Origin of the sequence: Rathayibacter tritici, from assembly GCF_001641005.1 — a bacterium.
Classification (GTDB): domain Bacteria; phylum Actinomycetota; class Actinomycetes; order Actinomycetales; family Microbacteriaceae; genus Rathayibacter; species Rathayibacter tritici.
The window spans coordinates 3,026,010-3,137,894 of the sequence record NZ_CP015515.1 but is presented as its reverse complement, the minus strand read 5'-3'; the positions used below and the strand labels follow the sequence as shown (position 1 = coordinate 3,137,894).

Here is a 111,885-nt window from a genome sequence, read left to right as displayed (position 1 = left end):
GCTCGCCGCTCTCGCGGGCATCATCACCGGAGGAGTCCTCCTCGCCGTCGCCGAGCTCGTCGCCCTCGCGGTCGCCCGGACGGCGAGCCCCGTGCTTGCGCTCGGCTCCTTCGTCGTCGACATCGTCCCGCGCCCCCTCAAGGAGTTCGCGATCGAGACCTTCGGTGAGAACGACAAGACCTTCCTCCTCGGGAGCATCGGCGCCGCCGTCGTCGTCGCGGCCGCGATCGCCGGCGTTCTCCAGCTCATCCGCCCGCCGCTGGGCCAGGTACTGCTGGTCATTGCCGGCGGCCTCTCGATCGCCGCCATCGTCACCCGCGCCGGTGCCGCTCCGCTCGCCGCGGTGCCCACTCTGGTCGGCCTCGTCGTCGCCGTTCTCGTCATGCACCTGCTCTTCACGCGCCTGCGCGGCTGGCGCGCTGCACGGGTCTCGGAGGCGAGGGGAACATCCTCCGAGGCCCGTCCGGGGGCGCTCGAGCGCCGCGGTTTCTTCCGCATCGCGCTGATCACCGCCGTCGGCGCGGCCGTCGTGGGCACCGGAGCCCGCCTGGTCAACGCGGCGACCTCCTCGCTCGCCGGCGTCCGCAACGCCCTCCGCCTGCCGTCCCCCCGCAGCTCCGTCTCGGTGCCCGCCGGCGCCGAGCTCGACATCGACGGCATCACCCCGCTCTACACGTCGAACGCCGACTTCTACCGTGTCGATACCGCCCTCACCGTGCCCAACCTCGACCCGTCGGCCTGGTCGCTGAAAATCTCCGGAATGGTCGACCGCGAGGTGACGCTGAACCTTCAGCAAATCTTCGATATGGGTCTCGACGAATACGGCATCACCCTGACCTGTGTCTCGAACCAGGTCGGCGGCAACCTCGTCGGCAATGCCAAGTGGCTCGGCGTCCCGCTCCGCGACGTGCTGAAGATGGCCGGTGTGCAGAGCGGAGCCGACATGCTCCTCTCCACCAGCAGCGACGGCTACACCGCGTCCACCCCGATCAGCGCGGTGACCGACGAGAACCTCGATGCGATCCTCGCTGTCGGGATGAACGGCGAGCCCCTGCCGTTCGAGCACGGCTTCCCGGTGCGGATGATCGTGCCCGGTCTCTACGGCTACGTCTCGGCCACCAAGTGGCTCACCGAGCTGAAGGTCACCACCTTCGAGGCCGACCAGGCCTACTGGACCCCGCGCGGCTACTCCGCTGAGGCCCCCATCAAGATGTCCTCGCGGATCGACACCCCGCGGATCGGCGCGCCCGTCGCGTCGGGTGCCACCAAGATCGCGGGTGTCGCCTGGGCGCAGAGCATCGGCATCGAGAAGGTCGAGGTGAGCATCGACAGCGGCGACTGGCAGGAGGCGACGCTCTCGACCCCGGTCAACCTCGACACCTGGGTGCAGTGGTACGTCGACTGGGAGGCCCAGCCGGGCTCGCACTACGTCGCGGTCCGCGCGGTCGACAAGAACGGCCTGGTCCAGATCGAGGACCGCGCGCCGGTCGCGCCCGACGGCTCCTCCGGCTGGCAACGCACGCTCATCAACGTCACCTGACGCGCGGCGGGCTCACGACCGCGAGCGTGCGGGCCGAGAACGATGGCGAGGGTCGCGTACCGGTGTGGAAGGGCGCCGCCCCAGAGCGTCACATACCCCGCAAGAGAGCCGTCGGCGATCTCCTCCACCGCGAAGCCGACAGCGGTGGCGGTCGCGTTGGCGCTCCGCGACCGAAGCATCTCGCTGAGCCCGCCCGTCGGCCGCGGCAGAACGCTCGCCTGCTGGAGGACCGCCGTCGCCGGGTCGACCTCGAGGAGATCCTCCTCGATCGCCCGCCGCGAGATGCCACTTATGCGCGTTTTCCTCGGCGTGTCGCGCACATAAGTGGCATCTCGCGGGGAGGTACCGGGGGACGGGGGAGGCGGAGGGGCGGGCGCCGGGGACGACGTCCTGGCCGTGCTCGCGGCAGCCGACCACGCTGATCCACGGCACCCTCGACGAGGACGTGCCCGTCGCCTACAGCCGCCGCTCCGCCGACCGCCATCCGGGCGTGCGCCTGCACGAGCTCGCGGACACCAGCCACGTCGACCTCGTCGCCCGCCTTCGCCGCACTCCTCGCCGTGCTCGCGCGCCGGAGCACGCGCTACAGAACAGGCGGGTAGAGGAAGAGCGGCACCTTCGCGGTGGGGAAGGTGCGGGTCACATAGCTGTGCTTGCCGCCGTAGTTGTACTCCTCGAGGAGCACGGTGCCGTCGTCGTTGACCTTCTGCACGTAGGAGACGTGGTTGTAGGTCCACCACGCGACGCAACCGACGATCGGGACGCTGCTGGTCGCCCAGCCCTTCGCAGCCCAGTTGTCCGGCCACTCGTACGCGCTGCCACCGAGTGGCGTGATGTTGCCCCAGGTGTACTTCCACGGCGCGGAGGTGCGGCCGGCGTCGCGGTTCAGGCGCCACGCCACGAAGTCGACGCACTCGCGGTAGTAGTAGCCGAGCGGCGAGAGGCCGCCGCCATTGTCGTCGATGGTCTCGTAGGGCCACGGGTAGTCGTCGCCGGCCGCGCGGGTCTGCACGGTCGAGAACTCGCCACCGTTGGAGCCGGAGAGCACCGCCGCCTGGCGGCTGGCCTCGTCGAGTTGCGCCTTGGTTGGAGCGGCGAAGGCGTCACGCACGGCGGTCTGGCGGGTCGCGTCGGAGGAGACGGTCAGATTCTGCAGGCCGACCCGGTCCGCAGCGGCGCGGCCGGTTGCGGTGGCGGAGGCACTGCGGGCACCGTACGCGGGGATGGCGGCGGTGGCGAAGAGGCCGCCGACCACCGAGAAGGTACCGAACGCGAGGGCTCGGCGGCTGAGGCCGCGAGTCCGGGCCGGCTCGGCGGCGCGGGGTGCGCCGGGGCGCGAGGCGGCGCGGCGGGGTGCGGCGAGGCTCGATCGGGAAGCGGGGGAGGCGACCGCGGGGACGTCGACCGAGACGGTCCGAGCGGTCGCGACGGCGGCCGCGTCATCGACGTCGGGGGAGGCGGTATCGACCGACGCAGGGGTAGCGGAGGCGGCGGGCACGCCGGAGGCGGCGGAAGCAGTGGCGGACGCGGTCGCGGCGGCTGGCTCGGACGCAACGCCGCCCGCGACTACGGTCTGCTCCGCGGCGGCCGCAGCGGCGCGACGCTCGGCCTCACGGGCCTCCCGTCGCGTCCGGGGCGCACTCCGGGTGCCGGCACTCTCCTCAGGGGTGGGAATGCCTGGCTTCGACACGCGTGCGTTCTCCTCGGGTGACAGTTTCGACAGGGGTGGCAGTGATGACACGGCCGGGTGCCGGAAGGGCATCCGGCGAGGAGCCACTCTAGCCCGAGGCCCCTGCGTAACGGAACGATCACGGCGGATCAGGAGGGATGTTCCGGCTTCGCGCGCCCGCGCAGTGGGAGGATGGGGCGCAACCGGGAAGGAGCTTCTCATGACCGCACCCACCCCCAGCGCACCGATCCCGAGTGCACCCGCCCCGACCGGGCCCGTCCTCGTCGGCGTCGTCGACGGCCAGCGCCCCGAGGTCCTGCGCACCGCCGAGCGCGTCGCCGCCGATGCCGGAGCCGCGCTGCTGCTCGTGTCAGTCTCGGCCGATCCCTACCTCGTCGGCGAGTACGTCGATCCGATGACCGGCGGCGTCCCGATCGGCTTCGTCGGGGCGGGGGCCGATCGAGGCGACGGTCCGGCCGTCCCGCCCGAACTGCGCGAGACGGTCGAGCGCGAGCTCGACGACAGTCCTGTGGCCTGGTCGTTGCGGGCGGTCCGCGGGGAGCCGGCGCTGGCCCTCGCCGAGGTCGCCGACGAGGTCGATGCGCGGATGATCGTGGTCGGCACCCGCGACGCGGGCGTACTCGCGAGCATCGCGGAGTTTCTCGGCGGCAGTGTCGCCGCCCACCTCGCCCACCGTCAGCACCGTCCCGTTCTCGTCGTCCCGCGCGCCGACCGCGACACCTCGCGTCCCGCGCCCTGGGACCTCGCGGAGTGACGCGGCCCCTCCACCTGCGGCCCGCTGAGATTCTCCTGGTCGCGGCGGGCGGAACGGTCGGTACGGCGGCTCGTGCGGCGATCGGCGCCGCGCTGCCCCCGCTGGGGGTCGTGCCGGTCGCGACGCTCGTCGTGAACCTGCCCGGTGCGTTCCTCCTGGGCCTGCTGCTGGAGGCGCTGGCGCGGCGGGGATCGGACGACGGTCGCCGCCGCTCTCTGCGCCTCCTGCTCGGCACCGGTGTGCTCGGCGGCTTCACCACGTACAGCACCTTTTCGCTCGACACGGTTGCGCTGCTGCAGGGTGGGCACGGTGTCGAGTACCTCGCGTACACCGGTGGCTCGCTCGTGCTGGGGGTGCTCGCCGCCGCGCTGGGCATTGCGGTCGCGGGGAGCCGGAGGGGAGCGGTATGACGCCGGGTCTGCTGGTCGCGGTCGCTCTCGCGGGCGGAGTCGGCGCTGCGGCGCGGCTGGTGGTCGACTCGATCGCCCGCTCGCTCGTGCCCGCGCGCTGGCCGGTCGGCACCGCGCTGATCAACGTCAGCGGGTCGCTGCTGCTCGGGGTGGTCACCGGGCTCGTCCTGGCCGGGGTCCTCGACCCGGTCTGGCGGGCCGTGCTCGGGACGGGCGTGCTCGGCGGTTTCACCACCTTCAGCACGGCGAGCGTCGAGACCGCGCGGCTGCTGCTCGAGCGGCGCTGGGCGGCCGGCCTGGGCTACGGGATCGGTACGGCGGCGCTCGCCATCGCTGCGGCGGCCGCGGGGCTCGCGCTGACGGGTGTTCGATTCTCCTGAACCGGGCCCGCCTCGCCGCGCGATCCGCCCCGTGCACCCGGCGCCGTCACTCCTGAACCCCGCGCGGGCGAGGAGCCGCTGCCACGTCGGAGGGCGGCGCGGATCCCCGGCAACACTCCCTCTTCGAGGGACGCCCCGACGTCCGCGGTATGGGTGAAGATGGGCCAATGACATCCGTGGGGGGCGTTTCGGAGCTGAGGCTGGCCGTCGTCGACGACCAACCTCTCTACCGCCACATGCTGACCTCGCTGTTGCGCTCGATCCCGAGCGTGCGGAGCGTCGTGGAGGCCGGCTCCGCCGCGGAGGCGCGGTCGGTGCTGCGCCCTGCGGAACTCGACGTCGCGATCCTCGACATCGAGCTCGGTGACGGCGACGGCATCGACCTTGGACGCCGGCTCCGGATCACCGCGCCCGGGCTGGGCATCGTCCTGCTCTCGGCGGTCGATGCGATGCACCGCTTCCTCCGCCTCGACCGCGCGGAGGCGCGCGGCTGGAGCTACCTCTCGAAAAGCTCCTCCCTCTCAGCCCCCGCGCTGCTGAGTTCCGTGCGCGCGACCGCGGACGGCCGCACCGTGCTCGATCCTGCGCTGGTCGCCGCCCGGTCCGCCCGCCGCGACTCCCCGGTCGCCGCCCTCAGCCCGCGCCAGTACGAGGTGCTCGCGGGTCTCGCGTCCGGCCTGACCAACGCCGCAATCGGCGAGCGCCTGGGCATCGCGGTCCGCTCGGTCGACAACCACGTCAACGCGATCTACTCCGCGCTCGGCGTCCGCTCCGACGGCGAGCGGAATCCGCGGGTCGACGCGACCCTCCAGTTCCTCGAGCACACCGGATGACTGCCGAGCCGGGCGATGCGCGCGAGGACAACCGGATCGTCCTCGGTGCGATGGCCCTCCTCGGCGGGGTCCTCTCGCTGCTCGCCGCGCTCCAGGCCGTCTTCGCGCTCGGCATCCTGTCGCAGACGCTCCGGGGCATCGATCCCGGCCCGCTGCTCGACGTCACGACGCGCGTGCTGGTCAACGTCTCGACGATCGCGCTCGCGATCGCTCTGGTCGCGCTGCTGCGCCCGGAGCGCTTCGCGGGCGGCGACCGAATCGCCCGGACAGCTCTGATCGCGGTAGGCGTGGGAGTCGTGCGCTGCACCCTCCAGGTGCTGACGGGTATCTACCCGATCGCCGCCCTCCCCGCGATCGTGATCGAGCTGGTCGTGGGGTCCGTGGTGGTCGCGCTGATCTGCGGTTACGGCTACCTGCTCGTGCGAGCCGCGCGGCGGGTGCGCGAGAAGGAGCGGGAGCACGCCCGCGCCCGCGTGCAGGCGATCGAGGCGGTGCAGGCGCTTCAGCGCGAGGAGCTGCGGGTGCGGCGGGACGTGGCGCAGAGCCTGCATGGCCGGCTGCAGAACGGCCTCGTGGTGCTGGCCGCCGAACTGCACGCGGTCGCGAGCGCCGCGGATCCGGACGTCTCGGCCCGCCTGCTCGCGATCGCCGCCCGCCTCGACCGGTTGCGCGAGGAGGAGGTGCGCACGGTGGGCCACGCCCTCTACCCCGTCGAGATCGACCACGGCCTGGTCGCGGCCGTGCGCGACCTCCTCGCGCGTCTCCCACCCGAGATCGCCGTCGATCTCGATCTCGGACGCATTTCCGAGCTCTCCGCCGAGGGTCGCGAGCCGCCGCTGGATCAGCGGTTGCTGCTTGTCCGGCTTGTCGAGGAGGGCCTCACCAATGCGCTCAAGCACGGCTGTGCCTCGTCGCTGCGCGTGCGGGGCGCGGTGCAGGCGGGCGTGGTGGTGCTCACCCTCGATGACGACGGGAGCGGAGTCGCCGCGGGCTCGACGCGCTCGGGCCTGAGCCGGCTGGATCGGCAGCTGGCGGTCTACGGAGGATCGCTGGCGCTCTCGGACTCGCCGGTGCTCGCGGGTGCGCGGCTGCGAGTGCGACTTCCGCTCTGTGGCGGGGCGTCGGTGGCGTCCGAGGCTCAGGCCGGGTAGATCAGCAGCGACCGGGGGCTGACGCTGAAGCGGGCCTCGCGGCCCGGGGCGAGGTCGAGTCGCGCCGCGTCCGCTGGGGCGATGTCGGCACCGAGGAGCGCACTGCGCACCCGCACGGCGTCGCCGTGCTGCTCCACGTCGGTGATCACGGCGCGCACGCCTCCCGCGTCGCCGAACTCGCCGCCGTCGCCTCCGCTCTCCCCCGCGCGGACCTCGCGCACCTCGCGCACCTCGCCGACTGAGACGGCGGAGGGGCGGACCGCCGCGAGCACCGCGGCCCCGACCGCGATCGGCTCGGCCGCGACTCCGGCGAGCTCGTGCCCCTCGGCGATGCGCAGCCCCGTCGCCGTGCGCACGCCCGTGAGCAGGTCGAGCCCGGCGAGCTGCGCGGTGAACCCGGTGCGCGGGCGCGTGAGGACCCGGGCCGTCGGGCCCTCCTCGACCACCCGCCCGCCGTGCAGGACCAGCACCCGATCGGCAAGCGTCCAGGCATCGAGCACATCGTGGGTGACCACGATCGCCGAGCGCTCCGCGAGCACCTCGCGCAGCATCCGCCGGAGCGCCGGGGCGACCCGGGCGTCGACCGCGGCCAGCGGCTCGTCGAGCAGCAGGAGGCGCGGATCGGTCGCGAGCGCGCGGGCGAGGGCCACCCGCTGCGCCTGCCCGCCGGAGAGGCTCGCCGGGCGCCGGTCGGCCAGGTCGGCCACCCCTGCGGCGGCCAGCTCGCGCTCGGCCCGCGCGCGCGACTCCGCCCGCCCGACCCCGGCGCTGCGCGGCCCGAACGCCGCGTTCTCGCGCACGCTCAGGTGCGGGAACAGCATCGGATCCTGCGCGAGCAGGGCGACAGGGCGGCGGTGCGGAGGCGTCCAGCGGCGGTCGTCGAAGAGCAGCATCGCTCCCACACTCGCCCGGCCGGCATCGGCGCGGGCGAGCCCGGCGATCAGCTCGAGTACGGTCGACTTGCCCGCGCCGTTCGGGCCGATCAGGGCGAGGGTCTCGCCCTCGGCCACGTCGATCCGCACGTCGATCCCGCGTGCCGCGAGCCGCGCCTCCAACCGCAGGCTCACCGCGGCACCCCCCGGGCCGAACGGCCGTGCGCGAGCCCGATCACGAGGACGGCGACCACCACCAGTACCAGCGCCAGGGCCACCGCCGCGTCCGGGTCGCTCTCGCGCTGCAGGTAGATCTCGAGCGGGAGCGTGCGCGTCGTGCCCTGAAGGCTCCCGGCGAAGGTCAGCGTCGCACCGAACTCGCCCAGCGCCCGCGCGAACGAGAGGATGGCGCCCGAGGCCAGGCCCGGCAGGATCAGCGGCAGCGTGATCCGCCGCAGCACCGTTGCGGGGGAGGCGCCCAGCGTCGCGGCGACCGCTTCGTACCGGGCGCCGGCGCTGCGCAGCGCACCCTCCAGCGTCAGCACCAGAAAAGGCAGCGCCACGAAGGTCTGCGCGAGCACCACGGCGGTGGTCGAAAACGCGATACGGATGCCGGCCGCCTCCAGCGCACCGCCGAGCAGGCCCATCCTGCCGACGGTGTAGAGCAGCGCCAGCCCGCCGACCACCGGCGGCAGGACCAGCGGCAGCAGCACCAGCGAGCGGAGGAGGCGCTGCCCGGGGAAGGCGGTGCGCGCGAGTACCAGGGCCATCGGCGTCCCGAGCAGCAGGCACAGCAGGGTCGCGGCGGCGGAGGTGCGCAGGCTCAGCAGGAGCGCGGCGACGGAGGAGTCGGAGGTGATCAACGGCAGGAACTGCGGCCAGTCGACCCGGGTGAGGATCGCGACGAGCGGCAACAGCACCAGCAGGGCGCCGAGCGCGGCGACCGCCACGACCCAGCGCGGCAGACCGGAGCCGGTGCGCATCAGCCCCGCGCGAGCGGCGTCTCGACGATCACCGTCGTCGCCTTGACCACCGCCACCGCGGGCGATCCGGGTTCGAGTCCGAGCTCGCGCACCGCCTCGCTGCTCATCAGCGAGACCACCCTGTGCGGTCCGCACTGCAGCTCGACCTGCGCCATGACGGTGTCCATCACGATGTCGGTGACGATCCCGACGAAGCGGTTGCGGGCCGAGCGCGCGACCGGCGACGGATCCTCCGGCAGCACCGCGGTGGCGCGGGCGAGCCGGGCGACCTCGAGGCCGTCCACGACCCGCCGCCCGGAGGCGTCCTTCGCGCTCGCGAGCGCCCCGTTCTCGATCCAGCGCCGCAGCGTGTCGTCGCTCACGCCCAGCGCGGCGGCAGCCTCCCTGATCCGAATCTGCGGCATACCACCGATCCTACGTCCGCACCTGCCCCCCGCCCCGCCCGCCGCCCGCCCCGCCCCGCCCGCCCCCTCCCGCGAGATGCCACTTGTGAGGGCGACACGCCGAGAATCGCCGTCACAGGTGGCATCTCGCGGGAGGGGGCTACGCCTCTCGCGGCGCTCCGAAGCCGGCCGCCGCGAGCACCGCCCGCCCGGCGTCCGAGGCCGCGTAGGCGACGAAGGCCGCCGCTGTGCTGGAGTCGCCTGCCCCGGTCAGGGCCGCGATCGGGTAGGTGTTGACCGCCGCCGAGGATTCGGCGAAGGGGATGCCGGTGACCGAGCCGCCGGAGCCGCGGACGTCCGTCGCGTAGACCAGCCCGGCATCCGCTTCGCCCGAGGACACCTTGCCGAGCACGTCCGTCACCGACGACTCCTCGCTGACCGGTGCGATGTCGACCCCCGCGGCCTGTTCCACCGCGACGGCCGCCGCTCCGCACGGCACCTGCGGGGCGCAGACGACGGTGGCGGTGCCGGGCCGGGCGAGGTCCACGAGAGACACGACCTCTGCCGGGTTGCCGGGTGGCACGGCGATCTCGAGCGTGTTGGTGGCGATGTCGACCGGGTCGCCCGCGATCATTCCCGCGTCGGCGACCGTGGACATGGTGCGTTCGTCAGCCGAGGCGAAGACGTCGGCCGGGGCGCCGTTCACGATCTGCGTCGCGAGGTCGGAGGACCCCGCGACGGACAGCTCGACGTGCACGCCAGGCTGCGAGGCCTCGAATCCGCTGGCGAGTTCGGTGAACGCGCCCTTCAGCGAGGCGGCGGCGAAGACGGTGAGGTGGCCGCCGGACGACGAAGGGCCCGCGGGTGCCGAGCATCCCGCGAGCAGGAGGAGCGCGGCGGCGGCCGGTGCGAGAGGGAGCAGGCGGTGACGCACAGGAACCTCCGAATCGTCACTCCGCAGATGCGAAGATCAGTCGATCCTAGAGTCTCAGGTGCGTCATACTGCCCCATATCGCACGCGCGGATTAAGGAGCGGGAAGCCGGGCGCGACCGGAACCGCGATCCCCAGGTCGTGGATCTCCTGCCGCCGCAGCCGCCCCGCCTCCGGCCCGTGCTGCTGGAGCAGCTCGATCACGTTGCCGTCGGGGTCGGCCAGGTACACCTGCTCCACGAAGTCGTCGCGGATCCGGTAGCCGCCGCAGCGCTCCAGCCCGCGTGCGACGAGCGCCTCGAGGAACGGAGCGAACGACTCCACCATGATCGCGAGATGGTGCACGAGCCCCGTCTGCAGCTCGTCCTCCTCCCACCGCGGCGGATTCGCGGCGAGACGTCCCGGCGTCTTCTCCTGCACGACGTGGATCTCGGCCGTGCCGAGCCGGAAGTACGCGCCGCGGAACACGAAGTCGCTCGGGCGGGTGAACTCGGTGCAGCCGAGTACGCCGACGTAGAAGTCGCGGGTCGCGTCGAGGTCCGACACCACGAGGGCCACGTGGTGCAGGTGAGCGGTCGGAGTCATGCGGAGTCGTCCTTCTCGTCGTCGAGGCAGCGGTGCGGATGGCTTCAGGGTCACCCGGCCCGCACGCCACGGTCGACCGTGCCGTCGCGGTAGCGTCCAGGACGGACGGATGTCCGCTCTCGCCCCTCTCGAGACACGATCGGTCGCCGCGCTCCCGGTCGTCCCCTTCACTGGCGGCAATCACCACTGCAAAGGAGCACCTCCGTGACGTTCCCCCTCGCCGTCCTGTCCATCGTGCTCAGCGTCGCCGCGCTGCTGGTGCTCATCGTCCGGCTCCGGATCCACCCCTACATCGCGATGACGTCGGTCGCGGTCGTCCTCGGGCTGAGCTTCGGCCTGCCGCTGGCCGACGGGGAGCGCGGCGTGCTCGCCGTGCTCGAGGGGGTCCTCGGACCGTCGCTGGCGCACATCCTGCCGCTGGTGGGGCTGGGGTGCATCATCGGCGAGATCATCTCTCGCTCCGGCGGCGGTGAGCTGCTGGCCCGCGTCCTGCTGGCGAAGGTGGGACCGCAGCGCGGTGTGCTCGCGGTCGTGCTGGCCGGCCTGCTGGTGGGCAGCACCATCTTCTTCGACACCGCCGTCATCCTGCTCGCCCCTGTCGTCCTCTCGATCGCTCGGCAGGCCGGCCGGCACGCGGCCTTCTTCGCGGTGCCGATGGCGATCGCGGTGCTCGCCGTGCACGCGATCCTCCCGCCGCACCCCGGCGCGGTCGCGGTCGCCTCCGCACTCGGGGTCGACTACGGGCTCCTCGCCGTGCTGGGCCTGGTGACGATGCTGCCGGGCGCCGCGGTCGGCATCGTCTGGGCGTCCCGTCGCCTCGCGCGGATCGACGCCCGCGGCGGGCTGCCGATCCCCGCCGACGACCCTCCCGCAGAGCGCACCATCGCCCAGCCCGACCTGCGCGCAGTCTCGACCCTCGCCGGCGGAAGTACCGCGCTCGCCACGGCGACCGCGACCGCGACCCGCCTGCTGCCCAGGCTCCTGGTCGTGCTCACCCTGCCGGTGCTGCTGATCCTGCTCGCCACGCTCGCCGCCCTCGTCGCCCCGCAGTCGACTCCGGTGGGCGACGTCGTCCGCTTCCTCGGCACGCCCGTCATCGCGCTGATGATCACGACGGTCGTCGCCTACGTCCTGCTACTGCCCCGGTCGGCGCGGAGCAGCGGCGGTCTCACCGAGGTCGGCCGGGTGGGACTGCGTCCGGTCGGCGAGATCGTGCTCTCCACGGGCGGAGGTGTCGCGTTCGGCGGCGTCATCGCGGCGTCCGGGATCGGCGGCCAGCTGGTCGAGCGGCTCCAGGAGGCGCACCTGCCGCTGGTCGTGTTCGGGTTCGTCTTGGCGGCGGCGTTGCGCGCGACGCTCGGCACCACCACGGCGGCGGTCACCACGGTCGCGACCCTTCTGGCCACGACCGTCGACGCGAGCGCCGTCGATCCGACGCACATCGCCCTGCTCGCCGTGGGCGTCTCGGCCGGAGGTGTCTGCCTGTCGCACGTGAACGACGCCGGCTTCTGGGTCCTCTCACGCTCTTTCACCGTCCCCGAGCGGACGATGCTGTCGACCTGGACCGTCGGCGTCACCGTGATGGGCGTCGTCTGCGCGACCCTGACCACCGTGCTGTGGTATCTGCTGCCGGGGGCGCCGGCGTGACCGGCGGCCCGGGGAGGATGCGGCGACTCTCCAGATCGGCTCCACGGAAGCGGCAGCGCACGCGAGCGTTTTTTGCGGGACGGCAGAGGTTCTAGAGCGCTTCATCGCCCTTGTCGCCGCAATGAGTGGACGTGTCCATCCAGGTGGCGTGTGGCTCAGCGCCGCCGCCGCAGCAGCTCCCGGGCGGTGGCCTCGTCGGTGACCAGTACGGAGGCGATGCCGCCCGTCATGGCAGCCGTGATCGCCTCCACCTTCGCGCTGCCGTGTGCGACCAGGATCCGTAGTGGGATCGCCCGCAGCTCCTTCAGGGTCAGCCCGACCCGCAGCTCGTCCAGGGCGGAGGGGACCGGCCGGCCTGCGCCATCGAAGAACTGCCCGACCACGTGGCCGACCGCTCCGTCGGTGCGGGCTCGCTCGAGCAGCTCCTCCGAGACCGGGGCGACGGCGCCGGTGCCGTCGAAGTGGGCCGTGGAGCCGAGTCCGATCAGGGCCGCGTCACTGCGGCGGGCGAGGGTCAGCGCGTCACGGACCGCGGGACGCCGGCGCGCCTGCTCCGCCCGTGCCGCTGAGCGCGTCACGAACGGGGCCGGCAGCGGAGTGAACGCGGTGCCGGCCGCGAGCACCGCGGCGGCCGAGCGTTCGGGCGCGGAGCGGGAGTGGTAGCCGAGAGCCTCGACCACCCGGACACCGTCGGCGAGTCGGCCGATGGCCTCGGCGGTGGGCAGCACCGACCGGCTCGAAGCGACGGCGAGAATCGCGTCCGCGGGGAGCCGCTCCGCCAGCAGGCGCGCGGCGACGCGGCCCATGCGCGCCTCATCCGCCGTCGCGCCGCGGGGGAGTGACACCGCGACCCGGACCTCCGAGAGCGGGAACAGCCGCGCCAGCTCGCGTTCGAGCGGCGCCACGCGGTCCTCCGGCGGGCCGACGCTGATCCGCACCACGCCGCGTGAGCGCGCCTCGTCGAGCATCCGTGACACCGAGACGCGGCCGAACGAGAGGCGCTCGGCGATCTCGGACTGGGTCAGACCCTCCACCCAGTAGAGCGTCGCGATGCGGCGCAGGAGCAGGTCGCGCTCCTCGAGGACCGGCCCGGGTCGGTGGGCGGCCGCGCGGCCGAAGGAGGTCATGCCGGTATCGTGCTCGATCGCAGCGGTTGGCGCGCAGGCGTCGCACGCTCGATGCTGCAGGGGCCCGCGCCGACCGGTGCGGATGTCGTCGACTGTGGGAGGTGCGCGTGAACGGCGGTGACGCGGGGGCACGGATGCTGGATGCTCTGCTGGCCCCCGGGGCGCGGCTCGAGAGGGTCGCCACCGGAGCCGCGTGGAGCGAGGGCCCGGTCTGGCTGCCCCACGAACGCGTGGTGCGCTGGAGCGACATCCCCGGCGACCGGATCCTCGAGTGGGACGCCCGGACGGGGGAGACGCGGGTGCACCGCGAGCACGTCGAGTTCACCAACGGCCGCACGCTCGACCGGGAGGGACGCGTCGTGCAGTGCTCGCACGGCCGCCGCGCCGTCGAGCGCGAGGTCGAAGGCGTCGTCGAGGTCCTGGTCGACCGGTACGGGGACGCCCGGCTGAACTCGCCGAACGACGTCGTCGTCGCCTCCGACGGCGCCGTCTGGTTCACCGATCCGCCCTACGGGATCCTCCAGGCGCACGAGGGCCACCTCGGCGACCCCGAGTACGGCGGCTGCCACGTCTTCCGCTTCGACCCTGAGTCGGGCGAGCTGAGCGTCGCGGCGACGAGCGTTGAGGAGCCCAACGGGCTCGCCTTCTCGCCGGACGAGCGCCTCCTCTACGTCTCGGACACCTCCGTCGCTCTGCGCACCGACGGCACCGGCGAGCACTGCATCCGCGTTTTCTCGGTCGACGACCAGTGGCTGCTCACCCCGCTCGGCGTGCTTGCCGTGATCGAGCCGGGTGTTCCCGACGGCTTCCGGGTCGACGTCGAGGGCCGGATCTGGACCTCCAGCGCCGACGCGGTGCAGGTCCTCTCGGCCGACGGCGCGGTGCTCGCCCGGATCCCCGTGCCCGAGGTGGTCGGCAACCTCTGCTTCGGCGGCGACGATGGCACGGAGCTGTTCATCGCCGCGAGCACGTCGCTGTACCGCATCCGCACGGCGACGCGCGACGCCGCCTCCCTACTGCGCTGACGCGTGAGGCGTCGAGACGCGCGGAGGCGGCGCGCCGCGCTCAGCTCTGCGGCGGCGAGTAGAACTGGAGGTCGTTGCCCTCCGAGTCCTTGAACGGGAAGATGCGCCCCCACTCGTGGTCGCTGATCTCCCCCTCGATCGAGGCACCGCGCGCCGTCAGGCGTTCGAGTTCCTCCTCGATCGAGCCGTCGGGCTGGAACGAGATGACTGCGCCGCCCTGCTCCGCCACCGTGGCGGACTCGCGGGCGTTGAGGCCGATCATCAGCCCGCCGGCGTCCAGCTCCGACCAGTCGGCGGAGGTGTCCTTCACCTCGAGGCCGAGCGTGTCGCGGTAGAACGCAACCGCCCGCTCCATGTCGGTGACGGGGACCCAGACTGTTGCGACTCCTGATGCCATGTCGTGCTCCTTCGCTCGGTGATGTTCGTCCTCCGACGCTAAGTCGGGCGCGGACGCAACGGAGGCCCTTGCGCGGATGCATGGAGGCTGCTCTCGCGTGGCGCGCCTCGGTGATCAGGGGGCGTCTCGGCGCAGAGCGCGGGCTCAGCGTTCGGCGACGAAGCGGTGCACGACCGCGAGGTCCTCCTCGCCGAGGCCCGCGTCGACCAGCTCGCTGAACACGGTGCGGAGCGTCGCGAGCAGCGGTGCGGAGGTGCCCGTCGCCTCCGCCTCGTCGGCCGCGGCCCGCAGATCCTTCGTCATGTAGGAGGCGACGCCGGTCGGCGTGTAGTCGCGGGACACCAGGGCGGCGCGTTTGGTCTCGAGCACGCGACTCCCCGCGTAGCCGCCCTCTACGAGGGTGAGGAACGTGTCGAGGTCGAGGCCGGAGCGCTCGGCGATCACCGCGGCCTCGGCGATCGCGGTCATGGTCGCGGCGACGATGAGCTGGTTGCAGGCCTTGGCCGCATCGCCGGAGCCGAGCGGCCCGAGGTGGACCGCGGTTCCGCAGGCCGACAGGACGGGCAGTGCCCGGGCGACGTCCTCCTCCGCCCCGCCGACCATGATCGAGAGGGTGCCCGCCTCTGCACCCTCGGTGCCGCCGCTAACGGGGGCGTCGACGAGGCGGAGCCCCGGGTGGCGCTGCGCGAGCGCGCGAAGGCCGGAGGCGGACACGCTGGAGCAGACGGCGAGCACGACATCCGACTCCGCCGCGAGCACGCCCTCGTCGCCCGCGAGCAGCTCCTCGAGCTGGGGCAGGTCCGGCACCATCACGATCAGCACGTCCGAGGCGGCGGCGAGGGAGCGGGCGCAGTCGTGCCACTGCGCCTCGGGGACGGCGCGGCGGGCGCGGCCAGCGGAGGCGGGGCGAGCGGTGATCCCGAGCGGGATCCCGGCGGCGACGAGGCGCCGGGCCATCGGGGCGCCCATGTTCCCGAGTCCGAGGAATCCCACCTGCACGGGCGGGGCGGCGACTGACGGGGGTGCGGGCACACGCCCAGCATACCGAACACTGTTCACAGGGGTGAAGTACACTGCCCGCGGGTCGACCCGGGGGAGAGCCTCCCGCGCCGTTCCGCGAAGGGACACTTGTGACTGATCGCCTCCGCGTCGTCATCGCCTCGCCGCTCAGCCCGGAGCTGATCGCTCGCATCGTCGAGCTCGAACCGCGCTTGGACGTCGTCGCCGACCAGAACCTCCTCCCCCCGATGCGCCACGCCGGCGACCACGGCGGCGATCCCTCCTTCCGGCGCACCCCCGAGCAGCAGCGCGCGTTCGACGAGCTGGTCGACTCCGCCGACGTGCTCTACGGGGTGCCCGACGAGACCCCCGCCGCGCTCGCGCGCACGGCGGCCGCGAATCCGCGGCTCCGCTGGGTGCAGACCATGCCCGCGGGCGGCGGCGCGCAGGTGAAGGCCGCGGGTCTCGACGGCGCGCAGCTCGAGCGCATCGCGTTCTCGACCTCGGCGGGAGTCCACTCCGAGCCGCTCGCCGAGTTCGGAGTCTTCGGGCTCCTGGCAGGAGCGAAGTCGCTGCCGCGCCTGTCCGCCCTCCAGCGCGAGCGAGTCTGGGGTGGGCGGTGGGCGATGGGGCTCCTCTCGGAGCAGACGATCCTGATCATCGGGCTCGGCACAATCGGCCGCGCGACCGCCCGCAAGCTCCAGCAGCTCGGCGCCCGCGTGATCGGTACGAGCCGTCACGAGACGCGGGTCGAGCACGTCGACGAGATCGTCACACCCGACGCCATCGCGGACGTCGCGGGCCGGGTGGACGGAGTCGTCGTCACGCTCCCCGGCACCGCCGCCACCGAGAAGCTGGTCGGGCCCGAGTTCTTCGCGGAGTTGCGCCCGGGGGCCTCCTTCGTCAGCGTCGGCCGCGGGACGGTCATCGATGAGGAGGCCCTGCTCGCCGCGCTCGACGCGGGGAGGGTCGGCTTCGCCGCACTCGACGTGGTGGCCGAGGAGCCGCTCGAGCAGGGCAGCCCGCTCTGGAGCCACCCGAGCGTCCTGATCAGCCCGCACACCGCGGCGCTGAACCTCGCCGAGGACCGGCTGATCGCCGAGCTCTTCGCCCGCAACGCCACTCGTTTCCTCGACGGGAAGCCCCTGATCAACCGAGTCGATACGGTGGAGTTCTACTGACACCGCCCCCGCGAGAGGACGACATGGCCCGCCCCGATGCGCCCCCGATGACGGTCGACTCCGAGAGGGGCTCGGGTGCCCCGGCCGTGTCGCGCGCAATGCGGATCCTCGACCTCCTCGCGGACGCCGGCGGCCCGCGCACGCTGACCGACATCGCCCGCGAGCTCGGCATCGCCAAGTCGTCCACCTCGAACCTCTGCGCCGCGCTGGAGGAGGGGCGCCTGATCCGCCGCGTCGGCTCCGGTTTCCTCCTCGGCCGACGCACCGTCGAGCTCGGCAGTCACTACCTCGCGGGCGTCGACCCGGTGCGCGAGTTCTACCGGCTCTGCGAGGAGTCGCCCGTGCTGTCGCGGCAGCTGGTGCAGATCGCACTGCTGGACGGCACCCGCGTCCTCTACCTCGCGGTGCACGAGGGCCGCGAGCGGTTTGCGCTCTCGGCGAGCGTCGGTGACCGGTATCCCGCCTCCGCCACGGCCGTCGGCACCGCGCTGCTGGCCGAGCTCGACGACGGTGAGATTGCCGCGCGCTTCGCCGACGACCGCGACATCGTCGTCTTCACCGACCGCTCGACATCCTCCGCGAGCGAACTGCTCCAGAAGATCCGGACGGCCCGCGAGCGCGGCTACGCGATCGACGACGGCGAGCTGCACCCCAGCGTCCTGGGCCTCGCCGTCGCCGTCCCGGCCGCCACCCGATCCGACCTCTCGGTCGCGGTGGGTGTCTCGCTGGTCCGGCCGGTTGCCGACGATCAGGAGGAGGTTGTGGCGGCACTCCGCGAGGCCGCCGCAGCGCTGGGTCGCCCGCCCCTCCTCGGCGGAACGCCCGCCTGATGCGCCTCCGTCCATCCTGTTGAATGCTGTTCACTGGGCTGTTACGCTCGGTCCGTTCCGCCCGCGCGGGTGGGAGTGAGCGAGGCGCCGTGGCGATCAGTAGCACCAGCGAGCCCCGAGGCGGTCGCTGATGCGCATCGCCCGGATCCGGACCGAGGGCGCGCCGGCCGTCGTCGCCCTGGTCGCGGGGGAGTGGCGCGAAATCGAGAACGCCTTCGCCGCGCAGCCGGTCGAGACCGGCCGCCGCTGGCCGGTCGCGGGCGCTCGCCTGCTGGCTCCGGTGGAACCCCGCGTGGTCCTCGGGATGGCGCACAACGGCTCCGCGGCTGATCGTTTGCAGCCCCCGCAGGCCTTCCACAAGAGCGCGCACACGCTGGCCGCGCCCGGCGATCCGATCGTCATCGACGACGGCATCGGCCCCGTGAACGTCGAGGGCGAGCTCGCCCTCGTCATCGGGCGCCCGGCCCGCCACCTCACTCTGGCCGACGCGCTCGAGCATGTGCTCGGCGTCACCGGTGCCAACGACGTCACCGCCCCCGAAATGATCGCGGCCGACAGTCTCTTCCTCCAGGGCAAGAACGGCGACGGCTGGACTCCGCTCGGCCCGTGGATCGAGACCGGAGTGGACCCGGACGCGGTCGGCATCGCCGTGATCGTCGACGGCGAGCGGCGGGCTCTCTCCTCCACCGACCGTCTCGGCTGGCGCGCCGCCGAGATCCTGGTGCACCTCACCGCGCACCTCACGCTCCGCCCGGGCGATGTCGTGCTCACCGGCTCGCCCGGGACGGCCGCCGAGGTCGAGCCCGGCCAGGAGGTGCTGATCGCCCTCGACGGCGTCGGCGAGCTCGCCAACCGCACCGTCGCCGGGCCTGGGCGCGCGGCGCCTCCGCAGCCCTGACCTCCGCCCCGACACTGTCCCGCCCCGAACCCCCGTCCCGCCCCGAACTCCCTGGAGGAACCGTGCTCTTCGACCTGACCGACCGCGTGGCGCTCGTCACCGGATCCAGCCGCGGCATCGGCCGCGCCGTCGCCACCGGTCTCGCCGAGGCGGGCGCCACCGTCGTCCTGAACGGCCTCGACCCGGAGCGGCTCGAGGCCACCCGCGCCGAACTCGCCAAGCGGTTCCCCGGCGCCGACGGCCGCCCGCGGATCCACGCCCGCGCCTTCGACGTCACCGACGACGCGGCCGCGGAGGCCGGAGTCGCCTGGATCGAGGAGGCGGTGGGTCCGCTGCGCATCCTGGTCAACAACGCCGGGGTCCAGCATCGCGTGCCGCTGCTGGACCTCGACGTCGCCGACTGGGAGCGGGTGCTGCGCACCAACCTCACCAGCGCCTTCGTGGTGGGCCGAGCGGCGGCGAAGCGGATGATCCTGCGCGGCGCCGGGAAGATCGTCAACGTCGCCTCGGTGCAGGCCGACCTCGCGCGCCCGACGATCGCGCCCTATACGGCATCCAAGGGTGGGATTCGCAACCTCACCCGGGCGATGACAGCGGAGTGGGCGCAGCACGGCATTCAGGTCAATGCGATCGCGCCGGGCTACATCCACACCGAGATGACCCAGAAGCTCGTCGACGACGAGGCGTTCACCTCCTGGATCCTCGGTCGCACCCCCGCGGCGCGCTGGGGTCGCGTGGAGGACCTGATCGGCCCGGCCGTCTGGCTCGCCTCCGACGGCTCCGACTACGTCAACGGGCAGGTCGTCTTCATCGACGGCGGTATGACCGTCGTCGTCTGAGCGGCCGCCACCCCGCCCCTCCACCGAACGGACTCCGCATGCCCACCCCCCTTCCCGCCTCGACCACCCGCGTCGTCGTGCACGCCGCCGGCGACCTCCGCGTCGAGGAGGCGCCGCTACCCGCGCGCGGTCCCGCCGACGCCCTCGTCGCCGTCGCCTACGGCGGGATCTGCGGCTCCGACCTGCACTACTGGACGCACGGAGCCGCGGGCGAGTCGATCCTCCGCGAGCCGCTGACCCTCGGCCACGAGGTCGTCGGAACGGTCGTCGAGGCCGCCGCAGACGGCACCGGTCCCGCGACCGGTACGGCCGTCGCCGTCCACCCCGCAACCGCTCACGGCGAGTGGCCCGACGGGCGCCCCAACCTCGCCACCGAGGGCACCTACCTCGGCAGCGCGGCACGACTGCCGCACACCCAGGGCGCCTTCGCCCGCCACACGGTCCTGCCGGCGCGGATGCTCCGCGAGCTCCCCGCGGGGCTGGGGCTCCGGGAGGCGGCGCTCGCGGAGCCGGCGAGTGTCGCCTGGCACGCGGTGTGGCGAGCGGGCGCGGTCTCCGGACGGCGCGCGCTGGTGATCGGCAGCGGCCCGATCGGAGCGCTGATCGTCGCGGTGCTGAAGCGGGCGGGCGCGGCGGAGATCGTCGCGGTCGATCTCGCGGAGGAGCCGCTCGCCATCGCCCGCGCGGTCGGAGCGACCCGAACCATCCGCGCGACCGCCGCCGACGCGATCGCGGAGGTCGCCGCCGACGTCGTCTTCGAGTCCTCCGGCAGCCCGCGCGGGTTGATGTCGGCCGTCCGCGGTGCGGCGCGCGGCGGCACCGTCGTGATGGTCGGACTCCTGCCCTCGGGCGAGCAGCCGGCGCTGATCTCGCTCGCGATCACGCGGGAGCTGCGCCTCATCGGCTCCTTCCGCTTCGTCGACGAGCTCGACGAGGTGCTGGCGGCGCTCGCCGACGGCACCCTCGACGTGGGGCCGGTGGTCACTCAGGTGCTGCCGCTGGACCGCGCACTCGAGGCCTTCGAGCTCGCCCGCGACGCCGCGCGCTCAAGCAAGGTGCTGCTCGATTTCACCTCCTGACGCCTGCCGCGGGGGCCTGGAACCGCCCGAGCGTTCGGACCTGCCTCGGACGCGGCGCCGCCGGAGCACTACCGTTACAGCATGGCGTCCACCGATACCCCCGATTCCGCCCCTGAGGCCGACACCGCTTCCGAGAGCACCCCCACGCTCACCTTCTCCGACCTCGGTCTCAGCGACCCGGTCCTCAAAGCCCTCAAGGAGGTCGGCTACGAGACGCCCTCGGCCATCCAGGCCGCGACGATCCCGTCCCTCCTCTCCGGCCGCGACGTCCTCGGCGTCGCCCAGACCGGCACCGGCAAGACCGCGGCGTTCGCGCTGCCGATCCTCTCGCGCCTCGACCTCGCGCAGAAGACGCCGCAGGCGCTCGTGCTGGCTCCGACCCGCGAGCTCGCACTGCAGGTCTGCGAGGCGTTCGAGCGCTACGCGTCGAACCTGCGCGGCGTGCACGTCCTCCCCGTCTACGGGGGTCAGGGCTACGGCACCCAGCTCTCCGCGCTGCGTCGCGGCGTCCACGTCGTCGTCGGCACGCCCGGCCGCATCATGGACCACCTCGAGAAGGGCACCCTCGACCTCTCAGCGCTGAAGTACCTGGTGCTCGACGAGGCCGACGAGATGCTCAAGATGGGCTTCGCGGAGGACGTCGAGACGATCCTCGCCGACACCCCCGTGGAGAAGCAGATCGCGCTGTTCTCGGCGACGATGCCCGCCCAGATCCGCCGCATCTCCGGCAAATACCTGAAGGAGCCGGAGGAGATTACGGTCAAGAACAAGACCACGACCTCCGTCAATACCACCCAGCGGTACCTGATGGTGTCGTACCCGCAGAAGGTCGACGCCCTCACCCGCATCCTCGAGGTCGAGAACTTCGAGGGCATGATCGTGTTCGTCCGCACCAAGAGCGAGACGGAGACGCTGGCCGAGAAGCTGCGCGCCCGCGGCTACACCGCGGCGGCGATCAGCGGAGACGTGCAGCAGGCCCAGCGCGAGCGCACGGTCGACCAGCTGAAGTCGGGCAAGCTCGACATCCTGGTCGCCACCGACGTCGCTGCCCGCGGCCTCGACGTCGAGCGGATCAGCCATGTCGTCAACTACGACATCCCGATCGACACCGAGTCGTACGTGCACCGCATCGGCCGGACCGGTCGCGCGGGGCGCAGCGGAGCGGCGATCAGCTTCGTCACGCCGCGCGAGCGCCGCCTCCTCACCGCCATCGAGAAGGCCACCCGCCAGCCGCTGACCGAGATGCGGATGCCGAGCGTCGAGGACGTCAACGTCACGCGCCTCTCCCGCTTCGACGACGCGATCACCGCGGCCCTGGCCGACACCGAGCGCCTACAGCGTTTCCGCGACATTATCGGCCACTACGTCGAGCACCACGACGTCGTCGAGTCGGACGTCGCCGCCGCGCTGGCGATTGTCGCCCAGGGCGAGGAGCCGCTGCTGCTCTCGCCGGATGACCCGCGCTTCGCCCGTCGCGAGCGCGAGGACCGCGACTCCCGGCCCGATCGCGGCGACCGGGGGGAGCGCCCCGAGCGCCGTCAGCGCCCGGCGAACAGCAACCTCGCCTCCTACCGGATTGAGGTCGGCCGCCGCCAGCGCGTCGAGCCCCGCCAGATCGTGGGCGCGCTCGCGAACGAGGGCGGCCTCAACCGCGGTGACTTCGGCCACATCGACATCCGCCCGGACTTCTCGATCGTCGAACTGCCCGCCGACCTGCCGCAGGAGGTGCTCGACCGCCTCGCCGACACCCGCATCAGCGGCCAGCTGATCGAGCTCAAGCCGGATCGCCGTCCGAGCCGCGCCGGACGCCCCGCCGGCCCGAGCCGCTCCACGGAGCGCCCGGACCGCAAGCCGCGCTACTGACCCCCCTCCGCGAGATGCCACTTACGCGGGCCGTCACCGGCGTGTCGCGCGCATAAGTGGCATCTCGCGGCGGGGGAGAGGGGGGCGGGGGCGAGGGGGTCAGCGGCGGAGGATGTGGCGGGCCAGGGTGTTGCCGAGGAGTTGGACGAGCTGGACGATGAGGACGATCACGAGTACCGCGGCCCAGGTGACGACCGGCTCGAACTGGCGGTAGCCGTACTGAATGGCGAAGTCGCCCAGCCCGCCCGCGCCGATGGCGCCGGCCACCGCCGACATGTCGATGACGGCCACGACCACGAACGTGTAGCCCAGGATCAGCGGGCCGAGTGCCTCCGGCAGCAGCACCGTCCGCACGATGCGGAACCGGCTCGCCCCGACCGAGCGCGCCGCCTCGATGACGCCGGGCTGCACGGTCAGCAGGTTCTGCTCCACGATGCGACCGATGCCGAACGCCGCACCGAGCGACAGGGTGAACACGATCGCATCCGGGCCGATGCCGGTGCCGACCACGAGCCGGGCCAGCGGCTGGGCCGCGGCGATGAAGATGATGAACGGGATCGGGCGGAACACATTCACGATCACGTTGAGCAGCCCGTGCAGCACCCGGTTCGCGTAGAGCGCGCCGGCGCGGGTGAGCGCGAGGCCCAGGCCGATCAGCAGGCCGCCGAGCCCGCCGAAGACCAGGCTCAGCGTCACGATGTACAGCGTCTCGCCGGTGGCGTCGCGGAGCTTGGGCAGGAGCGCGATCAGGTCGTTCATCCGGGCACCTCCGTGAGGGCGACGCGTCCGCCGAGGCGGGCGAGGAGGGGATCGATGTCGTCGTCCGGCGCGTCGAGGGCGACGGTGAGGTGGCCGAAGGCTCGCCCGCGCACGTCGGTGATGCCTCCGTAGACCAGCTCCAGCGGCACGCCGGCCGCTGCGACCTCGGCGAAGACGTCGCCCTGCGAGGCGGAGTCGTCCGAGAACGAGAGCGTGACGAGTCGGCCGCGGTGGCGCGCGCGCAGCACCGCCGCCTCCGCGGGCGAGGGCACGGAGCGGACGACGGTGGAGACGAAGCGGCGGGTGACCGGCTCGCGGGGGGCCGAGAACACGTCGAAGACGGGTCCGCGCTCCACGATGCGACCCGACTCCATCACCGCGACCTTCGTGGCGAGTCGGCGCACCACGTCCATCTCGTGGGTGATCACGACGATGGTGACGCCCAGCTCCTCGTTGATGCGGCGGAGCAGGGCCAGCACCTCGCCGGTGGTGTCCGGGTCGAGAGCGCTGGTGGCCTCGTCGGCCAGCAGGATCCGCGGGGAGGCGGCGAGGGCGCGGGCGATTCCGACGCGCTGCTTCTGTCCGCCGGAGAGCTGCTCCGGATGACTGCGCGCCTTCTCGCTCAGCCCGACGAAGTGGAGCATCTCGTCCACGCGCGAGCGCTGCTCCGCTCTCGGCACGCCCGCGACCTGCAGCGGGTACGCAACGTTCTGGCGCACTGTCTTCGAGCCGAACAGGTTGAACTGCTGGAAGACCATGCCGATCCCGAGCCGGAGGCGGCGCAGCTCCCGCTCGGGCAGCCCGACCGTCTCACGGCCGTCAATCTCGATGCTCCCGCTGGTGGCGGGCTCGAGGGCATTGATCAACCGGGCGAGTGTGCTCTTGCCGGCGCCGGAGTAGCCGATCACGCCGTAGACGTCGCCCGCCTCGATCTCGAGGCTCACTCCGTCCACGGCCGCAGTCGGGGCCGCGCGGCGCCCGCTGCCGGGGTACACCTTGCGCACGTCGGTCATCCGTATCAGCGGCACGAGGTGCCCTTTCTGTTGCAGGCGAACGCGGGATCGCGCCGGTCGACTCGCTGAAGGAGTGTCGACCGGCGGGATCCCGCGGGGAGCCGGGGTCACGGAGCGGCAGTGATGTCCTTCTCGGCGGACTCGAGCGAGGTCGTCAGCTCGCTGCGTGCGGTCTTGAGGAAGACTGCCGTGCCGCCGGACTGCTTCGAGACGCCGTCGAGCACGTCCTGGCTGTCCTGATAGATCGACACCAGCGTGGTGTAGGTCGGGTTCTCCGCGTCGTCGGCGCGGGCGGCGAAGATGTTCGTGTAGAGCACGGAGGCGGGGTCGCGGGGGTCGTCCTGCGCGATCGCGTCCTCGGCCTTCAGGCCCGCGTTCTGGATGAAGTCGTTGGTGATGACCGCGGCGGCCACATCCGGGAGCGATGTGGCGGTCAGCGAGGCTTCGAGCGCGGTGACCGTGACCTTCGAGGAGGGCTCCACGTCGTCGACGTTCGAGAGCACTCCGCCGCCGTTCGTGAGCGTCACGAGTCCGGCCGACTGCAGCACGAGCAGTGCGCGGGCCTGGTTGGTCTCGTCATTGGGGATCGCGATGGTGGAGCCGGCGGGGATGTCGGCGACGTCGTCGTACTGCGAGGAGTACAGGCCGAGCGGGTAGATCGCGGTCGCGCCGATCGGCACCAGGTCGGCGCCGGCCGCGGCGTTGTACTGCGCCAGGTAGGCGATGTGCTGGAACTGGTTGAGGTCGATCTCGCCCTCGGTGAGCGCCGGGTTGGGCTGGTTGTAGTCGCTGAAGTCGACGATCTCGACGTCGATCCCGGCGTCGGCCGCGGCCTTCTGGTAGGTGGCCCAGTAGGGGTCGCTCGCCCCGACCACGCCGATGCGGACGGTGTCGTCGCCGCCGCGCGCGCCGGAGCAGCCGGCGAGGAGGAGGGCGGCGGAGGCGGCGATCGCAGAGCTCACGAGGAGTCGGGTGCGCAGGGTCATGGCTGTGGAGGGTCCTTCCGTGGAGAGCGTGATCACCTTATGAAGGTGGTCCCCGCCGCGCGAAACCCGTCCGTAACACGGCGACTCGGAGTCGCCGTGCCGCTCGCTCAGCCCGCGAGCGAGCCGTCTTCGCTCGTCGAGGCCTCGTGCTTGGCGATCCGCGTCGCGATCGCGTCCCGCTCGGCCCGGAGCGACGCGATGGTCGGCTTGTCCAGGCGCGGGTCGGCGAGATCGGCGAAGGGGCTCGCGGTTCCGGTGCGCGCCGAGACGAGCGCGGCGTACGCTTTCGTCGCGGCGCGGAGTTCGGCTCCTGCCCGCTCGACCTTCCGCGGCTTCGACGACGTGTCCGAGACGAGTCGGGCGTGCTTATCGAGGGCTTTTACCAGTGCGCGGTGCGCCGCGTCGATTTTCTTGCTCATAGGCGCATTATCGCGCGAGTCGGGCTCTGCGCCGACCAGGAGGGAGCTCCGCCGGGCCTTGCCCGGTGGTGACTCTGAGAATCGATGGGGATAGTTCACATGGGCGTCATCGGTTCGGTGACCAGTGTGGAGCCTACCCGCGCTCCCCGCAGGTCCTGGACGAGGAGGCGGCGCGATCCGAGAGGACCGTCCCCCGTGTTCTTCAGTCGACGACAACTCCTCGTCACCGCCATCAGTAGCGCGCCCGTCGTCCTGGCGGTCGCGGTGGCCGATCCCGCCGCAGCCGCCACTGCCTCCGCTCCGCCCGCTCTCGCCGCGACGATCGAGCCGGGGGAGGTGACGACTCTCTCGTTCCCGAGCGCCGACTTCGCCAAGCGCCGGTCGGTCGCGTACTCGCTGTCCGAGCAGGTGCGGCTCAGCAGGCCGAGCGCGTTCCGGGTCGTCGTCGAGTACGACAGCCGGCTGTTCAGCGCGATGGAGAGCGCGGTCGTCTCGCACGGCGACCACTACGAGTCCTGCCCGACCGAGCGCTCGCAGCAGCAGCCGCCGAATCGCTCAAGCGTCTCCTACTCGGTTCCCGACCTCTCCGACGGCGACTCGTCGCCTCTGCTCTGCGTCGGCGTGCCGCTCACAACACGGGACGCGTACCCGGAGGAGAACATCGACGCTCCGCTGCCCATCTCTGTGGTGATTCAGGACGAGGCGGGCGCGGTGCTCGCCAGCGTCGAATGGAGTGCCGACGAAGCGCCCGCGGCAGCAGCGGCGTGGGGCGTCGAACTGGACGCCTCCTGGGGCACCGTCGGGGGTCCCGATTCGAGGAGCACATACCGCGTCCCGCGATCGATCCGCTGCACGAGCGTCGGCCCGGCTGCCGTGCCCGCCGGCTCCGTTCTCACCGTCGACCTCGACGCGCGGGTGATCGCCGCGTGCAGCGTGGCCGGCGTCACTCCGGTCCCGGCGCAGCTGCAGGGCGACGACGGTTCGGGGAGACCGAACGCTCTCGTCCCCTGGGACTCCTCCGCTCTCGATGTCGCCGAGTCGGCGACCGGTGAGCGTCGGACCCTCCGCATCACGCTGAACCGGGCTATTGACGCGGGAGCGTCCCTTGACGTCGCTGTCTCGACGTCGCCCGCGAATCCGGTGCCGACGGTGGCGAGCGTCGTCTACGCGTCGGCCGTGTTCTCCGGCCCCGCGGGGGCTCGGGCGACGGGACGGTACGGCGTGACGGATCTCACGTGCTCCGGCTCGCCGCAGGTCGGCGGCGTCACCACGGGAACAGTCTGAGAGGGAGAGCAATGTCGGATGAATGGGTCTTGAAATCGCAGCAGTGGGTCAATTCCACCTATCGGGGAGTCGACGGCTTCTCGCCCGCGCCCGAGACGGGGACGAGCGGCTGGAGCACGATGTTCGCTCTGACGCGGGCGCTTCAGATCGAGTTGGGAATGTCCGAGCACTCGGACAGCTTCGGCTCGGCGACGCTCGCGGCGCTCACCAGCAAATACCCCTCGATCACTGATGGGACGACGAACAAGAACATCGTCGCGCTCCTCCAGTGCGCACTCTGGTGCAAGGGGTACTGGGGTGGAACGCAGTGGAAGAAGCTCGACCAGAAGACCTCGTCGGCGATAGCGAGCCTGCGCACCGACATGGGGTTCGCTGCGGCGGCGGACGTCACCCCGAAGATCATGAAGAGCCTGCTCACGATGGACTCTTATGCCCTCGCTTCCGGCGGCTCGTCGCTGACCCGCAGCATTCAGCAGTCGCTGAACAAGCGGTACATCGACCACGCCGATTTCTTCGTCCTCCCCTGCGACGGCACGGCCTCGCGCGGACTGCGGCAGGGCCTGATCTTCGCGCTCCAGTTCGAAGTGGGGATTGGCGATGGAGTGGCCAATGGCGAATTCGGCCCGATGACGCGGGCGAAGCTCAAGGACGCCGCCGGGTCGACGACGCCGGGCACCGTCGACTCCTCCCGATACCTGATCCATCTCCTCCAGGCGGTCCTGATCGGCAACGGCTACTACACCGACGGACCCTACGACGGCTCGTACAGCCCGGCCGTGGTCGCCGCGGTGCGAGCGTTCCAGGAGTTCGCGGCGCTACCCGCGTCCGGGAACGCCGACTACGCGACGTGGTGCTCGCTCTTCGTGAGCTCCGGCGATCCGGAGCGGACCGCGAAGCAGGGCGCGATCGCGGCCGATTGCAGTTCCGATCACGTCACCACGGCCCGTGCGCGCCTGCTCACCGAGAACGGCTACCGAATCATCGGGCGCTACCTCTCGAACACGCCCGTCTCCGACTACCGCGACAAGAAGATCCAGCCCGGCGAACTCGACGTCATCACCGGAGCCGGTCTGCGCGTCTTCCCGATCTTCCAGGAGGGAGGGGACACCGTCGAGGACTTCTCGTACGCGCGCGGATTCGCGGCCGGCCAGAAAGCCCATGCTGCAGCCCGCAGTTACGGCTTCAAGGTCGGCGTGACGATCTATTTCGCTGTCGATGTCGACGTGCTCGAAACCGAGGTGAACAGTGCTGTCGTGCCCCATTTCCAGGGAGTGAAGGACGGCCTTGCCAGCGTGAGCAGTCCTTTCTCGGTGGGGATCTACGGCGCCCGCAACACCTGTCGGATCGTGCGTGAGAAGGGCCTCGCGAGCCTGGGCTTCATCAGCGGAATGTCCACCGGGTACAGCGGCAACCTCGGCTTCCCGCTCCCGCAGGGCTGGGCCTTCGACCAGGTGAAGTCGCTGACACTCGGATCGGGCTCCGACGCGATGGAGATCGATAAGAACATCGCCTCCGGCCGCGATCCGGGAGCCGAGTCCTTCGATCCCGCGCAGACCTTCCCCGACTACGCGGACTGGCTCTCCAGTCGAGCCGCGGGCTTCGCTCAGTCCACCGGCGGAGTCGGAGCCGACGACCTGCTGCTCCAGTTCTTGCGCACCCCCTGCTACGTGGACGGGCTGTGGGAGCGTGTCGCCGGTCCCGTGAATCGCGACTTCGTCTCGGTTGTGGAGAGCGAGAAGCACGAGCGCGTCTTCCACACCATCGGCCCGGAGGTGTCCACCTTCATGCCCGTCGAGCGCCTGGCCCTGGCGATGACCGGCGCCCGCCGCTACGGTGTACCCGCCGATCCGGGTACCTCGACCGCCGGCGATCTGCTGGGGTGGGCCGGTGACCTCACGCGGATTCTCGTGCAGTTCCTGCGCACGCGGAATGCAGGTCAGCGGCCGGATCCGTACCAGTTCGGCCGGGCCACGATCGGCCGCAGCGGAAGGTTCGACGGCGGCGCCCACCAGGCGGACGTCGACGGCTGCGTTCTCGGCTTGCAGACGGCGGGAAGCGCGGCATCGGTCGCGTCGGCGGTGCGCCGCTACTACTCCGATGGATACCACACGAGGTACCGGCAGTTCCTCGACGCCCGCTTCGGTGGGCGAGCCGAGAACGCCTCCGCCGCCGCCGTGCACTGGTTCACGACATCCGACCCCGCTATCGCCGACGTCCGCACGGCCTTCCTCGCCCGCGACGAGAACCGGATCGACGGCCCGACCTCGCCGTCCGACGCCGACATCGGCGCACTCGCGACGGCCTGGGCCGACGACCTCACCGAGCGCCTCACCGCGAAGTGAGCACCGGGCTGGACATGAGCTCCTGACGTCAGCGCGGAACGGGCGTGGCTACTGAGGCGGCGGCGGCGCTGGTGGTGACGGCGTCGAGGACCCGCTGCACGTCGAGAGCGTCGGCGAATGTGGGCGTGACAGCGGTGCCGCCGGCGATCGCCTCGACCAGGTCGACGACCTGGTGGGTGAAGAGGTGCTCGTAGCCGATCCCGTGCCCGGTCGGCCACCACGCGGCCATGTAGGGGTGCGCCGGCTCGGTGACCTGGATGCGGCGGAAGCCCTGCGCCTCCTCCGGGTCGCGGGCGTCGTAGTACTCCAGCTCGTTCATCCGCTCGAAGTCGAAGGCGATCGAGCCGAGTTCGCCGTTGACCTCGATGCGATTGGCGTTGCGGCGGCCCGTGGCAACGCGGGTGGCCTCGAAGACACCGAGGGCGCCACCCTCGAACGTGGCGGTGAAGGCTGCGGCGTCATCGACGGTCACGGCACCGCGGGGCGCGTCGGCGCCCGCGCGGCCGCCCAGGCCGACCTGCTCGCTCAGCACGGGGCGCTCGGTGGTGAAGGTGCGCAGCGTCGCTGACACGGAGGTGATGCCGCGACCGGTCAGCCACTGGGCGGTGTCGATGCTGTGCGCGCCGATATCGCCGAGAGCGCCCGAGCCGGCGCGTTCCTTCTGCAGGCGCCACGTCAGCGGCGCCTCGGAGTCGGAGAGCCAGTCCTGCAGGTACTGGGCGCGGACGTGGCGGATGTCGCCGAGGCGGCCCTCCTCGATGAAGCGCTTGGCGAGGGCGAGCGCGGGGGTTCGGCGGTAGCTAAAGCCGCACATCGCGATCTTCCCGGAGGCGGCGGCCGCGGCAACCATCCGCTCCGCCTCCTCGACGGAGTTGGCGAGCGGCTTCTCACAGAGCACGTGCTTGCCGGCCTCGAGGGCCGCGATGGCGATCTCGGCGTGGGTGTCGCCGGGGGTGCAGATGTCGACGAGGTCGATGTCGCCGCGGGCGATCACGGCCCGCCAGTCCGTGGAGGCCTCGCTCCAGCCCAGTCGCTCGGCGCGCTCAGCGGTCGAGTCGGGGTTGCTCCCCACGAGCACGGCGAGCTCGGGGCGCAGGGGGAGGGGGAAGAAGCGGGAGGCGGTGCGCCAGGCGTGCGAGTGGGTGCGGCCCATGAAGGCGGTCCCCACCATCGCGACGCGCAGGGCTCGGTCGTTCGACATCGTCGTCCTTTCGTTCGGCTCCTGACCCTCCCACGGGTCGGCGCGCGGGCGCTACCACGCGCGGGTCCGATCGATCGACGGCGGGAGCCAGGGTGGTGCACGGGTGAGGAGACGACCTGGCGATCCGAGTCACCGTCTGGCGGAGTCTTTTTTCCAAGCGGGGAGCCTTTGCCGATGAGGCATCCCGATCGAGATAAGCAAGGAACTTCTCGGTAGAAACTCGATCGTATTGGGAGGCGTGATCCGTTCTGCATGCAAACTGTGCGAGCTCTGCTTCACTGTGCGCCCGTGCCGATTGCTCGCCATTCTTCACAAGAATTGAAACAGTTAGAGCGTTATTCATAAGGTCTGATTCGGGCGTGTCGCTCCGAGGCATCGGCTTCCCATTCGGGAGAATAGAAGTTCCAAAGCTCGCTATTTTCGGAACGGGAAGCCGATGCGGTACGACTCTACTACAGGCCTGGATGCGGAGCAATTGACGGAGCTGATCTGTCGGATATGGCAGATTGTCACGGGGAGGGGTGAGATTTCGGGACGCCCGGTGCTGCTGAGCATTCGCGAGCAGGTCGTTATGACTCTGATCTTATTGCGGCAGAACGTGAACCAAACGACTATCGCGGATATGTTCGGTGTGTCGCAGCCCACGATTTCTCGCGCATATCGGCGGATCGTCCCGCTGATCGAGCAGGCCTGCTGTTTGTCGGGGGTGTGTTTAAAGACGGCTATCCAGGGCCGAGTGGTCCTGGTCGACGGCACCGATGTTCCCACCGGGAACCGCGCCGTGACGGGGAGAGCGAACTACTCCGGGAAGCGACACCGTCAAGGGCTGAACGTGCACGTTGCCTCGGACGTGAACGGTAACTTGCTTTGCGTGTCCGATCCGACCCCCGGCGCTCGGCACGACCGAGCGACCATCAGCCTGTGTGGATGGGAACCGATTCTCGATAATGCCGAGTGGATAGCGGACCCAGCGTACGTCGGAACCACCGCAGTCACTCCCCGGAAAAAATTTCACCACGGACAACATGATGACAACACACGTACAGCCAACCGATACATCTCCTCCATCCGTTCGGCGGTCGAAAGATGCATCGCGCACTGGAAGAACTGGAAAATCCTCAAGACCGGCTATCGCGGACGTCTTACAGAACTTCCCAACCTCATTCGCACCGTCACCCGCCTCGAACTTTACCGACTCGGCTGGTAAATGCTTATGAATAACGCTCTTAGCCTTTGCTGTGCACCGCGCGCGTTCAGTGCCATCGTTTTTCAATGCTTTTGCACCCGACGCTCCACCTCCGATGCACCCCGGGCGTGTCGTGTCGGGGGAGCGCGGGGCGTCTTCTGACCCGGATAGCTGACCGATGCTCGGCGCTCTATCCCCTGGGTGTTGACGTCGCTCGATCAGGTCGGTATACTAAGGTGGTATTCTCGGCTCAAGGGAGTGTGCGGACATGAGCAATCAGGGGAACCAGGGACCGATGTCGGTGAAGTTCACGCCGTGGGGAGTTCTGGCGGTCTCGCTCGTAGGGGGGGTGGCCGGGGCTGGTGTCTCGGCCGCTGTCGGCGCGGGCGATCCGTGGAACGTGGTGATCACCGCCGTGGTCGTCGCAGTCGTGCTCTTGTTCGGGTGGGCGGTGGTGAACCTCCGCCAACGGCGGCGCTTCCCGAGATGAACAGAAAAGGGAAACGATGATGAAACTCCGGATGAGGATCACGGCCGTGGTCGTTGCAGCGGCAGCGCTGACCGCGGGCCCGGTTGCTGCCGCGTCCGCTGCGGACGCGTCTGGGGGACAGACCTCCTCTGTCGGCAACGTCGAAATGACGGTGACCGCTGGATCCGCGTCGACCGTCACGTTCGATGTCAGTGGGGGAGTTCGGCCAGTGCGGCTGCAGGATGGCAGTGTCGGCCTTTCCGACGGTGAGGCCATCTCGAATGCCCTGCCGACGAGTGTCGACGTCGGGCACGGGCGGACGGTGAGCGGCACCTGGTCGATCGACGACTCCGACACGGTGACATTCCACTTCACCGCTGACGACGGCAAGCGGAGGGGGGAAAAGAGCGGGGCAGACGTGCGGCTGAATAGCGACTGGGGATCGGATGAGTGGGGTCACTGCGTCTCCGGCCGAGGCGTCGCGAACGCTATCGGCGCCGGCGTGCTCGGCGCCATCGCCGGTCCTGGTGCGGTCGTTGCTGCGACCGGCGGCATGCTCGCCGGGATCATCGGTGGTGCCCTCACCTGCTGATACTCGTGCAGAAGGTGTGCGTCCCGGTTGCCCCGGGCGCATACCCTTCTGCTTGGTACACGTGCTCGTGCCAACGGCAAATAGCTGACATCGCAATGCCGCCCAGCATGATGCCTGCTGCGATGAACCGCCCCGTTCCGGTCACGGGGTAGAGGTCTCCGTACCCGACGGTGGTGATCGTGACGAACGCCCACCACAGCGCCTGGTCGAACGTCGTGATCAGAGCTCCGGGTGTATCTCGCTCAGCATCGAGCACCGCCAAGGAAGCCACGAAGAGGAGCAGCGCGGTGCTCGACGCGGCGAACAGGATGACCCGGCCCCGGAACGCAGCGTCCCCCCTCGCGAAGCCAAACCGTCGTCTCCACCCCCCAGAACGCAGGCGACACGACCGCGCCGCGATATGAGAACTCAAAACAATCGATTCTGGCGACAGCGAGGGCCGTCAAGGTCACTCGTGAGTATTCATGAGCCACATTTTGCCAGCGGATCTTACCGTCCTCCGCGAATCGGATCGAGAAATCACACCACTTCACGGCCGAATCGATTAGTAATTGAGGGCCGAGTTCCTCCTCCACGTGCCAAGCGTCGACACCATCTATGGTGTCCCGTGCAGCAAGATACGCAAACCACATGCCAGGGAAATCGTCACTGGCCGTCGACGTGCATATCGCACCCCTTGGCTTGTTACCCCAACTTTTAGAGCGTTATTCATAAGCATTTACCAGCCGAGTCGGTAAAGTTCGAGGCGGGTGACGGTGCGAATGAGGTTGGGAAGTTCTGTAAGACGTCCGCGATAGCCGGTCTTGAGGATTTTCCAGTTCTTCCAGTGCGCGATGCATCTTTCGACCGCCGAACGGATGGAGGAGATGTATCGGTTGGCTGTACGTGTGTTGTCATCATGTTGTCCGTGGTGAAATTTTTCCCGGGGAGTGACTGCGGTGGTTCCGACGTACGCTGGGTCCGCTATCCACTCGGCATTATCGAGAATCGGTTCCCATCCACACAGGCTGATGGTCGCTCGGTCGTGCCGAGCGCCGGGGGTCGGATCGGACACGCAAAGCAAGTTACCGTTCACGTCCGAGGCAACGTGCACGTTCAGCCCTTGACGGTGTCGCTTCCCGGAGTAGTTCGCTCTCCCCGTCACGGCGCGGTTCCCGGTGGGAACATCGGTGCCGTCGACCAGGACCACTCGGCCCTGGATAGCCGTCTTTAAACACACCCCCGACAAACAGCAGGCCTGCTCGATCAGCGGGACGATCCGCCGATATGCGCGAGAAATCGTGGGCTGCGACACACCGAACATATCCGCGATAGTCGTTTGGTTCACGTTCTGCCGCAATAAGATCAGAGTCATAACGACCTGCTCGCGAATGCTCAGCAGCACCGGGCGTCCCGAAATCTCACCCCTCCCCGTGACAATCTGCCATATCCGACAGATCAGCTCCGTCAATTGCTCCGCATCCAGGCCTGTAGTAGAGTCGTACCGCATCGGCTTCCCGTTCCGAAAATAGCGAGCTTTGGAACTTCTATTCTCCCGAATGGGAAGCCGATGCCTCGGAACGACACGCCCGAATCAGACCTTATGAATAACGCTCTGAGAGTCGATTTCATGTGTTTTGAACTTCGACAGATTGTGCCGCCGCGACAGGTGGCGTTGATAGCCACCGCTCGTTCGAAGTTCCTCGATCCTGTTATTGAGGACCGTCAGACTAGCCGGAAGCTCTACATACTCGTCCACAGCTTCAGGATCGACGCCAGATTCTAGCACTTCTTGACCGGCCGAGCCCTCGGGATAATGACTTTCCACGAACCCCACCGAAGCAAGGCTAGCGGCCGTCATATCAGTCATAGACCTGGCGGCCATAACCCCGAAAGAATTTTAAGCATTCCACGAACGCAGTCTTTCGAGGCGGGCGACAAATTCCTCCATAAGTTTTTGCCCTTCTTTCTATCGGCAGGTGTTACACGAAGTCTAGGTCCACGGCTGGAGCGAGATGAGGCTGGACCCTTGTGCGCGCATCCACAGACGGGGAGCCTCGTATGGTGGTTCCTGTCTTCGGATGCGGAGGGCTGGCTAGCAGCCGAGGTCTCTGAGATCGGCGCCCTGGCCCTTGCCGCCGCGCGTCTGCGGCACGGTGCTCATCAGCGCCTTCGACGTGTCGGCGGCGCTGGGCGGTGTGCCGTGTGCGGTGACGGAGCTTGGATGGTCGGCTGGCGCCGCTCGGCACTGTCATGGGCGACCTTGCGGGCGCCCCGTGCCCCTGACGCGCGAGGATCGGTCGCCGAGGGTGGTGGAGTCGGCCAATGTTCCGTTGGTGCTCTGAGCGGCGTCTTGGCGTTCGGCGGGGGTGTCGTTGCGGAATCGCTGCACCTGAGCGCGTGCGTCGACGGCGAGCTCGCGCAGCTCGTCGGGAGTCCCGTTGGCCGTGGTGGCGGCGTCGCGGTCGTAGTCGTTGGCGCGCGCTTCAAGCTCGGCTGACATGTTCGCCGGACCGGCGAGCGAGAGTGCGTCGCCCTCCTCGACGCCGATTCCACGTGAACTCGTTCTCGATCCTTTCGGCGAGGATCGCGTAATGCTCGGCCGTCATTCCCGTAGTAGTCTGTGTGTGCACCGCCTGGTTCCTTTGCGAAGAGTTTCTGTCGAAGGTTGCTCTTCAAGCACAGCGGACCAGCCGGTGTTAACCGTGAGCGACACGCACGAATCCATGTCGATCAATCGGATTTTGCATAAGCCTCCGTGATGACGAGATCGAAATCTTATGAGAGGTTACAAGAGGGGTTGTCGGCCCTCTGCTGAAAGATAAATCATCGACGTATTGGGGAACAAAATGGACTGAGTCAAGAAAGTGGTAGCAGCCAGCCTTTTTACTGTCGGGCTTATGGGCGTAGCGTTCGCTCCGACCGGCACCGGTGCGGAGCTTGACGACCAAGGTTGGTGTGCTGCAGCCGCCGGCAATCTGGTAGAGCAGAACGGAGTCAAACTTGCTGGAACATCCATCGAGTACTCTTGCGGCCTGGGAGCTGTTAGCGTGGAGGTTCTCGCCAAGGATGGTTCCACCTATTCTTTCAGCGAGCAGCTCTCTCCTGCGGCATCGACAACTTCGAGCTCCGGGCAAGCGCTTCGGGCCGTAAATTGCGTGGACGCTCCGCCGACCCGGACAATCATTAACGAACTGCAGGTCGATATCAACCTGTGCGTGATCTATGGACAAGTCGATAGCCCAGTCAACGACACATGGACCCGATCCATCATTGTCGATTGGACCGTGTATCCCGGCTGGAATTCGGCGCAAAGCAGAATCAGCACTATCCCGTCGGAGGGAAGTCCGACTCTGACCGGTACGGTCACTAGCCAGCGGCAGAATGGCGTGCTACCTCCCACAGAACTCAGCTCGGCCGCCTTTACGATGAGCGGCAATGACGTGCAGGCCGGCTATGTCGTCGGCGGCCTGACGACAGGGGGATCGCACTCGGTGAAGATGGAGGACCTCGAGGTATCCGATCCGACCTATTCCTTCAACCACGTTGTCGGTGTCGGTGAAGCAACCCCTCGCTTCGAATGCGATAGCGAGCAGGAGCGTTGCTTTTACCCGAACGGCGAGGAGGCTGGGCTCTAAAAATCAAGTCGGGTGGCTCGCACCCGGTTCGATGTTTTCGTACCAACACACCTCGGTAGGAGTGTCGAACCGGGTGACGAGGCGCTTTTGCGTATCGACTGTCATCGAACCTTTCACATCGCTATCTGCTTGATGCTGAAGATGAACCACAATGTTACTACCATCGAGTGATGCTCCGGTTATGCGATATCCATCACTCGGTCGTCCCCAAATCGGAAGATTGAGCGGGAAGGCTAGACGTGCCGCTAAGGGTTCGGGCAGTAGTTGAGAGAGTGCCAGCTTGCGTCGTTCGTTTCCAGAAACATATTCATCGGTCGGCGCGTTATACGAATCGATCATATTGTTGCGCTCGTTTGAGCAGTGGTACGACAACTCTGCCGGCCAGACCTGTAGTTGGTACGTCTCGATTCTATCGAGTTCTTTTCTGAATGCGAGGCAGCGAAACGGCGAACGCCTCCGCGAGTTGGCCACTATGGCGATGGCGTCGACCAGAATGTCCATCTCGACTCGAGTGGCACCCGATTCGCCCTGGCGGACGATAGCCCCTGAAGCGGAGCCGCCTATATGGCCAAAGCTATACGGCTCTTGATGTACGGCGTTGATTCGTTTTCCCGTATCCATCCGATAATCGTCTCACATTTTCGTGTGATCGTCGCAGATCGAGGACAAATCGTCACCGGCTCAGCAGTGAGACGGTCGAGCATGAGACCGGCGCAGCGCCCGCGAGCCTGCGGGGGCTCACCTGCCTTTTCGCCGGCACCACCCTGCTGCTCTACTGGATCACCCTCGCGATCCTCGGTGCCTTCCAGCTCTACATGCTCGGCCCCTTAGCATGCAGCACGTACCTGCTCGTCGACGGCGTGTTCCACCTGCGCACCGTAGCCACACCCCGCACCGAGTAAGAAGCCCCTTCGACCCTCTACAGAGCTTCGCGGGTTCGCCGTAGGACCACGCGAGCGTGGTCCTACGGCCTCAAGGAGCTGCTGCCGGATGACCCGACACGGCGGGGGAGTGCGGCGGTGTCGAGGTCTGCTCGCGTCGGCCGCGTCGCGCTGATGATGGGTGGGTGAGGCGAGGAGACCGTCGGACTTTTTCAGCACTCGAACGTATGTTCTACTCTCCTCGTGGGCACGAGAATCGCCGCTACGAGCGCCACGTCGGGGCGCAAATCGCCCGTCGAATCGAGGAGTGCGCGCACCGCGGCTCCCCCCTCGGCTTGACCGAGGAGGAACTCGACAAGACCCGACAGCGACCAACCTGGGCGAGTGTTCCGCGGCCCGTCTGGGCGTGGATCCGATACCCCGCGACGTCGGTACGAGTCGCTGGGCTCGCGCTCGCCTGGACCCGCCGAGCGGTCATGGTCGAATGGAACGAAGACGGATCCACACGGCGCCTCTGGGCGTGGGCATCCGCCGTGGAGGCTAGGGCCATCTAGATGTCATCCGGGTTGGCGGTCCCGGGGTGTCGACGGTCGCGTCCTTGGCCCTCGATGGCGAGGTAAAGGTATCTGAGGCTCGTGCCGAGTCCGATCAGGGCATGGGCCTGCGCCTTCGCGATCTGGATCTGCTGCTCCTCGGTGGTCCCGTCTTTCGGGTACTCGCGGTGCAGTAGTACGGATGCCTCGTTGAGGTGAAGCTCAGCGTCGTCGGTGTTCATGCGATCAAGGGTATAACCTCGACTCGCGCAACGCTACACACTCCGGTGATACCAGTCTTTCATTGCTTTTGAGGCGTGTCAGCGGATGCGGAGCCTCGAGCGCTCAGCATTCCCGGTCCTGGTGTAGGGAACTGCCCGGTGGATTCCATCGAATCCACGGGAGGGCTAGTCATTGTCAGTGTCCACTACAACGAGACGCGCGCCGTCGCTGTCCTCGGGGGATTGACCCGTCGCAAGCGAAGTCCCACGAGTCAGTGGACTCGACCAGTGACGGGATGCGTCGCGGATCATCTGCTTCACACGTCACCACGGACCCGTCGGAGAAGGTGATTGTGGAAACTGGATTGAACTCGATCCCGTTGCTGTTGAGGATTGTGAACGCCAACTCAAGCTCGGTACCGAGTCCGGTCGTGGTCAGCGTCGCAGCGTCCACCGTGTCTCCTAGTAGAACTGCGACGGGAAGGTCGTGCCAGCGAAGACGTAGTCGAGTTTGGCGAACGCCGACGCGCGTTTGCCCGCCTTCTCCAGCTCGAAGGCGTCTGCGATGCGCTGCGCATCTCTGGTCAGCGTCGCAACGGCAATCGAGCGGTGAGCTTCCGTCGATGCCGCACGGAAGCGTCCCGTCGCCCCAGTCGGGTCGTTCATGTCGGCTAAGCCGCTTCTAACGAGGCTATTCACCAGGTACGCGAAGTCGAGGTGCGGGAAGAAGGACGCTTCGTCCGCCATTCGCTGCGCCGCTCGCATCTCGAGGTAGAACGACGAGACTTTGGCGCCGCCCGGATTGGCGTACTTCCAGGTCTTCATCAGTCGTGCAAGTCCTTTCGCGCCTCCAGTGGGTGACCGATTCGCGTCCGTCACGTACGTGAGATGCGCAGACGGCGCGCTCTCCATCCACCCTCCACCCGGAGCGGGGATGCTGTAGACGCTGTAGTCGCCCGACGCGCGAAGGTAGTAGCCAGGGATCACCTCCCACCGCTCGTCACCGCCTGCGAAGTCGACGACGACAGCTGGCCGGCTGACGCGAACTGGCGTGAAGGGGAACGACTGCTTGAGAGCGTTCCGCACCCGATTCATCGCCGTGTCTGAGCTTGCAGGCTGGCCTCCCCCGAGGCTCACGAGCACGTCTACGTCCGAGTGGCCTCGTACCGCCGTTCCGTGACTGAACGACCCCGTTTCCCGCAGGCCGAAGTTCTCCAGCTGTGAGAGGGAGTTCTCGATGGAGGCGCGGTGCCGGGCTGCTGCGGAACGTTCAGCCGCCGTCGGGATGTTCTGCGACAGCAAGACCTCGAAGGCGGTCTCGATCGTGCGTTCAGGCATTCGTGGTGAGCCCCTCGAGATCCGTCGTCTGCCCGCCAGCCTTGATGTTGCGCCCTGCCTTTCTGTAGGCGCGACGGGAGATAGGCTCGGCCGACCGGTTCTGCTCGTCTATGCGCTCGGTCAGGCCTTCCAGGACAGCCCGGCTCTTCTCGAGGTCCGCCCACGGTGCGTCGACCAGCCGGGCTCGGCGTGCGGCGTTCTGAATTTCGAGGTAGGCGTTAGCGGCGGTGGTCGCACCGGTCGCACGCTGGGAAGCGTTGACTACGGTCATCACCGCACCCCCCGCGGCTGCGAAGAGAGCGAGCACGCCGCCAATGATGTCCAGCCCGGACGGCGCAAGAACGAGAGCTCCTGACACGGCAGCGGATGCGGCCGATAGTGATCCGAGCCACAGATTGAACTTCTGCCAGCCTTTCGCCTGCTCGAACTGGCCCTGAGCGCTCCACTTCGCGCGGTCCTCGACCTCCGAAAACTCACGCACCAGCCCTTTGCGTCGTGCGCCCTCGTCGATCTCCACATCGCGAGGGTATCGACAGTCGACGGCGGACGTCGTCTACTCGCTGGGGCGTCCCGTTAGGGGATCGATCAGCGGGACGCCGAGCGTCCGGCTACGCACGCAATGTGCAACCCGAGTCGGCATCAGTCCCAGAACTGACATACGGTCAGTTATCGGAGATGGCGGGCACTAATGAGAAGCTCGAACGTTGGTGAGCGGTCGGTGCTTCAGTCGTCGTCTACGGTGACGAGCTCGGCGAGCTTCGCTGCAACGACAGCCATCGAGTCCTCTGCCGTGTCCAAGCCGTTCCGGGAACCGAGCAGCGGGCTGACGTTTCGGAGGTCGTCAAACGTCGTCTCGTGGACGACCGGAATCAGCCAGTCCCGAGCGAGAAGTGCCGACAGCTCCTTGTCGGATACTCCGGCGTGGTCCACGCGCTTGAGCAGCGGAGGGGTCACGAGAACGATGCCGGTACGCGACTTGGCAAGGCCCCTGTCAATCTCTCGAAGGAACGGCTGGCCGAGCACGATGTCCTTCTCGCTGAACCACACCGAGACGCCCTCTGCCTCGAGCAGGTCGTGCAGCTCGGTGGCGACTCCGCGGCGATCGTCCCAGGCGTGGCAGAGGAACACGTCTCGGAGTTCAGGCAGCTGACGTGCGCGCAGCTCGACGGTGCGGCGCACCGGGGTCAACGCCTTCACCTGCTCGGTCGTGTACGAGACGGAGGAATTGCTCGGCGACCAGCTCGGCCGTGCTCTAACCGAGCCACCACTGCTGCTTGAGCCACCACCGCTGCCACCACCGCTCCACGTGTAGGCCGACGGCGTGTAGGTGGGTCGCGGTGGTGAGTAGGACCCAAACCCGTACTCGCGCCCGCCGTGGACGGGACACGCGGCCGCACCGCTCGCCGTTCGATGGCCCCTTCGCGGTGCTGTGCATCCACTCATCGCGAAAACATAGCAACGAGTACCGACGCCGGGAGGTATGACTTCGATCCTCCGCTCTCACCAAGCCAGCTCTACCCTCCCCCAGGGCCCCTGGGCGGCCGTCCCGTTAGGGACGGTTGGCCGGGCGGCAGGGCTAGGGCTCCACGGCGCCATGAGGGTCACCGTGGTTCCCGTCGGATGTGCTCTGTTCGTCACAGCCGACGGGAACCCTCGTAGAGGAGTCTTTGGTGGGCGGCTGCTCCTGCGTGCTAGTAGCCGTAGCGGTGTCGCCGCTGCAGGAACGCCTCGTGACCGCCCTCGAGGATGTCCTCGGCGATGCGTTGCACTTTCTCGGAGTCGATGGAACCGACGCCGTCCGCGATCGGTCTGCCGCGATTCTTCTCGCTCTCCAATGCGATCAGCAGTTCGGCGTCGCCGAGGACCGGGATATTGGCGTTGTGGGTCGTCATGATCAGCTGCCGCTTATTCTTCAGCTTCCGGATGCGACGCACGATGCCGCGGTAAATGAAACGGTTATCGAGATCGTCCTCAGGTTGGTCAATGATCAGCGGCGTCTCCGCGGCGCTGAGCAACAGTAGGAGCAGTGCGGTCGCTTTTTGCCCGCGGGAGAGGTCCTCCAGGGCCCGGTACTCGCGCTGCTCGGCTTCAGGAGCGACGTTCAGTTGTACCGCAACCGCATCGGGGAGGGTGATTTCCTCAAGCTCCCGGAGGAAATCTTCGCCAGCGTCGGTGATCTTGCGCGTTTGCGCGTCCGTGAGGGCGTATTTGGTTTTCAACGCCGTGGGGGTGGTGCGGGCTGTATCGATGAAGTCGGTAGCCGAGAAACTCTCGGCCTCGAAGGCGGTCCGAATTTGGTCGGCGCGCCCGTCGATGTGTGTCCGAAGGACATTGAGGAGTGGGCCGCGCTCGAGGTTTCGGGCGGGCTTGACCACGACATCGCCGCTGGTGGCAGTGGTCGCATGGCGGACTGTAGCCAGGAACGCAGTGTGTAGACGCGCACGGTGGCCATTGAGGGCGCCAAGCAGCGTCGCCCGGTCGGCCCGGAGAACGCGCACCTTTTCCAGTGCCGTCGCGTGCCTGGTGCTGGTTTGCGTCAGTCTGGTTAGCGCACGGGATGCCTCAAGGTACTTCGATGGTTCATAACCCTCGTCCTGCAAGGTCCGGAGAACGACGCGGTTCTCTTCGCGCGCGGCCGCCGTGGTGGTCTGCCAGAGGGCGGCCTGCGCAGTGATGGTTTGCTCGGCGTCGTCCGCGGCTTGCAGCAGGGCGGTGACGCCGGAGGCTAGGGTTTCGCCGAGCTGCGTGAGCGCAGCCTCGGTGGCCTCATGGGTGTGCTGCGCCGGCCGTCCGGCTGCTGCCTGATCCCAGAGGGCGAGACGGTCGCTGAGCTTCTCGGCAGCGAGTTGCTGCACGGCCGCTCGTACGTCGCCGACCACCCTCTGCGCTTCGGTGAAGCGTTGCCCGTCGGCGGCGAGTTCGTCGACTGCTTTCAGTCGGTCGGCAGTGCCGGCTTCGTCGTAGCGGTCCTTCTGTGCCTGTAGCTGCGGCAGCTTCTGCAGCTGCCCGTCGAGGCGGGCGAGCGCTTGTTCGGCGCGAGCGAGTTCGTGACGGTTCTCGACCAAGAGCCGATGCGTCTCTTCCAACTCGGCGTCGTGCTCACGCTGTCCTGCGAAGCGCGCAAGCATGCGTGCGACTTCGACCGGGTCGTACGCCAACTCTGCGAGTTCGTGCTGGCCGAAGATCTCGACATCGTTGATCACGTCGAGAGGGCGAATCGAAATGCTGTTCCCGGCAGCGTCGGTCACTTCAGGCCGCGCGTCGGCGGCCCGGCGCACTGTATAGGTGTTTGGTGTCGGAGAGCGGACGTCGACGACCACGGTGACCACAGCGCCGGCGCCGAGAACATGCTCAACCATCCGGGCATGCTCTTCCTTGGCGAGCCGTCCCCGAGGCGGCACGTCCAGGGCGAAGCGGATGCTCTCCACGATCGTGCTCTTGCCCGTTCCACGACCCCCGATGATCGCGGTGAGTTCCTCGGACAGCGGCAACACGACCTCGTCAAGAAACCCACCCTCAAATCGGATTTCACGGATCCGCGCTCCGGAACGCTCACCCGGGTCCTCAATGGTGACCCGCGTGTCAGGGGCGCGCAGCGCCATCTTGAGGTTGGCGAGGTCGATTTTGCTGAGCTTGAACCAGCTTGAGCCGCCGGGCCTAGCGAGCACAGCCGGATCACAAACGTCATCAGCGTGGATGAACGCCAACGGATGATCTCGGGCGAACGGCCCGGATCCCTTCTCGATCTCCTGCTGCCGCGGCGCTGAAGGCAGCCCCGGTGACACCCCGACAGCAGACAGTGCCGGTTCGGTGACTGCACGCTCCAGCTGCTGACCGGCCAGCCGCCCGAACAGCCCCGTTCCGACGTTGGCGTGCGCTGGGATCAGGAGGACGTCGTCACCAGCCCGAGCGAAGAGCTCATGAAACGACACCGTGCCGGAGCCGCGCTTGCCGGGAACACCGCCGCACGTGCCGATCATCGCCGTGATGTGCGACGTCGATGTGCCAGCAGGGAAGATCACCAATACGTGCACCCCCTCGGAGCTCGTTGCCTCGAACCCGGGGAAAACCTCGATACCCGCTTCCTGCGCGGCGCCGATGAGCCCGACCGAGCCCTCGATCGCCCAGTGATCCGTAATCGCGATCGCCTCGATGCGCTCCTGCAGACATGCCGTCGTGAGCGCTGAGTTATACTCCGCTTCGCTCGTAAAGGAGATCGAGGGCGTGTGCGCACCCTGGTAGCAGTACGGGTTTACCTGCAGCGCGGCTCGCACCCATGATGCGGCTGAGCCAGTTTCACGTGTAGTCATGAGTCGATCATCGAGGTCAGCGCGCGATTAAGGAAGCCCGCGTCGGTACCGTCCGCGGTCACGACTCCGATCAGACCGTTGGCAGTCCATGTCCGCCAAACGAATGCCCATCGGCCGAGGTCCGGCGGCAGCACCACTGCCGGGACGGTCGTATGGGTAACTCGCTACCGTCCCGTATGGGGATGCCCTTACGGGACAGGCTCGCCGCGGTCGCGTCGGTGGTGCAGGCGACCTTGAGCGGCTAGACGTTCACGGTCGTCTGCACGAGTGCCGCCGCGAAGCAAAGAGTTGTGTAGACGAGCGTGGGGAATGACACCGCGTGTCGGTTTCCGTAGTCGGCTGCGCTTCTGTTCGAAGTCCACTGCATGGAGAGTTTCGGGCCGGCGGTGAGGTCGCGGGCTCGGCGCGGGCGTCGGGACAGACAGTTGTTCTCGGGTCAGCCTTCGGGGGGATGCGATGGCGCCGAGGATGGAAGTAGACAGGCCGTGCGCATGTGTCGGCTACGAGGGGTGGCCGCGGCGTAATGGGAAGAAAGAGAACCATGACCAATCGCTCTGCTCGTATCGTTGCAACGTCCGCCGCCACGTGCGCTCTCATCACTGCCTCGTTGCTGACCGTGACGCCTGCCATAGCGGCGACTCCGACCAGTGATGCTGTTGCTTCGTCGCCTCTCGCGGACGGCGCACCCGAAGATGCACCCATGTACGACGCGGCCGTTGCGGCCCCCGGACCGGATGACCTCACGTGGGAAGAAGCCGCCGAAGTCAGCACCGATTCATCGGTCACGTTCACAGATTCACCGGCGAGCACTGCGAGCGTGGCACGAGCCGATACACCGATCGCAGCTGCAAACGGGCAGGCTTGCAGCATCAACACCGGCAACGTCTACAAGCGTGCTTCAGGGGGAGAGTTCCCATACGGTGCCGTTGGTGGGCATCCTGCCACGCAGTGCACGGTGATCATGGCGCAGATCTCTCAGACCACTGATCTGTACAAGACGGTGTGGTGGGGGCTGCAAAAAGTGGCGGGCCCTTTCACCTCGGTCAATGTGGGCCAGGGGCGTCTCGAACAGACATCCCCGATTCGCAAGTGCGATGACCTTCGTCAGACGACTTTCCGGATGATCGTCAGGAGCACCGGCACGTTCCCTACGGGCACGACGGGGACTGCATCGGCGTACGAGGAAGCGAACCTCGCGTGCGGTACTCATTAGCACCCAAGCGGCGCGGGGCCGCTCCAGCCCCCGCGCCGCTCATTCTCCCGTGTCGTCGGGTCCGAATGTGACGTAACCAGGACCACTGTCGTATCGGTATCCGAGCGTGAACTTCGCGTAGATGACCCCTTTAGGGAAGCGGTGCTGAACCTCCTCAGCGAAGGTGGCCGCTTCAGCTTCCGATGCGAAGACGCCAAGGATCGTGTTGTTCGGCGATTCATCGTGCTGCACGACCCACACATCCGGCGGGAGCACTGCGTGTGTCTCTTCGTGCTGACGTCGTTTCCACACCATCGGTGCCTCCTGATCCTTGAACAACCATCATGCTCGTACGGGCGACCTCGTCGAAGCGACGGTAGGTGTCTTGGAAAACATTAGCTTTCTGAGACAGCCCGTCGATGGCCGTTCTGAGGTCGGCCTCGGCCGGAACGGCGGAAGTCCCACTGTCTCAACAACTCGTCTCGTGGTACTTCGTCTCAGGAGGGTGCTCGCAGGGACTTTCCGAGTCAGACTGGGTTCGTGAGACTTCTTGGTTATACGCGTGTGAGTACGTCGAGTCAGGATGAGCAGTTGCAGGTCGACGCGCTCGTCGCGGCCGGCGTGCAGAAGCGCGACGTGTTCGCGGATGTGACGTCCGGGAGCAAGGCCGCGATCGAGCGACGTGGGATGACGAAGCTGCTCGAGTACGCCGAGGACGGGGACACCGTCGTCGTCTGGCGAGTGGACCGTCTCGGCAGGTCGCTGATCGATGTCCTCAACACCGTGAACCTGCTACGTGAGCGCGGGGTGCAGGTCAGGTCGATCTCCGACGGCATCGACCCGTCGACGTCGACGGGCCGGTTGATGCTGAACATGCTCGCCACGCTCGCGGAGTACGAGCGGGAATTCATCGTCGAGCGCGTCAACGCCGGCATCGCCGCCGCTCGTGCGAGCGGAACGCGCTTCGGCCGGCCCCTGTCGGATCCTGCAGTGGTCGCGGACAAGCTCGCGATCGCTGCGGACGCGCGAGCTCGCGGGCGCACGGCGGAGGATGCGGCCCGTCTCGTCGGGTGGAGCCGTGCGAGCCTCTACCGTCACCAGCAGGCTCACGCGGCCCGCGAGAGCGCAGGGATGTAGCGAGACATCGACGGTTTTGAGCGGTGGCGGACGCATCACTGCGGCGCTCGTGACGTTCGTCAATGCGCCCGCGCCGAGCAGCGATACTCCAATGAGACATCGCGGCCTCGAGTTCGAGGTCGCTCCGCGTCGGGCCTCAGGGTGTCTCGATAGACCCGCCCGATGAAGTGCCCGCGGAGGGGGTCTCTACTGAGACACCGGCGGCATGGCTCTTCTCGTCGGGTACGCCCGGGTCTCGACCGACAAGCAGGACGCACAGGCGCAGCGCGACTCCCTCGCGGCCACCGGCGTGTCGGCAGACCGGATCTACGTCGACGCGGGCCTGACGGGCAGCAACCGGGACCGGCCGGCGCTGCGCGAAGCGCTGGCGGCGTGCGACTCCGGGTCGACGCTGTTCGTGACGAAGCTCGACCGGCTCGCCCGCTCGATCACGGACGCTCGCGACATCGTCGACGAGCTGACGCGACGTGGCGTGAAGCTGAGTATCGGGGGATCGGTGCACGACCCGGAGGACCCGGTGGGTCGGCTGCTGTTCAACGTCCTCGCGATGGTCGCGGAGTTCGAGGGGGACCTCATTCGGGCGCGCACCCGCGAAGGGATGAAGGTCGCCAAGGCGAAGGGGCGCCTGCGCGGCCGGCAGCCGAAGCTCCCACCGAAGATCGAGGCGCACCTGGTCGCGGAGTACCGCGCGGGCAACTCCACCGTCGGCGAGCTCGCGGCGGAGTTCAAAATCGCCCGCGCGACGGTCTACCGAGCCGTGCAGCGCGCGGACGCGCGCGACCTCCGCGCGGTTGATGTCGGGCTGACGCTGCCACCGGAGAGGGAGTAGTGGCGGCGGCAGTAGAAGGCGACGGGGCTGCGCTGGCTCGGCTCGAGCAGCTCTACATCAGCCCCATGCATCGAGGAGCAGAGTCGCCCGTAAAGTCGAAGCCTCCGCACCCCGCACTGCGGCTGCCCCAACGACCGTCCACCACCCGCTGCCTCGACAGCCGGCCGGAGCGTCATGAAACTCACGCATTTCTCCATCGCCGGTCACGCCGTGTTGCAGAATCTCGACGTCGCGGTCCGCGATCATCTCGTCGTGATCGGTGCGAATGACGTCGGCAAGACCTCAATCCTGCGCCTGCTGAACCTGCTGCTGGGTGCCTCCATGCAGCACAGGGGCTGACCCCCGCCGACATCCGCGACCCGGACGAACCGCTGGTGGTTCAGGCGCGGCTGAGGGACTTCACCGAGGATGAGGCGGGCCACTTCGCGTCCGCGATGACCGTCGAGGACGACGAGCCGAACTACCTGGTGGTGCGTCTGGAAGCGCGCATCCCCGAGGACGACGCAGACAGTGTCGCCGTTGAACGCTACTTCCCCTACTCCGTTACCCGCCGCGCGGTGACTCGGGAGCAGCTGCAGACCATCGGGTGGCGTTACCTTCCCGCGAACCAGACGAGCACCGCCGACTACATGAACGGCCGCAACGGCTGAAAGGCGTCGGTCATTCGTCGGGGAGGTAGTTCCAGTTGCCGGCGAGGAAGTCGTCGTGGGTGTTGATGTCGGGGCCTTCGAGGTCGACGGTGTCGCCGATGCTCCAGTGCCAGGGGTCGTTGTCTTTCCCGCCGAGGATTTCGAGGGTGGAGCCGTCGTCGAGCGTGAGGACGGGGTCGTAGGCGTCGGCTTCGCAGTCGATGCGGACGATGGTGCGTCCGGTGAGGCCGGCGAATGCGGTGGTGAAAGCATCGCGGGGGTGTTCGCCGGTGACGCGCCCCGCGAGAGTGGTGAGGGCCCAGTCGCAGTCGAGATCCAGGCGCCAGTCGGGGCCGACGAGGGTCGCCGTTGGGTGGTGCGGGATTGCCTCGATGATGGTCAGAGGGAGAGCGGCGTGCAGAAGATCACGGTCGGTGACGCCCTCATCGTCCGGGGTGTGCTCGCTAGTGATGTCGTCGGTCACGGCTTGTTCTCCTTCTGGTTATCGTCACGCGGCACGATTCCCAAGCGGGCTTGCGCTTGCGCGAACGTTTCAGGTTCGGCTATCTGCTTCGCCTTTTGCACTCGTTCGAGGAGGTAGGAGGGGCCTGGGAAGAAGTCGTTATCGGAAGGGCGCAGGCCGTAGGCGGCGCAATAGTCGGCAAGCATGTCGGGAGTGAACCGGTCCGCGATACGACGGTTCGTGTAAGCAGAGACGTCCTCGAAGGGTAGGGGGTCGCCGGAGGTGTGGAAGGTCCAGCGACTGTCCTGGATGACAGCGACCATCCTGATGATCTCCGCGAGCCCCGCGGCCGGGCTGGGATCCGGACGGTGAACGACGAACTTGCGCGCCCCTAGCCGGGCGCGTTCGTCTCCAGGCGGGCACGCAGGTATGCAAGTGATGTAAAGGGAATCGGTGTTCAATCGCTGCCTCAAGACTTTCGTCGGACTGCCCGGATCGGTACCCTGGGCTCCATTGTCCACAAATGCGCTCCATTCCGGATGGGCTGTGCCGACCACAAGGAACCTGCTCGTCGGCCCGTAATCAAGGGGCTCCATTAAGGAGCCTGCATCGGCCAGACCGCCGGGCACTTCGGTGACCGTGCGCGGCCTCCCGTATTCAAGACCCCATTCGCAGTAGCTGCGCACTACATCAGCGGCGGGAGCGCGCACGAATCCCATGTCGGAGGTGATGGGCGCGAACCGGTCACTGAGCACTCGGGCATCCATCATTATCAACTCCTTCACTCATTCTTGTCTCCGCTCGTCGTCCGTCCGCTGTGGGGTGTCGTCGCGCGGCACGATGCCCAGGCGGGCTTGCGCTTGCGCGAACGTCTCCGACGGGCGTACCCGGGCTAAGGGCGAAATTGTTTGTTCTCGTTCGATGACGTAGGAGGGGCCGGGGAAGAAGTCGTCATCGAAAGGACGCAGGCCGTAGGCGGCGCAATAGTCGGCAAGCATCTCTGGGGTGAACCGGTCGGCGATACGACGGTTGGTGTAAGCGGCGACGTCCTCGAAGGGTAAAGGGTCGCCGGAGGTGTGAAAGGTCCAGCGACTGTCCTGCGTCAATTCGATTACCCGTATCGTCTTCGCGAGACCCGCAGAAGGGTCCGGGTCTGGACGGTGAACGACAAACTGACGAGCGCCGAGTCTGGCGCGTTCGTCTCCAGGCGGGCATGAGGGTATGCAGCTGATGTAGAGGGAATCGGTGTTTAGTCGCTGCCCTAGTACTTTGGTGGAGCCACTCGGGTCGGTGCCCTGCGCCCCGTTCTTCACGAATGCGCTCCATTCCGGGTTGGCCGTGCCTACTACGAGAAACTTATGTGGCGATCCAAATTCCAGGGGTTCCATCAGAGGCGCCGCCTCGGATATCCCGCCCGTTACCTCGGTGATCGTGTCGCGTGAGTTCTCGTCGTGATCCCATTCGTAATAGGTTAGGGCGACAGTAGCAGCGGGAGCGCGCACGAATCCCATCCGTGACGTGATGGGCGCGAACTTGTCACCGAGCACTCGAGCATCAACCATAATGCGTTCCTCTTCTCAGTCCACTATTCGTAGTTCGATGACACCGTCCGGGTCATTCGCTCTCAATCTTGCCGCATGATCCGGCCCTCGACCCGAGGCGGTTGTATCCCATTCTACATAACGGCGGACTTTGTCGGCATCTGTGTACTGTACGTCCGGCCGGTGGCTGAAAGGCGTCGGTCATTCGTCGGGGAGGTAGTTCCAGTTGCCGGCGAGGAAGTCGTCGTGGGTGTTGATGTCGGGGCCTTCGAGGTCGACGGTGTCGCCGATGCTCCAGTGCCAGGGGTCGTTGTCTTTCCCGCCGAGGATTTCGAGGGTGGAGCCGTTGTCGAGGGTGAGGACGGGGTCGTAGGCGTCGGCTTCGCAGTCGATGCGGGCGATGGTGCGTCCGGTGAGGCCGGCGAATGCGGTGGTGAACGCATCGCGGGGGTGTTCGCCGGTGACGCGCCCCGCTGGGGTGGTGAGGGCCCAGTCGCAGTCGAGATCCAGCCGCCAGTCGGGGCCGGTGAGGGTGGCGGTGGGGTAGTGCGGGACAGCTTCGGTGATGGTCAGGGGGAGGGTGGCCTGGAGCAGGTCGCGGTCGGTGACCCCTTCGTCCTCCGGGGGTTGCGCGGGGGTGTCGGTCATGAGCGGGTCTCTTTCTGCTAGTCGTTGCGGGGGATGATGCCCAGGCGCGCCTGCGCTTGCGCGAACGTCTCCGATGGGGACACCCGGGCTAAGGGGGAGCGTTTCCGCTCTCGTTCGATGAGGTAGGACGGTCCGGGGAAGAAGTCGTCATCGAAGGGGCGTAAGCCGTAGGCCGCGCAGTAGGCGGCGAGCATCTCGGGAGTGAACCGGTCCACGATGCGGCGGTTCGTGTACGCGGAAACGTCCTCGAACGGTAGTGGGTCACCGGACGTGTGAAACTCCCACCGACTGTCCTGCGTCAGCTCTATCACTCGGATTGTCTTCGCAAGGCTGGCAGCTGGATTCGGGTCTGGCTGGTTCACGGCGAACGTGCGAGCTCCCAGTGGAGCTCTGTTATCGCCACGTGCACATTCGGGTATGCAACTGATATAAAGGGAATCTGTCCGCAATCTCTGACCCAACACCAGCGCGGGCCCAACAGGGTCGGTCCCCTGCGCCCCATTGTCTACGAAGGCGCTCCATTCAGGGTTCGCTGTTTCGACGACGAGAAATTTGCGGGGCGACCCGAATTCTAACGGTTCCATGAATGGGGCCGATTCAGACAAGCCGCCCGGCAGTCCGGTCATAGTATTGACGATGCCGTCTTTTCCTGCCCAGTCGGAGTAGGTGCGGGCGAGTGCGTCGGCTGGGGCGCGCACAAATCCCATGTCGGACGAGCGTGTCTGATGGTGTGTGTAAGGAGTGGGCCTCCTGATGGAAGGAATGACTCTGTTGGCTATCGATAGGGTGTCACGTGAAGCGCGGCGCAGGACCCAGGAGGCGGGCGCTGCGCGTTTGGTCGAGTCGGGCGTGATGGATGACCTGTTCGCGAAGATCGACGCGGGCGAGATCGAGTTGGAGGGCGCTGGAGGGCTGATCCAGCAGCTGATCAAGTCCGGGCTCGAGCGGGGGTTGCAGACGGAGCTGACCGAGCACGTCGGATACGAGAAGGGCGACCCGGACGCGGCGTTTCACGAGAACTCCCGGAACGGGTCGTTCCCGAAGACCGTCGCCACGAACGTCGGCGACGTTGAGCTGCGGATCCCGCGGGATCGCAAGGGAACGTTCACGCCTCGGCTGGTCCCGACGGGCAGCCGGCGGTTGTCGCAGTTGGACGAGATGATCGTGTCGCTGTATGCCGGTGGGATGACTGTCCGCGATATCGAGCATCACCTCGCCGCGACGGTGGGCACGGAGCTCTCGCGCGAGACGATCTCGAAGATCGTCGATGAGATCTCCGACGAGGTCCTCGCCTGGCAGTCGCGGCCGTTGGAGGCGTTCTATCCGGTGATCTACCTCGACGCTCTGATCGTGAAGGTCCGCGACGGCGGGCACGTGCGCAACAAGGCCGCGCACCTCGCGGTCGGCGTTGACATGGACGGCATCAAGCATGTTCTCGGGATCTGGGTCCAGCAGGCCGAGGGCGCGAAGTTCTGGGCGTCGGTCTGCGCGGAACTCGCGAACCGCGGCGTCCGTGACGTGCTCATCGTCTGCTGCGACGGGCTGACGGGGTTCCCGGAAGCGATCGAGGCGACCTGGCCGGACTCGATGGTCCAGACCTGCGTCGTGCACCTGATCCGCAATGCCGTGCGGTTCGTCGCCTACGGGCAGCGCAAGGCCGTCGCCGCCGCATTGAAGCCGGTCTATCAAGCGCCGACCGCGGACGCCGCCAGGACCGCGCTGGAGGCGTTCACGACGTCAGAGCTGGGGCGCGCGAACCCGCACGCGGCAGCGGTGTTCGAGAGCGCGTGGGAGCGGTTCACGCCGTTCCTCGCGTTCCCGCCCGAGGTGCGCCGGGTGATCTATACGACCAACGCGATCGAGTCGCTGAACTTCCAGCTGCGCAAAGTCACGAAGAACCGCGGACACTTCCCCAACGACGCGGCCGTGATCAAGCTGCTCTGGCTCGCGATCTGCGACATCGAAGACAAACGCGCCCGCGACCGAGCCCGCGACCGAGGACGCCCCGCCGCCGAACGTCGAGCTGAGGGACGCCTCGTCGAAGGACAAGTCGTCACGAATTGGAAGAAGGCTCTCGAGCAGCTCTCGATCGCGTTTCCCGAACGAATCCACCGCTACCTCTAAACCCCCGAGGACCACGCACTTACACACACAACTTGACAGGCTCTGTCGGACGTGATCGGTGCAAACCGATCATCGAGCACTCGAGCGTCAACCTTCGTTTTTCTAAACCCCGCTTCCTCCAGCTTGCGAATGCAAGCCTTTTCAACTTCTGTATGAAATGACAACTTATTCTCCTAACCGATATCCCACGGATCTACTCGCACTACCATCTCACCTAAGGGCTCCCCGAGCTGCAGGCCGGCTCGCTTTGCTTTCCGGCCGACCGGTATTGCGCTTCCGCCGGCTTCAATGAGGGGGTAGGCGAATTCTTGGTTCTTTGTGAGTTTAGCGTGGCGACCGTTCTTGGCTTCGATGAAGTACAGCTCCCCGGATGGTGTCATAGCCAGGATGTCGACGCGTGTTCGGACTCCGTCGACGATGAGCGTGATCTCGGTTTCGACGAGGGTGTCGCCGCGGGCTTGGAGGGCTTCGATGGAGGCTTGGACGCCTCGTCAGGCGCCGGGGGTTCGGGCCATCAGACGGTCCGGTCGAGATATGCGAGGAACTTATAGGCGAACTCACGATCGTATTTAAGGGACGGATCGTCGTTCCCCGCGATCTTCGCGAGTTCCGCTTCAATATGCCGTCGCGCCGCTTCATGGCCCTCCTGCACGAGAATGGTGACTGCCAGCGACTGCCGAGCCGCACGCTCGCTCGGGATCATATTAGAGCCGGAGAGCGTCGCCCGGATGGACGCGAGGGACGCATGTCGACGCATATAAGGAGGCTTATGCAAAATCCGATTGATCGACATGGATTCGTGCGTGTCGTTCACGGTTAACACCGGCTGGTCCGCTGTGCTTGAAGAGCAACCTTCGACAGAAACTCTTCGCAAAGGAACCAGCCGGTGCACACACAGACTACTACGGGAATGACGGCCGAGCACTAGGCGATCCTCGCCGAACGGATCGAGAACGAGTTCACGTGGAATCGGCGTCGAGGACGGCCACGCACACTCTCGCTCGCCGGGGCACTGCAGATCACTGTCCTCTACTATCGCCAGAATGTCACCGAGCAGTTGATCGCTGATGTGGTCGGCATCAGTCAGTCGACCGTGCCGCGAACGATCGCGGTGGTTGAGGCGATGCTCAATGTCGTTGTCGACGACGAGCCGCCGGACGTCGACGCCGCGCTCCGCGAGACGACGGCCGTCATCGACGGCACGCTCCTCCCGTGCTGGTCCTGGGCAGACGCGCCCGAGCTGAACTCCGGGAAACACGAGACCACCGGGCACAACTGCCAGGTCCTCGCGGGTCTCTCCGGTCGGTTGGTCCACATTTCGGATCCTATCGCGGGCAAGCACCACGATGCCCTCGCGTTTCGAGAAACCGGGTTAGCCGACACCCTCAACCTCTCGAACACGCTGGCCGACCGAGCCTACCAAGGCATTGGAATGGTCACACCGATAAAAAAGCAGCCAGGCGGAGAACATTTGCCAGATCACGCGAAACAACACAATCGCTTCGTGAATACCCACCGATACGTGATCGAGAGAACAATCGCTCACATCAAGACCTGGCAGATACTCCACGCCGACTACCGGCGATCACTGCGCACCTTCCGAGACGCCTTCAACGCCGTCCGTGGACTCATCTTCTTCACTCGGCAAGAAGCCAATTTTGCATAAGCCTCATTGAGTGCGATTGCAGCGCTCGTTCTTCAGTGTTCCGTTGAATGATTCGGCCCACGCGTTGTCCCAGCAGACTCCCGTCCGGCCCATCGATTGTCTGATGTCGAGCTTCTTCGCGAGTTTCCCGAAGTCGGCGGAGGTGTAAACGGAGCCGCGGTCGCTGTGGAAGATCGTTTTCGCGGCCCGGTTCGGCTGGTTCCTTGCCGCCATTTCGAGAGCTTCGCTGACGAGTTCGGTACGCATGTGGTCGGCGAGGGCGTACCCGACGACCTTCTTTGAATAGCAGTCGAGGACGGTCGCGAGGTAGACCCATCCTTCCCAGGTGCGGATATAGGTGATATCACCGACCCATTTGCAGCCGGGTCGGTTTGCGGTGAAGTCCCGCTTGACGAGGTCGGGGATGTCAGTCGGATCGCCTGGGGTCGTGGTCACCGGCCGCCAGGGCTTGGGCTGGCAGGGTTCCAGTCCTGCTGCGCGCATGAGCCGGCGGACGGTCTCGTGGGCGACTGGACGGCCCCACCGCGCCAGCTGCGCGGTGATGCGGCGGTAGCCGTAGGTGCCATCGGAGGCCTGAAAGGCTGTTCGGATGAGTTCGGTGATACCTATACGCCATTCAGCGGTTGCGGAGGTCTTGCGATCGCGCCATTCGTAATAGCTAGATCGATTGACGCCGACCGCCTGGCACAGTCCGCGGATTGATAGCGTGCGGCTGGGGTCGCGTTCTTCGCGGCGAATGAGTTCGAGCTTGGCGGCTAGCGGAACTTCTTCGCGAAGAACGCGGATGCTTTTCCCAAAAACAGGTTTTCCTCTTCGAGTTCGCGGACCCGCCGTTCGAGTTCCTTTATTCGCGCCCTGTCCTGAACGGTCAGTTCTTCTTCGCCGCCGGCACTGCTTCGGCGATGCGCAGCCACCCAATTAGTGAGGGTCTGCGGAACCAGTCCGAGCTCTCGAGCGACGTCCGCGACGGATCGCGACCTATCAATCACCTCGCGCACTGCCTCCGCGCGGAACTCCGGAGAATACTTCCCACGGGAACTGGACATCCCGGGCCTTCCTTTCGGTCATCGCGGTAATCCTACCAATTCCGCGGTGGTCCAGAAAGAATGGGGCACCTCAGTCTTGAGGATTTTCCAGTTCTTCCAGTGCGCGATGCATCTTTCGACCGCCGAACGGATGGAGGAGATGTATCGGTTGGCTGTACGTGTGTTGTCATCATGTTGTCCGTGGTGAAATTTTTTCCGGGGAGTGACTGCGGTGGTTCCGACGTACGCTGGGTCCGCTATCCACTCGGCATTATCGAGAATCGGTTCCCATCCACACAGGCTGATGGTCGCTCGGTCGTGCCGAGCGCCGGGGGTCGGATCGGACACGCAGAGCAAGTTACCGTTCACGTCCGAGGCAACTTGCACGTTCAGCCCTTGACGGTGTCGCTTCCCGGAGTAGTTCGCTCTCCCCGTCACGGCGCGGTTCCCGGTGGGAACATCGGTGCCGTCGACCAGGACCACTCGGCCCTGGATAGCCGTCTTTAAACACACCCCCGACAAACAGCAGGCCTGCTCGATCAGCGGGACGATCCGCCGATATGCGCGAGAAATCGTGGGCTGCGACACACCGAACATATCCGCGATAGTCGCTTGGTTCACGTTCTGCCGCAATAAGATCAAAGTCATAACGACCTGCTCGCGAATGTTCAGCAGCACCGGGCGTCCCGAAATCTCACCCCTCCCCGCGACAATCTGCCATATCCGACAGATCAGCTCCGTCAATTGCTCCGCATCCAGGCCTGTAGTAGAGTCGTACCGCATCGGCTTCCCGTTCCGAAAATAGCGAGCTTTGGAACTTCTATTCTCCCGAATGGGAAGCCGATGCCTCGGAACGACACGCCCGAGTCAGACCTTATGAATAACGCTCTTCGATGAGAACCAAGCGGATGACCGCGCCGTCGAGGTCCCGCTGAATGGCCACCAGGTCGATTGCCTTTATCCCATCGTGAGTGCGAACGAAAACCTTTCGAAAAAAATCGGAGTCGTCGTACTTGAGGACATCCCAATTGCTTGGGAATAAGAAGCTAGCGCCGTCGACGTCGAGATTCATGCTTCGGTCACGGCGTCGAGGTAGCGGTCCGATTGAGCAAGTGACTCATCGAGACTGGCTAAGTGCTCTAGTTCTTCTAGATATTTGGCCCACTGTGGTTCTGACCCCATCCTCTCCAGGGGAGAGTGTGACAAATTGCATCGGGGGGAAGTCCGCAGCCTCGTTTCGCTTCAAAATTTCGAGTTCTTTCATCAGGTAGAGGCTGTGCGTTCCGACGAAGACCTGGACTCCAGACCGCGCGAGCTGTGAGATGGTGCGGGCCACATGCCGAAGAACTCGAGGATTGAGATTAGCTTCCGGTTCATCCCAAAAAAGGAAGCCGCTGTCGAATAAAGTCCCATTGGCGATGAGCCTCGCGAGCATCGCTAACTTTCGCATCCCCTCCGCCACCAGCGGCATCTCGTATTTTCCTCCACCAGGTACTTTGAGGTAGAAACGGCCTCCCTCTTCGACAACGCTGCCGCCAAGGGACTCCTCAAGGGGGGCGAGGAGTTTTTTCGCGCGTTCCTGGCGGGGGCCGCGGCTCAGCGGGAGTCCTAGAAGGATGCATGAATCTCGCCAGGTCTCTTCGAATTCAAGAGACGTTGAGGCTTATGCAAAATTGGTTTTTTGCCGAGTGAAAAAGATGAGTCCGCGGACGGCGTTGAAGGCATCTCGGAAGGTGCGCAGTGGCCGCCGGTAGTCGGTGTGGAATATCCGCCAGGTCTTGATGCTAGCAATTGTTCTCTCGATCACGTAGCGGTGGGTGTTCACGAAGCGATTGTGGTGTTTGGCGTAATTTGGCAGATGTTCTTCGCTTGGCCTCTTCTTTATTGGTGTGACCATTCCGGTGCCTTGATAGCCTTTGTCGGCCAGCGTGTTCGAGAGGTTAACGGTGTCGGCCAACCCGGTTTCTCGAAACGCGTGGGCATCGTGATGCTTGCCCGCGATCGGATCCGAAATGTGGATCAACCGACCGGAGAGATCGGCGAGGACCTGGCAGTTGTGCCCCGTGGTCATGTGTTTCCCGGAGTACAGCTCTGGCGCGTCCGACCAGGACCAGCACGGCAGGAGCGTGCCGTCGATGACGGCCGTTGTCCCGCGGAGCGCGGCCTCGACGTCCGGTTACTCGTCGTCTATCACGACATTGAGCATCGCCTCAACCGACGCGATCGTTCGCGACACGGTCGACTGACTGACACCGACCACATCAGCGATCAACTGCTCGGTCACATTCTGGCGATAATAGAGAAGAGTGACCCGCAATGCTCCCTCGAGGGAAAGTCTGCGCGGACGTCCTCGCCGCCGACGCCACATGAACTCGTTCTCGATCCGTTCGGCGAGGATCGCGTAGTGCTCGGCCGTCATTCCCGTAGTAGACTGTGTGCGCACCGGCTGGTTCCTTTGCGAAGAGTTTCTGTTAGAGGCTGCTCTTCAATCAAAGCGGATTAGCCGGTGTTATTCGTGACCGACACGCGCAAATCCATCTCGATCAATCGTATTTTGCATAAGCCTCGTTCTTTCGTAAAGCGAGACGAAACCAGGATAGATCGTCAGCAGCTCACGAGTCGGGAGGTAAACCGGCGTTCCTGTGAGGGGCTTGCTGAGCCGATGTTGAACATTGACCTCAGACTGTGAGTTGGTCGCGAATGAGAAGGAGACGCGTTGCTGGTCTCCAGAGAATTTTAGGTCGAGTCCGGCGCGCCCTCGTCCGACCCGTCGACGCACAAGGCGCCCTAAGCTCTCTGGTCGAAAGACGTTCACGAGCTTAGCGGCGAGCTGCTTGCCCAACGTTGCCGATAGTGAATCGCGCGGCGTCTGATCTGCGGACAGAACCGAGTACATAGAGCGTTATTCATAAGGTCTGATTCGGGCGTGTCGCTCCGAGGCATCGGCTTCCCATTCGGGAGAATAGAAGTTCCAAAGCTCGCTATTTTCGGAACGGGAAGCCGATGCGGTACGACTCTACTACAGGCCTGGATGCGGAGCAATTGACGGAGCTGATCTGTCGGATATGGCAGATTGTCACGGGGAGGGGTGAGATTTCGGGACGCCCGGTGCTGCTGAACATTCGCGAGCAGGTCGTTATGACTCTGATCTTATTGCGGCAGAACGTGAACCAAACGACTATCGCGGATATGTTCGGTGTGTCGCAGCCCACGATTTCTCGCGCATATCGGCGGATCGTCCCGCTGATCGAGCAGGCCTGCTGTTTGTCGGGGGTGTGTTTAAAGACGGCTATCCAGGGCCGAGTGGTCCTGGTCGACGGCACCGATGTTCCCACCGGGAACCGCGCCGTGACGGGGAGAGCGAACTACTCCGGGAAGCGACACCGTCAAGGGCTGAACGTGCAAGTTGCCTCGGACGTGAACGGTAACTTGCTTTGCGTGTCCGATCCGACCCCCGGCGCTCGGCACGACCGAGCGACCATCAGCCTGTGTGGATGGGAACCGATTCTCGATAATGCCGAGTGGATAGCGGACCCAGCGTACGTCGGAACCACCGCAGTCACTCCCCGGAAAAAATTTCACCACGGACAACATGTGAGGTGCCCCATTCTTTCTGGACCACCGCGGAATTGGTAGGATTACCGCGATGACCGAAAGGAAGGCCCGGGATGTCCAGTTCCCGTGGGAAGTATTCTCCGGAGTTCCGCGCGGAGGCAGTGCGCGAGGTGATTGATAGGTCGCGATCCGTCGCGGACGTCGCTCGAGAGCTCGGACTGGTTCCGCAGACCCTCACTAATTGGGTGGCTGCGCATCGCCGAAGCAGTGCCGGCGGCGAAGAAGAACTGACCGTTCAGGACAGGGCGCGAATAAAGGAACTCGAACGGCGGGTCCGCGAACTCGAAGAGGAAAACCTGTTTTTGGGAAAAGCATCCGCGTTCTTCGCGAAGAAGTTCCGCTAGCCGCCAAGCTCGAACTCATTCGCCGCGAAGAACGCGACCCCAGCCGCACGCTATCAATCCGCGGACTGTGCCAGGCGGTCGGCGTCAATCGATCTAGCTATTACGAATGGCGCGATCGCAAGACCTCCGCAACCGCTGAATGGCGTATAGGTATCACCGAACTCATCCGAACAGCCTTTCAGGCCTCCGATGGCACCTACGGCTACCGCCGCATCACCGCGCAGCTGGCGCGGTGGGGCCGTCCAGTCGCCCACGAGACCGTCCGCCGGCTCATGCGCGCAGCAGGACTGGAACCCTGCCAGCCCAAGCCCTGGCGGCCGGTGACCACGACCCCAGGCGATCCGACTGACATCCCCGACCTCGTCAAGCGGGACTTCACCGCAAACCGACCCGGCTGCAAATGGGTCGGTGATATCACCTATATCCGCACCTGGGAAGGATGGGTCTACCTCGCGACCGTCCTCGACTGCTATTCAAAGAAGGTCGTCGGGTACGCCCTCGCCGACCACATGCGTACCGAACTCGTCAGCGAAGCTCTCGAAATGGCGGCAAGGAACCAGCCGAACCGGGCCGCGAAAACGATCTTCCACAGCGACCGCGGCTCCGTTTACACCTCCGCCGACTTCGGGAAACTCGCGAAGAAGCTCGACATCAGACAATCGATGGGCCGGACGGGAGTCTGCTGGGACAACGCGTGGGCCGAATCATTCAACGGAACACTGAAGAACGAGCGCTGCAATCGCACTCAATATCCGACAAGAGAGAAAGCGATCCGCGACGTGACACGGTACATCGAACTGCGTTACAATCAACAACGACTTCACTCGGGGCTTGACTATCGGACCCCGAACGAAGCCGAGCAGGCATGGATCACCGAGAACCTCGCCGCGTAGACAACTATTCAACTGGTCCAGGAAACGTTGGGCAGCTCAATGATGACAACACACGTACAGCCAACCGATACATCTCCTCCATCCGTTCGGCGGTCGAAAGATGCATCGCGCACTGGAAGAACTGGAAAATCCTCAAGACCGGCTATCGCGGACGTCTTACAGAACTTCCCAACCTCATTCGCACCGTCACCCGCCTCGAACTTTACCGACTCGGCTGGTAAACACTTATGAATAACGCTCATAGCTTTGAGAAGATGGGACTTTCCAGCACCGTTCTCGCCAGCGAAGACATTGATGCCACTGGCTAGAGGGAGATCGAGGTCGGAAAATACGGTGAAATCATTGACGCGGAGGCGCTCGATGGTTGAGGTCATGCAGACGCCGTTCTGTTCGGGGATGGGCTCTTTCGCACCCTATCGGGGTCTCGGGACGAGAGGCGCCGGACGCGCACGATCGGCGCGTGCAAGAACCTGATCACGCGGAACGCGTGAAGGCTCGGTGAAGGGGCTCCCGCGCCTGGGCACAACTTGTCCGGCCGGACGCCTCGCCGCCCGCGCTGTCAAGAGGCTCCTTCCCGGCGGCGGCCCTGCCTAGCCTCGGAGCAGGGGGTCGGCGGGTGTCGGCCACGGAGGGATGACGACATGCGGATCGCGATCGTCGGAGCGACGGGCAATCTGGGCACGGCACTGCTGCGACGCCTGCACGGCGAGGCCGGGGTGGAGGAGGTCGTCGGTATCGCGCGCCGCGCAGCGCGGCCCCGCTCCGAGGCGTATCGCGACGTGCGCTGGATCGAGGTCGATCTCGTCTCCAGCGAGGCGCCGCGCCTGCTCCGCGAGGCCTTCGTCGGCATCGACGCCGTCGTGCACCTCGCCTGGGCGCTGCAGCCCAGCCACGACGAGCCGTTCCAGCGGCTGGTCGACGTCGGAGGCACCGCGGCCGTGCTCGCGGCCGCTACCGCTGCGGGTGTCGGCCAGGTCGCGGTCGCCTCCTCGGTCGGCGCCTACAGCGCGGCGCCCAAGTCGATCCGCGTGGACGAGGACTGGCCGACTGGCGGCCTGCACACCTCGACCTACAGCCGCCACAAGGCCGCAAACGAGCGGCAGCTCGATACTTTCGAGCAGGAGCACCCCGAGATCATCGTCACGCGCCTGCGGCCGGGGCTGGTGTTCCAGCGCGGAGCGGCCACCGAGATCGCCGGGCTCTTCGCGGGCCCGCACTACCCCACGCGGTGGCTGAAGGCGATTCGGATTCCGGTACTGCCGCTGCCGAAGAACGTGATCTTCCAGGGGGTGCACGCCGACGACGTGGCCGATGCCTTCTGGCGCGCGATCGACCGGCGTGCCGGGGGAGCGTTCAACATCGCGGCCGAGCCTGTCCTCACTCCGGAGCGGCTGGCCCGCGCGTTCGGTGCCCGCCTGGTCACGGTGCCCTTCGCGCTCCTCCGCTCAATCGTCACCGCGACCTGGCACCTCCGGGTGCAGCGCACCGACGCGGGCTGGCTCGACATCGCCGGCAACGTCCCCGTGATGTCCACCGAGCGGGCGCGCGCCGAGCTGGGGTGGTCGCCGACCCGCACGGCGGAGGAGGCGCTGGCCGAACTCGTCACGGGCCTGGCCGATCGCGCGACCGTGCCGGGCTCGCCTCCGCTCCGGGGTTGATCCGGCGGGCGCGACCGTTGCAGGCGCGCGCCCGGCGGATACCCGCGGGAGCGCGCCTGCGCCGGGTCAGTCGGCGACGCGGATGAGCACCTTGCCGGTGGCCCCCTGCTCGACCGCGTCGTGGGCCGCGGCGGTCTCCTCTAACGGGAACCAGGTCACCGGCAGACCCGCCTCCTCGCCCACCGGCAGCGCGCCGTCGACGAGTGCCGCGGTGATGTCCTCGGCCGCGGACTGCAACGCTTCCTCGCCCACTGTGTAGAGCAGGAGACCCTGCCAGCGCGCGTTCTTCGCGAAGCTGGCGACGATCGGGACGGTGAACTCGTCACCGTTGTTATTCGCGTAGTAGCCGATGCTGCCGTGGTTGGCGAGCACCTCCACATCGAGCGCGGCGTTCTGCGCGGGGGCCACCTCGACCACGTGCTCGACGCCGTCGGGCGCGAGTTCGCGGATCCGGTCGGCGAGCGCGTCGTCGGGGTACTGAAGCACGTGCTGCGCGCCGGCCGCCCGAGCGAGGCGCTCCTTGGAGTCGCTGCTCACTGTGGCGATCACGGTCGCTCCGGCCCAGACGGCGAGCTGGATCGCGGCGTGGCCGACGGCGCCGGCGCTGCCCTGGACCAGGACGGTGCGGCCGGCGAGCGCTCCGGGCGCGAGGCGGGAGGGGCCGTGCTCGTGCACGGTGAGGGCGCGGTGGGCGGTCATCGCGGGGACGCCGAGGCTTGCGGCGATGTCGGTTCGGATGCCGTCGGGCAGGCGCACGACGTGCTCTGCAGCGAGCACTGTCGACTCCTGCGCGGTGCCGGTCGGGCGGCGGTGCGCGGAGAGGTACATCCAGACGCGGTCGCCGACCGCCAGGTGCTCGACGTCCTCGCCGACCGCATCGACGATGCCGGCGCCGTCCTGGTTCGGTACCACCTCGTCGAAGGCGAGGTCGCCGTCAGCGCGCGCCTTCCAGTCGGTCGGATTCACACCCGATGCGAGGACGCGGACGCGGACCTCGTCGGGGCCAGGCACCCGCTCCTCCCGGTCGACGAGGGAGAGGACGGAGGAGTCACCGGTGCGGGAGTAGACGATCGATCGCATACGGAGGCCAAGGAACGCGGCAGGCCCGGTATTCCCGGCCGGGCGATTTCGCGGAGGTGGTGTTCCGCGCCAGCGGCAGCAGAGCGTCCGAGCCCCGCCATAAGGTGACGCTCACTCACAACGCCTCGGGTGGGAGGCAGAAAGGAGGAGTCGTGCAGGTGCGGTTCCACGCGGAGACGGCGGCAGTGCTCTCCTCTCGGCTCCGCTGCTCAGCGGAGGACCTTGGGCGCCAGGGCGTCGAACGGCAGGCTTCGGTGGTCGATGTCGAGACCGACTTCGCGGGGATCGCGCAGCAGCTCTTCGCTCGGGCCTGCCAGACCTCTGCCAATGATCGGAGGGAGCTCATCGCCTCCCTCCGGACGCTCGCCGATCAGGTCGACCACATGGCGGAGCAGGCGGCGCAGGAGCAGCGGCGCCGCGACGATCTCGACGGCTGGTACGAGCGGGCGACGGCCCGACTCCGCGCCCGCGTGCCCGGGGACCCGACCCAGGCGGTGCAGGACGAATGGGCGAGGATCACGGATCCCCGTCCCTCCTCCGAGCCGCTTCGACCTCGCCCGATCCGCGTGTCGTTCCGCGCGCAGGGACGCTCCCACTCGGCCGAGGGCGCGCCTGCCTCGGGTCGAAGCTCGGCCGATCCGGTGCGCTTGAGGAGTTTCGTCGGAGTCGCGCGTGCGCTCGACCGTGAGGCACACGACCTCTGGAGTCGGCTCAGCGGCGTCTGGACCGACTTCACCGCCTCCTGCTCCTGGGCGCCCATCGAGCAGATGGATGTGCTCGACGGCTTCGTCTCGTTCCTTAGCGAGAACGCCTGGGACGCCGATTGGGCCGAGCGCGTCGCGGAGGCCTTCGAGCGAGCGGGCGGCGGGCTGCTCTCGGATGTCACGATCGGCACCTGCGCGCTCGGGCGGCTGCCCAGTCCGCTACGGAAGCTCCTCGATCCCGCGCTCGCCTCGCCGGACGTGCTCGCGGCGTGGACGGCGTCCGGCCTCACCCCGGCGGACGTCGCCGGTCTTCCGCTCTCGACGCAGATCGCGTTCGCCGATCTCGACGGGCTGCCGGCCGCCGCCCGCGATGCCGCCTCGCGCGCTGTGCTCGCTGCGGCGGAGCGCGACCCGCAATGGGTGTACCTGGCCCTGGGGCTGGGAGGCGGGCAGGGCATCGGGCTGACCGAGTTCACAGCGCAGATGAGTGCGCTGCGAGAGGCGGTGAGGGATGCGGACGAAAAGGCGAAGAAGCTGCCGACCGGGCCCGCGGGGCAGGGTGCGCAGTTGGTCGGGCTCAGTGTCGACGATGGCGCGTTGGTCGCGGCCATCTCGCTGGGCGACCTCGATACGGCGGACCGCGTCACTGTGAACGTGCCGGGAGCGCTCACGACGGTCGGCGACATGAAGCAGAACGTCCGGGTGGCGAGAGATCTGTTCGACGGTGCCGCTTCCATCGACCCTCACAGCTCCTTCGCTGTCGTCTCGTGGATCGGCTACCATGCTCCGGGGAACCTCGAGGTGTGGAGCGACGAGCGGGCCGATTCTGGGTCCCCGCGATTAGGCGGCTTCATCGATGGCGTCCTCGACGCGCGCCGGGACGTTCCGCCCGAGAGCACCACCGTTCTCGCCCACTCCTACGCGTCACCGTTAACGGTGGACGCCTGTAGCGACCTGCGTCATCGCATCGATGCCTTCGTCTCCTACGGCTCTGTGGGTGTCGGCCGAGATACTGACGTGGACGAGCTGAATGTCGACAAGGTCTTTGCCACCGAGGCCGACTTCGACGTCTGGGCAAGCGTGGGACGTCTGGGGAACCTGGGTCCGCGGGTAGATCTCCGCATGATTGACGGCGTACGCACCATCTCCGCCGCAGAGGGGGACGGGACGAGAGCGGTGACCGGGCACGACATGTCTCCCGATGAGTCGACCGGCGCCGTCGGCTACCTCTCCCCAGATTCGACCTCGTTTGCGTCCGTGGTGCAGGTCATCGCGACAGGGGACGTCATTCGGTGAGAAGACGATCAACGTTTCGGCGGGCAGGCCGTGCCGTGCTGGCGACGGCGCTGCTGATGATGCTGGTCTGTGGGTGCGGATTGGATGGAAAGGGGAACTTCATGACACAGCGGCGGGATGCGGCGGGGATGACGCGGGCGGAGGTGGCGGGTCTGACGTTGGAGGAGGAGTTCGAGCTGAATGCGCAGCATTACGTGCATGCGCAGGAGTTGTTGCGGGATGCGCAGTTGCGGATCAGTGATGGTGTGTGGAGGTGGAATGGTGGGGAGACGCTGCCTGAGGAGGGGTTTAACGGTGGTGTCGGGGGTGGTCTTCCGGGTGGTAACGGTGAGAACAGCTACTACGTTACGTGCGCTCGGATCATCGAGCCGCCAGGTGCTCAGGGGGAGAAGTCGGATTTGGATCCGATGGTGGCGTACTTCGAGGAACAGGGGTGGAAGTACTTTGTTCGGGAGACGTTGGAGAGTGCTGATCTGTGGGGGATCACGGGTGACGGTTATCGGATTAAGTACTTCATCCAAGCGAGCGGAGTGTATTCGATCAGGGTGTACAGCGAACTGTTTTGGACGAATGATGCTCACGCCCTGTTCGAGGCTGTCGCATCTCGCGATTATGATCCATTTCTTGAGGAGTCGCTTCCCGGCGTGTATGTGCCTTTCCCGCGCTGGGATAATCCGATTCGTCCGCTGGGTCGGCAGTGACAGGCCGGAGAGTTCTCGCGCGGATTGCTGGGGTTTTCGTGGCCCTCTTCGTCCTGTTGGGGTGCTGGCCTGACGCGTCGGTGCAGCGGCGGGATGCGGCGGGGATGACGCGGGCGGAGGTGGCGGGTTTGACGTTGGAGCAGGAGTTCGAGCTGAATGCGCAGCACTATGTGCATATGAACGAGGTGTTGCGGGATGCGCAGTTGCGGATCAGTGATGGTGTGTGGAGGTGGAATGGTGGGGAGACGCTGCCTGAGGAGGGGTTCAACGGTGGTGTCGGGGGTGGTCTTCCGGGTGGGACCGGTGAGAACAGTTACTACGTCCAGGGCGCTCGAATCATCAAGCCGTCGGGCGCTCATGGGGAGAGGGCGGATCTGGATCCGATGGTGGCGTATTTCGAGGAGCGCGGTTGGGAGTATTTTATCCGCGAGACGTCGTGGAGTGCTGATCTGTGGGGAATCACCGGCGACGGTTATCGGGTCAACTATTTCATTCAGACCAGTGGTCAGTACTCGATCCAAGTCTACAGCGAACTGTTCTGGACGAATGATGCCCATGCGTTGTTCGAGGCTGTCGCGTCTCGGGATTACGATCCGTTCCTCGAGGAGTCGCTTCCGGGCGTGTACGTCCCGTTTCCGCGCTGGGATAACCCGATCCGTCCGCTGGGTCGCCAATGACCTCTCGGAAAGTTCTTGCGAGGATCACTGGCGTTCTCGTGGCCGTTGTCGTTTTGTCGGCGTGTTCGTCGAACTTCATGACACAGCGGCGGGATGCGGCGGGGATGACGCGGGCGGAGGTGGCGGGTCTGACGTTGGAGCAGGAGTTTGAGCTGAATGCGCAGCGTTACGTGCATGCGCAGGAGTTGTTGCGGGATGCGCAGTTGCGGATCAGTGATGGTGTGTGGAGGTGGAATGGTGGGGAGACGCTGCCCGAGGAGGGGTACAACGGCGGTGTCGGGGGTGGTCTTCCGGGTGGCACCGGTGAGAACAGCTACTACATTACGTGCACTCGGATCATCGAGCCGCCAGGTGCTCAGGGGGAGAAGTCGGATTTGGATCCGATGGTGGCGTACTTCGAGGAACAGGGGTGGAAGTACTTTGTTCGGGAGACGTTGGAGAGTGCTGATCTGTGGGGGATCACGGGTGACGGTTATCGGATCAACTACTTCATCCAGGCGAGTGGCCAATATTCAATCCAGGTGTACAGCGAATTGTTCTGGACGAATGATGCTCACGTGTTGTTTGATGCGGTTGCGTCGCGGGATACTGCCGAGTTCCCGGAAGAGTCTTTGCCTGGTTTTTATGCACCGTTCCCGAGGTGGGATGCGCCTATCCATCCGCGCGGGCGGCAGTGATCGGATCGGCCGTCGCGCCCCGGAGACGCCGAAGGGCGGCGGGCCCGGAGGCCCACCGCCCTGTCAGCGCCGACGGATCAGCGCCGACGGATCAGCGCCGACCGATCAGCGCTGCACGTCCTCCTGGACGGCGTGCTTGGCCTCGCGGGCCGAGTCCTGCACATCGCCGGCGGCCGAGGAGCCCGCCTCCTTGACGTTCTGCGCGGCGTCGGTCGCGGTGTCCTTGACCGCGGCGAAGGCCTGCTGCGCCGGCTCGCGCAGCTCGCCGGCCGCCTCCTTCGCTGCGTCCGTCACGGTGTCGACGACCGGCTGGGCCTGCTCCTTGACGCGGCTCGCCGCCTCCTTCTCCTTGCTGGACGCAGGGATCAGCGAGGCCACGAGCAGCCCCGCGCCGAAGGCGATCAAACCCACGGCGAACGGGTTGCCCTCGGCCTTGGCCTTCGCCGAGCCGGCTCCGCTCGAGAGCGAGTCTGAGGCATCCTGCGCCGAGCCCATCACCCGGTCGCGGACAGAGCCCACGGCCGCGCGGACCTTATCGGTCTGCCGCTGCGCGATGGCGCTCGGGCTGACCTTTTCAGCCAGTGCGTCGACGTCACCGCCGAGCTCCAGCCGGGTGCGCTCGATATCCGCGCGGATCTGCTCGGGTGTCTTTCCCTGCTCCGGCGTCTTGTTCAGTCCTGCGTCGTACGTCATCGTCCTGCCCCGTTCGGCTTGAGGGTGTCGGGAATCTTCTTGAGGGAGTCGACCGTTTCGGGAGCACCGTCGACCTGCTTCAGGCTCTTGCGGCCCACGGCGTAAAGGATCGCGGCGACGATCGCCCAGATCACGGCAACGACCACTCCGGACCAGCCATTACCGATCAGAGTGCCCAGCCCCCACCAGAGGGCGATCGAGAGGAACAGCACGGCCATCAGTGCGGCGTAACCCGCCCCACCGAGCAGACCCGCTCCCTTACCCGCCTTGCTTGCGGACTCCTTGAGTTCCGCCTTCGCGAGCGCCATTTCCTGGCGGATCAGCGTGGAGAGATCGCGCGAGACCTCACTGAGCAGGTCGCCCAGCGACGTCGAGCCCGCCCGCTCATCGGGCGTCTGCGGCGAGCGGTGGACGCCCGTCGGATCGGTCACAGCCGTCCGCCATTCGGGAAGCCGCCGTCGAGCGGATCAGCGACGGGCTCGGTCGGGGCGTAGTCGCGCTCGAGCGAGCGTGAGCCGACCGTGCCGTAGGCCGAGGCGGCGGGAGCGTCGTACGCGAGCGAGTCGGCGGCGGGAGCGTCGTACTCGGGGCCGTCGGTGCGCCCCGTTGCTGCCTCCTTCTCGTCCTTCGCCTCGGCGGTCAGCGCCCGAATCAGACGTCCGCCCACGAGGCCGGTCGCGGCAGCGATCAGGATGAAGGCGCCCGGCCGGCGGCGCGCGAACGAGCGCACGTCGTCGAGCAGCTGCGACGGGTCCCGGTTTTCCAGCCACTGGGCGACGCCCTGGGCACGGGAGGCAGCCTGCGACACGAGGTTCGCGGCCATGTTGTCCTGACCGCCCTCGCCGTTCGCGAGAGCAGTGAGGTCATCGCTGAAGGCGCGCGCGCCCTTGGCGGCGTTCTCCTTCTGCGAGTGCGCCTGCTCCGTCAGCTGGCTGCGGCTCTGGTCGAGGAGATCCTTGACCTGAACCTTCGCCTCCTGGACGACGTTGGCTGCCTCGTCCTTGCCTGCTGACAGCACGTCGCTCGCGGCCTGCTTCGCATCATCGGCGACGGCGCCGGCCTGCTCCTTCGCGGTGCCGGCTGCCTCCTTCGCGGTGTCGGTAGCGCTGCTCGAGGGGGAGTCGGAGGAGGAGGAGGAGTACGCGCCGAGGGAGGCGGTGTGCGCCCCACTCTCGGCGGGGGTCTCGGTCGCGCCGAAGTTCGCGGCGCCGTCTCCGAACGGAGGTGAATCGGGATCGATGTTCGACATCGTCTGTCCCTTCCAGGATCGAGTGGGGGTAAGTGCGTGCCGGCGTCGCCAGTCTGGGCGGGCGCTCGAACAGCGGAAAGGGCATAGCGAACGACCCTCGAAGCGGCTACCATCCCGCGCCCCCGCGACCGGGTTCGCACGATCGCGCCGAGATTGCTCCCGGCCTTCGTCAAGCCCCTTCTGGCCCTCCAACTGGGCTGCCTAGCGTCGAAGACACAGACCTCGGACGTCCGCGTCCGGCTCCGCCCGGCCACACCGGAAAGGTACGAAAGGTACTTCGTCATGTTCTTCCACCGTCAGGAACTCCAGTTCACGGCCTCCCCCTCCAAGCCCGACGCCGTCTTCGCCCGCCGCTTCCAGGAGGTGCTCGGCGGCCAGTACGGCGAGATCACCGTGGCGATGCAGTACGGCTTCCAGGCCTGGAATTCCCACGATCCGGGCAAATACCGGGACTTGCTGTTCGGCATCGGCGCCGAGGAGTTCGGCCACGTCGAGATGATCGCCGTGATGATCGCGCAGCTGCTCGAGAAGGCGCCGATCGAGCAGTCCGAGGACGCGATGAAGAAGGACCCGGTGCTCGCGGCAGTTATCGGCGGCTCCGACGTGCAGCACGCCATTGTCGCCGGTGCCGGTGTGCGCCCCGTCGACAGTATGGGCAACCCGTGGCAGGGGTCGTACATCACCGCGAGCGGCAACTTGCTTGCCGACTTCACCGCGAACGCGAACGCCGAGATGCAGGGCCGCCTCCAGGTTGCTCGGCTCTACCACATGACCGACGACCACGGCGTGCGCGACCTCCTGTCGTTCCTCCTGGCTCGCGACACGATGCACCAGAACCAGTGGATCGCGGCGGCTGCCGAGCTGCGCGCGGAGGGCAAGGAGGATCTGCCGGTGCCCTCGAACTTCCCGATCTCGAAGGAGGAGCGCTCGGTGTCGTACGAGTACATCAACTTCTCAGACGGAGCAGCGGCCGCCGACGGTACGTGGGCCTCGGGTCCGACCCCCGACGGCAAGGGCGAGTTCAGCTATCGTGTCGCCGAGCCCGGCGGTGGAGTGCCGATGCCGCCGCCCACCCAGCCGGACGAGCGCTTCTACGGCACCGACCCGAAGCCGAACCTGGTCGAGAAGGCGGTCGGGGCTGTGAAGGACGCGGTGACGGGCAAGTGAGCACCTCGCGGATCCTCGGAGCGCTCGGCGCCTCCGCTCTCGCCATCGGGCTGCTGGCGGGCTGCACCGGTGACGCCCAGACTCCGATCCAGTCCGGGAGTGCGGTGCCCACCAGTGCCGACGATGGTTCGACGCAGACGCCCACGAACGCGCCTTCACAGTCGGCCCCGTCGGAGTCCGCCACCCCGGCGACCTGACCGCGCGCCCTCGGCCGGTCGGCTCCGGTCGAGGGCGAGAAGCATGGCAGCCCGGAGGGTGCCCGGGCAAGCCCCTGTCGGCTCTCAGGAAGCGGGCAGTTCAGGGTCCTACGGTCGGGCCAACGATCAGCGAAGGAGGCACCACCATGGGGCTCGATGACAAGATCAAGAACGCCGCTCAGGATATCGCCGGCAAGGCGAAGGAAGCCCTGGGCGACCACAAGAACGACGACAGCCTGAAGGCCGAAGGCCAGAAGGACCAGGCTGCGGCCTCGGTCAAGAAGACCGGCGAGGACGTCAAGGACGTTTTCAAGTAGGTCTGCACACCACGGCGGAGGCGGCGCTCCCTTGACGGGGCGCCGCCTTCGTCGTCTCCGCTACGGCTGCAGGACGACCTTGATGCAGCCGTCCTCCTTCTTCTGGAAGGTCTCGTACAGGGCCGGAGCGTCCTCGAGGGGTGCCCGGTGGGTCACGAGGTCCAGCACGCCGAGCGGATCGGACGAGTCCTCGACCAGCGGCAGCAGGTCGTCGATCCAGCGTTTCACGTTGCACTGGCCCATCCGCATCGTCACCTGCTTGTCGAACATCGACTTGAGCGGCATCGGGTCGGCCTCGCCGCCGTAGACCCCGCTCAGCGAGACGGTCCCGCCGCGGCGTACCAGGTCGAGCGAGGCGTGCACCGCGGCGAGCCGGTCGACGCCGACCGTGTCCATCGCCTTGCGGGCGAGCGGATCGGGGAGCAGGCCGGCCATCGTCTGCGCGAAGGAGCCGACCGGCGAGCCGTGCGCCTCCATGCCGACGGCGTCGAGGACGGAGTCGGGACCGCGCCCGTCGGTCAGGTCGCGCAGCTGGGCGGTGATGTCGTCGGAGAGATCGAACGTCTCCACGCCGTACCGCTCGGCCATCGCGCGCCGCTCGGCCACCGGCTCCACCGCGAGCACACGGTAGCCGCGGTGCACGCCGATCCGCGCGGCGAACTGGCCGACCGGCCCGAGCCCGAAGACGACCAGTGTCCCGCCGTCGGGAACCTGCGCGTACTCCACGCCCTGCCAGGCCGTGGGCACGATGTCGCTGAGGAACAAGTAGCGCTCGTCCGGTAGGTCGGTGCCGACGACGATTGTGTTGTAGTCGGCGAGCGGCACGCGCAGCAGCTCGGCTTGTCCGCCGGGGACCTGGCCGTACATCTTCGTGTAACCGAACAGCGCCGCTCCGGAGCCGTACTCGGTCACCTGCGTCGTCTCGCACTGCGACTGCAGGCCGCGACGGCACGGGAAGCAGTCGCCACAGGCGATGTTGAAGGGGACGACGACTCGGTCTCCCACCCGCAGCGAGGTGATCGCGGTGCCCACCTCCTCCACGATGCCCATCGGCTCGTGCCCGAGCACGTCGCCCTTGTCGAGGTAGGGCCCGAGGAGTCGGTACAGGTGCAGGTCGGAGCCGCAGATCGCGGTCGAGGTGATCCGGATGATCGCGTCGGTCGGCTGCTGGATGCGGGGGTCCGGGACGGTTTCGACCGAAACCTTCTCGATGCCCTGCCACGTGAGCGCTCGCATGTTCGTCTCCGTTCTCCGGCTCGCGCCGGTGGGGTCGGTGTCCCTCCACCGCACACCCGGACGGCGCGGCGCGGGAGGGGCTTGACGGCTCCTCGGGAGTTCTCGGGCCGGATTTCCGGGAGAACGCAGGACGTGTCTTCCACGTTCACCTGACTCACGGCGGCCGGGTGGTGGGATGGGGAGATGGATGCTCTCTACACCGCCATCGCCCACGCCTCCGGTGGAGGACGCGACGGCCACGTCCGCACTGAGGACGACCGGCTCGACCTCGATACCCGCGCCCCGCAGGAGCTCGGCGGTTCCGGCGAGGGGACCAACCCCGAGCAGCTGTTCGCGGCCGGCTACTCCGCCTGCTTCCTCAGCGCCCTGCACGGAGCCGGCCGTCAGCTGAAGATCGACACGACCGATGCGGCCGTCTCGGCCAGCGTCTCCATCGGCAAGAACGACTCGGACGGCTTCGCCCTCGCGGTCGAGCTCGACGTGTACGTCCCGAAGGCGAGTGCCGAGGACGCGCAGAAGGTCGCCGACGCGGCGCACCAGCTCTGCCCGTACTCCAACGCCACCCGCGGGAACATCCCCGTGCAGATCAACCTGGTCGACTGACCCGCCCCTCGTGACGGCCCCTCCCGAAAGTCGGGTAGGGGCCGTCGTCGCGCGCCGATCGCAGCTCGAAGCCGCACCGGTCCGTTAGGGTCCCGCCATGACCGTTGACATCACTCCCGAGGAGTCCCAGGCGCGCGCCGAGCTCGTGCAGATCCGTCAGAGCATCGACAACATCGATGCGGCGGTGATCCACCTGCTCGCCGAGCGGTTCAAGTTCACGCAGAAGGTCGGCAAGCTCAAGGCCGCGCACGGTCTGCCCCCGGCCGATCTCGATCGTGAGGCTCGTCAGATCGCGCGACTTCGAGCGCTCGCCGAGGAGTCGCACCTCGATCCGGCGTTCGCCGAGAAGTTCCTCGGCTTCATCGTCGCCGAGGTCATCCACCACCACCAGCGCATCGCCGACGGCGCCGAGGACTGAGGCGCCGCTCGGGGCGGCACCGCGGCGACGGCGTCAGCCCTCGATCCGCAGTAGCCCCGCCGTGCGCTCGCGCAGAACGCCGAGCAGCAGCGGATAATCGGGGAAGAGCTGGTCGCGCCGCAACGTCGGCAGCCGCAGGCCGAGGGGCACCTCGGTGATGCGGCCGTTCGTCTCCGTGAGGGTCAGGCGGAGGCTGCGGCTCCCCGTGGGGCTCGAGGCGACCACGGAACGCAACGCCTCGAGAGGGAAGACCAGTCCATCGATCTGGATGGCCGACTCCGACACCACAATCGAGCCGGGCAGTCCGGGCCGCAGCGCCAGCCGAGCGGCGACGAGGCCCAGAGGCAGCGAGAGCGCCACGATCACTGCTCCGAGGACGATCTGCGCGCGACCGCCGGACGGGGCATCGGCGAGGGCGACGGCCAGGACACCCGCGGCGAACGCCTCGGTCGCCACCACGACCAGGGCGACGGCGCGTCGGCGCAACGGTGCCCGGTGCGGACGGAAGAGCACGGCGGAGGCGGAACCCGCCAGCTCGGGCGGTACGGCGTCGCGGACACGTGCGACGGCGCGGAGGTCGGCGAGCAGGGTGGCGAAGTCCTCTGGTCGAAAGTGCGCGCAGCGGACCTCGATCCCATCGCCGCGGCACCAGGCGACGAAGCCGTCGCCGTCGCTCGACTCGGCGAAGCGCACCGAGCGGCGCGGCCACTGCTCGCGGCGGCGGTGGCCGCGCATCAGCACGACCTGCGTCTCGGTGGTGATCACGCGGGTGGGAGTGACGATGAAGAGGGACACCGCCGAGACCAGCCCGATCACGACGGTGAGGGCGAGGAGACCGAGCGAGAGCGTTGACTCGTCGAGGACGCCGCGGCGATCGGCCAGGATCGCGAACGGGATGAGCACCGCAGCGAGCAGCGCGCCGATCAGCCGCCGCAGGAGGGTACGCACGCGGAGGACGACGGACGGGCTGTAGACCCGCCGTGTCCGGATCCCCGTTGGTACCGATTCCACCGCGTCAGGGTAACCCCCAGGATGTGGCGGACGTCCCTGAGGCGCGGACACGGCGCGATCCCCGTGCCACCCGCCCTCGCTCGGGGAGGGCGGCACGAGATGACCGACAAGCCTTGGTCGGGCAGGCGTGGTGAGCGGGCTACGCCTCCGCGGTGCGATGCAGGGCACGGACCGGGACAACCCGACGGCGGGCGATCGCGGCGACGGTCAGCAGCAGGCCGAACAGCAGCCAGATCACCAGGCCGACGACCGCGCCGGCCGTTCCCTCCGTCCCTTCGACCACTCCGGACAGCGCGTTCTGCGCCGCCGACAGCGGCAGGAACCCGAGCACGTCGTCGAACAGGCCGGGGACCGTCGAGATGATGCCCGCGCCGAGCCCGATCACCGCCGCGACCATCGACAGGAAGCGGCCGATCCCTCCGAGCAGCGCGACGAGCCCCTGGTTCACCGCGGCGAACGAGGCGCCGGCGAGCATCGAGAGCAGGGCGAAGCCGATCCAGCGTCCCGGCTCCAGGTCGGCGACGTTGCTCATCACGGTCGCGACCGCGAGACCCTGCACGACGCCGATCACCAGCGCGGGCAGGGAGGAGGAGAGGGCGAGTGCCGCGGAGGAGCGGGTGGAGGAGAGCGCGCGGTGCGAGAACGCGGCGAGCACCAGGAAGGTCGCGAGGGCGCCGAGCCAGAGGGCGATCGTGGCGAAGAACGGGACGCTGGACGCCCCGAACAGGTCGTTCGTACTCCTCGCGTTCTCGACCGGGTCGGAGACGACGTTGGCGAGGTTCGTCGACTCCGACTCGGTGTAGCTGGGCAGCTGCGCGACGGCGGCGTCGAGCCCCGTGGCGAGCGTGCGACTGCCGTCGGCGAGCTGCACCGCCCCGTCCGAAACGCCGCTTGCGCCGTCGGCGAGCTGGTCCGCTCCGTCGGCGGCGGAGGACGCTCCCGTGGCGAGGTCGGCGGCGCCGCCCGCGGCGGTGGTCGCGCCGGTCGCGAGGTCGCGGGCGCCGGCCGCGGCGGTGGTTGCCCCGGAGGAGAGCTGCGCGGCGCCGCCGGCCGCGGCCTCGGCACCGGAGGCGAGCTGAGAGAGTCCGCCGGAGAGCTGGCCGATCCCGCCCGCGAGGGTGCGGGCGCCCGCGGCGGACCGGCCGACCGCGTCGACCAGCGAGGGCTGACCGTCGCTGCCTGTGCGGATCCCGGCGTCGATCCCGGCGACCGCTCCGGCGGTCTGCCCGGTCAGGGTGACCGCGCCCGTCGGCCCGTTCGCCGAGGCGATGACGACTTTCGCGGCGCTGCACTGCTCCGTCTCGCAGCTCGCGAGCACACCGGTGAGGGCCTTCAGGGTTTCCGCGGTGGCCGTCGCCGCTCCCGCGCTGAGGGTCGCCACCTGCTGTGTCCCCTCACCCGTCTTCTGCACGCCCGCCGCCAACTGGTCGAGGCCGTCCGCCAGGCCGGTGGCGCCGCCCTGCAGCTGCGTCGCCCCGCCGGCGGAGCCCCGCGCGCCCGTGGCGAGCTGCGCGACTCCGCCGGAGAGGTCGGACGCACCGGTGCCCAGCTGACCTACGCCGTCGGCGAGGGAGGAGGCGCCGGTGCCGAGCTGCGCGACTCCGCCCGACAGAGAGGACGCGCCGGTGGCCAGCGCATCGATGCCGTCGGCGAGGTCGCTCGTACCGTCGGCGAGAGTGGAGGCGCCGGTGCCGAGCTGGTCGGCGCCGTCGGCGAGTGTGCCCGCGCCCTGGGCCGCCTGGCCGATCTGCTCGTTCAGGGTGTTGAAGCCGACGTAGACGTTCTCGAGGTACGCGGTGGTGAGCTGCGTGTTCAGCAGCGAGGTGGCGGTGCTGGTCACGGTGGCCGAGATGGCGTCGTCGACGAGCTTGGCCTTCTCGCTGGTGGCGATGTCGATGGTCGCCTTCGTCGCCTTCTCGGCGTCGCCGGAGTACGAGGTGGCGGCGGCCGAGAAGGAGGAGGGGATGGTCACAACGGTCGCGTAGCTGCCATCGGCGAGGCCCTTCGCGGCGTCGTCCTTGTCGGTGAGCACCCAGGTGAAGTTGCCCGTCGAGTCCGAGCCGGAGACGTTCGGCACCGGGGTCGCGCTCGCCGAGGGGGACGCGGGGGCGGCAGGGCTCGCAGAGTCGGTGCCGCCCGTCACGAGTCCGGCCGCGAGCTGGCGCCCGAGCGGCACGGTCTGCCCGTTGATCTCCACGGGCGTGTCCTCGTTGACCACGGCGGCCGTGATCGTGTCGAGGCGCTCGGTGGGGTTCCACAGCGCCCACACCAGGAGGCCGCCGATGACGAGGGGGACCAGGACGATCCCGAGAAGGGTCAGCCAGGACACCTTCGTGCCGCCGCGGGGGCGTTCGAGGGAGAGAAGAGCCATCTGTCAGAGGACCTTTGCGATCGCGCGGCGCTTCGCCGCGGGGGAGACCGCGAGCACGCCGCGGTCGGAGGGGAGGAGGTCGTCGAGCGCCTCAGCGTCGACGGAGGAGGCGACCACGGTGAACGCGTCGTTGGCGGCACGGGCGGCGTCGAGCTCGGCCCGGATCGCGGCGCGCAGTTGCGGATCGGTGACCGTGTCGAGGTCATCGAGCACCAGGATCGGCGGGGCCGACTCCAGGACGGAGCGCACGTCGGCGACCGGGTCGGCCGCTCCGGCCAGGCGCACCAGCCCGACCCGGCCGCGCACGGCGGCGGAGCGGATCGGCACGACCAGGCCCGCGACTTTCAGGCGTCCGGAGTCGGGGGCGAGGCGGCCGGCGATGCTCAGGAGCAGTGCGGTGCGGCCGGTGCGGTGCGGGCCGTGCACCACCAGGGAGGAGCCCGGCGCGACCCGCAGCGAGACGTCGTGGTAGACGGGTCCGTCGGGTCCGTCGAGGCAGAGGCCCTCGGCGGCGATCACGTCGGTGGATCCGGGCTCCGGCCAGTCGGCGAGAGCGAGCTCCTTCGTCAGGCCCTCGCCCTCGACGTCGAAGGAGGGGAGGACTCGGTCGAGCCAGCGCGGCATGTGCCAGGCGCGGTCACCGAGCAGGTGCAGCACGGCGGGCACCAGCGTCATCCGCACAATGAAGGCATCGACGAAGACGCCCACGGCCAGGCCGAGCGCGATCGGCTTGATGTTGGTGTCCCCCTCCGGCACGAAGGCGGCGAAGACCGAGAACATGATGATCGCGGCGGCCGTGACCACCTTGGCCGAGCCGACGAAGCCCGACTCGACGGCGGCGCGCGCCGGGCGGCCGTGCACGTAGTCCTCGCGCATCCGCGAGACCAGGAACACCTCGTAGTCCATTGCCAGGCCGAAGAGCACGCCCATCAGGATGATCGGCATGAAACTGATGATCGGGCCCGTCTTGTCGACGTGGAGCGCGTCCGAGAACCAGCCCCACTCGAACACCGCCGCCACGGCTCCGAAGGAGACGCCCACCGAGAGCAGGTAGCCCAGCGTCGCCTTGATCGGCACCCAGAGCGAGCGGAACACCATCGTCAGCAGCACCAGCGACAGGCCGACCACGAGCAGGCCGAAGGGTAAGAGCGCCGTGGCGAGCGTGTCCGAGATGTCGATGCCGACCGCGGTCTGGCCGGTCACCGCGAGGTCGACGCCGTACTCCCGCTGGAAGTCGTCGTGCTTGTCGCGGATCTCGGCGACCAGCGCCTTGGTGGCCTCGGAGTCGGGGCCGCCCTCCGGAATGACCTGGATGATGCCGGTGTCGGCGGTCTCGTTCGGGGTCGCGAGCGGCACCGAGGCGACTCCGTCGAGCTTCTCGATCTCACCCTTGAGGTCGTTCATCAGGCCGAGCGGATCGGTCGAGCCGATGATCGTGCCGGTCACGATGAGCGGGCCGTTGTATCCGGAGCCGAAGTTCTCGGCGAGCAGGTCGTAGGTGGCGCGCGCCGGCGTGCCCTCGGCCTGGTATCCGGCGTCCGGCAGGGCGAGGCGGAGGCTGAGCGCCGGGATGCTGGCGACTCCGAGCACGCCGATCACCGCGATGATCGTGACGATCGGGAAGCGGGTGACGACCCGGACCCAGCCGCGGAAGAAGCCGCGCGGGACCTCGGCGTGCGCGCGGCCGCCGGGCGAGGGCGCTGTCGAGTCCTCCACGGCCGCGAGGTCGGCGTGGGCTCCCGAGGCGGCCGTGGCCTTGGCGGCTCGTTTTTTCGCGCGGCGCTCCTTGGGCCGGAGCCGCCCGCCAGCGAACCCGAGCAGCGCGGGAGTGAGGGTGAGCGCGATGACCACGGCGATCGCGACTCCGCCCGCAGCCGCGATGCCCATTGTGGTGAGGAACGGGATGCCCGCAACCGAGAGGCCGACGAGCGCAATGATGACGGTCAGCCCGGCGAAGACAACGGCGGATCCGGCTGTCGCCGTTGCGCGCGCGGTCGACTCCTCCGGGTCCATTCCCTGCTTCAACTGGTCCTGGTGACGGCTGATGATGAAGAGGGCGTAGTCGATGCCGACCGCCAGTCCCAGCATGAGGGCCAGGAGCGGCGTCGTCGACGAGATCGAGGCGAAGCGGGTGGCGATGAAGATCGCCGACATCGAGAGGGCGACGCCGAGCAGCGCGGTGACCAGCGGCATCCCGGCGGCGAGGAACGAGCCGAAGGTGAGCACGAGCACCACGAGGGCGACGACGAGGCCGATCGCCTCGGTGATCGTCACCCCGGGCAGGTTCTGGGCGAAGAGGTCGCCGCCGAGCGAGACCACGGAGCCGGCGGGCAAGGCGTTCTGGAGGGTCGTCGCCTCGGCCTTCAGCGCGTCGCGGCTCTCGGGGCTCGTGGTGGTCGCGGAGCCGTCCATCTGCGCGGTGATGACGAGGGCATTGCCGGCCTCGGAGATCGTGCCGGAGACGCTGTCGGAGTAGGGGTCGGTCACCGCCGCGACCTCGTCGACATCGCCGAGCGCGGTGACCGCGTCGCCGACCGGTCCCTTCACGTCGGCGTCCTGGACGCTGCCTCCCTCAGGCGCGACGACGACGTACCGCGCGGACGTTCCGCTGACCTGGGGGAAGGTGCGTTCGAGCTGATCCAGCGCGGTCTGCGACTGGGTGCCCGGGATGGAGAACGTGTTGTCGGTGCCCTGATTGAGCAGCAGCGCGCCTCCGCCGCCCGCCACCACGATCAGCAGCCACAGGACGGCGACGAGGCGGTGGGCGCGGTACACGCGACGACCGAGACGGTAGAGCAGCGACGACACACGGTCTCCTGACGGGGGTGGGAGGGGGGAGATACGTCTGCGTACCGGAGTGGAGCTCGACTCCGATACACGAGCGTATCCGATACATCACCGTATTCGATACGGAAATGTATCGGATAGGGTGATCGGTGTCGAAGGTGTTGACAGAGCGGACAGGAGGCGAGGATGACCGCGATCGACCCCACCGCTCCCGAAACCTCCCGCCGCGGACGCACCCGCGAGCGCCTGCTCGACGCCGCCTACGACGTGTTCGCCGAGACCGGCGTGCACAGTGCCTCCGTCGAGCAGATCTGCGAGCGCGCCGGATTCTCGCGCGGTGCCTTCTACTCCAACTTCTCCACGAAGGAGGAGTTGTTCTTCGCGCTGATGGAGCGGGAGAACGGCGCCCGGGTCACCGCTCTCATCGAGCAGATGGGGCGCACGATTCCACGCGTCGTCTCTGCCGACGAGCCGCTGACCGCCGAGACGCTCGCCGTGGTCATCCTCGACTTCCTCCAGGGACCGACCACCGACAACCGGCGCTGGTGCGTGGTCGAGTCGGAGTTCGAGCTCCTGGCGCTGCGCGACCCGAGGATCGCACCCCAGTACCGCGACTTCCGCGCGGGATTCGACGCGTCGCTCGTGCAGATCGTGCACGGGGCGCTCCGCCAGGTGCGGCGGGAGTTCTCGCTGGAGGCGACGACCGCGGTGCGACTCCTGGTGGCGGGGTACGACAATGCGGTGAAGCAGTCGATCCTCGAGGACGAGTCCGAGACGGAGTCGCTGGAACGTCTGCGCACGACGCTGACGGCGATCGTGCTCGCGATCTCGGCCGCCGACGCCTGAGCGGGTTCCCGCTCCTCGGTCCCCGCGACGAGGATGGACGTATGGAACTGCGTCAGCTCGAACACTTCCTCGCCGTCGCGAAGGAGCAGCACTTCACCCGCGCCGCGAGCGCCCTGCAGATCTCGCAATCGGGGCTCTCGGCGTCGATCCGCGCGCTCGAGAGCGAGCTGGGTAGCCCCCTGTTCACCCGCAGCACCCGCCGCGTCGAGCTGACGCCGGCTGGCCGGGCGATGCTCGCGGAGTCGGAGCGGACCGTCGCCAGCGCCCTCGCTGCCCGTGACGCGGTGCTCGCCGTGCAGGGGGTGCTCCGCGGGAGCCTCGCGGTCGGCACGGAGGAGTGCCTGGGCGGCGTGCATCTGCCTCGCGAGCTGGCGACCTTCCGCGAGCAGCACCCGGGAGTCGCGCTGCGGCTGATCCACGAGGGGTCCGGCACCCTGCTCGACTCCGTTGCCGCCGGCCGTCTCGACCTGGCGCTCGTTGCCGACATCGGTGCTGTGCCCAGCGGTGTGCGGACGCTCCCGCTTGCGAGCGAGGGCTTCGCCGTGCTGGTGCGCCCGGGGCACCCCCTCGCCGGCCGCGTCGGCTGCCGCATCCCGGATCTGGCGGGTGAGACGATCGTCGGGCTGCAGGAGCACTGGGCGGCGAGCCTCTTGGCCGCGCGGGCGTTCGCGGCGCACGGGCTCGGCTTTGAGGTCGAACTCGAGGTGAACGACGTGCACACGCTGCTCGACCTGGTCGAGTACGGGATGGGTATCGCCGTTGTGCCGGCGCACTTCGCGCAGAAGCGCCCGGCGGGGCTGCGGGCCGTGGCCCTCGCCGACCCGCTGCTGGTGTGGCGGACGATGGTGGCGGTGCCGGAGCGGCCGAGCGCGGCGGCTCGCGCCTTCGTCTCGGCGCTTCCGGAGCCGCTGCAGGACGCGGTCTGACCCGGGTGGTGTTCATAACGCAGGAAGAAACGGCTGCGGCGCCCTGCAATACCGCGTGGGGCGGAGGCCGGATCCGAATCCTTCCTGCGTTATGAACGGAATCAGCCGAGCGAGGCCAGCTCCTCGGCGCTGAGCTGCAGATCGGCGGCCGTCGCCGAGTCGCGGATGCTCTCGGGGCGCGACGCCCCGGGGATCGGCAGCACGACCGGGGCCTTCGCCAGCTCCCAGGCGAGGCAGACCACCTGCGGCGTCACTCCGTGCGCCTCGGCGACCGTCGCGAAGGCGGAGTAGCGCGAGCCGAGTTCGCCCGCCGACGAGATGCCGCCCAGCGGGCTCCACGGCAGGAAGGCCAGGCCCAGCTCCGCGCAGAGCTCGAGCTCCGCCTCGCTGGAGCGGAACGACGGCGAGAACTGGTTCTGCACCGAGACCAGGCGCTCGCCGAGGATGCTGTGCGCCTCGCGGATCTGGTCGGGGTCGGCGTTCGAGATCCCGGCACGGAGGATGAGCCCCTCGTCGAGCAGCTCGGCGAGCGCGCCGATCGAGTCGGCGTACGGGACGGCGGGGTCGGGCCGGTGGTACTGGTAGAGGCCGATCGCCTCGACGCCGAGGCGCTGCGCGGACGCGCGTGCCGCCTCCTTCAGGTACTCAGGGCGCCCGTTCTGGTCCCAGGGCCCGGGCTCGCGCCGCAGGTGCCCGCCCTTCGTGGCGACAAGCACTGTGGAGGTGTCGCCGCCGTAGCCGCGCAGCGCCTCCGCGATCAGCAGTTCGTTGTGGCCGAGGTCGTCCTGGGTCGCGAGGTGGTAGGCGTCGGCCGTGTCGATCAGGGTGACGCCGGCGTCCAGCGCCGCGTGGATCGTGGCGATCGACCGCTCGCGGTCCGGGCGGCCCTCGATCGACATCGGCATGCCGCCGAGTCCGATCGCGCCGACTTGGATGTCGCCGAGAGTGCGCTGCTTCATGAATGCTCCTTCGCAGTGGGGTGGGTGGTCACCAGGCGTAGTCCTCGGGGGCGCTCCGGTGGCCGGGGAAGATCTCGTCGAGGCGCGCGAGAGCCTCGGAGTCGAGGGTGATGTCGACGGCGGCGACGGCGCTCTCGAGCTGCTCGAGCGTGCGCGGGCCGGTGATCGGCCCGGTGACCGCGGGCTGGTGCAGGAGCCAGGCCAGGGCCAGCTCGCCAGGCGCCTCGCCGCGCTCGCGGGCGAACGCCTCCCACTGCTCCAGCGCGGGGCGGTGCTCCTGGATCGCAGCGAGGCTGCGCTCGGAGGAGCGGCGCCCGCCCTCCGCGGTCTTCTCGAGCACGCCGCCCAGCAACCCGCCCTGCAGCGGCGACCAGGGGATGACACCGAGCCCGTAGTGCAGCGCGGCCGGCAGGACCTCGCGCTCGACGTCGCGGACGAGCAGGTTGTAGATCGACTGCTCCGAGGCGAGGCCAGTGAAGTGGCGGGCGCGCGCCGCCTCCTGCGCCTGGGCGATGTGCCAGCCGGCGAAGTTGCTGGAGCCGACGTAGAGAACCTTGCCCTGCTGCACGGCGACCTCCATCGCCTGCCAGATCTCGTCCCACGGCGTCGTCCGGTCGACGTGGTGGAACTGGTAGAGGTCGATGTGGTCGGTCTGCAGGCGGCGCAGGCTCTCGTCGAGGGCGCGGCGCAGAGTGAGAGCCGAGAGGCGGCCTCCGTTGGGCCAGGAGTCGCGGCCGCGCTCGGCTCCGGGGGCCGCGAACTCGCCCATGTCGCCGAAAACCTTGGTTGCGAGGACTGTGCGTTCGCGCCGCTCGCCGCCCTGCGCGAACCAGCGGCCCACGATCTCCTCGGTCGCACCGCGGCCGGCCTCGCCTCCGTAGACGTTGGCCGTGTCGAAGAAGTTGACGCCGAGCTCGTGCGCGCGATCCATGATCGCGAACGAGTCGGACTCCTCGGTCTGCATGCCGAAGTTCATGGTGCCGAGGACGGTGCGGGAGACGGACAGGCCGGTGCGGCCGAGCTGCGTGTACTGCATGGCTCCAGTCGACGCCTGATCGGGCCGGATGTCCAACAGGTGTTCGGTATGGCTGTGATCGACGGGGGAGGTCAATCGGTGGCGCTCGTCAGGGGGTGGCGTCGGGCGCGGTGCTGCCCGCGCGTGCGGGTGCCGAGTTAGAGTCGCGGAATGGTCCGGACGACGCAGCGCCTCCTCATCGCCCTTGCCACGGTGGTCCTGCTGGCCGGCTGCACGGCTGAGGCGCCGAACCCCGTCGGGGAGACGAGCCCGGTCGCCGCGCCGTCGACGGTATCCGTCGCCGGAGAGCCGCCCGCCGCGGGCTCGGACTCGGCTGCGCGGCCCGTGCCGACTGTCCCGACCGCGGCAGCCGACCGGGCGCAACCGGCACCGTAAGCGCCACTATCCAAAAGTTGTCGCACTCGGCGTCGAGTGCGACAACTTTTGGATAGTGGCGGGAGGGTGGGCCGGGCTCGCGACGCCCGTGCGCGCTCAGCCGAAGTGGCGCGGCAGCACGGCGCTGTTGACGGCGCGCAGCTCGTCCAGCGGCAGCGTGAACAGCCCCTGCACCTCGACCGCGGGAGTCGCCGCGTCGGTCACGCCGATCCGCAGCACCGGGTAGCCCCGGCCCTCGCAGAGCCCGCGGAACTTCACGTCGTCCTCGCGCGGCACCGACACGAGCACGCGGCCCGTCGACTCCGAGAACAGCGCGGCCGTCGCGTCGACGCCGTCGCGCTCCATCAGCTCGCCGAGCCAGATGCGCGCCCCGACGCCGAAGCGCAGGGCCGACTCGGCCAGCGCGACCACAAGCCCGCCGTCGGCGAGGTCGTGGGCGGAGGCGATCAGCGACTCCTTCGCGCCCGCCGAGATCAGCTCGGCCAGCGCCCGCTCAGCCGCCAGATCGAGCTGCGGCGGCAGCCCGCCGAGGTGGTCGTGCACCGTGCCGGCCCACGCGGAGCCGTCGAGCTCGTCGCGGGTCGTGCCGAGGAGGTAGAGGTTGTCGCCCTCGTCCTGCCAGCCGGAGGGGATGCGGCGGGCGACGTCGTCGATCACGCCGAGCACGCCCACGACCGGAGTCGGGAAGATCGGCACGTCACCGGTCTGGTTGTAGAACGAGACGTTGCCGCCGGTCACGGGGATCTCGAGTTCGAGGCACGCATCGGCGAGGGCGCCCACGGCCTCGCGGAACTGCCACATCACCTCCGGGTTCTCGGGGCTGCCGAAGTTGAGGCAGTCCGAGACGGCGACCGGCGTCGCTCCGGTGACCGCGACGTTGCGGAACGCCTCGGCCAGCGCCAGGCGCGCACCCTGCGCGGGGTCGAGCTGGCACCAACGGCCGTTCGCGTCGGTCGCGACCGCGAAGCCCAGGCCCGACTCCTCGTCGACGCGGACCATGCCGCCGTCGTCCGGGTAGCTCAGCGCCGTGTTGCCGAGCACGTAGCGGTCGTACTGCGAGGTGATCCAGCTCTTGTCGGCCAGGTTCGCGGAGCCCAGAAGCGCCAGGGTCTCGGCGCGCAGCGCGTCACCGTCGCTCGACCGGGGCAGGCGGGAGGAGGAGTCGGCCTGGAGCGCATCGAGCCAGATCGGGTAGGCGATCGGGCGCTCGTAGACCGGCCCGTCGACGGCGACGGTGCGCGGGTCGACGTTGACGATCTCTTCGCCGTGCCAGTCGATGATCAGGCGGCCGGAGTCGGTGACCTCGCCGAGCACGCTGGTCTCGACGTCCCACTTGCCGACGACCTCGAGGAACGCGTCGAGCTTGTCGGGCCGGACGACGGCCATCATCCGCTCCTGCGACTCCGACATCAGGATCTCCTCCGCCGTGAGCGAGGGGTCGCGCAGCAGCACGGAGTCGAGCGAGATGAACATGCCGCCGTCGCCGTTCGACGCCAACTCGGAGGTGGCGCACGAGATACCCGCCGCGCCCAGGTCCTGGATGCCCTCGACGAGGTCCTTGCGGAACAGCTCGAGGCAGCATTCGATGAGCACCTTCTCGGCGAACGGATCGCCGACCTGCACCGCGGGGCGCTTGGTCGGTCCACCGTCGGCGAAGGTGTCGGAGGCGAGGATCGACGCGCCGCCGATGCCGTCGCCTCCCGTGCGCGCCCCGAAGAGCACCACCTTGTTGCCGACGCCGCGGGCGTTCGCGAGGTGCAGGTCCTCATGGCGCAGGACGCCGACGGCGAGCGCGTTCACGAGCGGGTTGCCCTGGTAGACGGAGTCGAAGTACGTCTCGCCGCCGATGTTCGGCAGGCCGAGGCAGTTGCCGTAGAAGGAGATGCCGGCCACGACGCCGTGCACGACGCGGGCGGTGTCCGGGTCGTCGATCGCTCCGAAGCGCAGCGCGTCCATGACCGCGACCGGCCGCGCGCCCATCGAGATGATGTCGCGGACGATGCCGCCGACTCCGGTCGCCGCTCCCTGGAACGGCTCGATGTAGCTGGGGTGGTTGTGGCTCTCGATCTTGAAGGTGACCGCCCAGCCCTCGCCGACGTCGACCACTCCCGCGTTCTCGCCCATGCCGACCATGAGGTTCTTCTTCATCGCGGGCGAGACCTTCTGCCCGAACTGGCGGAGGTACATCTTGGACGACTTGTAGGAGCAGTGCTCGCTCCACATCACCGAGTACATCGCGAGCTCGCCGCTGGTGGGGCGCCGGCCGAGGATCTCGCGGATCCTCGCGTACTCGTCGGGCTTGAGTCCGAGGGCCGCGTAGGGCTGCTCCCGCTCGGGCGTCGCCTCCGCGTTCGCAGTGGTGTCGGGAACGGCGGTGCGGCTGTCTGCCATGTGCTGGAGGCTCCAGGGGAGGGGGACGGGATGCGCGTCGATCCTACCCGGCGCCGCCGCCTCGGCCCGGGCGAGCGGGCGGTGCGGGCGTCGGCGCCTAGGATCGGGCGGGTGAAGCGGGCGGCTCTGATCGGGACCGTGCTGTGGGCGCTCTACCAGTGCTTCGGGAACCTCAGCGCGGCGAACATCTCCTCCGACGAGCCCGTGTACCTCGCCGCCGGGTGGGACTACCTCCACGGTGACGTGAGCGCGAACCTCGAGCATCCACCGGTCGCGAAGTACCTGATCGGGCTGGCGCAGGTGCTCCTCGGCGAGGGACTGCTCGCGGGCAGAATCGCCGCCGGTACGGCCGCCTTCCTCACCGGCGCGATCCTCTGGCTGTGGTTCCGGAGCGAGCTCGGCTCGACGCTTGCGCTGATCCCGGCCGGACTGTTCCTCCTCTTCCCGCGTACCGCCGTGGGCGCAGGCACCCGGATCGACCGGCTCGCCCTGCTGGAGCCGTTCATGGTGCTGTTCGCCGTCGCGGCGATGGCGGCGGCGTGGACCTGGTCGCGCGCCTCGCCCGGCAGGCGGAGCGGCTGGCTGATCGCCCTGGCCGGCGCGCTGCTGGCCCTGTCGGTCACCTCGAAGCTGACCACCGCCGTCCTCGTGCCCGTGTTCCTCCTGCCGCTGCTGCGCTCGGGGAGTCGCGGCCGGACCCTCCGGGGCGCCCTCGCCTTCGCGGTCGCGTTCGTCGTGACCGGGGTCCTCGCCTACCTGCCTGTGCACCCGGTCGAGGCGATTCCGTACCTGCTCGACTTCCAGTCCGAGCACAACGCCATCGGCCACCTGATCGAGGTCGCCGGGTCCGCGTACGTCTTCCCGCCGTGGTGGGCGAACCTCTGGTTCATGCTCGCCGGGATCGGCCCGGTGGCGCTCGCCGTGCTGCTCCTGGGCGCCCTGCTGGCCCTGCTCGCTCCGCGGCGTCGGGCTCTGGTGCTGTACCTCGGGGGCGCGACCCTGCTCCTGCTGGTGTTCCACGTGGTCGTCAGCTCGGTGGCGCTGCCGCACTATTACGCGGCGTGGGCCTGGCTGCTGTGTGCGCTGGCGGGCATCGGCATCGCGGAGGCGCTGCGCGGCGGGATCCTGCTGCCCGCGCTAGTCGCGCGCGGGTCGGGCGCCGTGCTGCTGGCCGCCTCCATTGTGGTCGCGGCCGCCACCTCTGCGGGCATCGCCGAGGAGCGGCCGACCGGGATCGCGCGGGTGGCCGACGTGCTGCGTGAGCGCGGGCTCGACGGCGGCCTCGTGCTCGCGCAGGGCATGTCGTCCGGCGTCTACGTGCCCTACCTCGGGGACCGCGTGACGACCGATCCGTCCTCCACCGGCATCGTCGCTATCGCCATCGCGCCGTCGTCGCGCTTCCCGGTCGATCCGCGGGTCACCGCCTATCTTGAGTCGGCGCACCCCGAGACGGTGCGGCTCGACGACCTCACGCTCGTGCTGACGGGCGGTCCGCTGCCGTGATCGCTCACGTCGAACGGCAGGCCCCCGGATCGACGGCGTCCGTCAGGGAGGCGGCCTGCGCCGCCACCGGTGAGAGCGCCGTGAGCGGGATGGCGTAGCCGACATTGTCGACCGAGGCGGCCTTGCCGAAGACGACACCAGAGACGGTGCCCTCGAGCGAGAGCAGGGGACCGCCCGAGTTGCCCTGGTTGACCACCGCGGCGAGCGTCAGCACCTCGCGCAAGGTCGGCGCTCCGTCGACCATCAGCGAAACCGTCGCGTCGGAGGAGACCTCCGCGGAGCCGACCGTCAGCGGGCCACCGAAGGGGTAGCCCGCGACGACGGCGTCGTCTCCGGCCGCGACGGCGTCGTCGAGCGGGAGCGGGGACGCGTCGAGCCCGGTGACGGCGATCACGGCGAGGTCGGCGGCCGGGTCGAGGTAGACGATCCGGCCAGTGCGCGGTGCCTCGCCCGGGGCCTCGACGACCGGCTCCGAGACTCCGGCCACCACATGCGCGTTGGTGATCACGCGGTCGTCCGAGACGACGAAGCCGCTGCCCGTCACTCCGATATCGCAGGCCCAGGCCGTGCCGGAGACGCGCACGACCGAGCGGGCGGCGGCGGCCACCTCCGGGTCATCAGTCGCCACATCCGGGATGACGGGTGCCTGCGTCGGCGCGTCGAGCGCCTCGACGACCCAGGAGGTGCCCTCGTCGACGACGGTCGACTGGAGCTGCGCGAGGAGGGCGCGGACGGGGGAGGGAGTGAGGTCGTCGATTGCGCGGACCACGGTCGAGCCGGCGACGGAGGTGGTGAGGAGGGGGACGCCGAGGAGGGAGACGGCCGAGGTGACGGCGATCCAGACCAGCCCGCTGATCGCTAGGCCGGCGACGCCTCCCGCGAGCCGGTCGAGCAGGCCGAGCTTCACTCTGTCCGCGCCGCGGCCGATGATCGCGCCCAGCGCTGCTCCGATCGCGTAGCCGACGCCCAGCAGCAGCACCGCGGTCCCGATCACGGCGAGCAGGCGCCACTCGCTGCCGGCCGCCCACGACGAGACGGCGGGTACGGCGAAGGAGGCGCCGATCGCGCCGGCGACGATCCCCGCGAGGCCACCGAGGGTGCGGAGAAGGCCGCGCCGCACTCCGTCGACGAGCGCGCCGATGAGACTCAGCACGACGATGACGTCGACGATGACTGATGCACCCACGCGGAACTCCTGGCGGTGTCGGGGACGGGATCCTCCAGCATGACCGACGCGGGATGCGCGGACGCCCGGAGGAGGCTGGCAGTCCGGGCCGCCGGGTGTGCGATCTGCAGGGGCCTGTGCGATTCGCAGGGGATCTCGACGTCGCACCGAATCTTGCAGGGAAAAGTGCTCGGTTGTGCACGGATGTCCTGCGAATCGCACGCCCGGCCCCGGCGAGCCCCCGAGAAAAACAAGCCGCCTAGAAGAACGAGATGCAGTACGGAGTCGCCACCGGCGCGAACAGCCGGTCCACCCGCTCCTGATCTCCCACGAGCCGCGCCAACCCGGCGCGCGCCAGGATGGACGGCCGTACGGAGCCCAGCAGCAGCGATCCCAGGTCCGCCACGTCCAGCGACAGCTCGGCGTCGTCCTCCGTGCTCTCCACCGTGCCGGAGCCGCCCTCCGCGGTGATCCGATAACGCCCGCCGGCGAGCCCCAGCCCGTCGGTCACCTCGACCACCACTGTGTCGTCCGCGGTCCACGGCCGAGCCGAGAACGCGGTGGCGACGTCGAGGATCCGCAGCCAGATCAGGTCGCCCACGTGCCGCACCTGAACGACGCGCGCGTCGCGGAGGGCCCAGGTCAGCGGGTCGTCGACGGGAGCCATGTCCCAGGTGACCGCGGAGGCGAGGTCCACCGCGCCGAGATAGCCCCAGAGCGCAAGGTAGGCGTCGGCGCTGGGAGCGACGAGGTCGACGATCTCGAGCGTGTGGTCGTCCTCGGGTCCGACCGCGCGGTACGTCACGAAGCCGTCGAGGGTTCCGTCGTCGTCGAGGTGCACGGCCGAGCGGACGTCGAGGCCGGGCGTGGTCTCGCCGGACGCGGTCCCGACCGAGTTCGCCTCGTAGCGCGACTGCCGGGTCAGCGAGCCGGGGGTCGATGCCTGGAAGGCGGCGAACACCTCCGGGATGCGCGGCTTCAGCCAGCTCGTCGACACGACCTCGACGCGACCCGCGGGCTCGGTCTGCAGACCGAAGCGCGGCCCCGTGTCGACGCGGATCGAGCGGGTGAAGGCCGAGCGGCCGAAGCCGAACCGGCGGTAGATGGAGGCCTCGCTCGCCGTGAGCGCCGCGACCGGCGTGCCGGCCTCCTTCGCCAGGCGCAGGTCCTCGGTGATCATCGCGCGCAGGATGCCGCGGCGCCGGTGCGTGGGTCGCACGGTCACCTGCGACACGAGGTGCGCCGCCAGCTCGCGCCCGCGACCGACCTGCAGCGCCCCAGGGAAGGCGGCGTAGGTGCCCACCGGTACTCCCTCGCCGTCCAGCCCCTCGGGGGCCGAGGAGTCGAGGACCGCGGTGAGCACGCGCTGGTCGGCCACCATGTGCTCGGCCCAGTCGCGCAGCTTCTCGGGCGTGAACTCCTTCTCGTGGAAGCCCGAGTTGATCGCCGTCGCCCACGCGGCCGTGGCGGAGTCGGGTCCGCCGTCCGCGGTGACGGCGGCGGGGAAGCGGCGGAGGTCGAGACCGGTGAGAGGCATCCGACCACCCTATTCATCCGGGGGCGCGTTGGCGTTGAACTCCGGCTCGTGGATTCGCGCTCGGCTCGCCGAATCCGCCCGTTCCTACGAGCCGAACGTATTTCCGCGAGCCCAACATGCTCACGCGTGCCGGAGCGGCCGACAGGCGGGAGGAGGCGGGCCCTCAGAGCACGGTCCAGCGCTTGTCCAGCGCCGCGTCCACCGCCTCCGCGAGCAGGTCCAGCCGGGCGGAGTCGAGTCGCCCCGGTTCCGCGCTCGCCCGCACCCGCTCGTTCATCGCCGCGATCGCCGAGCGTCGCCGCGGCAGAGTCGCCGTGAACGCGCAGTCCCGGAGCAGCACCAGCAGCGCTCCCGCTGTGCCCTGCGCCTCCGTGAGCACCTCGAGCCGCCGCTCGAACGGTGACTCCGGCACCATCACACGCAGGAAGCCGTCCCCATCCTGGAACGCCGCCGGCGGGTCCGGGATGCGCGCCAGCAGTGCCAGCGCCGAGCCGAGCGCGTCGAGGTCCCCCACGCGCGCCAGCTCCCGCAGCCGCGAATCCACGTCCTCCGCAGGCCCCGCCCCGAGCTCCACCGTCCGCAGCACGAGCGCGTCGAGTCTGCGCTCCTCCTCCTCGCCGGGCACCGACGGGGTCGCCGACCACCACGAGAGCAGCGGAGTCGCGGCCACCGCGTGCTCGCCGGGCCGCCGCTCCAGCGCGATCAGCAGGTCCTCCTGCGCGGCGAGGGACACCAGGGCACCCGCATCGACGCGCAGCAGCGTGCCGGATCCGGGCGGCAGCACCAGGCGGCGGCCGGAGGGAGGCACCAGCTCCGCGCGCGTCCTCGCGCCCGATCCACGCTCGCTCGCGAGCAGGATCTCCTCCTCGAGGCTCCGCCGGGGTCGTCGTCCGCTTCCGAGCGCCATGCCCTCACGCTACCGTCGGCCGCATGACCCGTTTTATCGCCCTCCTGCGCGGAGTGAATGTCAACGGACGGACGGTCCGCAACGCGGAGCTCGCCGAGACGGTCGCCGGCGTCGGAGGGGAGCGGGTGCGGACGGTGTTGGCGAGCGGCAACGCGGCTCTCGACTCCGACCGCCCCGTCGCCGAGCTGAAGCCCGCGCTCGAAGCGGCGCTCGCCGAGCGGTTCGGCTACGACGCCTGGATCGTGCTCGTGACGCAGGAGGCGCTCGCCGCCGTGCTCGCTGCCTACCCCTTTCCGCGGATCGACGACGAGGCGCACCCCTACGTCGTCTTCGGCTCCGATGAGGCCGCGCTCGACGCCGCGCAGGCGGCGATCGGTGATCCGGACCCGGCGGTCGAGCTGGTCGCCCGCGGTGTCGACGTCCTCTACTGGCGCTGCCCGCGCGGATCCTCCACGGACACTCCCGTCGCGAAGGTCCTCGCCCGCTCCGCCTACCGCTCGACCACCACGACGCGGAACCTCCGCACTGTCGAGAAGCTCGCGACGGCCTGACGTCTGTCACCGAGGCTGGAGAGCGCCCGAGGCGGCGGTGCTCGCCGGGTTTTTCCTCGACACCCGCGTCCTCACCGACCCGACTGGGGGCACCCCCGCTGATGCTTCCGCTCGGGCGATATCGCCCCGCCGCGGCGCGGATCGGCACCCTGGATGGCGCAGAGATGACGGACGTGTAAACGGTTCCACACGGCGACCGGGGGGCGTATACGATACGTCCAGTCCGCGGCGGACGACCGTCATCGGCGGAACCGCCGAACGCCTGCCCCCGATCAGAGGTCCCCCCGCCGTGACTGCATCCCCGATGCGCCCCGATGCCTCCGCCCTTCGCGGCCTGCGCGCGCTCCTGTTCGACCTCGACGGAGTGCTGACGCCGACCGCCGACGTCCACATGCAGGCCTGGTCACGGCTGTTCACCGACTACCTCTCCTCGCGCAGCGTCGCCGAGGGCTACACCGACGCCGACTACTTCCGGTACATCGACGGCCGCCCGCGCTACGACGGTGTCCGGGCGCTCCTCGCCTCGCGCGGCATCACCCTGCCCGAGGGCACACCGGGGGACGACCCGTCGCTCGAGACCGTCTGCGGGCTCGGCAACCGCAAGAACGACGCCTTCAACCGCACCCTCGCCGAGAACGGAGTAGCGCCTTACCCGGGCTCGCTCCGCTTCGTCGACGCCGCGATCGCCGCGGGCGTGCAGGTCGCTGTCGTGACCTCCTCCCGCAACGGCGTGCCCGTGCTCGAGGCCGCGGGCCTGCGCGAGCGCTTCGAGGTCGTCGTGGACGGACTGCTCGCGGCCGAGCGCTCGATCGTCGGCAAGCCCGCGCCGGACACCTACCTCTACGCGGCCGAACTCCTCGGCCTTGCGGCCGCCGACTGCGCCGTTCTCGAGGACGCGCACTCCGGAGTCGCTGCGGGCCGCGCGGGCGGCTTCGGCCTCGTCGTCGGTGTCGACCGCGGAGTCGGCGCCGACACCCTGCTCGAGCACGGCGCTGACCTGGTCGTGGACGACCTGGCCGAGTTGCTCCCCTTCCTCCCCACCGCCCCCGAGGACGCCGCATGAACCCCATCACCTCCGACCCGCTCGACCGGAACCGCTTCCCGATCGACGAGTGGGCCCTCGTCGAGACCGAGTTCGCCTCCGAGCTGCAGGGCCGCACCGAGACGCTGTTCGCCACCGGCAACGGCTACCTGGGCCTGCGCGGCAACGTGGAGGAGGGGCGCGACGGCTACGCCTACGGGACGTTCATCAACGGGTTCCACGAGACCTGGCCGATCCGCCACGCGGAGGAGGCGTTCGGTTTCGCCCGCGTCGGCCAGACCATCGTCAACGTGCCCGACGCGAAAATCGTCCGCCTCTACGTCGACGACGAGCCGTTCGTGCTGAGCGAGGCCGACGTCCTCGCGTACTCACGGCGCCTCGACTTCGCGAACGGCGTGCTCACCCGCGAGCTGGAGTGGCGCACCCCGTCGGGTAAGCGCGTCCTGCTCCGCTCGCGTCGCCTGGTCTCGTTCACCGACCGGCACCTCGCGATCCTCGACTACGAGGTCGAGATGCTCGACGCCGACGCCTCCGTGCTCATCTCGAGCCAGATCCTCAACCGGCAGGACGGAGTCGACGAGTACCACGCCCCCTCCGGCAGCGAGGGCGCCGGCTTCGACCCGCGCCAGGCGGAGTCGTTCGAGGATCGGGTGCTCCAGCCCCGCCTCAAGCGCGTGAGCGGCACGCGCTATCTCCTCGGCTACCGCACCACCAACTCGCAGATGACCGTCGCGTGCGGCGCCGAGCACCAGCTCGAGACCGAGAACGAGTGGGACCAGACGTCGCAGATCGACGACGACCTCGCCAAGCACGTCTACCGGGTGCAGGCCAAGGCCGGCCGACCGGTGCGCCTGGTCAAGACGCTGACCTACCACACCTCCCGCGGCGTGCCCGTGCGCGAGCTCGCCGACCGCTGCGACCGCACGCTCGACCGCGCCCGCGAGACTCCGGTGGAGGAGCAGTTCACCAAGCAGCGCGAGTGGCTCGACGATTTCTGGACCCGCTCCGACGTGCAGATCGACGGCCAGCCCGCGATCCAGCAGGCCACCCGCTGGAACCTCTTCCAGCTCGCGCAGTCCACCGCCCGCACCGACGGCGGCGGAGTCGCGGCCAAGGGCGTCTCGGGCTCCGGCTACGGCGGCCACTACTTCTGGGACACCGAGGTCTACGTCCTGCCGTTCCTCAGTTACACGGCGCCGCTCGTCGCCCGTAACGCCCTGCGCTTCCGCCAGAACATGCTCGAGGCGGCCCGCTCGCGGGCGGCGGAGCTGAACCAGCGCGGCGCGCTGTTCCCGTGGCGCACCATCAACGGGCAGGAGTCGTCGGCGTACTACGCCGCCGGCACCGCGCAGTACCACATCGACGCCGACATCTCGTATGCGCTGATGCAGTACGTGGGCGCGACCGGAGACGACGACTTCCTCGCTCGCGGGGCGATCGACATCCTGGTCGAGACCGCGCGGATGTGGGCCGACCTGGGCTTCTGGCGCAGCAACGGCGACGACCACTTCCACATTCACGGAGTGACGGGACCGGACGAGTACACGACCGTCGTTAACGACAACCTGTACACGAACGTCATGGCCCGGTCGAACCTCCGCTCGGCCGCGCGTGCCGTCGAGCTGCTCAGGGCCGTCGAGCCGGCCGCGTACGAGCGGATGGCCGACCGCCTCGCTCTCAATGAGGGCGAGGTGCTCGAGTGGGCGCGCGCCGCCGAGAAGATGCACATCCCCTTCGACGCCCGGGCGGGCATCCACCCGCAGGACGCGGCCTTCCTCGAGAAGGAGCTGTGGGACCTGGAGAACACTCCGGCGAGTAAGCGCCCGCTGCTGCTGCACTTCCACCCGCTGGTGATCTACCGCTTCCAGGTGCTCAAGCAGGCGGATGTCGTGCTCGCGCTGCTGCTGCAGGGCAACGAGTTCACCGCGGAGCAGAAGCGCGCCGACTTCGAGTACTACGACGCGCTGACCACCGGCGACTCGACTCTCTCGGCCGTCGTGCAGTCGATTATCGCGGCCGAGGTCGGCTACAGCGACCTCGCCCGCCACTACTTCCTGTCGGCGCTCTTCGTCGACCTCGCCGATCTGCACCGCAACACGGCGGACGGCATTCACGTCGCCTCCACCGGCGGTGTCTGGAGTGCCCTGGTCTACGGCTTCGGCGGGATGCGCGACCACGGCGGCCGGATCACGCTCGACCCGCGCCTGCCCGACGACTGGGAGCGCCTCGTCTTCCGCATCACCCTCCACGGCACGCGCGTGCGCGTCGAGGTGACGCAGACGGAGGTCGTGCTGAGCGTCGAGACCGGCGACTCGGCCGCGATCACCGTCCGCGACGAGCGCGTGCACGTCGCGGCGGGCAGCCCCGTGCGCGTGCCGCTCACCCATCAGGGCCGCCGCCTGCACGGCGCCCCGACCACCTCCGACATCGAGGGCACCCGCCGTTCCGACGGGACCGTGATCACCGCCTCGATCCCCACCATCTCGATGAACCCCGAGCCGGAGGTGCTCACCGGTCCGTGAGCGCGCCCCGCCGCGAAGAACGCCCGGACACCGCCCCGACAGCGGCCAAGAAGGTACGTCCGGCTGATGGCAGCTCCACCAGCAGGCGTCGATGATGGAGGTGCGCGGCCGTCCTCGCCGCGCACCTCACAACGAGAGAAGGGAACTCACGATGGCATCTCCCCTCAGCGGTTTCTTCGGCGACCACGCAGATCCGGCCGAGGAGCTTGTCGCCATCTTCGGCGAAGGAACGTCGAGCACGTCGGCCGCCGTCGCCTCTGCGGTCGAGTGGGGTCGTCGTCTGCTCGCGGAGCGCGGGATCGAACCACGCAAGCAGGTCACCGCCATTCACGCCTTCCGGCAAGCCGAGCCGCGCCTGTCTCTCAAGCCCGCGACGTACCTGGCGAAGCTCGTCGCGGCCTGATCCGTCTTTCGTGGATCGTGCCGCGTCAGACCGAGGCGAGCAGCGAGCGCAGCGCCGAGGTGAAGAAGGTCAGCCCGTCGACGCCCGAGCGCATCGCCGCGGCAGTGTCCGGCCCGAAGCCTTCCTCGACCGCGTGCTCCGGGTGCGGCATGAGCCCCACCACGTTGCCGCGACGGTTGCTGATGCCGGCGATGTCGTTCATCGAGCCGTTCGGGTTGTGGCCGAGGTAGCGGACCACGACGCGTCCCTCCGCCTCCAGTTCGAGCAGAGTCTCGGCCGAGGCGATGTAGCCGCCCTCGCCGTTCTTGAGCGGGATCGTGATCTCCTGGCCGGGCTCGAAGCCGTTCGTCCAGGCGGTCTCGGTGCTCGCGACGAGCAGGCGCTGGTCGCGGCAGACGAAGGATCCGATGTCGTTCGCGATCAGGCCGCCCGGCAGCAGGTGCGCCTCCGTCAACATCTGGAAGCCGTTGCAGATGCCCAGCACCGGCGTCCCGGCGTTCGCCGCGTCGATCACCTCGCGCATGATCGGCGAGTGGGAGGCGATGGCGCCGCAGCGCAGGTAGTCGCCGTACGAGAATCCGCCGGGCAGCACGATCGCGTCGACCCCGTCGAGGTCGTGGTCGCCGTGCCAGAGCGCGACCGGATCCGCGCCCGCGAAGCGGACGGCGCGCTGGGCGTCGCGGTCGTCGAGCGAGCCGGGGAAGGTGATGACGCCGATCCTCATCGGGCGGCCTGCTCCGGGTAGTGGATCCCGACGACGTCCTCGATCACCGAGTTCGAGAGCATCTCGTCGGCGATCGCCTGCACCGAGGCGCGCACCTCGTCGGTCACCTCGTCCACCGTGATCTCGAAGCGCTTTCCCACCCGCACGCCGTGCAGGGCGGAGTGGCCCAGCCGCGCGAGTGCGCCGGCCACGGCCTTCCCCTGCGGGTCGAGCAGCTCGGCCTTGGGCATGACTTCAACGACGATCGTGGGCACCGTGTTCTCCGGGATCTCGGGGGAGTGCGGTCTTCCGCGCGACCATCGTACCTGCGGGGATCCTGGCGATCGGCGGCGGCTCAGGTGGTCGTGACGCGGATCGCGTTCGCCCAGGGGTCCTCGAAGGCGAGGGTGCGGCCGTCGTCGCGGGTGGCGGCTCCGGAGCGGGCCAGCCGCTCGCCGAGCGCGCCGAGGTCGTCGGCGCCGCGCACCACGATCTCGACCTGTCCGAGGCCGAGGGCCTGCTGCCGACGTCCGGCGCCCGCCGAGTTCCACGTAGTCATCGCCATGTGGTGGTGGTAGCCGCCCGCCGAGACGAACAGCTCCGCCCGTGCGTCCACGACCACTGCGTGCGGTCGCGGTCCCAGTAGAGCTCGACGCCGTTGTGCTCGGGGTCGTCGAAGGAGAAGGCCTTGCTGACCAGGTGGTCGGAGCTGCCGGTGAAGGAGCCGGGGTGCCGGGTCGCCACGCTGTACACGGCCGCAGCGAGGGCCGCCTCCGTCTCGATGAGGATCGCCGTGTGGACGAGGCCGGCGCTGCGCGGCGAGGCGTGCTTCAGGGCGACGCGGAGAGTCACCGCGCCCATTGCGGTGTCGGGGGCGAGCAGGTCGGAGGAGGAGGCGGGGTCACCGCACCGACGCTATCCGCTTGTCGTTGTCGCCACAACTATCCATCGTCGCCAGCGCTCTTAGGAACCGCTTAAGCGACACCCAGCCGGTGTGGGGAGGCCGGGCATGGAATGGGGACCGGTCGCCGCCAGGGGCGACCCCGGCACGAGGACGACACCATGAACGAGAGACACGAATTCGACGAGCGACAGGTCACCGACCAGTCCGCCCCGGCCGAGGCGACGAGCGCCGACGCACGACGCGCCCTCGCTCGTCGCGACCGTCGTCGCGCGATGATCGCCGGCGGCCTGGGGCTCGCCGTGCTGATCGGAGTGGCGGCGGGCGGAGTCTCGTACGCCGGCCGCACTGAGGCGGCCTCCTCGGCCTCCCGGGGCACCACGACCGTGGATCCGGGGGGATCCCGCGGGCCGTCCGGCAGCTACGCGATCTCCCCCTACTGGGGTGGATCGACCGTTGAGGGCGGATCCTTGCGGGGCGGCTCCTCCGTCGAGTCCGCCACCGGCGCCTCCGGCAGCACCGGCGTCGTCGCCGCGAGTGCCGCGCAGACCGCCGGCGTCGTCACCATCACCTCCGCGCTCAGCTACCAGGGCGCCAGCTCGGCCGGCACCGGCGTGATCCTCACCTCCGACGGCATGATCCTCACCAACAATCACGTCGTCGCGGGCGCCACCGCGATCGTGGTCACGGTGGAATTGACCGGGCGGAGCTACACCGCCCGTGTCGTCGGCACCGACGCGACGAACGACATCGCTGTCCTGCAGCTGAAGGACGCCTCCGGTCTCACGCGCGCCACCCTCGACACCGACGGAGTGGCCGTGGGCGATGCCGTGACCGCCGTCGGGAACGCGGGTGGCACCGGCGACCTGGTCGCCGCGTCCGGAGTGGTCACGGCCCTGAACCAGCAGATCACCACCCGCTCCGAGTCCGGCGTCTCGGAGGAGACGCTGACCGGTCTCCTCCAGGTCGATGCCGACATCGTCTCCGGCGACTCCGGCGGCCCCCTCGTCGACTCCGCCGGCCGCGTGGTCGGGATCACCACCGCCGCGTCGAGCGGCACGGTCGACATCACCGGCTTCGCCATCCCGATCGCGACGGCCCTCGACATCGTCACCACGATCGAGGCGGGTGCCGACACCGAGACCGTCGAGATCGGCTATCCCGCCTTCCTCGGTGTCTCCCTTTCGGCGGGCACACCGTCGCGGACGTCCCGCGCGCCCGCCACCACCGGTTCCGGCGCGTTGATTGGCGGCGTCGTCGAGGACACACCGGCCGCGAAGGCGGGCCTCGAGGCGGGCGATATCGTCACTGCCGTCGATGGTGTGGCCGTCGGTTCCGCAGCCGAGTTGTCGGCCCTGCTCGCCCAGCGCGAGCCCGGCGAGTCGGTGACGATCTCGTGGACCGGCTCTACGGGGGCCGCCCGCTCGGCCCAGGTCGTGCTGGTCGAGGGCCCAGTCGCCTGAGCGGAGCCTCCGCGGCCCGAGCGGAGTCGCCGTAGCGTTCCGCACCGTTCACCGTGAAAAGCGCGCCATGCCACCCGTTGTTTTGATCCGTTCAAGACAACTCGGTAGTGTCCTCGTCATGGCGACACTGGACCAGCGGCTCCGAGCCTCCGGGCTCAAGGTCACCGCCACCCGGCGGGCGGTGCTTCTCACTCTTCAGGAGCACCCGCACTCCGGGGTCGAGGCGGTCTTGGCCCGGGTGCGCGAAGGCCTCCCCGAGGCTTCGGCGCAGGCGGTCTACGGAGTGCTCTCGGCATTCACCGACGCCGGGATCGTCCGCCGCATCGAACCGGAGGGTCACCCCCGCCGGTTCGAGCTGAGGGTCGGCGATAACCATCACCATGTGGTCTGCCGACGCTGCGGAGCCGTCGCCGATGTCGACTGCGTCGTCGGGGAGGCGCCGTGCCTGCACCCGCAGACCGCGAGCGGCTTCGCCGTCGACACTGCCGACGTCACGTTCTGGGGCACCTGTTCCGACTGCCTGGCCTCGGCCCACTGACCACCATTCGCTACACCGCAGCGGCGGGCGCTCGCGCCCTTCGCCGACAGGAGGAACATGACCGAGGAACGATTCACCACCACGAACTCCGGAGCACCGGTCGCCAGCGACGACCACTCGCTGAGCGTCGGAGCCGACGGACCCCTCGCGCTCCACGACCACTACCTCGTCGAGAAGCTGGCACAGTTCAACCGCGAGCGCATTCCGGAGCGCGTCGTCCACGCCAAGGGCGGCGGCGCCTTCGGTCTCTTCACCACCACCGCCGACGTCAGCGCCTACACCCGCGCCGCGCTCTTTCAGCCCGGAGTCGAGACGGAGATGCTCGCGCGCTTCTCGACCGTCGCCGGTGAGCAGGGTTCGCCGGACACCTGGCGCGACCCCCGCGGCTTCGCGCTGAAGTTCTACACGAGCGAGGGCAATTACGACCTGGTCGGCAACAACACCCCTGTCTTCTTCCTCCGCGACGGCATCAAGTTCCCCGACTTCATCCGCTCGCAGAAGCGCCTGCCCGGCAGCCACCTGCGCGACCACGACATGCAGTGGGACTTCTGGACCCTCTCGCCCGAGTCGGCTCACCAGGTCACCTGGCTCATGGGCGACCGCGGACTGCCCTCCTCGTGGCGGCACATGGACGGCTTCGGCTCGCACACCTACCAGTGGATCAACGCGGCCGGCGAGCGCTTCTGGGTCAAGTACCACTTCAAGACCGACCAGGGCGTCGAGATCCTGACCCAGGAGCAGGCCGACCAGATCGCCGGAGAGGACGCGGACTTCCACATCCGCGACCTGTCCTCCGCGATCGACCGCGGCGACTTCCCCTCGTGGACGCTGTCGGTGCAGGTCATGCCGTATGAGGACGCGAAGAGCTACCGCTTCAACCCGTTCGACCTCACCAAGGTCTGGCCCCACTCCGACTACCCGCTGATCGAGGTCGGCACGATGACGCTCGACCGCAACCCTGAGAACTACTTCGCGCAGATCGAGCAGGCGGCGTTCGCCCCGTCGAACTTCGTACCCGGGATCGCGGCCAGCCCCGACAAGATGCTCCTCGCGCGCATCTTCAGCTATGCCGACGCGCACCGCTACCGCGTGGGGACCAACCATGCCCAGCTGCCGGTGAACGCGCCGAAGTCGCCGGTGCACTCGTACTCGAAGGACGGCCCCATGCGGTTCGACTTTCAGAAGTCCGAGGTGCCCGTCTACGCGCCGAACTCGCAGGGCGGCGCTCACGCCGATCCCGCCCGGGCGGCGGAGTCGGCCGGCTGGAGCACCGACGGTGAACTGACGCGCGCAGCGGCGACCCTGCACCCTGAGGATGACGACTTCGGCCAGGCCAGAACGCTCTACCGCGACGTTCTCGACGACGATGCGCGCGCCCGTCTGGTCGCGAACATCGCTGGCCACGTATCGAAGGTCACGCGTCCGGAGCTCCGTCAGCGCGTGCTCCAGTACTGGGCGAATGTCGACTCGTCGCTCTCGCAGCGCGTCGCCGAGGCGCTGGAGCCGTCGGCGCCCGGTGCGGATGTCTCCGCGGAGGCCGTCGGCATCGGCGCGTAGTCCTCGACTGCCCCAGGAGGAGCGCGTGGTACCGGAGTGATCCAGGCCGCGCGCTCCTCCTCGTTGGTGGGGGACCGAGGATGCAGCAGAGCGGGGCGTGCAGGGACGAGCCCGAGGACGACACGCCCGGGATGAGCCATTTCCGGCTCCCGTTTGACAGCGCCGCGATCGCTGCGTAACTTATTCCGAGTCGCCACATAGGCCGCAGGGAAACGGAAAGAGCAGCAGCTCCCACGTCCCGGCCTCAATCGGGACCATCCACTCGGTAAGACAGCCTCTCGGGGCAGGCCTGCCGAACGGATGTCATACCTTCGCCGGATCCCTCGGATCCAGTATCTTCGCCGCCCGGTCGAGGACGTCAGTCTTCTACCGAGCAATGTTGGGGCACCTCCGGGTGCGACAACGGGGCAAAGAAGCCGGATTTGACACGGCCAGCGGATGTGCTAGGTTATACAAGTTGCCACGGCGACAAGGAGAAAGAAACTTCTCCTAGTCTAACCGAGTATCTGCGTATGACGCAAGCAGCAACATCTTTCGATCACTCTCGTTGTGAAGCATCGTTTTCGGTGTGGAGGCGGGGTGTGTCCGATTCTTGAGAACTCAACAGCGTGCACTATGTTCAATGCCAATTTTATACCTCGGCTCGGTCTTCGGATCGGGTTGGGATTCCTTTGGAAATTGATGTCAGCTTCCGGCTTCAGGGTCGGAGAGATGTCTTATTTGCTGGAGGTCAAACTTGACTCTTCTTCTCTTCGGGGTTGGAGGTCGTAATTTTTTTACGGAGAGTTTGATCCTGGCTCAGGACGAACGCTGGCGGCGTGCTTAACACATGCAAGTCGAACGATGAAGCCCAGCTTGCTGGGTGGATTAGTGGCGAACGGGTGAGTAACACGTGAGTAACCTGCCCTTGACTCTGGGATAAGCGCTGGAAACGGCGTCTAATACCGGATACGACCTGCCCCGGCATCGGGTGCGGGTGGAAAGTTTTTCGGTCAAGGATGGACTCGCGGCCTATCAGCTTGTTGGTGAGGTAATGGCTCACCAAGGCGACGACGGGTAGCCGGCCTGAGAGGGTGACCGGCCACACTGGGACTGAGACACGGCCCAGACTCCTACGGGAGGCAGCAGTGGGGAATATTGCACAATGGGCGAAAGCCTGATGCAGCAACGCCGCGTGGGGGATGACGGCCTTCGGGTTGTAAACCTCTTTTAGTAGGGAAGAAGGGCTTCGGCTTGACGGTACCTGCAGAAAAAGCACCGGCTAACTACGTGCCAGCAGCCGCGGTAATACGTAGGGTGCAAGCGTTGTCCGGAATTATTGGGCGTAAAGAGCTCGTAGGCGGTTTGTCGCGTCTGCTGTGAAAACCCGAGGCTCAACCTCGGGCCTGCAGTGGGTACGGGCAGACTAGAGTGCGGTAGGGGAGAATGGAATTCCTGGTGTAGCGGTGGAATGCGCAGATATCAGGAGGAACACCGATGGCGAAGGCAGTTCTCTGGGCCGTTACTGACGCTGAGGAGCGAAAGCGTGGGGAGCGAACAGGATTAGATACCCTGGTAGTCCACGCCGTAAACGTTGGGAACTAGATGTGGGGACCTTTCCACGGTCTCCGTGTCGCAGCTAACGCATTAAGTTCCCCGCCTGGGGAGTACGGCCGCAAGGCTAAAACTCAAAGGAATTGACGGGGGCCCGCACAAGCGGCGGAGCATGCGGATTAATTCGATGCAACGCGAAGAACCTTACCAAGGCTTGACATATACCGGAAACGTCCAGAAATGGTCGCCCCGCAAGGTCGGTATACAGGTGGTGCATGGTTGTCGTCAGCTCGTGTCGTGAGATGTTGGGTTAAGTCCCGCAACGAGCGCAACCCTCGTTCTATGTTGCCAGCACGTTATGGTGGGAACTCATAGGAGACTGCCGGGGTCAACTCGGAGGAAGGTGGGGATGACGTCAAATCATCATGCCCCTTATGTCTTGGGCTTCACGCATGCTACAATGGCCGGTACAAAGGGCTGCGATACCGTAAGGTGGAGCGAATCCCAAAAAGCCGGTCTCAGTTCGGATTGAGGTCTGCAACTCGACCTCATGAAGTCGGAGTCGCTAGTAATCGCAGATCAGCAACGCTGCGGTGAATACGTTCCCGGGCCTTGTACACACCGCCCGTCAAGTCATGAAAGTCGGTAACACCCGAAGCCAGTGGCCTAACCGCAAGGAGGGAGCTGTCGAAGGTGGGATCGGTGATTAGGACTAAGTCGTAACAAGGTAGCCGTACCGGAAGGTGCGGCTGGATCACCTCCTTTCTAAGGAGCATCTGGACACCGCAGGGTGTTCCAGGCGCCAGATCAAAGCGAATGTCTTTGCTGGTAGCTCATGGGTGGAACATTGAACTGGGTGCTCGTCGAGATCGTCTCGCGTCAGTACAGCCTTCGGGTTGGGAACGCGTCGGGGTGGTGGAGTCGGGTACATGCACGCTGTTGGGTCCTGAGGGACCGGGCCGGTTGCCTTCGGGTGGCGGGGTCGACTCTCTGGATCTTTTTCTCACGCCTGGGTGTGTGGGGGAGGGATACCGCCCGTATTTTGAGAACTACACAGTGGACGCGAGCATCTTTAGATTCAGGACTGCAAATCCTGAATCGAATAGATCTAGGACTTCAAATCCTGGATCGAACAGACCCGGGACTTCAAATCCTGGGTCGCACAAATCGACGACTGACATCGTTGGTCGCACAGGTTCGGGACTTCAAATCCTGGGCTGCACAGGTTCGGGACTTCAAATCCCGGGCTGCTCTGATCCGGGACTTCAAATCTTGGATGGGCGGGCTCGCTGGGGTGCCTTCGGGTGGTCTTGGCGGTGGTTGTGTGTGCGACATGTTGATTTGTGGTTTCTTAAACTCATGTGATTTCAAGTTTTTAAGAGCAAACGGTGAATGCCTTGGCATCTGGAGCCGAAGAAGGACGTCGTAATCTGCGATAAGCCTCGGGGAGCTGATAAACGAGCTGTGATCCGAGGATTTCCGAATGGGGAAACCCCGCCAGGCCCCTTGTGGTGACCTGGTGACTCCCGCCTGAATATATAGGGCGGGTAGAGGGAACGTGGGGAAGTGAAACATCTCAGTACCCACAGGAAGAGAAAACAACAGTGATTCCGTTAGTAGTGGCGAGCGAACGCGGAAGAGGCTAAACCGAGTCATGTGTGATACCCGGCAGGGGTTGCATGGTCGGGGTTGTGGGACTTTTCGTCGTGTTCTGCCGAGCACGGAACGTTACAGCGCATCATAGACGAACAGGTTTGAATGCCTGGCCGGAGTGGGTGCGAGCCCCGTAGTCGAAATGGTGTTATGGCGTGAAGAGTATCCCAAGTAGCACGGGGCCCGAGAAATCCCGTGTGAATCTGTCAGGACCACCTGATAAGCCTAAATACTCCCAGATGACCGATAGCGGACAAGTACCGTGAGGGAAAGGTGAAAAGTACCCCGGGAGGGGAGTGAAATAGTACCTGAAACCGTTTGCTTACAAACCGTCGGAGCCTCCTTGTTGGGGTGACGGCGTGCCTTTTGAAGAATGAGCCTGCGAGTTAGTGCTCTGTGGCGAGGTTAACCCGTGTGGGGCAGCCGTAGCGAAAGCGAGTCCGAATAGGGCGTTTATAGTCGCAGGGTCTAGACCCGAAGCGAAGTGATCTATCCATGGCCAGGTTGAAGCGACGGTAAGACGTCGTGGAGGACCGAACCCACTTCAGTTGAAAATGGAGGGGATGAGCTGTGGATAGGGGTGAAAGGCCAATCAAACTTCGTGATAGCTGGTTCTCTCCGAAATGCATTTAGGTGCAGCGTTGCGTGTTTCTTGCCGGAGGTAGAGCTACTGGATGGCCGATGGGGCCCAAAAGCTTACTGACGTCAGCCAAACTCCGAATGCCGGTAAGTGAGAGCGCAGCAGTGAGACTGTGGGGGATAAGCTTCATAGTCGAGAGGGAAACAACCCAGACCACCAACTAAGGTCCCTAAGCGCGTGCTAAGTGGGAAAGGATGTGGAGTTGCACAGACAACCAGGAGGTTGGCTTAGAAGCAGCCACCCTTGAAAGAGTGCGTAATAGCTCACTGGTCAAGTGATTCCGCGCCGACAATGTAACGGGGCTCAAGCACGCCACCGAAGTTGTGGCATTGACATTAGTGGTAGGCCTTCGTGGTCCAGCCGTGTTGATGGGTAGGAGAGCGTCGTGTGGCGAGTGAAGCGGCGGTGTGAACCAGCCGTGGACGCCACACGAGTGAGAATGCAGGCATGAGTAGCGAAAGACGGGTGAGAAACCCGTCCTCCGGAAGACCAAGGGTTCCAGGGTCAAGCTAATCTTCCCTGGGTAAGTCGGGACCTAAGGCGAGGCCGACAGGCGTAGTCGATGGACAACGGGTTGATATTCCCGTACCGGCGAAGAACCGCCCAAGATAATCCAGTAGTGCTAAGTATCTGAATCCCTGTGATGGATCCCCTCGGGGTGAAGCGTTGGGCCTAGCGTACGACCCCGTGCTGGTGCGTTTAGCGTATTAACAGGTGTGACGCAGGAAGGTAGCCGAGCCGGGCGATGGTTGTCCCGGTCTAAGGATGTAGGGCGAACGATAGGCAAATCCGTCGTTCATGTAGCCTGAGATCTGATGGGTAGACGCAAGTCGAAATCGGTGATCCTATGCTGCCAAGAAAAGCATCGACGCGAGGTTCTAGCTGCCCGTACCCCAAACCGACTCAGGTGGTCAGGTAGAGAATACCAAGGAGATCGAGAGAATCGTGGTTAAGGAACTCGGCAAAATGCCCCCGTAACTTCGGGAGAAGGGGGGCCTGAGGCGTGAACGGACTTGCTCCGGGAGCGTTCGATGGCCGCAGAGACCAGTGGGAAGCGACTGTTTACTAAAAACACAGGTCCGTGCTAAGTCGCAAGACGATGTATACGGACTGACGCCTGCCCGGTGCTGGAAGGTTAAGAGGAACGGTTAGCCTCACGGCGAAGCTGAGAATTTAAGCCCCAGTAAACGGCGGTGGTAACTATAACCATCCTAAGGTAGCGAAATTCCTTGTCGGGTAAGTTCCGACCTGCACGAATGGCGTAACGACTTCCCAGCTGTCTCAACCGCGAACTCGGCGAAATTGCATTACGAGTAAAGATGCTCGTTACGCGCAGCAGGACGGAAAGACCCCGTGACCTTTACTATAGTTTGGTATTGGTGTTCGGTGTGGCTTGTGTAGGATAGGTGGGAGACTGTGAAGCGGGCACGCTAGTGTTCGTGGAGTCATTGTTGAAATACCACTCTGGTCACTCTGGATATCTAACTTCGGACCCTAATCGGGTTCAGGGACAGTGCCTGATGGGTAGTTTAACTGGGGCGGTTGCCTCCCAAAAAGTAACGGAGGCGCCCAAAGGTTCCCTCAACCTGGTTGGCAATCAGGTGGCGAGTGTAAGTGCACAAGGGAGCTTGACTGTGAGACTGACAAGTCGAGCAGGGACGAAAGTCGGGACTAGTGATCCGGCAGTGGCTTGTGGAAGCGCTGTCGCTCAACGGATAAAAGGTACCTCGGGGATAACAGGCTGATCTTGCCCAAGAGTCCATATCGACGGCATGGTTTGGCACCTCGATGTCGGCTCGTCGCATCCTGGGGCTGGAGTAGGTCCCAAGGGTTGGGCTGTTCGCCCATTAAAGCGGTACGCGAGCTGGGTTTAGAACGTCGTGAGACAGTTCGGTCCCTATCCGCTGCGCGCGCAGGAAATTTGAGAAGATCTATCCCTAGTACGAGAGGACCGGGATGGACGAACCTCTGGTGTGTCAGTTGTTCCGCCAGGAGCACCGCTGATTAGCTACGTTCGGAACGGATAACCGCTGAAAGCATCTAAGCGGGAAGCCGGCTTCGAGATGAGATTTCCATCCCTTCGGGGGAGAGGCTCCCAGCCAGACGACTGGGTTGATAGGCCGGATGTGGAAGACAGGACTAAAGACTGTCGGAGCTGACCGGTACTAATAAGCCGATAACTTGATAATCACTACACTCATACCGTTGTAAAGGCTGGTAGGAGTGGTCAGAGATTGCTTGCGTCCACTTTGTGGTTCCCAGAAGACGGGCACCCCGCGCGGTCCTTCGGGGCGGCTGCGGAACAATTGAAGACACGCACGGCGTGTAACCCAGATTTGACCATGCACTGCGAGGTGTGTGTGTCGCCAGGGTTACGGCGGCCATAGCGAGAGGGAAACGCCCGGTCACATTCCGAACCCGGAAGCTAAGACTCTCAGCGCCGATGGTACTGCAGGGGGGACCCTGTGGGAGAGTAGGACACCGCCGGACACCATTCACGATGGCCATCCAGAAATGGGTGGCCATCGCTGTTTAACCACCACTTCGACCGTCTCTGCCCAGCCGATCAGCGGGCGGGTTAGGGTGGTGCGACGGCTTCGGTCGTCGTCTTCGCCCTCGGGCGGACCAACTCCACAGAGCATCACCACGACAGGCGAGGAACGCATGGACGACTCAGGATCCGACCAGAACGACCGGGACTCCGGACGGCGGGACGAGCGCTCTCCCCGGGCCGGTCGTCCCTCGAACGGTCGTGGCGAATCGGGCGACTCCCGTCCGCGTCGCGAGGGTGATGCTCGTCCTCCGTACCGCGGCGGTGGCGACTCGCGTCCCCAGCGAAACGCTGACCCGCGTCCTCGTCGGGACGGCGACTCGCGTCCTCCGTATCGGGGCGGTAGCGGTGGCGAGTCGCGTCCGCAGCGTGATGGTGATGCTCGTCCTCCGTACCGTGGTGGTGGCAATTCGCGTCCGCAGCGTGACGGCGATTCGCGTCGGGACGGCGACTCGCGACCGCCCTTCCGCGCGGGCTCGCGGGACGGCGGGGCGCGCCCCTGGTCGAACGATCGCCGCAACGGTGGGGACCGCCCGGGCGGCGGCCGCGGACGCGAGGGTTTCGGCAGCGGCCGGGGCGGCCCGCACGAGGAGCCGGAGCTCAGCGAGGAGGAGCGCGAACGGCGCTCTCTGCAGTCGGTGCGCCCACGTCACGACGATCCCGATCTGCCGGATGACGTGCAGGCGAAGGACCTCGACAAGGTCGCGCGCAATGAACTGCGCACGCTCTCGAAGGACAACGCTGAGTGGGTCGCCCGTCACCTGGTGATGGCCGGCCGCCTCCTCGAGGAGGACCCGGAGTTGGCGCATCGCCATGTGCTCTCCGCCGCTCGTCGGGCGGGACGCATCGCCGTGGTGCGCGAGTCGCTGGCCATCTCGGCGTACGCGACCGGTGACTTCGCTCTGGCACTCCGGGAGCTGCGCACCTTCCGCCGCATCTCGGGCTCCGATGAGCAGGTTCCGCTGATGGTCGACTCCGAGCGCGGCGTCGGTCGGCCCGACAAGGCGCTCGAACTGGGGCGGTCCATCGACCGCAGCAGGCTGAGCCCAGGCGCCCAGGTGTCCCTGGCCATCGCTATGTCCGGTGCGCGCCTCGACCTTGGTCAGACGGAACTCGCTGTGATGGAGCTGGAGATCTCGCAGCTGGATCCGGACCGGGCGTTCTCGTACAGTCCCGATCTCTTCGCTGCCTACGCCCTGGTGCTCGAGGAGCTCGGTCGCTCCGACGAGGCGGCGGAGTGGCAGCGCCGTGCCGACGTCGCCGCGCAGGCGGTGTTCGCTGCCGAGGGCGGCGGTGACGACGAGACGATCGAGGTGATCGAGGAGGAGCCCGAGCGCGCCACCACCACCGCCACCCGCCCCACCACCGAGGAGGACCCGGATGTTCCGCGGCAGTAGAACTGAGCCCACCCCGCTCGACGGGCGCGACTCGGTGCTGGCCGACCTCGACGGGGTCGTCTACAGGGGTGCCGAGGCGATCCCGTTCGCGGTGGAGAGTCTCAACCGCGCGGCCGAGTCGCTGCGGATCGGCTACATCACCAACAACGCCTCACGTACCGACGCGTCCGTCGCCGGACATCTCTCGGAGCTCGGGCTGAGCGTGCGACCCGAGGACGTCGTCACCTCGCCGCAGGCCGCGGTCGTCTTGCTCGCCGATCTGGTGCCGGCGGGCGCGACGATCCTCGTGGTTGGCGCGGAGGGTCTCACCTCGGAGGTCGAGCGTGCAGGCTTCACGGTGACGCGGAGCGCGGAGGACTCGCCGGCCGCAGTCATCCAGGGCTTCGCGCCCACGGTCGGCTGGGAGCAGCTGGCCGAGGCCTCGTTCGCGCTGCACACCGGTATCCCGTGGGTCGCGACGAACACGGACTGGACGATCCCCGTCGCGCGCGGCATCGCTCCGGGAAACGGCACGCTCGTCTCGGCCGTGCACACCGCGGTCGGCCGGCTCCCAATCGTCGCAGGCAAGCCGGAGCGCGCGATCTTCGATGCGGCGACCGCGCGGTTCGGCTCCGCGAATCCGCTCTTCCTCGGCGACCGGCTGGACACCGATATCGCCGGAGCGAACGGCGCGGACATGGCGAGTGCGCACGTGCTGACCGGGATCGACCGGGCGAAGCAATTGCTCGCCGCCGAGCCGAAGCTCCGCCCGACCTACATCCTCGGCGACCTGCGTGAGTTGCACCTGCCGTACCCGGCGACGACCGTCTCGCGGAACGGGACTCACGCCGTCCGCGGCGCGAAGGTGCGCCTCGAGGGCGACTCCGTCCTGATCGTGGACGCGGGCGAGGACGCGACCGACCTGCTCCGGGCCGCCTGTTCGGTGATCTGGTCGTCCGGTCGGGCGATCTACGGCCTCGACGTTCCGGAGTCGCTTTACAGCTGATCCTGCGCGGCGGGCTCCCGGCGTCCCTCGCGCCGGAGGAGCCCGTCGAGGCGGCCGGCCAGCCCGACGGCGACGATCGCGATCAGCGCACCGTAGGAGAAGGTCGCGGCGAAGACGCCGGTGCCGGCTCCGATCAGCCCGGTGACTGCCGCGGCGAGCAGTCCCGTCAGCGCGAGCGAGACCGAGGCGCCGGTCGAGTCGGCGATCTGCAGGGCCGAGCTATTGAAGCCCTCCCGGCCCGGTGCCGAGAGCGCGAGCGTCATCGTCCCCATCCGCGGGAACATCGTGCCCATGCCACCGCCGGCGAGGAACCAGCCGACGCCCGCGACGATCGGGCTGAGCGCGAGCACGGTCACGAGCAGCACGACGGCAATCCCGGCGAGGACCAGCGACGTGCCGAGCCGCATCGCTCCTCCGTGGCTGAGGCGGGTGCCCGGGCGGCCCTGGAGGTTCGAGCCGAGAGCCCACGAGACGGCGCCCGCCGTCAGCACCGCTCCCGAGAGCCACGGAGGCAGGCCGTACTGCTCCGAGAGCAGCAGTGGCAGGTACACCTCGGTGCCGAAGAAGGCTGCGGTGACGAGGGCGCGGAGGAGGATCACCGACGGCAGGACGCCCCGCGCGCGCAGTGTGCCGGCCGGCAGGAGAGCGCGGACGGCGACGATCACGACGACGACGGCCGCGGCGGCGAGGAGACCGGCGAGGTCCGGCGCGAGCTCGGCGCTCGTGCTCAGAACGACGACTGCGGCCGAGACGACGACGGCGCGGAAGACGCGGCCGACCGAGCGCCGGTCGAAGGGCAGCCTGTCGCGCGGTTCGAGGGCGCGGAGGGTCGGCGAGATCGCGGCGCTCGCGAGGGCGACCAGCGCGACGACTCCGAAGAACACCCAGTGCCAGCTCGCCAGCTCCGCGACGACTCCGGCCACCAGCGGTCCGACCAGGGAGGGAACGACCCAGGCGGCGGCGAAGGCGCCGAAGATCCGCGGATGCAGCTCGCTCGGATACACCCGGGCGACGAGAACGTAGAGGGTGACGGTGATGCCTCCGCTGCCCAGCCCCTGCACCAGCCGGGCCCCGACGAAGACGGGCATCGACTGTGCGGCGCCGGCGGCGATCAGCCCCAGGGTGAAGAGCAGGATTGCGGTGACCAGCGACGGAGTCGGCCCGCGACGGTCTGCGGAGGAGCCGGCCGCCACCATCCCGACGACCGCGGCGGCGAGCGCCGCTGCGAAGGCGAGCGGGTAGAGCGCGCGGCCGTTCAGGTCGGCGCTGACGATCGGCATGATCGTCGTCACCGCGAGTGACTCGAACGCGCACAAGAACACGAGGCTCGTAGTTCCGACGGTGGTCAGGAGGAAGGGAGCCGAGGTGATGCCGCGGCGATCGTGAGAACGCACCTGCTCAACAGTACGCCGGGGCGCGGCGCAGGTCAGCGGTAGACGGCCCAGTCGTCCTTCGCGAGGACCGTCGGGGTGCCCTCGATCTCGACCAGCCAGCCGCGGTCGTCGCGTTCGAGATAGCGCCCCTGCACGATCTCGGGGGCCCAACCGCCGTCGCGGGACGAAATCCAGCGGACGAAGCGGACGGTCCCTCCGCGACGGAACAGGGTGCCGTTGTGGTCGCTCATGCGGGGATCTTCTTCACGGAGAGGTCGTCGGTCGACGAGGGTTCGGGGAGGAGGTGGAGGCCGAGACGGCCGTTCGATGCGTGGGAGAGTTCGCGCAGCCAGTGCGGGTTCAAGCCGATCGGGGCGACGTCGTCGTACTCGTAGCGGAGGGGGATGCAGGGGTGGAGCCACAGCTCGGACCGGCGACCGGCGCCGTCCTCGATCGTGAGCAGGAAGCCCTCGCCGCGGCGGAACCGGGACGTGATCACGGTCTGCAGGTGGGCCAGGGCGCGGTCCTCGAAGGAGTGCGAGCTAGCGGGCGCCCCATACAGAAGTCGACCCATCGTGTGCACCTCCTCAGCGTCGACGGCGCACGGAAGGTGTGCCGCTCACCCGACTGTAGGTATTGCTAAGTCGGTTAGCTAACAGCCCGGTCCGCCACTGCGCTTTCGGGATATCGGTGCTCCGCCCGCCGCAGAAGTGGTTCGATGGGGGCGGCGAGGTCCCGTCCGGGGCGCCGGTTGCTCGGAAGGTGCACTGCGATGGACGCTCGACCAGATCTGTTCGCTCTGCTGGCGCGGTTGCGCACCGCGGAGCGCGACTACGACGGCCGGGTGGAGCGGCGCCTGGGCGTCGGAGCGACGGACCTCGCAGCACTGCGGCTCGTGGGAGAGGGCGAACGGCGGAACGAGGTCGTGCGCGCCGTCGACCTCGCCGCGGCGCTGTCAATCACGACGGCGGCGGTCTCGCTCCTCGTCGACCGCCTGGCCCGCGCGGGCTATGTCGACCGCACCCCCGACCCCTCCGACGGCCGCGGCCGCATCCTCTGCCTGACGCAACGCGCGCGGAAGGCGATCGTCGGCACCGACGACCCCACCTACGACCAGATCCGCGCGATGGTCTCCCGCGTGCCCGAGGCGGAGGCGGCGACCGTCGCAACGCTCCTCGACGGGCTCAGCCGGATCCTCGAGGGACAGCCACCGCCCGAGCTCGAGGACTGAGCACTCACCGCAGCAGGGTGGTGCTCGGCGGCTCGCCGAATCGCTCCGCGTAGGCGGCGCTGAAGCGGCCCGCGTTGCCGAAGCCCCAGCGTTGGGCGACGGCCGCGACTGTCGTTGCGCGCGGTGGGCTCGCTGCCAGCTCCTGCCGAGCGCGGTCGAGCCGGACCAGGCGGAGGTAGGCGATCGGACGCATCCCGAGCACGCGCTGGAACGCGGACTGCACTCCGCGGACGCTGAGGCCGGCCGCTTCCGCGATCTCGGTCGGGCCGATCGGCTCGGCGCAGTAGGCGTGCACGTACTCGACCGCGATGCGGACCCTCGTGTTGCGAGGGGCGAGCAGCTCGGGCGGGAGCGCGGCCGACTCCGGGGGAGAGAGATCCAGCAGGGCGGAGGCCGTGGCGCGGGTCAGCTCGTCCCAGAGCAGAGGCTCGACTCGCTCGCTGCGCAGCGCTCGAGCGGAGGCGGCGACCGCGGCGCGCCACCTGCGGATCGCAGCCTCGGCGGGGCGGTGCTCGGGGTCGAAGACGAGGGGCCCGATCAGGCCCCGCTCGGTGCCGACGCGGTCGACGACTCCGCGATCGAGGTGCACCAGGCGCTGATCGAAGTCGGCGTAGTCGAACGCGAACGGGCGACCGACCGGGAAGAGCACGGGCAGGTGCTCCGCCATCACGATGGAGGCGCGGCCCACATCGAGCCGCCCG

General features: G+C 67.9%; 111 protein-coding genes, 3 rRNA genes and 3 pseudogenes (2 of these 117 running past the window's edge). 57 read left to right on the top strand and 60 right to left on the bottom strand.

The genetic code is table 11. The features are described 5' to 3' along the window. A protein-coding gene (locus A6122_RS14305) for a molybdopterin-dependent oxidoreductase (protein ID WP_068256256.1) crosses the window boundary here: on the top strand, positions 1-1,540 show its 3' portion. It extends 50 nt beyond the left edge of the window; only the last 1,540 of its 1,590 coding nucleotides appear in the window; its start codon lies beyond the left edge, outside the window; its stop codon occupies positions 1,538-1,540. A gap of 583 nt (positions 1,541-2,123) precedes the next feature. Here A6122_RS14305 and A6122_RS14300 read toward each other — a convergent pair. Further along, positions 2,124-3,230, bottom strand: coding sequence for a CHAP domain-containing protein (locus A6122_RS14300; protein ID WP_068256254.1), 1,107 nt, complete (start codon positions 3,228-3,230; stop codon positions 2,124-2,126). A gap of 199 nt (positions 3,231-3,429) precedes the next feature. Between A6122_RS14300 and A6122_RS17425 the strand changes: the two genes are divergently transcribed. The 5 genes from A6122_RS17425 (at position 3,430) to A6122_RS14275 (ending at position 6,758) form a co-directional block, all read left to right on the top strand. Then, positions 3,430-3,984, top strand: coding sequence for a universal stress protein (locus A6122_RS17425; protein WP_068256252.1), 555 nt, complete (start codon positions 3,430-3,432; stop codon positions 3,982-3,984). Next, on the top strand, positions 3,981-4,394 hold the full coding sequence (locus A6122_RS17420) for a fluoride efflux transporter FluC (RefSeq protein ID WP_068256249.1): 414 nt from the start codon (positions 3,981-3,983) through the stop codon (positions 4,392-4,394). Before A6122_RS17425 ends, A6122_RS17420 begins: the two co-directional genes overlap by 4 nt. Continuing rightward, a complete protein-coding gene (locus A6122_RS14285; protein ID WP_068256246.1) occupies positions 4,391-4,774 on the top strand; it encodes a fluoride efflux transporter FluC in 384 nt (127 codons plus the stop codon). The genes A6122_RS17420 and A6122_RS14285 overlap by 4 nt, the downstream gene beginning before the upstream one ends. 167 nt (positions 4,775-4,941) lie before the next feature. After that, complete coding sequence (locus A6122_RS14280) at positions 4,942-5,607, top strand: response regulator transcription factor (protein ID WP_068256244.1); 666 nt, start codon at positions 4,942-4,944, stop codon at positions 5,605-5,607. Then, the gene (locus A6122_RS14275; RefSeq protein ID WP_068256242.1) at positions 5,604-6,758 is read left to right on the top strand and encodes a sensor histidine kinase; all 1,155 of its coding nucleotides are present in this window, start codon (positions 5,604-5,606) and stop codon (positions 6,756-6,758) included. Before A6122_RS14280 ends, A6122_RS14275 begins: the two co-directional genes overlap by 4 nt. Here the strand turns inward: A6122_RS14275 and A6122_RS14270 are convergent. The 5 genes from A6122_RS14270 to A6122_RS14250 all read right to left on the bottom strand — a co-directional run bounded on the left by A6122_RS14270 (position 6,746) and on the right by A6122_RS14250 (position 10,512). Continuing rightward, a complete protein-coding gene (locus tag A6122_RS14270) occupies positions 6,746-7,825 on the bottom strand; it encodes a sulfate/molybdate ABC transporter ATP-binding protein (RefSeq protein ID WP_068256239.1) in 1,080 nt (359 codons plus the stop codon). The genes A6122_RS14275 and A6122_RS14270 overlap by 13 nt on opposite strands. Continuing rightward, positions 7,822-8,613, bottom strand: coding sequence for an ABC transporter permease (locus A6122_RS14265; protein WP_068256236.1), 792 nt, complete (start codon positions 8,611-8,613; stop codon positions 7,822-7,824). The genes A6122_RS14270 and A6122_RS14265 overlap by 4 nt, the downstream gene beginning before the upstream one ends. Beyond that, positions 8,613-9,017 carry a TOBE domain-containing protein gene (locus tag A6122_RS14260; RefSeq protein ID WP_068256234.1) on the bottom strand — a complete coding sequence of 135 codons (405 nt, stop codon included), beginning with the start codon at positions 9,015-9,017 and terminating at the stop codon, positions 8,613-8,615. The genes A6122_RS14265 and A6122_RS14260 overlap by 1 nt, the downstream gene beginning before the upstream one ends. Positions 9,018-9,156: 139 nt before the next feature. Beyond that, on the bottom strand, positions 9,157-9,930 hold the full coding sequence (modA, locus tag A6122_RS14255) for a molybdate ABC transporter substrate-binding protein (RefSeq protein ID WP_068256231.1): 774 nt from the start codon (positions 9,928-9,930) through the stop codon (positions 9,157-9,159). 63 nt (positions 9,931-9,993) lie between these two features. Continuing rightward, the gene (locus tag A6122_RS14250) at positions 9,994-10,512 is read right to left on the bottom strand and encodes a VOC family protein (protein WP_068256228.1); all 519 of its coding nucleotides are present in this window, start codon (positions 10,510-10,512) and stop codon (positions 9,994-9,996) included. Between the two features lie 204 nt (positions 10,513-10,716). Between A6122_RS14250 and A6122_RS14245 the strand changes: the two genes are divergently transcribed. Next, the gene (locus A6122_RS14245) at positions 10,717-12,159 is read left to right on the top strand and encodes a GntP family permease (RefSeq protein ID WP_068256226.1); all 1,443 of its coding nucleotides are present in this window, start codon (positions 10,717-10,719) and stop codon (positions 12,157-12,159) included. A gap of 155 nt (positions 12,160-12,314) precedes the next feature. On the opposite strand, the gene A6122_RS14240 is transcribed toward A6122_RS14245, so the two are convergent. Next, positions 12,315-13,286, bottom strand: a complete 972-nt coding sequence (locus A6122_RS14240; protein WP_068256223.1) for a sugar-binding transcriptional regulator — start codon at positions 13,284-13,286, stop codon at positions 12,315-12,317. A gap of 107 nt (positions 13,287-13,393) precedes the next feature. Here A6122_RS14240 and A6122_RS14235 point away from each other — a divergent pair, with 107 nt between their 5' ends. After that, positions 13,394-14,311 carry an SMP-30/gluconolactonase/LRE family protein gene (locus tag A6122_RS14235; RefSeq protein ID WP_308470772.1) on the top strand — a complete coding sequence of 306 codons (918 nt, stop codon included), beginning with the start codon at positions 13,394-13,396 and terminating at the stop codon, positions 14,309-14,311. Positions 14,312-14,351: 40 nt separating this feature from the next. Here the strand turns inward: A6122_RS14235 and A6122_RS14230 are convergent, their stop codons facing one another. Both A6122_RS14230 and A6122_RS14225 read right to left on the bottom strand, forming a co-directional pair. Continuing rightward, a complete protein-coding gene (locus tag A6122_RS14230) occupies positions 14,352-14,708 on the bottom strand; it encodes a VOC family protein (protein ID WP_068256220.1) in 357 nt (118 codons plus the stop codon). Positions 14,709-14,852: 144 nt separating this feature from the next. After that, positions 14,853-15,740, bottom strand: coding sequence for an NAD(P)-dependent oxidoreductase (locus A6122_RS14225; protein ID WP_237358203.1), 888 nt, complete (start codon positions 15,738-15,740; stop codon positions 14,853-14,855). A gap of 98 nt (positions 15,741-15,838) precedes the next feature. Between A6122_RS14225 and A6122_RS14220 the strand changes: the two genes are divergently transcribed. The 6 genes from A6122_RS14220 (at position 15,839) to A6122_RS14195 (ending at position 22,397) form a co-directional block, all read left to right on the top strand. Next, on the top strand, positions 15,839-16,888 hold the full coding sequence (locus tag A6122_RS14220) for a D-2-hydroxyacid dehydrogenase (RefSeq protein WP_068256215.1): 1,050 nt from the start codon (positions 15,839-15,841) through the stop codon (positions 16,886-16,888). 23 nt (positions 16,889-16,911) lie between these two features. Further along, positions 16,912-17,718: an IclR family transcriptional regulator gene (locus A6122_RS14215; protein WP_237358202.1), complete on the top strand. Its 807-nt coding sequence runs from the start codon at positions 16,912-16,914 to the stop codon at positions 17,716-17,718. A 130-nt stretch (positions 17,719-17,848) separates the two neighbouring features. Beyond that, the gene (locus tag A6122_RS14210; RefSeq protein WP_068256212.1) at positions 17,849-18,616 is read left to right on the top strand and encodes a fumarylacetoacetate hydrolase family protein; all 768 of its coding nucleotides are present in this window, start codon (positions 17,849-17,851) and stop codon (positions 18,614-18,616) included. Between the two features lie 62 nt (positions 18,617-18,678). Further along, positions 18,679-19,455, top strand: a complete 777-nt coding sequence (locus A6122_RS14205; protein WP_104272520.1) for an SDR family oxidoreductase — start codon at positions 18,679-18,681, stop codon at positions 19,453-19,455. A 38-nt stretch (positions 19,456-19,493) separates the two neighbouring features. Beyond that, on the top strand, positions 19,494-20,534 hold the full coding sequence (locus A6122_RS14200; protein ID WP_068256209.1) for an L-idonate 5-dehydrogenase: 1,041 nt from the start codon (positions 19,494-19,496) through the stop codon (positions 20,532-20,534). Positions 20,535-20,615: 81 nt separating this feature from the next. Continuing rightward, positions 20,616-22,397: a DEAD/DEAH box helicase gene (locus A6122_RS14195; protein ID WP_068256207.1), complete on the top strand. Its 1,782-nt coding sequence runs from the start codon at positions 20,616-20,618 to the stop codon at positions 22,395-22,397. A 99-nt stretch (positions 22,398-22,496) separates the two neighbouring features. Here the strand turns inward: A6122_RS14195 and A6122_RS14190 are convergent, their stop codons facing one another. From A6122_RS14190 to A6122_RS14175, 4 genes are all read right to left on the bottom strand, one after another. After that, entirely contained in the window at positions 22,497-23,156 is a 660-nt protein-coding gene (locus A6122_RS14190; protein WP_068256205.1) for a methionine ABC transporter permease, read from the bottom strand. Continuing rightward, positions 23,153-24,169, bottom strand: coding sequence for a methionine ABC transporter ATP-binding protein (locus tag A6122_RS14185; RefSeq protein WP_084416090.1), 1,017 nt, complete (start codon positions 24,167-24,169; stop codon positions 23,153-23,155). Before A6122_RS14185 ends, A6122_RS14190 begins: the two co-directional genes overlap by 4 nt. Before the next feature lie 107 nt (positions 24,170-24,276). Continuing rightward, positions 24,277-25,155 carry a MetQ/NlpA family ABC transporter substrate-binding protein gene (locus A6122_RS14180; protein ID WP_068256199.1) on the bottom strand — a complete coding sequence of 293 codons (879 nt, stop codon included), beginning with the start codon at positions 25,153-25,155 and terminating at the stop codon, positions 24,277-24,279. Positions 25,156-25,262: 107 nt separating this feature from the next. Next, positions 25,263-25,574, bottom strand: coding sequence for a hypothetical protein (locus tag A6122_RS14175; RefSeq protein WP_068256197.1), 312 nt, complete (start codon positions 25,572-25,574; stop codon positions 25,263-25,265). Positions 25,575-25,769: 195 nt separating this feature from the next. On the opposite strand from A6122_RS14175, the gene A6122_RS14170 reads away from it, so the two are divergent. Both A6122_RS14170 and A6122_RS14165 read left to right on the top strand, forming a co-directional pair. Then, a complete protein-coding gene (locus A6122_RS14170) occupies positions 25,770-26,858 on the top strand; it encodes a hypothetical protein (RefSeq protein WP_068256194.1) in 1,089 nt (362 codons plus the stop codon). A gap of 29 nt (positions 26,859-26,887) precedes the next feature. Continuing rightward, positions 26,888-29,200: a glycoside hydrolase domain-containing protein gene (locus tag A6122_RS14165; RefSeq protein WP_167542397.1), complete on the top strand. Its 2,313-nt coding sequence runs from the start codon at positions 26,888-26,890 to the stop codon at positions 29,198-29,200. A 28-nt stretch (positions 29,201-29,228) separates the two neighbouring features. Here the strand turns inward: A6122_RS14165 and A6122_RS14160 are convergent, their stop codons facing one another. After that, a complete protein-coding gene (locus A6122_RS14160; protein ID WP_068256189.1) occupies positions 29,229-30,401 on the bottom strand; it encodes a Gfo/Idh/MocA family protein in 1,173 nt (390 codons plus the stop codon). A gap of 436 nt (positions 30,402-30,837) precedes the next feature. On the opposite strand from A6122_RS14160, the gene A6122_RS16150 reads away from it, so the two are divergent. From A6122_RS16150 to A6122_RS14150, 3 genes are all read left to right on the top strand, one after another. Next, on the top strand, positions 30,838-31,608 hold the full coding sequence (locus tag A6122_RS16150) for a transposase family protein (protein WP_084416089.1): 771 nt from the start codon (positions 30,838-30,840) through the stop codon (positions 31,606-31,608). 247 nt (positions 31,609-31,855) lie between these two features. After that, complete coding sequence (locus tag A6122_RS14155; protein WP_068256186.1) at positions 31,856-32,077, top strand: hypothetical protein; 222 nt, start codon at positions 31,856-31,858, stop codon at positions 32,075-32,077. 31 nt (positions 32,078-32,108) lie between these two features. Further along, the gene (locus A6122_RS14150) at positions 32,109-32,648 is read left to right on the top strand and encodes a hypothetical protein (protein ID WP_146085043.1); all 540 of its coding nucleotides are present in this window, start codon (positions 32,109-32,111) and stop codon (positions 32,646-32,648) included. Here A6122_RS14150 and A6122_RS17415 read toward each other — a convergent pair. From A6122_RS17415 to A6122_RS14135, 4 genes are all read right to left on the bottom strand, one after another. After that, positions 32,638-32,919, bottom strand: coding sequence for a potassium channel family protein (locus A6122_RS17415; RefSeq protein WP_237358201.1), 282 nt, complete (start codon positions 32,917-32,919; stop codon positions 32,638-32,640). The two genes, A6122_RS14150 and A6122_RS17415, sit on opposite strands and share 11 nt — an antisense overlap. A 447-nt stretch (positions 32,920-33,366) precedes the next feature. After that, positions 33,367-34,137: a transposase family protein gene (locus A6122_RS16145; RefSeq protein WP_084416087.1), complete on the bottom strand. Its 771-nt coding sequence runs from the start codon at positions 34,135-34,137 to the stop codon at positions 33,367-33,369. A gap of 84 nt (positions 34,138-34,221) precedes the next feature. Next, positions 34,222-34,464: a hypothetical protein gene (locus A6122_RS16805; protein ID WP_146085044.1), complete on the bottom strand. Its 243-nt coding sequence runs from the start codon at positions 34,462-34,464 to the stop codon at positions 34,222-34,224. 414 nt (positions 34,465-34,878) lie between these two features. Then, positions 34,879-35,130 carry a hypothetical protein gene (locus tag A6122_RS14135; RefSeq protein WP_068256175.1) on the bottom strand — a complete coding sequence of 84 codons (252 nt, stop codon included), beginning with the start codon at positions 35,128-35,130 and terminating at the stop codon, positions 34,879-34,881. A 364-nt stretch (positions 35,131-35,494) separates the two neighbouring features. Between A6122_RS14135 and A6122_RS16800 the strand changes: the two genes are divergently transcribed. Then, the gene (locus tag A6122_RS16800) at positions 35,495-36,265 is read left to right on the top strand and encodes a hypothetical protein (RefSeq protein WP_146085045.1); all 771 of its coding nucleotides are present in this window, start codon (positions 35,495-35,497) and stop codon (positions 36,263-36,265) included. A gap of 3 nt (positions 36,266-36,268) precedes the next feature. Here A6122_RS16800 and A6122_RS16795 read toward each other — a convergent pair whose 3' ends face one another. The 7 genes and pseudogenes from A6122_RS16795 to A6122_RS14100 all read right to left on the bottom strand — a co-directional run bounded on the left by A6122_RS16795 (position 36,269) and on the right by A6122_RS14100 (position 43,548). Next, positions 36,269-36,886: a hypothetical protein gene (locus A6122_RS16795; RefSeq protein ID WP_146085046.1), complete on the bottom strand. Its 618-nt coding sequence runs from the start codon at positions 36,884-36,886 to the stop codon at positions 36,269-36,271. Positions 36,887-37,696: 810 nt separating this feature from the next. Further along, the gene (locus A6122_RS14120; RefSeq protein WP_068256165.1) at positions 37,697-37,921 is read right to left on the bottom strand and encodes a hypothetical protein; all 225 of its coding nucleotides are present in this window, start codon (positions 37,919-37,921) and stop codon (positions 37,697-37,699) included. 441 nt (positions 37,922-38,362) lie between these two features. Then, complete coding sequence (locus A6122_RS17410) at positions 38,363-38,725, bottom strand: hypothetical protein (RefSeq protein ID WP_237358200.1); 363 nt, start codon at positions 38,723-38,725, stop codon at positions 38,363-38,365. A gap of 51 nt (positions 38,726-38,776) precedes the next feature. Continuing rightward, positions 38,777-39,238: pseudogene (locus A6122_RS17790) on the bottom strand (nucleotidyltransferase domain-containing protein); the annotation flags it as partial. Beyond that, positions 39,231-39,755 (bottom strand): SLATT domain-containing protein, encoded by a 525-nt coding sequence (locus A6122_RS14110; protein ID WP_068256162.1) that lies wholly within the window; start codon positions 39,753-39,755, stop codon positions 39,231-39,233. The pseudogene A6122_RS17790 and the gene A6122_RS14110, both read right to left, overlap by 8 nt. Before the next feature lie 206 nt (positions 39,756-39,961). Next, on the bottom strand, positions 39,962-40,435 hold the full coding sequence (locus tag A6122_RS14105; protein WP_237358199.1) for a toll/interleukin-1 receptor domain-containing protein: 474 nt from the start codon (positions 40,433-40,435) through the stop codon (positions 39,962-39,964). A gap of 494 nt (positions 40,436-40,929) precedes the next feature. Beyond that, a complete protein-coding gene (locus A6122_RS14100; RefSeq protein WP_068256156.1) occupies positions 40,930-43,548 on the bottom strand; it encodes a TrlF family AAA-like ATPase in 2,619 nt (872 codons plus the stop codon). A 541-nt stretch (positions 43,549-44,089) separates the two neighbouring features. On the opposite strand from A6122_RS14100, the gene A6122_RS16790 reads away from it, so the two are divergent. Then, positions 44,090-44,761 (top strand): hypothetical protein, encoded by a 672-nt coding sequence (locus A6122_RS16790; RefSeq protein ID WP_157593826.1) that lies wholly within the window; start codon positions 44,090-44,092, stop codon positions 44,759-44,761. 39 nt (positions 44,762-44,800) lie between these two features. Here the strand turns inward: A6122_RS16790 and A6122_RS14090 are convergent, their stop codons facing one another. Continuing rightward, positions 44,801-45,079 (bottom strand): hypothetical protein, encoded by a 279-nt coding sequence (locus A6122_RS14090; RefSeq protein WP_237358198.1) that lies wholly within the window; start codon positions 45,077-45,079, stop codon positions 44,801-44,803. A gap of 201 nt (positions 45,080-45,280) precedes the next feature. Here A6122_RS14090 and A6122_RS14085 point away from each other — a divergent pair, with 201 nt between their 5' ends. From A6122_RS14085 to A6122_RS14075, 4 genes are all read left to right on the top strand, one after another. Next, complete coding sequence (locus A6122_RS14085; protein WP_068256151.1) at positions 45,281-45,877, top strand: recombinase family protein; 597 nt, start codon at positions 45,281-45,283, stop codon at positions 45,875-45,877. Positions 45,878-46,082: 205 nt separating this feature from the next. Next, complete coding sequence (locus tag A6122_RS14080; protein WP_068256148.1) at positions 46,083-46,706, top strand: recombinase family protein; 624 nt, start codon at positions 46,083-46,085, stop codon at positions 46,704-46,706. Between the two features lie 174 nt (positions 46,707-46,880). Then, the gene (locus A6122_RS16785) at positions 46,881-47,045 is read left to right on the top strand and encodes an AAA family ATPase (protein ID WP_146085119.1); all 165 of its coding nucleotides are present in this window, start codon (positions 46,881-46,883) and stop codon (positions 47,043-47,045) included. A gap of 35 nt (positions 47,046-47,080) precedes the next feature. Beyond that, positions 47,081-47,356, top strand: coding sequence for a hypothetical protein (locus tag A6122_RS14075; RefSeq protein WP_068256146.1), 276 nt, complete (start codon positions 47,081-47,083; stop codon positions 47,354-47,356). A gap of 10 nt (positions 47,357-47,366) precedes the next feature. Here A6122_RS14075 and A6122_RS14070 read toward each other — a convergent pair whose 3' ends face one another. The 5 genes from A6122_RS14070 to A6122_RS14050 all read right to left on the bottom strand — a co-directional run bounded on the left by A6122_RS14070 (position 47,367) and on the right by A6122_RS14050 (position 50,202). Continuing rightward, positions 47,367-47,819 carry a hypothetical protein gene (locus A6122_RS14070; protein ID WP_068256143.1) on the bottom strand — a complete coding sequence of 151 codons (453 nt, stop codon included), beginning with the start codon at positions 47,817-47,819 and terminating at the stop codon, positions 47,367-47,369. Further along, on the bottom strand, positions 47,816-48,568 hold the full coding sequence (locus A6122_RS14065; protein ID WP_146085120.1) for a hypothetical protein: 753 nt from the start codon (positions 48,566-48,568) through the stop codon (positions 47,816-47,818). Before A6122_RS14065 ends, A6122_RS14070 begins: the two co-directional genes overlap by 4 nt. Before the next feature lie 15 nt (positions 48,569-48,583). Then, positions 48,584-49,360, bottom strand: coding sequence for a hypothetical protein (locus tag A6122_RS16780; RefSeq protein ID WP_146085121.1), 777 nt, complete (start codon positions 49,358-49,360; stop codon positions 48,584-48,586). Positions 49,361-49,540: 180 nt separating this feature from the next. Then, positions 49,541-49,987, bottom strand: a complete 447-nt coding sequence (locus tag A6122_RS14055; RefSeq protein WP_068256135.1) for a hypothetical protein — start codon at positions 49,985-49,987, stop codon at positions 49,541-49,543. Positions 49,988-50,004: 17 nt separating this feature from the next. Then, positions 50,005-50,202 (bottom strand): hypothetical protein, encoded by a 198-nt coding sequence (locus A6122_RS14050; protein ID WP_146085122.1) that lies wholly within the window; start codon positions 50,200-50,202, stop codon positions 50,005-50,007. Between the two features lie 637 nt (positions 50,203-50,839). On the opposite strand from A6122_RS14050, the gene A6122_RS14045 reads away from it, so the two are divergent. Beyond that, positions 50,840-52,111, top strand: coding sequence for an IS256 family transposase (locus tag A6122_RS14045; protein ID WP_418320007.1), 1,272 nt, complete (start codon positions 50,840-50,842; stop codon positions 52,109-52,111). 514 nt (positions 52,112-52,625) lie between these two features. Here A6122_RS14045 and A6122_RS14040 read toward each other — a convergent pair. Beyond that, positions 52,626-52,925 carry a hypothetical protein gene (locus A6122_RS14040; protein ID WP_146085130.1) on the bottom strand — a complete coding sequence of 100 codons (300 nt, stop codon included), beginning with the start codon at positions 52,923-52,925 and terminating at the stop codon, positions 52,626-52,628. A gap of 243 nt (positions 52,926-53,168) precedes the next feature. Here A6122_RS14040 and A6122_RS14035 point away from each other — a divergent pair, with 243 nt between their 5' ends. Further along, positions 53,169-53,777 carry a transposase family protein gene (locus A6122_RS14035; protein ID WP_146085129.1) on the top strand — a complete coding sequence of 203 codons (609 nt, stop codon included), beginning with the start codon at positions 53,169-53,171 and terminating at the stop codon, positions 53,775-53,777. Positions 53,778-53,780: 3 nt separating this feature from the next. Here A6122_RS14035 and A6122_RS17045 read toward each other — a convergent pair whose 3' ends face one another. The 6 genes from A6122_RS17045 to A6122_RS14020 all read right to left on the bottom strand — a co-directional run bounded on the left by A6122_RS17045 (position 53,781) and on the right by A6122_RS14020 (position 57,221). Then, entirely contained in the window at positions 53,781-54,476 is a 696-nt protein-coding gene (locus A6122_RS17045; RefSeq protein ID WP_237358292.1) for an IS3 family transposase, read from the bottom strand. Positions 54,477-54,532: 56 nt separating this feature from the next. Continuing rightward, positions 54,533-54,823 carry a transposase gene (locus A6122_RS16140; protein WP_084415695.1) on the bottom strand — a complete coding sequence of 97 codons (291 nt, stop codon included), beginning with the start codon at positions 54,821-54,823 and terminating at the stop codon, positions 54,533-54,535. Positions 54,824-54,841: 18 nt separating this feature from the next. Continuing rightward, on the bottom strand, positions 54,842-55,585 hold the full coding sequence (locus A6122_RS16135) for a transposase family protein (RefSeq protein WP_084416085.1): 744 nt from the start codon (positions 55,583-55,585) through the stop codon (positions 54,842-54,844). Between the two features lie 334 nt (positions 55,586-55,919). Continuing rightward, positions 55,920-56,402: an AAA family ATPase gene (locus A6122_RS17785; RefSeq protein ID WP_418320021.1), complete on the bottom strand. Its 483-nt coding sequence runs from the start codon at positions 56,400-56,402 to the stop codon at positions 55,920-55,922. A 63-nt stretch (positions 56,403-56,465) separates the two neighbouring features. Then, on the bottom strand, positions 56,466-56,891 hold the full coding sequence (locus A6122_RS16125; protein WP_237358291.1) for a transposase family protein: 426 nt from the start codon (positions 56,889-56,891) through the stop codon (positions 56,466-56,468). A gap of 87 nt (positions 56,892-56,978) precedes the next feature. Continuing rightward, positions 56,979-57,221, bottom strand: a complete 243-nt coding sequence (locus tag A6122_RS14020; protein WP_068250191.1) for a helix-turn-helix domain-containing protein — start codon at positions 57,219-57,221, stop codon at positions 56,979-56,981. A gap of 584 nt (positions 57,222-57,805) precedes the next feature. On the opposite strand from A6122_RS14020, the gene A6122_RS16120 reads away from it, so the two are divergent. The 3 genes from A6122_RS16120 (at position 57,806) to A6122_RS17155 (ending at position 59,875) form a co-directional block, all read left to right on the top strand. Then, positions 57,806-58,438, top strand: coding sequence for a transposase family protein (locus A6122_RS16120; protein WP_084416083.1), 633 nt, complete (start codon positions 57,806-57,808; stop codon positions 58,436-58,438). Between the two features lie 32 nt (positions 58,439-58,470). Then, positions 58,471-59,654 (top strand): IS3 family transposase gene (locus A6122_RS14015; RefSeq protein ID WP_157593825.1). Its coding sequence is split into 2 segments (ribosomal slippage): positions 58,471-58,723 and positions 58,723-59,654, totalling 1,185 coding nucleotides; the frame shifts between segments, so codons are not numbered across the junction. Next, complete coding sequence (locus A6122_RS17155; RefSeq protein WP_084416082.1) at positions 59,627-59,875, top strand: transposase family protein; 249 nt, start codon at positions 59,627-59,629, stop codon at positions 59,873-59,875. The genes A6122_RS14015 and A6122_RS17155 overlap by 28 nt, the downstream gene beginning before the upstream one ends. A 27-nt stretch (positions 59,876-59,902) precedes the next feature. On the opposite strand, the pseudogene A6122_RS17780 reads toward A6122_RS17155, so the two are convergent. Continuing rightward, positions 59,903-60,028, bottom strand: a pseudogene (locus A6122_RS17780) (AAA family ATPase); the annotation flags it as partial. Between the two features lie 267 nt (positions 60,029-60,295). Here A6122_RS17780 and A6122_RS14010 point away from each other — a divergent pair. Further along, entirely contained in the window at positions 60,296-61,312 is a 1,017-nt protein-coding gene (locus A6122_RS14010) for an NAD-dependent epimerase/dehydratase family protein (protein ID WP_068256119.1), read from the top strand. Positions 61,313-61,378: 66 nt separating this feature from the next. On the opposite strand, the gene A6122_RS14005 is transcribed toward A6122_RS14010, so the two are convergent. Beyond that, a complete protein-coding gene (locus A6122_RS14005; protein ID WP_068256116.1) occupies positions 61,379-62,392 on the bottom strand; it encodes an NADPH:quinone reductase in 1,014 nt (337 codons plus the stop codon). A gap of 158 nt (positions 62,393-62,550) precedes the next feature. Here A6122_RS14005 and A6122_RS14000 point away from each other — a divergent pair, with 158 nt between their 5' ends. Genes A6122_RS14000 through A6122_RS13985 form a run of 4 tightly spaced genes read left to right on the top strand, consistent with a single transcriptional unit; the run spans position 62,551 to position 66,447 of the window. Next, a complete protein-coding gene (locus A6122_RS14000; RefSeq protein WP_157593824.1) occupies positions 62,551-64,392 on the top strand; it encodes an alpha/beta hydrolase in 1,842 nt (613 codons plus the stop codon). 35 nt (positions 64,393-64,427) lie between these two features. Then, on the top strand, positions 64,428-65,093 hold the full coding sequence (locus A6122_RS13995; RefSeq protein ID WP_068256112.1) for a hypothetical protein: 666 nt from the start codon (positions 64,428-64,430) through the stop codon (positions 65,091-65,093). A gap of 38 nt (positions 65,094-65,131) precedes the next feature. Next, positions 65,132-65,770 (top strand): hypothetical protein, encoded by a 639-nt coding sequence (locus A6122_RS13990; RefSeq protein WP_068256107.1) that lies wholly within the window; start codon positions 65,132-65,134, stop codon positions 65,768-65,770. Positions 65,771-65,808: 38 nt separating this feature from the next. Next, positions 65,809-66,447, top strand: a complete 639-nt coding sequence (locus A6122_RS13985; protein WP_068256106.1) for a hypothetical protein — start codon at positions 65,809-65,811, stop codon at positions 66,445-66,447. Between the two features lie 105 nt (positions 66,448-66,552). Here the strand turns inward: A6122_RS13985 and A6122_RS13980 are convergent, their stop codons facing one another. The 3 genes from A6122_RS13980 to A6122_RS13970 are packed head-to-tail and all read right to left on the bottom strand — an operon-like array spanning position 66,553 to position 68,389. Further along, positions 66,553-67,140, bottom strand: coding sequence for a DUF3618 domain-containing protein (locus tag A6122_RS13980; RefSeq protein WP_068256105.1), 588 nt, complete (start codon positions 67,138-67,140; stop codon positions 66,553-66,555). Continuing rightward, positions 67,137-67,571, bottom strand: a complete 435-nt coding sequence (locus A6122_RS13975; RefSeq protein WP_068256102.1) for a phage holin family protein — start codon at positions 67,569-67,571, stop codon at positions 67,137-67,139. The genes A6122_RS13980 and A6122_RS13975 overlap by 4 nt, the downstream gene beginning before the upstream one ends. Beyond that, positions 67,568-68,389: a hypothetical protein gene (locus tag A6122_RS13970; RefSeq protein WP_068256099.1), complete on the bottom strand. Its 822-nt coding sequence runs from the start codon at positions 68,387-68,389 to the stop codon at positions 67,568-67,570. Before A6122_RS13970 ends, A6122_RS13975 begins: the two co-directional genes overlap by 4 nt. Before the next feature lie 282 nt (positions 68,390-68,671). On the opposite strand from A6122_RS13970, the gene A6122_RS13965 reads away from it, so the two are divergent. The 3 genes from A6122_RS13965 (at position 68,672) to A6122_RS13955 (ending at position 70,070) form a co-directional block, all read left to right on the top strand. Then, positions 68,672-69,556, top strand: coding sequence for a manganese catalase (locus A6122_RS13965; RefSeq protein ID WP_068256096.1), 885 nt, complete (start codon positions 68,672-68,674; stop codon positions 69,554-69,556). Next, positions 69,553-69,753, top strand: a complete 201-nt coding sequence (locus A6122_RS13960) for a hypothetical protein (RefSeq protein ID WP_068256094.1) — start codon at positions 69,553-69,555, stop codon at positions 69,751-69,753. The genes A6122_RS13965 and A6122_RS13960 overlap by 4 nt, the downstream gene beginning before the upstream one ends. Positions 69,754-69,899: 146 nt before the next feature. Continuing rightward, positions 69,900-70,070 (top strand): CsbD family protein, encoded by a 171-nt coding sequence (locus tag A6122_RS13955; RefSeq protein ID WP_068256091.1) that lies wholly within the window; start codon positions 69,900-69,902, stop codon positions 70,068-70,070. A gap of 60 nt (positions 70,071-70,130) precedes the next feature. On the opposite strand, the gene A6122_RS13950 is transcribed toward A6122_RS13955, so the two are convergent. Next, on the bottom strand, positions 70,131-71,306 hold the full coding sequence (locus A6122_RS13950) for a zinc-dependent alcohol dehydrogenase (RefSeq protein ID WP_068256088.1): 1,176 nt from the start codon (positions 71,304-71,306) through the stop codon (positions 70,131-70,133). 183 nt (positions 71,307-71,489) lie between these two features. Between A6122_RS13950 and A6122_RS13945 the strand changes: the two genes are divergently transcribed. Both A6122_RS13945 and A6122_RS13940 read left to right on the top strand, forming a co-directional pair. Then, positions 71,490-71,909 (top strand): organic hydroperoxide resistance protein, encoded by a 420-nt coding sequence (locus A6122_RS13945; RefSeq protein ID WP_068256085.1) that lies wholly within the window; start codon positions 71,490-71,492, stop codon positions 71,907-71,909. Positions 71,910-72,006: 97 nt separating this feature from the next. Beyond that, complete coding sequence (locus A6122_RS13940) at positions 72,007-72,327, top strand: chorismate mutase (protein WP_068256082.1); 321 nt, start codon at positions 72,007-72,009, stop codon at positions 72,325-72,327. A gap of 33 nt (positions 72,328-72,360) precedes the next feature. Here A6122_RS13940 and A6122_RS13935 read toward each other — a convergent pair whose 3' ends face one another. The 3 genes from A6122_RS13935 to A6122_RS13925 all read right to left on the bottom strand — a co-directional run bounded on the left by A6122_RS13935 (position 72,361) and on the right by A6122_RS13925 (position 78,517). Beyond that, positions 72,361-73,338 (bottom strand): hypothetical protein, encoded by a 978-nt coding sequence (locus tag A6122_RS13935; RefSeq protein ID WP_104261813.1) that lies wholly within the window; start codon positions 73,336-73,338, stop codon positions 72,361-72,363. 139 nt (positions 73,339-73,477) lie between these two features. Next, positions 73,478-75,709 carry a YhgE/Pip domain-containing protein gene (locus tag A6122_RS13930; protein ID WP_068256076.1) on the bottom strand — a complete coding sequence of 744 codons (2,232 nt, stop codon included), beginning with the start codon at positions 75,707-75,709 and terminating at the stop codon, positions 73,478-73,480. A gap of 3 nt (positions 75,710-75,712) precedes the next feature. Further along, entirely contained in the window at positions 75,713-78,517 is a 2,805-nt protein-coding gene (locus A6122_RS13925; RefSeq protein ID WP_068256074.1) for an MMPL family transporter, read from the bottom strand. A gap of 165 nt (positions 78,518-78,682) precedes the next feature. Between A6122_RS13925 and A6122_RS13920 the strand changes: the two genes are divergently transcribed. Both A6122_RS13920 and A6122_RS13915 read left to right on the top strand, forming a co-directional pair. Continuing rightward, positions 78,683-79,342, top strand: a complete 660-nt coding sequence (locus tag A6122_RS13920) for a TetR/AcrR family transcriptional regulator (protein ID WP_068256071.1) — start codon at positions 78,683-78,685, stop codon at positions 79,340-79,342. Between the two features lie 41 nt (positions 79,343-79,383). Continuing rightward, complete coding sequence (locus A6122_RS13915; RefSeq protein ID WP_068256068.1) at positions 79,384-80,268, top strand: LysR family transcriptional regulator; 885 nt, start codon at positions 79,384-79,386, stop codon at positions 80,266-80,268. A 101-nt stretch (positions 80,269-80,369) separates the two neighbouring features. Here A6122_RS13915 and A6122_RS13910 read toward each other — a convergent pair whose 3' ends face one another. Next, positions 80,370-81,227 carry an aldo/keto reductase gene (locus A6122_RS13910; protein WP_068256067.1) on the bottom strand — a complete coding sequence of 286 codons (858 nt, stop codon included), beginning with the start codon at positions 81,225-81,227 and terminating at the stop codon, positions 80,370-80,372. A 28-nt stretch (positions 81,228-81,255) separates the two neighbouring features. After that, the gene (locus A6122_RS13905; RefSeq protein WP_068256062.1) at positions 81,256-82,263 is read right to left on the bottom strand and encodes an aldo/keto reductase; all 1,008 of its coding nucleotides are present in this window, start codon (positions 82,261-82,263) and stop codon (positions 81,256-81,258) included. Between the two features lie 150 nt (positions 82,264-82,413). On the opposite strand from A6122_RS13905, the gene A6122_RS13900 reads away from it, so the two are divergent. Beyond that, complete coding sequence (locus tag A6122_RS13900) at positions 82,414-82,638, top strand: hypothetical protein (RefSeq protein WP_068256058.1); 225 nt, start codon at positions 82,414-82,416, stop codon at positions 82,636-82,638. 96 nt (positions 82,639-82,734) lie between these two features. On the opposite strand, the gene purL is transcribed toward A6122_RS13900, so the two are convergent. Then, the gene (purL, locus tag A6122_RS13895) at positions 82,735-85,029 is read right to left on the bottom strand and encodes a phosphoribosylformylglycinamidine synthase subunit PurL (protein ID WP_068256055.1); all 2,295 of its coding nucleotides are present in this window, start codon (positions 85,027-85,029) and stop codon (positions 82,735-82,737) included. A gap of 30 nt (positions 85,030-85,059) precedes the next feature. On the opposite strand from purL, the gene A6122_RS13890 reads away from it, so the two are divergent. Beyond that, positions 85,060-86,532 (top strand): glycosyltransferase family 39 protein, encoded by a 1,473-nt coding sequence (locus tag A6122_RS13890; protein WP_084416081.1) that lies wholly within the window; start codon positions 85,060-85,062, stop codon positions 86,530-86,532. A 4-nt stretch (positions 86,533-86,536) separates the two neighbouring features. Here the strand turns inward: A6122_RS13890 and A6122_RS13885 are convergent, their stop codons facing one another. From A6122_RS13885 to A6122_RS13875, 3 genes are all read right to left on the bottom strand, one after another. Then, on the bottom strand, positions 86,537-87,718 hold the full coding sequence (locus A6122_RS13885) for a MarP family serine protease (protein WP_068256049.1): 1,182 nt from the start codon (positions 87,716-87,718) through the stop codon (positions 86,537-86,539). Positions 87,719-87,956: 238 nt separating this feature from the next. Beyond that, entirely contained in the window at positions 87,957-89,234 is a 1,278-nt protein-coding gene (locus A6122_RS13880; protein ID WP_068256046.1) for a GNAT family N-acetyltransferase, read from the bottom strand. Between the two features lie 163 nt (positions 89,235-89,397). Continuing rightward, positions 89,398-90,141: a DUF2254 family protein gene (locus tag A6122_RS13875; RefSeq protein WP_068256043.1), complete on the bottom strand. Its 744-nt coding sequence runs from the start codon at positions 90,139-90,141 to the stop codon at positions 89,398-89,400. A gap of 23 nt (positions 90,142-90,164) precedes the next feature. Between A6122_RS13875 and A6122_RS13870 the strand changes: the two genes are divergently transcribed. The 4 genes from A6122_RS13870 to A6122_RS13855 all read left to right on the top strand — a co-directional run bounded on the left by A6122_RS13870 (position 90,165) and on the right by A6122_RS13855 (position 94,659). Next, positions 90,165-90,692, top strand: coding sequence for a DUF1697 domain-containing protein (locus tag A6122_RS13870; RefSeq protein ID WP_068256040.1), 528 nt, complete (start codon positions 90,165-90,167; stop codon positions 90,690-90,692). Positions 90,693-90,996: 304 nt separating this feature from the next. Further along, the gene (locus A6122_RS13865; RefSeq protein ID WP_068256035.1) at positions 90,997-91,755 is read left to right on the top strand and encodes an HAD family hydrolase; all 759 of its coding nucleotides are present in this window, start codon (positions 90,997-90,999) and stop codon (positions 91,753-91,755) included. Continuing rightward, on the top strand, positions 91,752-94,256 hold the full coding sequence (locus A6122_RS13860; protein WP_068256032.1) for a glycoside hydrolase family 65 protein: 2,505 nt from the start codon (positions 91,752-91,754) through the stop codon (positions 94,254-94,256). Before A6122_RS13865 ends, A6122_RS13860 begins: the two co-directional genes overlap by 4 nt. A gap of 151 nt (positions 94,257-94,407) precedes the next feature. Further along, positions 94,408-94,659: a hypothetical protein gene (locus tag A6122_RS13855; RefSeq protein ID WP_068256027.1), complete on the top strand. Its 252-nt coding sequence runs from the start codon at positions 94,408-94,410 to the stop codon at positions 94,657-94,659. Positions 94,660-94,684: 25 nt separating this feature from the next. Here the strand turns inward: A6122_RS13855 and purQ are convergent, their stop codons facing one another. From purQ to A6122_RS16110, 3 genes and pseudogenes are all read right to left on the bottom strand, one after another. Continuing rightward, positions 94,685-95,383 (bottom strand): phosphoribosylformylglycinamidine synthase subunit PurQ, encoded by a 699-nt coding sequence (gene purQ / locus A6122_RS13850; protein ID WP_068256026.1) that lies wholly within the window; start codon positions 95,381-95,383, stop codon positions 94,685-94,687. After that, entirely contained in the window at positions 95,380-95,637 is a 258-nt protein-coding gene (gene purS / locus A6122_RS13845; protein WP_068256025.1) for a phosphoribosylformylglycinamidine synthase subunit PurS, read from the bottom strand. Before purS ends, purQ begins: the two co-directional genes overlap by 4 nt. An 80-nt stretch (positions 95,638-95,717) precedes the next feature. Beyond that, a pseudogene (locus A6122_RS16110) lies at positions 95,718-96,223 on the bottom strand (VOC family protein). A 201-nt stretch (positions 96,224-96,424) separates the two neighbouring features. Here A6122_RS16110 and A6122_RS13830 point away from each other — a divergent pair. The 8 genes from A6122_RS13830 to A6122_RS13795 all read left to right on the top strand — a co-directional run bounded on the left by A6122_RS13830 (position 96,425) and on the right by A6122_RS13795 (position 108,580). Further along, positions 96,425-97,726 carry a S1C family serine protease gene (locus tag A6122_RS13830; RefSeq protein ID WP_237358197.1) on the top strand — a complete coding sequence of 434 codons (1,302 nt, stop codon included), beginning with the start codon at positions 96,425-96,427 and terminating at the stop codon, positions 97,724-97,726. 118 nt (positions 97,727-97,844) lie between these two features. Beyond that, entirely contained in the window at positions 97,845-98,264 is a 420-nt protein-coding gene (locus A6122_RS13825; protein ID WP_068256022.1) for a Fur family transcriptional regulator, read from the top strand. Between the two features lie 57 nt (positions 98,265-98,321). Beyond that, positions 98,322-99,821: a catalase gene (locus A6122_RS13820; protein WP_068256020.1), complete on the top strand. Its 1,500-nt coding sequence runs from the start codon at positions 98,322-98,324 to the stop codon at positions 99,819-99,821. A gap of 775 nt (positions 99,822-100,596) precedes the next feature. Further along, positions 100,597-102,119, top strand: a 16S ribosomal RNA gene (locus A6122_RS13815). 600 nt (positions 102,120-102,719) lie between these two features. Continuing rightward, positions 102,720-105,836, top strand: a 23S ribosomal RNA gene (locus A6122_RS13810). 184 nt (positions 105,837-106,020) lie between these two features. Then, a 5S ribosomal RNA gene (gene rrf / locus A6122_RS13805) occupies positions 106,021-106,137 on the top strand. The 16S, 23S and 5S rRNA genes sit together here, the layout of an rRNA operon. Before the next feature lie 699 nt (positions 106,138-106,836). Next, the gene (locus A6122_RS13800; RefSeq protein ID WP_181137156.1) at positions 106,837-107,595 is read left to right on the top strand and encodes a tetratricopeptide repeat protein; all 759 of its coding nucleotides are present in this window, start codon (positions 106,837-106,839) and stop codon (positions 107,593-107,595) included. After that, positions 107,579-108,580 carry an HAD-IIA family hydrolase gene (locus A6122_RS13795; RefSeq protein ID WP_068256017.1) on the top strand — a complete coding sequence of 334 codons (1,002 nt, stop codon included), beginning with the start codon at positions 107,579-107,581 and terminating at the stop codon, positions 108,578-108,580. The genes A6122_RS13800 and A6122_RS13795 overlap by 17 nt, the downstream gene beginning before the upstream one ends. Here the strand turns inward: A6122_RS13795 and A6122_RS13790 are convergent. Genes A6122_RS13790 through A6122_RS13780 form a run of 3 tightly spaced genes read right to left on the bottom strand, consistent with a single transcriptional unit; the run spans position 108,571 to position 110,527 of the window. Beyond that, positions 108,571-109,974, bottom strand: a complete 1,404-nt coding sequence (locus A6122_RS13790) for an MFS transporter (RefSeq protein WP_068256015.1) — start codon at positions 109,972-109,974, stop codon at positions 108,571-108,573. The genes A6122_RS13795 and A6122_RS13790 overlap by 10 nt on opposite strands. 32 nt (positions 109,975-110,006) lie before the next feature. Continuing rightward, positions 110,007-110,204, bottom strand: coding sequence for a hypothetical protein (locus tag A6122_RS13785; protein WP_068256013.1), 198 nt, complete (start codon positions 110,202-110,204; stop codon positions 110,007-110,009). Continuing rightward, a complete protein-coding gene (locus A6122_RS13780) occupies positions 110,201-110,527 on the bottom strand; it encodes a DUF7882 family protein (protein ID WP_068256010.1) in 327 nt (108 codons plus the stop codon). Before A6122_RS13780 ends, A6122_RS13785 begins: the two co-directional genes overlap by 4 nt. Before the next feature lie 198 nt (positions 110,528-110,725). Here A6122_RS13780 and A6122_RS13775 point away from each other — a divergent pair, with 198 nt between their 5' ends. After that, positions 110,726-111,184: a MarR family winged helix-turn-helix transcriptional regulator gene (locus A6122_RS13775; protein WP_068256009.1), complete on the top strand. Its 459-nt coding sequence runs from the start codon at positions 110,726-110,728 to the stop codon at positions 111,182-111,184. Positions 111,185-111,188: 4 nt separating this feature from the next. Here A6122_RS13775 and A6122_RS13770 read toward each other — a convergent pair whose 3' ends face one another. Then, positions 111,189-111,885, bottom strand: partial view of an AraC family transcriptional regulator gene (locus A6122_RS13770; protein ID WP_068256008.1) — the 3' portion only. It continues 230 nt past the right edge of the window; only the last 697 of its 927 coding nucleotides appear in the window; its start codon lies beyond the right edge, outside the window; its stop codon occupies positions 111,189-111,191.

Excerpts from the sequence above, each read along its gene's own strand:
- A6122_RS17425 (WP_068256252.1), top strand. The coding sequence starts at position 3,430 with ATGACCGCACCCACCCCCAGCGCACCGATCCCGAGTGCACCCGCCCCG.
- A6122_RS14285 (WP_068256246.1), top strand. The coding sequence starts at position 4,391 with ATGACGCCGGGTCTGCTGGTCGCGGTCGCTCTCGCGGGCGGAGTCGGC.
- A6122_RS14280 (WP_068256244.1), top strand. The coding sequence starts at position 4,942 with ATGACATCCGTGGGGGGCGTTTCGGAGCTGAGGCTGGCCGTCGTCGAC.
- A6122_RS14275 (WP_068256242.1), top strand. The coding sequence starts at position 5,604 with ATGACTGCCGAGCCGGGCGATGCGCGCGAGGACAACCGGATCGTCCTC.
- A6122_RS14265 (WP_068256236.1), bottom strand. The coding sequence starts at position 8,613 with ATGCGCACCGGCTCCGGTCTGCCGCGCTGGGTCGTGGCGGTCGCCGCG.
- A6122_RS14260 (WP_068256234.1), bottom strand. The coding sequence starts at position 9,017 with ATGCCGCAGATTCGGATCAGGGAGGCTGCCGCCGCGCTGGGCGTGAGC.
- A6122_RS14250 (WP_068256228.1), bottom strand. The coding sequence starts at position 10,512 with ATGACTCCGACCGCTCACCTGCACCACGTGGCCCTCGTGGTGTCGGAC.
- A6122_RS14240 (WP_068256223.1), bottom strand. The coding sequence starts at position 13,286 with ATGACCTCCTTCGGCCGCGCGGCCGCCCACCGACCCGGGCCGGTCCTC.
- A6122_RS14230 (WP_068256220.1), bottom strand. The coding sequence starts at position 14,708 with ATGGCATCAGGAGTCGCAACAGTCTGGGTCCCCGTCACCGACATGGAG.
- A6122_RS14215 (WP_237358202.1), top strand. The coding sequence starts at position 16,912 with ATGGCCCGCCCCGATGCGCCCCCGATGACGGTCGACTCCGAGAGGGGC.
- A6122_RS14210 (WP_068256212.1), top strand. The coding sequence starts at position 17,849 with ATGCGCATCGCCCGGATCCGGACCGAGGGCGCGCCGGCCGTCGTCGCC.
- A6122_RS14200 (WP_068256209.1), top strand. The coding sequence starts at position 19,494 with ATGCCCACCCCCCTTCCCGCCTCGACCACCCGCGTCGTCGTGCACGCC.
- A6122_RS14195 (WP_068256207.1), top strand. The coding sequence starts at position 20,616 with ATGGCGTCCACCGATACCCCCGATTCCGCCCCTGAGGCCGACACCGCT.
- A6122_RS14190 (WP_068256205.1), bottom strand. The coding sequence starts at position 23,156 with ATGAACGACCTGATCGCGCTCCTGCCCAAGCTCCGCGACGCCACCGGC.
- A6122_RS14185 (WP_084416090.1), bottom strand. The coding sequence starts at position 24,169 with ATGACCGACGTGCGCAAGGTGTACCCCGGCAGCGGGCGCCGCGCGGCC.
- A6122_RS14180 (WP_068256199.1), bottom strand. The coding sequence starts at position 25,155 with ATGACCCTGCGCACCCGACTCCTCGTGAGCTCTGCGATCGCCGCCTCC.
- A6122_RS14175 (WP_068256197.1), bottom strand. The coding sequence starts at position 25,574 with ATGAGCAAGAAAATCGACGCGGCGCACCGCGCACTGGTAAAAGCCCTC.
- A6122_RS14160 (WP_068256189.1), bottom strand. The coding sequence starts at position 30,401 with ATGTCGAACGACCGAGCCCTGCGCGTCGCGATGGTGGGGACCGCCTTC.
- A6122_RS16150 (WP_084416089.1), top strand. The coding sequence starts at position 30,838 with ATGCGGTACGACTCTACTACAGGCCTGGATGCGGAGCAATTGACGGAG.
- A6122_RS14155 (WP_068256186.1), top strand. The coding sequence starts at position 31,856 with ATGAGCAATCAGGGGAACCAGGGACCGATGTCGGTGAAGTTCACGCCG.
- A6122_RS14150 (WP_146085043.1), top strand. The coding sequence starts at position 32,109 with ATGAGGATCACGGCCGTGGTCGTTGCAGCGGCAGCGCTGACCGCGGGC.
- A6122_RS16145 (WP_084416087.1), bottom strand. The coding sequence starts at position 34,137 with ATGCGGTACGACTCTACTACAGGCCTGGATGCGGAGCAATTGACGGAG.
- A6122_RS14135 (WP_068256175.1), bottom strand. The coding sequence starts at position 35,130 with ATGTCAGCCGAGCTTGAAGCGCGCGCCAACGACTACGACCGCGACGCC.
- A6122_RS16795 (WP_146085046.1), bottom strand. The coding sequence starts at position 36,886 with ATGGATACGGGAAAACGAATCAACGCCGTACATCAAGAGCCGTATAGC.
- A6122_RS14120 (WP_068256165.1), bottom strand. The coding sequence starts at position 37,921 with ATGAACACCGACGACGCTGAGCTTCACCTCAACGAGGCATCCGTACTA.
- A6122_RS17410 (WP_237358200.1), bottom strand. The coding sequence starts at position 38,725 with ATGAAGACCTGGAAGTACGCCAATCCGGGCGGCGCCAAAGTCTCGTCG.
- A6122_RS14100 (WP_068256156.1), bottom strand. The coding sequence starts at position 43,548 with ATGACTACACGTGAAACTGGCTCAGCCGCATCATGGGTGCGAGCCGCG.
- A6122_RS16790 (WP_157593826.1), top strand. The coding sequence starts at position 44,090 with ATGACCAATCGCTCTGCTCGTATCGTTGCAACGTCCGCCGCCACGTGC.
- A6122_RS14080 (WP_068256148.1), top strand. The coding sequence starts at position 46,083 with ATGGCTCTTCTCGTCGGGTACGCCCGGGTCTCGACCGACAAGCAGGAC.
- A6122_RS16785 (WP_146085119.1), top strand. The coding sequence starts at position 46,881 with ATGAAACTCACGCATTTCTCCATCGCCGGTCACGCCGTGTTGCAGAAT.
- A6122_RS14065 (WP_146085120.1), bottom strand. The coding sequence starts at position 48,568 with ATGATGGATGCCCGAGTGCTCAGTGACCGGTTCGCGCCCATCACCTCC.
- A6122_RS16780 (WP_146085121.1), bottom strand. The coding sequence starts at position 49,360 with ATGGTTGATGCTCGAGTGCTCGGTGACAAGTTCGCGCCCATCACGTCA.
- A6122_RS14055 (WP_068256135.1), bottom strand. The coding sequence starts at position 49,987 with ATGACCGACACCCCCGCGCAACCCCCGGAGGACGAAGGGGTCACCGAC.
- A6122_RS14045 (WP_418320007.1), top strand. The coding sequence starts at position 50,840 with ATGGATGACCTGTTCGCGAAGATCGACGCGGGCGAGATCGAGTTGGAG.
- A6122_RS16140 (WP_084415695.1), bottom strand. The coding sequence starts at position 54,823 with ATGTCCAGTTCCCGTGGGAAGTATTCTCCGGAGTTCCGCGCGGAGGCA.
- A6122_RS16135 (WP_084416085.1), bottom strand. The coding sequence starts at position 55,585 with ATGCGGTACGACTCTACTACAGGCCTGGATGCGGAGCAATTGACGGAG.
- A6122_RS14020 (WP_068250191.1), bottom strand. The coding sequence starts at position 57,221 with ATGACGGCCGAGCACTACGCGATCCTCGCCGAACGGATCGAGAACGAG.
- A6122_RS16120 (WP_084416083.1), top strand. The coding sequence starts at position 57,806 with ATGCGGTACGACTCTACTACAGGCCTGGATGCGGAGCAATTGACGGAG.
- A6122_RS17155 (WP_084416082.1), top strand. The coding sequence starts at position 59,627 with ATGGATCACCGAGAACCTCGCCGCGTAGACAACTATTCAACTGGTCCA.
- A6122_RS14010 (WP_068256119.1), top strand. The coding sequence starts at position 60,296 with ATGCGGATCGCGATCGTCGGAGCGACGGGCAATCTGGGCACGGCACTG.
- A6122_RS14005 (WP_068256116.1), bottom strand. The coding sequence starts at position 62,392 with ATGCGATCGATCGTCTACTCCCGCACCGGTGACTCCTCCGTCCTCTCC.
- A6122_RS13980 (WP_068256105.1), bottom strand. The coding sequence starts at position 67,140 with ATGACGTACGACGCAGGACTGAACAAGACGCCGGAGCAGGGAAAGACA.
- A6122_RS13970 (WP_068256099.1), bottom strand. The coding sequence starts at position 68,389 with ATGTCGAACATCGATCCCGATTCACCTCCGTTCGGAGACGGCGCCGCG.
- A6122_RS13965 (WP_068256096.1), top strand. The coding sequence starts at position 68,672 with ATGTTCTTCCACCGTCAGGAACTCCAGTTCACGGCCTCCCCCTCCAAG.
- A6122_RS13955 (WP_068256091.1), top strand. The coding sequence starts at position 69,900 with ATGGGGCTCGATGACAAGATCAAGAACGCCGCTCAGGATATCGCCGGC.
- A6122_RS13950 (WP_068256088.1), bottom strand. The coding sequence starts at position 71,306 with ATGCGAGCGCTCACGTGGCAGGGCATCGAGAAGGTTTCGGTCGAAACC.
- A6122_RS13945 (WP_068256085.1), top strand. The coding sequence starts at position 71,490 with ATGGATGCTCTCTACACCGCCATCGCCCACGCCTCCGGTGGAGGACGC.
- A6122_RS13940 (WP_068256082.1), top strand. The coding sequence starts at position 72,007 with ATGACCGTTGACATCACTCCCGAGGAGTCCCAGGCGCGCGCCGAGCTC.
- A6122_RS13930 (WP_068256076.1), bottom strand. The coding sequence starts at position 75,709 with ATGGCTCTTCTCTCCCTCGAACGCCCCCGCGGCGGCACGAAGGTGTCC.
- A6122_RS13920 (WP_068256071.1), top strand. The coding sequence starts at position 78,683 with ATGACCGCGATCGACCCCACCGCTCCCGAAACCTCCCGCCGCGGACGC.
- A6122_RS13915 (WP_068256068.1), top strand. The coding sequence starts at position 79,384 with ATGGAACTGCGTCAGCTCGAACACTTCCTCGCCGTCGCGAAGGAGCAG.
- A6122_RS13910 (WP_068256067.1), bottom strand. The coding sequence starts at position 81,227 with ATGAAGCAGCGCACTCTCGGCGACATCCAAGTCGGCGCGATCGGACTC.
- A6122_RS13905 (WP_068256062.1), bottom strand. The coding sequence starts at position 82,263 with ATGCAGTACACGCAGCTCGGCCGCACCGGCCTGTCCGTCTCCCGCACC.
- A6122_RS13900 (WP_068256058.1), top strand. The coding sequence starts at position 82,414 with ATGGTCCGGACGACGCAGCGCCTCCTCATCGCCCTTGCCACGGTGGTC.
- purL (WP_068256055.1), bottom strand. The coding sequence starts at position 85,029 with ATGGCAGACAGCCGCACCGCCGTTCCCGACACCACTGCGAACGCGGAG.
- A6122_RS13890 (WP_084416081.1), top strand. The coding sequence starts at position 85,060 with ATGCGCGTCGATCCTACCCGGCGCCGCCGCCTCGGCCCGGGCGAGCGG.
- A6122_RS13880 (WP_068256046.1), bottom strand. The coding sequence starts at position 89,234 with ATGCCTCTCACCGGTCTCGACCTCCGCCGCTTCCCCGCCGCCGTCACC.
- A6122_RS13875 (WP_068256043.1), bottom strand. The coding sequence starts at position 90,141 with ATGGCGCTCGGAAGCGGACGACGACCCCGGCGGAGCCTCGAGGAGGAG.
- A6122_RS13870 (WP_068256040.1), top strand. The coding sequence starts at position 90,165 with ATGACCCGTTTTATCGCCCTCCTGCGCGGAGTGAATGTCAACGGACGG.
- A6122_RS13865 (WP_068256035.1), top strand. The coding sequence starts at position 90,997 with ATGCGCCCCGATGCCTCCGCCCTTCGCGGCCTGCGCGCGCTCCTGTTC.
- A6122_RS13860 (WP_068256032.1), top strand. The coding sequence starts at position 91,752 with ATGAACCCCATCACCTCCGACCCGCTCGACCGGAACCGCTTCCCGATC.
- A6122_RS13855 (WP_068256027.1), top strand. The coding sequence starts at position 94,408 with ATGGCATCTCCCCTCAGCGGTTTCTTCGGCGACCACGCAGATCCGGCC.
- purQ (WP_068256026.1), bottom strand. The coding sequence starts at position 95,383 with ATGAGGATCGGCGTCATCACCTTCCCCGGCTCGCTCGACGACCGCGAC.
- A6122_RS13830 (WP_237358197.1), top strand. The coding sequence starts at position 96,425 with ATGAACGAGAGACACGAATTCGACGAGCGACAGGTCACCGACCAGTCC.
- A6122_RS13825 (WP_068256022.1), top strand. The coding sequence starts at position 97,845 with ATGGCGACACTGGACCAGCGGCTCCGAGCCTCCGGGCTCAAGGTCACC.
- A6122_RS13820 (WP_068256020.1), top strand. The coding sequence starts at position 98,322 with ATGACCGAGGAACGATTCACCACCACGAACTCCGGAGCACCGGTCGCC.
- A6122_RS13795 (WP_068256017.1), top strand. The coding sequence starts at position 107,579 with ATGTTCCGCGGCAGTAGAACTGAGCCCACCCCGCTCGACGGGCGCGAC.
- A6122_RS13785 (WP_068256013.1), bottom strand. The coding sequence starts at position 110,204 with ATGAGCGACCACAACGGCACCCTGTTCCGTCGCGGAGGGACCGTCCGC.
- A6122_RS13780 (WP_068256010.1), bottom strand. The coding sequence starts at position 110,527 with ATGGGTCGACTTCTGTATGGGGCGCCCGCTAGCTCGCACTCCTTCGAG.
- A6122_RS13775 (WP_068256009.1), top strand. The coding sequence starts at position 110,726 with ATGGACGCTCGACCAGATCTGTTCGCTCTGCTGGCGCGGTTGCGCACC.